Here is a 92,874-nt window from a genome sequence, read left to right as displayed (position 1 = left end):
GCAATCACCGTTTTTCCTTGCCCCCTTATGGGCGCACGAAATCACCATAACAATATGGATACCTAAAATTATTTTTATTTCCACCACAAGTATACATCGCTGGATTTTGATTAACTTTCATCTTAGAAAATTTTTTGGCCGAATCCTCCGAGTGTTGTTTAACTTCTTGACTAGCGATAAAATCAATATACCCTGGACCCATATTATAGCTTTGAATAATTGTATCCATGCTAACATCCTTGTCCGTTCCATATTTGTACATTTTAGCAAAGTGCTTTACCCCTTGTTCAATGCTCAAGCTTGTCTCTTGAATTTCATTTGGCTTTAATCCAAGTGATTCGGATGACTGCATAGGATCGTTTCCCTCACCTCTACTCTCTTGATACATAATTCCTAATAAAACTGCTGTTTTCTCTCCTAAATTATATTTTTCTAATTCTTTTTTCAAGGTAGACTCATATTGTAATACACGTTTTTCGGTAGCTAGCGCTTTATTTTGTTGAATATTGGTTTTATGATTAAAATATAGCATTCCAACTATTATTCCTAAGCCTAAAATACTAATAAGGAACACTTTTATAATTTGTTTTTTACTTGTATCCTTCATATATTCCTCCTCGTATAGAAAATTCAATTTTTCAAGGGTAATTTGTTATTTACAAACTATGTAATGAACATCTATCTCCAGTCCTTTTTAGACTCAAACATCAATACTTTAAGGTTTTAAGTTTAATATAAAAATTTAAAGATAAGGTAAAGATTAGATAAAGATAAGATAAAGGGTATTTTTTATGGGTACTTTAAAAGATATTGGTACAAAGGGATATGTGGGACAACTTGTTGATATGAATGGATATATTGATAATTGAAAGGTTATTATACAAGTTATTAATTATGGAGATATCATTCCTGGATATTTATCCTATCTTTTCAATATGCTTTATATAAAAAACTAAAACATATAATAAAAAACGGTGAACCCTCCACCTAGGAGAATCCACCATCACAAATAACTAATTATTTTACACCTAGTTTTTCTTTTGCTTTCTTAGGAAGCTCGTCTTCCTGCACTTCCTCCCAAGCTGTTACACCTTTTTTCTCTGAGTGATATACACGTAGGAATGCTTCTTTACAAAGATTCTTTTGTGCCATAAATTCTAACTCTTTTTCTTTACCTTCCTTATCAAAACCCGGTAATGTATATTCATACTCCTTTCCCATCACTTTACCATCCATAGATTTTGAAACTCCCTCTTTTCCATCCGTTGTAATTTGAACGTAATATTCATCTTTACCCATACGATTGATATCACATCCAACTAGTAGACTCGCAAATACAACTAAAAGACTAAAAAGTGCCATATATTTTTTCATATTGTTCACCTCATTGATTTTCTATGATACTGTAATCTTAATCTGTTCTCGTTTGAAGAAAAATTCAAAAACATTACGTCAACATTACATTTTCGAAAGATAACAAAATTACCTATATCAATGTTTATAAATGAGATATTTACTTAATCATAGAAAATCATTTAAAAGATTACTAACTGAACTGATATATTATCTAGTAAGAAAAATATAATTAGCCCATTAAAGAACCCTATAGAACAGGTTTATTAACCTGTAAAGTGACAACCACTTTTTCAAAACCACAGAAATTCAACATTTTGGTTATGCCGTACGTATTAGTAAAAGGCATTGACATCATTCATGTCCCGTACAAAAAAGCGAAGTCTTCAACTAAACTTCGCTTTTCAATGTATTATGAATTACAGGAATTATTGCTAAATGCCAAAAATTTATTTCTCCAAACATAGATTTTTTTTATTTCAGCTAACTTTGCACAAGAATTTGATAAAATATAATTAATTATTGATTAACCGCTTTAGCCACAAGGACTGCGTATGCTTCTGCACCTATATTGGTTAAATGCACACCATCAGGTGCAAAGTAGTCTTTCTTTCCAGCACTTGCTGCATACCAATCAACTAGAGTTACATTAGGATATTTAGGTACTGTTACTTTCAGTCTCTCGTTCACAATTGATTCCCACGGACGTGGCACTCTCGTATTAATAAATATTATTTTACGTTCGTTTCCAATTAATTTTATTAATGAAATAAGTTGCTCAGTAGTAAAGGCTCCATTTGTACCTAATCCGATAATGACATAGTTTCCTAAATTCCCTTCATTTTTTAACTGTTCAACTACCGGAATCGCTTTTGACAGCTGACGACCAATTTGCGCATCAATCCTAATATCAGGAAAAGTATTTTTTAAATATGGAGTAATATCAATCATAACGGAATCGCCTATCGCAGTAACTGTGAGTGGATTTTTAGGTTGTGCAGAATTTACTTCTTTTGATTCCCCTTGATTTAGTGGCGTTTCTTGATCTGCATTTTCCCAAACAGCAACTGGATGTGGCGCCGGTTTTGTTTGTACTGTTTCCACCTTATCTTGTTGAGAATTCTCCTTAGCCTTACTAGCATTTGATAACCCTAAAACTGCTATTGACGAAAAGAATAATGAACAAACTAAAGCTAACTTAACACCTAAAGTGACATTTTGAAGTCTTAAGTTCTTAAACTGAATGTTCCGAAGCGCACCTTGTCGGATTGGTTTTTCGATAAACTTCCATGAAATTTGCGCAATCAATATGATTAAAAGAAATTGAAAGATTGCTCTTATTATTGAAAAATCCCCTACATTTACTTTTGGAGTCGTTAATGTAAGAATTGGATAATGCCAGAGGTATATGCCATACGATCTTACCCCTACCCAACGTAAAGGCCTAAATCGCAAAAATTGAGCAATGCGACTAGCTGGATGAGCTAGATTTGCCACTAACAATGCTGTTGCAATTGATAAGAGAACCATTCCTCCCTTGTATAGAAATGGATCATATTGATTGGTCTTCCAAAACATAAGCAAAATTATAATAAGAGCTATGCCCCCCACTACATCAAGAATGAAACGCGCCTTCGGGATAATTTTATTAGCAAGCCTATTGCTTGGCCAAACTAAGGCAAGTACCGCTCCGATAAGTAAGGAAAAGGCCCTCGTATCTGTACCATAATATATTCTACTCGGATCAACTCCAGGTTCATATAAATTTGCCATTGCTAAAGCTGAAGCAAACGCTCCTAGACAAATCAATAAAATCATATGGGATTGTTTTTTTATGTAGAAAAGTCCTAAACTAATAATAAACGGCCAGACAACATAGAATTGTTCCTCGACTGCTAACGACCAAAAATGATTTAATGGAGAAATCTGGTTAAAGTTATCAAAGTAAGATAATTTATGATAAATATACCACCAGTTACTAACATAAAATAATGCCGCTAATGAATCTCCGCGCATTTTTTCAAGTAAAGAGCTATGAAAAATCGTAATCCATGCCAATGTTATAACGAGCATAACAAGCATTCCTGGAAGCAATCTTCTTGCTCTACTAAGCCAGAATTTTTTCAAATCAATTCTCTTATTTCTCTTCCACTCCATGGCTAGAATATCTGTAATTAAATAACCTGAAAGTACAAAAAATACTGTAACCCCTAAAAACCCTCCAGGTAACCAATTAAAATTAATATGATACAAAATAACACCTAGTATAGCTAGACCCCTTAGACTGTCCAACCCAACCATATAACGACTATTTTTTTTAAAAGGTTTAGTCATCCTATATTCACCTCTATTTCTTGGTAACTAGGTTAATAATAACGGCATAAAATGCTATTAATTTCCTAAAATCATATAAGCTAAATAAACCATTACAAACATCATTTTGTAAGGCTTTTTTTTATATTTACATGCACAGCAATAAATACTTTATCACGTTATCTGGCTCTGTTGTGAAAATTTTTATAGTAGGTGTTTTTACTCTTCCTAAACAAGAGGAATTTGCCCAATCAAAAATTTATATACCTTGTGTCTTAAAGTAAAATTTTGATACGTTTTTACAGAGATATCAAGGCCTGTGACATTTTGAATATAATCAATAATGCATATGTAAAAGATTTCGCATATAAAAACATTATAAGAAATAGATATGCATAATTACATATTTCTCTTACTGATAAAGCGCCTCCATTTTAAAAAAATCCTCATTAATATTTTTAATCTCTTTGTTAGCTTGATAGCTTAATGGTATAGCAAACAAACCATTATCGTATCGGAAACATTTACTTCAAATCAATTATGTTTTTGTTATGGATATTAAAAACAAGACGTTACTAATCTAATCCTACGAAAATGGGACTCCCCTTCTTGTTGTATACATCATAATTGGGATATTAACGCAAGTATCAATTGGAAGAATGAAGCGATAAGGCTTCTAACCACAAGGACTATGGTAAATGCCTACTAATAAGTTGGAATTCGATAGAGCCCCTTACTTATTAATTCCCCTCTTCTATACGAAGTAATAGTGTGTGTAGTTCAATAAAGGGGTAATCTTTATTAAGTAAAATTACTGGGATTAAAAAAGGAGACTTTCGTGTTTGTAAGAGCAACAAAAAGAACTTGTAGGAATCTCTACAAGTTCTTTTCAGTTTAAGGTGAATATACGGGATAAAAATACTATCTTGCAAATTCATCATAGATACTACAGGGGGAATGCTTTGACAAGCATATTATATAACAAATATTAATATCCATAGATTTTGATTTTGAAAATCATGTGAATTTAGAACAAAAGTAGCTTATTTTATGGTTTTACCGCTAAATTATTTATAAAACTCTCTATAAAATTCGCCTGGAATATACGGAAATAAGGAGATTGAACGTCGTAATATTTGTCGGTAATGATAAGAATTGAAGGAAAGAATTTAGAAGTTTTCGGTTGCCAAGATTCATTATGCCATTCTTGGCTATGGAAGTATAACTCATATCTATTTATCTTATCTTGCATTATCTTTTTACTGTACACTGTCTTTTGAAGTTCAATAAAGAATGGTGACCTACGCCATATAGTAAAAGCATCCGGCTCCATATATTCCTTCCCATACTTTGGTTCCACTTTGAATAACTTAGGATTTTCATAATGAACAAGTTGTTTGTATACGTCCACAATACCAAGAAAATGAGGAATTTTTTGACTTGTCTTTCTGATAGAACTAGGTTGCGGAAAATAAATGTATGGGTGTTGCAATACGTTAGCATCAACATGACCATCTCTTCTTAATCGTTTCATAACTGTATTACAACAAGTTATCGCATTCTTTAACCCTTGAAAATGTAAGTCAATAATATCGTCACGAGACATACATCTAAATCGTTTCAAATCATTCAAAATCCCTATATCTCTATTCTTCATCATCTAACACCCCAAATAACGGAATTTCTTCTTGCGATGAATTCTTGAGTATCTTCTCCTCTTTAGACATGCGATATGGTTTAACAATTTGTTTCGCCTTACTTAATTCCAAATAAGGAGCTTGCGCTTTCTTTAATCCATTTCGTTTAAAGATCATTTGTCCAGATTGCTCTAAGTACTCTGAACCAGGAGTCCCTATAATATTACTATTAATCGCACTATCACATTTAAAGCCCATTCTTACAGTCATATTAAGTTTTAACTTACCATCTAATACCTTGGCATCTGGCCTCTGCATACTGAGTAAAAGAAAAACCCCCAGTGATCGCCCGACTGCTGAAATCTTTTCAATCGTAGTCATGCACTCTTTTTCATCTTTAAGCATAGCCACTTCATCAATAGCAAGTAGGATATATGGCTTTTGATGATTTGGATTTAATTTGTTGTACGCATTAATATGATCAACTTCATATTCTTCCATAAGTTTTCTTCGTTCCCTGATTTCCTTCCATAACTTTAGAAGCATTATTTTCATTTCGATTTCCTCCATACAAACTTCTTTTACATGCTTGACTTTACGTAAAAAATGAAACTCAGAGTTTTTTAAATCACCAAGATACAAATGCAACGTATTAGGAGACATATATTGAATGAGTGTGGTTAGCACAACACGTACCATACTACTTTTCCCGCTTCCCGTTTCTCCTGCAATTAATAAGTGCGGTGAATTGGAACCAATCATGTCGTACGCAATTATTTTTCCGTATTGGTCCCTGCCGACCACAACAGGTAAATCGTAACCTTTTATTTGTGGCTGCCATTCTCTATAACAATAAGTATACGGATTTAGCCCAGCATTCGAATGAAATACATGTAGGACAAACTTTTTCATATCCCCTTCAATCGTAATATTCCTTCCTAATATTTGTTGAAAACAAAACCACTTCTTTTCAATCTTCTGTGGATCTAATCCGTTTGGTATGGTAAATACATATCTCACGCTTTCTGCTGAAGAAGATATATTATATATCTTTGGATAAATAGGAAATTTCCCCCCGCGTGTTTGATATTCCGTATATAGACCCGCTTTTCCAAATACCTCTATAAGTTGATTCCTTAACCTTTTTATATGAAGCCAATGCTTTATCATTCTCATATACTTCCCCCTAAAACATGATTAGGATGCGAAAAAATACATATCCAATCAAACAAATCCCACCTATCCGCATGCCGTAATAAATACCTTCACTTATAAATTTAGCTGCCGATATATGGTCATGTCGCACTAAATATCTTTCTAACATGACTGCCCCTATTAAAACCGTTCCCATTACTCCTAATGCAATGTAAGTATGTAGTACCTGATCCGACATATGAAGGAATGCGAAAGGATTAAATGAATTGTATTTACGATTTTTCTTTTCTTTCTCTTCGTATGGTTGATTCATACATTCACGAAAAGAAATTGTTTCCTTCCTATCACGCATTTAAATGTCCCCCTCTATAAACAAAATGAAAAAACTAGTTAAAATATAGGGTTTATATGCCTATTACCTTGATAGCATTATCTTGACCGTTAACTTGGTAGAAACTTTGCTAGTACAAAGGCTAGTTGATTTCGCATCTAATTTGGTAATAAGTTTGCTATATACCATAGTGGCTACCTTGATACATCATATTACGTGGGGCTTGTACATTATTAACACTTTTGTTTAAAAAAATCATGCTTTGGTAAAGATGTGATTAATAGGAGATTTACGGATAGGAGGGTTCACAATGTTTGGCTTGGGGAAACCATTATCAAAGTTTGGTAAATTTTTAAGAAAGAATAATATTACTCAAACTGAATTAAAGGAATGGAGTGGAGTAAATCAAAATACAATTAGTCGTATTTCTCGTTCAAATACATTTAAGCCTTCATTAGGGAACGGCCAAAAACTAATTAGGGCTTTAAAAAGAAAAGGTTACAGCGTAGACTTTGAGGATTTCTGGATGTAATAATCAGCTCTATAAATCGAACTGATTATTTTTTATGGTTAGGAGATTCCAAACTTCATTGTAATTTTCACTAATCAACTATCTAATCTAAGAGAAATAAAATAATGAAATTGGTTATACACAGGAACGATTCTCTATAGTAAGGATTACACAATATTAAAACCTAATATAATATATATCTTTAATATATATAAAGAAAAAAGATAAAACTTTTATACAGAGAAAAAATCTTGTTCAAACATTGCTGTAATAAGGGTTCATAATTTCTCTAGCCGTAAAAAATCATAAAAAGTAAATACTGGGAACGTACTTAATGAGCTGGATGATGATTTAAAACTACAAAATATCGTAAAGTAGATGTATATAAACTACATATAATCATCATTAAATTTATACAGGTAACTGAATAAATAATAAATGTTAATTTCGATGACTTATGAACAAAATTTCCACATTTATAAAAAAACTACCCACAATTTATTAACAAATGGGGCAAAGTTAGGAACATAATCTACTTTTTAAACAGAATTAACAGATGTTTTTCTGATTTTAAGTAGATTTAGAGGTAAAACATGATAAGAACAGTACTTAAGGCTTTATATTATACACATCAGGTCAAAATTATTAAGATATCAACAGAATACTAAAAAATATTTCCGCTTTTTTGTAGATTAAACGACGCAATCGGATTGATAATTCAGAATAAACAAATTAGAAATTGTGAATATCTCATTTTGTTTCACATGCACTGTATGTAATTGCATAAAAAATAGAGAGTTGTGATCATTAAAATTGAAAACTTACTCTCTGTTTTGTTTGAAGTAATACTCTTCACATGTTATCTCCAACACGAATAGCCCTCCACTTTTGCTTTTTTCAAAAATAGAGAGCTGTATCATTACATTGCTGGAAGCAGTTGATCAACCGTATGTGGTATTTCACTTGTTGAACGGTAATATGCTTCTAAGGACTGTAGAAACTGAATTAAATTAAAGTCTTCAGGGACTTCAATTACACGAATCTTTTCCTTCGGCAATCTATCAATTTTTTCAATGAACAGTTCACGAATATCGCTAGGGATTTGATTTCCTTTATACCCACTAGACTTTAATAGTTCGCGAATTTCAATTTCTAACGCTGTATATGCGTTAATATTTACGCCTTGTTCATAAGCGTATTTTCTAAATAATGATTCCTCTTGATACTGCATGTAATTACGATGGTAAGCATCTAAGGTTACAGGTACAGCATATTTCGCATGAAGCAGGTCATGCGCGTTACGGAATAGCTTTTGAACATTACGTAAAGAATATATAGCAAAATGAGTACCAAATTTAAAAATGGCCTCTTCTTGTTCATGTTTAGGTACATTGTGTGTAATTAAAGGATAAATACCAGTTTTAGCAGCTGTATCTAATACACGGTATTGAGAAGATTGCTTTAATAATTTACTTAGTGTATAAACAAGCTTTTTCGGATATCCTTCTTGTCGATCAATCATTTCACGTAAGCCACGGACTACTTGGCGAATTTGACGATGGCAAGAATGTTTTAAAACGTTAATGAATTGGTTCATATCCTTTGCAAATTCAGCAATATTCATTTCTACTAACAAGTTTTCTATGAATTTAGCTTTACGCTTATATGTATCTCGTGGTGTAAATGGGTCACGGTATTCTGCTCCTTCTTCTTTCGCGCATAAGAAATTAGGATGTACAGATAAATGCAATGTTGTGTATTGCTTTTTATTCTTCTTCCCTTTTTCTAACTTGCAAATTTTAAATAAAGGAGATTCGGTAGCAGATAGTTTTGTTTCTAGTTCCTCAAGTACAGCACGAATCTGGTGCGGGTATTTCTTATGTAAATAACGATACATTCCACCAAAGTGAGTTGAATTACCTTGCTCATCAACTTTAAATAAAGAACGTTTCAGAGTAGTTTCGCGTTTCTGCTGCATTGCTACATCCATGAATAGTTTCTTAGCTGCAATGGATAACTCAAAGAATTCTTTGGTAAATACTATCGGGCTAATAAATGTATATGCATTTGCTTTATTCGTTTCTTTATTCATGAAGTCAGTTAAGGTGATTTTATATTTACCACTGTACTCATTTTCAATTGTAATGATGTTATGGAAACTTAACTTCTTCAAAGCCACATAAAATTGCGAGTGGTGAATATGTGCAAATGCTTCTTTATAATTTTTATAATCTTCCCAAAGCATATGGATCGATACATGTGAAAGCTCACCATATGTATTACATTTTTTATGAAGAAATAGAAATACTTCTAGATCAGCATTTGTAATACCATATAGCTTATGTTTTCTGCCCTCATTTCTATCGAATCCACTTACTTTATCTACAATCTTTTTCATTTTCAGTGAAAAAGATGGCTTTGCTTGTTCAACAAATCCCTCTTCATCTGCAATTCGTTCTTCATAGGACATTGAATTCACAATGTCTTCTAGATAGGTATCTTTAAAACTGTAATACTTACCTTCCAAAGCTTCTACTAACTTTTGCCACGATTTAATTGTTACAATTACCGGTGTTGTTGTTTCACCATTCAAACTACGCTTGTTCTTTATAACGAAAGGTTTTGCCATCTTTTTCACCTCCTTTTATGTTAAGTTGCAGTTTTCCCCACAATTAGATATAGAATTTCATTTTTGATTATATCAAATCGAATGCTGGTGAAATCTATCCCTTTAAGAGGAAAAATAAAAAAATGAAACGTGCCCCAATCCCTTGGGGGACAAGGGATTTGACGTTTCATAAAAAAAAGTTTATTGCCACCATAGGGCTATGAAGTTTTTTGAATATGAAACGTAGTATGTTGTGGGGTGAATCTTACTAAACCATTGATTTTATAGGGTTTTACGCTAATTTCGTTTTAAAGTTGTAGCCATCATATAGCTATAACGTTTCATGTTTTGGATTGACTAAGAAATTTCTATAAATTTCGTATAAATACTGATATATAGGGAGTTATAACTGTTTTTAAATGAAAAGTTGTAGCCATCATACCGCTATAAACGTTTCATTTCGTTTCATGTTTCCTGCCATCATATAGCTATAACGTTTCATGTTTTTAAAACAAGTTATATTTTATTGAAAGCTGCTGTAACCCTTGGTATATATAGATTTGTTTGAAGTTTTAAAGTTAAAGTTGTAGCCATCATATAGCTATAATAATTTTATTGCGTTTTCTTTCATATTTAATGAAATGGCTTTATATCAACGTTTATTAGTAAATTACATAGAATAAAATTTTTTTTAGTCGAATGTTTTTCAGGATATTCTCGTTTCATTTTCTTAAAGTTGTAGCCATCATATAGCTATAACGTTTCATAAATTACGAAATTATAACCACAATATAGCTATTCATTATTATAAGTAAGAAGTAATAGCCGCGATAAGGCTATGCAGTTTCAAATAAGGGCCTATAGCCCCGATAAAGCTATAAAGTTTCAAATAAGAGCCTATAGCCCCGATAAAGCTATATAGTTTTAAGTAAGAAGTAATAGCCGCGATAAGGCTATGCAGTTTCAAATAAGGGCCTATAGCCCTGATAAAGCTATAAAGTTTCAAATAAGAGCCTATAGCCCCGATAAAGCTATAAAGTTTCAAATAAGAGCCTATAGCCCCGATAAAGCTATAAAGTTTCAAATAAGAGCTTATAGCCATGATAAGGTTATATAGTTTCAAGTAAGAAGTAATAGCCGCGATAAGGCTATGCAGTTTCAAATAAGGGCCTATAGCCCCGATAAAGCTATAAAGTTTCAAATAAGAGCCTATAGCCATGATAAGGCTATGCAGTTACAAGTAAGAAGTAATAGCCGTGATAAGGCTATGCAGTTTTAAATAAGGGCCTATAGCCCTGATAAAGCTATAAAGTTTCAAATAAGAGCCTATAGCCCCGATAAAGCTATAAAGTTTCAAATAAGAGCTTATAGCCATGATAAGGCTATATAGTTTCAAGTAAGAAGCAGCTGGGGTATTTAAGTTTTGACTTAGAGTAACAAGTTATCTAGGTGTTAAGCAAAAAATCAGTGTGTTTAACTAATTTACTTTTAAAAATTGAAATTGTATTGTAAATTAGTGATTTCACAAATAGAAGCAGTTTTATATAATTAAAGACAAGTAAAGAGGATTTAAATGATCCAAAATAAAAGGAGTAAAAATCAAAAAATGTGCGGATTATTCAGATAACATTTCACCTTAAAGGTTATGTGGTTTTTCATCTAAATGGGAAAAATAAACGCATTTTGATTCAGTCATTCGTTTAAAGTGAACTTCCATCAGTGGGAGTCTTATAGCTTGCGAATTGTGGGATGAAAAATGGACTAAGAATTTAATCTTAGTCCATTTCTTATTTTATATCCATTTTGTATGGAATGTACCTTCTTTATCTACTCGTTTATACGTATGCGCTCCAAAATAATCGCGCTGCGCTTGTAACAAGTTGGCAGGTAGTTTGGCAGTACGATAGCTGTCATAATAAGAAATTGCTGCTGAAAATGCAGGTATCGGAATGCCCTGTTGTACCGCCATTGAGATAATTTGGCGTAATCCACCTTGATATGACTCTACAATTTCTTTAAAGTATGGATCAAGTAAAAGGTTCGGTAGGTCAGTGTTTGTTTCATAAGCCTCTTTAATGTTCTGTAAAAAGGCAGCACGGATAATACATCCGCCTCTCCAAAGCATAGAAATGCCGCCAAAATCAAGGTTCCAATCATATTCATCAGAAGCTGCCTTCAATTGCGTGAATCCTTGTGCATAAGAACAAATTTTACTCATATATAAAGCTTGGCGCACTGCTTCAATTAATTCAGCTTTTTCAACTCCAATTGCTGTTTTATCTTTAGGACCAGATAAAACTTTGCTTGCGTTCACTCGCTCTTCTTTTAAAGCAGAAATGCAACGTGCAAATACAGATTCTGTGATAATAGGGAGAGAGATACCTAAATCAAGTGCGCTTTGGCTTGTCCATTTCCCTGTACCCTTTTGTCCTGCAGTATCAAGAATAACATCCACTAATGGCTTACCAGTTTCTTCATCTTTCTTCTTGAAGATATCGGCTGTAATCTCAATTAGATAGCTGTTCAGTTCACCTTTATTCCATTCAGCAAATATTTCATGGAACTCTTCTGCAGTCAAATCAAGTGTTTGTTTCAAGAAGAAATATGCTTCACAAATTAATTGCATATCTCCATACTCAATACCGTTGTGAACCATCTTTACATAGTGGCCTGCCCCATTAGGTCCGATATAAGAACAGCAAGGCTCGTTATTCACTTTTGCAGAGATGTTTTCAAGCATATCCTTTACTTTTTCGTATGCATCCTTCTGTCCGCCTGGCATAATAGAGGGTCCCTTCAATGCACCCTCTTCGCCGCCTGACACACCTGCACCGATGAAATTGATTCCTTCTTCGGCAAGACGTTTGTTTCGGCGGATTGTATCGACAAAGTATGTATTACCACCGTCAATTAAAATATCACCTTTATCGAGGTGAGGGACTAGAGAATCAATTGCCTTATCTGTAATTTCCCCTGCATTAACCATTAATAAAATCTTTCTAGGTGATTCAAGTGAGTTAACAAACTCTTCAACTATATGAGTACCAACTAAGTTTTTACCACGGTTTTCCTCAATGATTTCATCAACTTTTTCCTTTGAAATATCATATAGGGCAACAGAATACCCTTTGCTCTCAAAGTTAAGTGCGAGGCTTTTTCCCATAACGCCCACACCAACAACTCCAATTTGTAACTTTTCCATATTCCATCGTTCCTTTCCATGTATGTTACTCTGTATTATAGTATATATACCTAGGATAACACTTTAATCAAATAATCAATCTTTTTCATTTCAATAGGCTCTGTCAGTATTCGTGCAAAAGGTTATAGGGACACGGCACATCACTATCAAGATAAAAAATAAAGAGAAATTTTCATCCTTATTAATCAATCATGAAAATAACCGGTTAATTATGAAAAATCACATTAAACAGCTTCCGTATCCCTTTTACTGTTTAGAAAGATCTATACAAATAAACTTAATAATAAAGTAAACCCTAATCCAGCTACAGAAACGATAGTCTCAAGTAAAGTCCATGTTGCAAATGTTTCTTTCATGCTTAAACCAAAGTACTCTTTGAACATCCAGAAACCAGCATCGTTCACGTGTGAAGCAATTAAACTACCAGCCCCTGTTGCAAGGACAACTAAAGCAAGGTTAACATCAGATTGACCTAACATCGGAATCACTAAACCGACAGTTGTTAATGCAGCAACCGTAGCAGACCCCAATGAAATACGTAAGATGGCAGCGATAATCCATGCGAGCAAGATCGGTGATAATGAAGTTCCTTTGAATAATTCGGCTACATAGTTACCAACGCCGCCATCAATTAATACTTGTTTGAAAGCGCCGCCTCCACCAATAATTAAGAGCATCATCCCAATATTCGAGATCGCTGTTGTACAAGATTCCATCACATTTTTGATTGGAATATTTCTTGCTAATCCCATTGTATAGATCGCAACTAGTAAGGATATCAACATGGCAGTATCCGCATTCCCAATAAACTCGATCGTTGCTAGTAAACTATTATCTTTGAATCCCATTGTTTTTTGCAGCAAAGTAATAATTGTAGCGACTGCCATTAAAAGAACAGGCAGTAAAGCGGTAAAAACACTGATTCCAAAGCCAGGAGTTTCTTCAAGTTTAAATACTTTCTGCTCACCTAAAGATTTGATATTACCGGTTTTTGTGAACGCCTCAGGCACTAGTTTTTTTGCAAGTTTAGTAAATACAGGTCCAGCTAACACAACTGTTGGAACCGCTATCATAAAACCGTAAAGTAACACTTCACCGATGTTTGCATGCAATTCACCAGCGATAGCAGTTGGTCCTGGGTGTGGCGGTAAAAATCCGTGTGTTACAGATAAAGCAGCTGCCATCGAAATACCGAGATATAAGATAGAAACTTTTAATTCTCTTGAAATTGCAAATACAATCGGAATTAATAATACTAATCCTACTTCAAAAAATAATGCAATCCCGATAATAAATGAGGCAGTCACAACAGCCCATTGAATGTTCTTTTCACCAAATTTTTTCACAAGGGTCATGGCAATGCGTTGTGCGCCCCCAGAATCTGAAAGTAACTTACCTAACATCGCACCAAGTCCAAAAACGAGTGCTAAATGACCAAGTGTTCCCCCTAATCCCGCTTCAATGGTTTTAAAAATTTTTTCTGGTGGCATTCCAAGTGCTAAAGCAACACCGACCGATACGATGATTAATGAAATGAAGGTATTTAATTTAAAGCGCATAATCAATAAAAGTAATGCTAAAATCCCAATTGCTACAATGACTAATGGCATCGTAGTTCCCCCCTAATCTTAGCTGTATTTGTATTTATCCCGCTATTCGTGGGCAGTAAGGCCCCCCCACCTCGAGATTTAGATAGAAGCGAGGCATGGGGGATTACTGATGAAAGTTTTACTGTATTAAATTTCTTTGATAATTTGCAATTCGTGTATAATCATCTTCTAGCGCCCTTGATAGGTTAATAAATATCGGCAGTAATTGTCTGTATTCTTTTGTTGCTTCTTCTTTCGGTGTATGTTTGTAGGTACTCCCAACCATTTCGGAAACGATTTCAAAGGAATCAATTTTTCCTGTGGCATAGAGACCTAATATACATGCACCTAGACAAGAGCTTTCGTAGCTCTTTGGAACAACGACTTCAGATGCGAAAATATCGGACATCATCTGTCGCCAAACGTCAGACCTTGCGAAGCCGCCTGTTGCTTGAATACGGGTTACAGGACCATCCATGCATTCGGTTAACGCTAAGAATACAGTGTATAAATTATATATAACGCCTTCTAAAGCTGCACGAATCATATGTTCCTTCTTATGTGACATCGTTAAACCGAAGAAGGAGCCACGTACATCTGGATTCCATAATGGTGCACGTTCACCAGCGAGGTATGGATGGAATAGTAATCCGTCTGCACCAGGTCTCACACGTTCAGCTATTTTAGTTAATACATCGTATGGATCAATTCCTAGTCTTTTCGCAGTTTCTACTTCTGATGAAGCAAGTTCATCACGAATCCAGCGAAGGACCATTCCTCCATTGTTTACCGGTCCACCAATTACCCAATGCTTTTCCGTTAAGGCATAACAAAATATTCTTCCTTTTTTATCTGTTTGGGGTTTATCAATGATGGTCCGAATAGCACCACTTGTCCCAATTGTGACAGCAATCTCCCCTTTCCGAATTGCATTCACACCTAGATTAGAAAGCACCCCATCACTAGCACCAATGACAAACGGTGTTTGTGAATCGATACCAATCTTTTGGGCTAAATCTGGATTGCAGTTGCTAAATATTTGGGTGGTTGGTACGAGTTCAGATAATTGAGCTGGTGTTATACCAGCAATTTTTAAAGCTTCCTCATCCCAATCTAGTTTTTTTAAGTTCATCATACCCATGCACGAGGCGATGGAATGATCAACAACATATTGATTAAAGAATTGTTTGAAGATATATTCTTTGATTCCAATATATTTCTTCGTTCTAATAGCAATTTCCGGATAATCATTCACAATCCATGTAATTTTACTTAATGGCGACATTGGGTGAATAGGTGTTCCTGTTCGTCTATAAACTTCATGGCCATTCAGTTCATCTTTGATTTTATGTGCCCATGCTTCACTGCGATTATCTGCCCAAGTGATACAAGGCGTCAGCGGATGATCATTTTCATCCATAGCAATGACACTATGCATAGCACTGCTAAATGAAATAAACGATGGTTTTTTATCTGAATGCTGTTTCGTTATATTTAATATGGCTTGTAAAACAGCTTGGAAAATCTCTTCTGGATCTTGTTCCGCTGTGGATATATCCGGTGTGCGAAGTGGATAACCAATATTCTCGGTTTGGATGACTTCGCCTTTTTCAGTAAATAAAACTGCTTTCGTACTTGTTGTACCGATATCTATACCTAACATATAGCTACTCATGTCCTTGCTCTACTCCTTTAGATAACATTTGTTGTGACATCCAAAAATCTTCAACTTTCCCTTGAACATCATCAAAGTTTTGATGTAAGGCCTCAATCATGAGGGCTCGATCTTTTGATTCGATTGCTTTTATATAAAGCTCATGATTTTTAATAACTCGTTCAAAGTCTTCGTACTTTTCCTTGAAACGAGTACGCATTGATAAAAGGATTAAGCTTTCCATAACAGGCTTTAAATTATTCCAGATCATCAGGATGTAGGAATGCTCAATGGTTCGAATAATCGTTTCATGGAATAAGAGATCTTGATAAGAAAACTCATCAGAATCATGATATTTAATGGCGATTTTCATCATTTCCATTATTTTATTTAGTTCTCTTACTAAATCATTTGTGTCCATCTTTACAAGTCGCTCAAAGATAAACTTTTCTATAAGTAAACGAACATCATATATTTCTTCGATTTCTTTCTCGGTTAAACCAATGACAACTGCACCCATTCTTTCTAAGCGAATAATATTTTCAGAAGCTAGTACTTTTAATGCTTCACGAACGGGTGACCGACTTACAGAAAAATCGGCAGCTAATTTATTTTCTGATAGGATGGTACCGCTTTCAATTTCACCTGCAATAATGCGCATTCTCAGTTCGCTCGCAACACGATCACCTGTAGAAGCTTTTGAAAGCCATTTTTCAGGATAAAGAAATTCCATTGATTTCGCCATAAATTCACCTCGTGTTAATCAAGTATACTTGTATACAAGTATTATAACTCGGATTTTTAATTATGCAAGCGCTTTTATTGTTTACTTTGGTTCTTTTAGAGGAAAGCTCCATAATTATTAAGCTAACAAATCGAGTCGCTCCAAAAACTATTATTGTTGATGAAGAAGATTTAGGGAATGGAAAACTGAAGAATAAGATATCCAAGGATTTACATCAACATATTTACCACTCGGGTTTACAACTTTTTAAATCAAAAATATAGATGTTAAAAATGTAACAGTAACTGAATTTGAGCATAAAAAACTTTTAAAAATTGGAATTGTATTGTAAAGTATTGATTTTACAAATAGAAGCAGTTTTATATAATTAAAGACAAGTAAAGAGAATTTCAATGACTCACAGTAAAACGTGTAAAAAAACAACGATTATGTAGATTATTCAGACAACATTTCAACTTAAAGGTTATATAGCCATCATATAGCTATGGCGTTTCACATTTTTAAGATTCAAATTATATTTGTAATTAACATTGTTAGGAGGTATTTAAATATGGAGAAAGTGTTAGCATTGTTTAGTGATGCCCTCCTACTTGCTGCTCCAATTTATGAAGAAAACAAGCAGTTATGGGCCAAATGGAATAAATATTATAAAGAAGTACAAGAGAATCACGATAAATTAGTAACATCAGCTAATATGTCCCCTTCCTTTTCGACACTTGTTTCTTGGTTAGGTCAGAAACAAGAGCAAGGGACATCGTTGTTAAACATTTATGCCAATCTGAATAAATATAAAATTGAGATTCAAAATGTACTAGATAAGATTATTGAACAAGAATTCGAAGAAAAAGTTGAAGCAGTTGAACCAACTCAAATTTCAATTTTTGAAGCTAGTCAGGTAATAGAACATATAGAAGATATATCGGATGATTACTATCCTGTAACCAATGACGCAATGTACTATCAATTACGTGATGGAATAGCAAAAAATCATTTTGAGGAAGATGAAGCAGTAGCAAAACCGGTATTACCATTAGAAACGAAAAATTCAAGTGGAGTTGCACAACTATCCTCACATAAGGATGAGGATTTGAGACTTGTTAACACAAACGAAGCAGAGAGATGGTCCATATTGGTCGATGGAGTAATTAGTAATATGGATGACCTTACAGCAGATTGTTTGGATACCATTACAATCCAGTGGTTAAATCAAGCTAAATCACCAGATGAATTTATAGATTTTAGTTATGAAAATGTATTAGAAATGTGCAATATGCCAAAAGCATCTGCAAATGGTGTAGAGTATTATCGAGCAGAAGATAAGATAAAAATAGCACAACGTATAGCAGCTTTAGCTAGTATCTTTATTTATTTGAATGATGATAATGAAGTTGTAGTACTGAATGATCAAGCAGAAACGGGGCAGCAATTCGAAGTAAAACGTGAAGTCATTAAAAGGCTATTCGTACTCGATTCAGTAGTGTTATGGAGAGATAAGAATACTAATGAATATATGGGCATAGAATCCTGTAAGATTAAACCAGGTAGTTTCTTATCAGGCTATTTGTATGGCTCTAATAGTACAACTGCTTTATTATCGAAAAAAGCACTAGAGTATAATAGCTATAGACATAAGTTTCATAAACGTTTAATTCGTTATTTATCATGGCAGTGGAGAATTCGTCAGCAATACAGTACTTTAAAAAGACCATACTCCATTGGTGGAGAAAAAGGTTTACTATCTGTAATGGGTATCAAAACTACGAATGGACGTCCACATCGAATTCGAGAACAACTAGAAAATGTTTTAATTGACTTAGAAAAGGAAAATGTCATTTCACATTGGGCATATGCAGAAGAATTGGATGAAACAAAAATAGGAGAACGCAATTGGTTTAAGAATTACTTTGAAAAGTTGGGAATCATTATTTTACCTCCAAAAGAATTAATGAATAATATAGATAGTATGGTGAAGAAAAAGACAATAGATACGCAAGAGAAGCAAGAGGAGCGTTATATTGCAGATACAGTAAAACAACCTACTGTAGGATCAGAGGATATGATTCGAGAGAAAATTATGCATCAACATATGCATCAAAATAAAACAATGCGTGAGATAGCAGATGAAATAGGACTATCCCCTGCTACGTTATCAAGATTCTGTAATAAAAAAATGAAGCGTATTTCAAAAAGCGTTAATGAAAAACTGAACAAGTGGTATGAGAGACAAATGATTATAGAGTCTATGTAAAAAGAAGCAGATACCTTTACAGAGGTACCTGCTTCTTTTTAGTTTGTTCATATTCTGCTGTTGCTTTGAAATAAACTTTGATTGAAAATACCTCACAGACTCGTACTTTATGGTAAACAAGGAGAATTCATTTTGAAAAAAGATTGATCAAAATGAATTCTTATCTAACAAATTTAAGTTTCGATTTTATAAAAAGTTTGATCATTTTCTACCTTTATTCTTCAACAAACGTGCCCATTTCTTAAACAACATACATCGTATTATAATTTAGACATATAGACAAAACCCTAAATTACCAAGTGTCTTGTAGCTCTTTGGATATCTATTCGCGATATTGTGTTCATACACTACCGATTGATACGTTTCCGGATAAATTCTCAAGAATGTCATGTAACCTCTCAGCAAACTCTTTATGATGCACTGTGTTATAGCACTGTGTTATAGCCCACATGATGTCCTGGAAACTCTGTGAATTCTGTTCCGAGGTGTTCTGCTAAGTTGAATGCGCAATGGTAAGGAAAGGATTCTCGTGAAATACTTCCACCGGCTGGACGTACCTGTATCGATGCAGGTTTTAATGGGGGCTTTAATGCATCGATGTTTAAAGTATAGCTGAGAATTCCCGGGATTTCATACTCAGTGAAATAAATCGAGTTGCCGAGTAGTAGCTCTGTTAGCATATCCTTCGATGGTCCAGAATTGCTATCATCAATATTTGACAATAACTTCATGACCTCACTTTGATGATTCCCTTTAAGGTCTTCCATGAAATTTATAGCCTGCTTCAACTCATTTTCAGGTAAAAGTTGTAATAAAACCGGTTCGTGTGGGATTAGTAACTGTAGCTGCTCAGGATGGCGTATGCACAAATCAAGTCCGATGACAGCACCTGAACTACTTCCGAATACATAAGCCGGTTCATTGGTCAGATTGGCTAGCAGCCGGTGAGCGTCTTCGCTATGTGTGTGCACATGGTAATCCTCAGTTTTATTGACGAGATTGCTACGGGAATGACCACGACGATCGTAAGTAACAACGGTATACCATTTAGCAAGATGGTCGGCGATATTATGGAACTTGTCGGCATCACCACCCCCACCATGAATCAAAAGAAGAATTGGACCCGAGCCACGCACCTCATAATAGATGCTTGCTCCAAGTACTTGCAATGTTCCGTTTTTTACTAAACTCATTTGTACATTCTTCCTTTCTTTTGTCATCTCCCTTAACATTACATGATTGCTGAATGATATAAAATGCAGGAAATAACTAAGAAACAAATTCACCATAATAAAAAGCAAGGAGCATCATTTCACCTGTGCTTCCTTTTTATTCATTTAGAGTAGACAATTTTTTGATTGTTTCAATGGAGAGATGATATTCATCAGCTATTTGATTAATCGTTCTACCGTTTAATAGAAGCATTTCTTTCATCGATCATCTTTCTTGTTCTAGAATGTGTACCCCGTCTCTGATAAGAGCTTTTAGATTTAGGAATATATATTGATTCTTCTTGAACATACTTCTGAATTTCTAATATCAGTTTTTTAGGTAAAATAGCCGTTGCTTTTAAATAGCGCTTCTGCCAGCCCCATATCTGCCTGTATTAATCCATAAATGCACTCAATTGCTCGGTGGATATCATGTGTACATTTGCACATAATAAGGTTGTTAAATGTTAAAGTCAGGAGGGTTTGTATGCAACATAATAAAAAAGCTATAGAAAAGTCTAGTTCTATTATGAAACCAAATTTTGCAGAAACTGATGCGCAAAAAGTGAAACAACAAATTCAAAATGATGTAAGAGAAGGACAAGGAGCAATGACTTCCCGAGAAGCAGGTGCAATGCGGGATTAAGAAAACCACTCCTTACTGTTATTTTATTTTTCTAGTGAAATTTTAACCAGTAAGGAGCTATTCCTTAACCTGCTTTTGGTTCTTAAAAAGTCATTTTTCACTCCGAAATAACGTTTATTTCATGGTTTACTTGTATCTGGTACATTTTCTTTCTGAACAGCCATTACTTCATTACTTTTTGCGGATTCTGTTGTATTAGAAGTAGCAATTGATGCTGTAGTGCCTTCCTTTTCTAGCTTAGGAGCAGAATTCCTTGAGTAATTTTGCACAGACTGATTATTTGTTAACTCCCCTTCATTGTCAGTATCATCTTCATTATTATAAAAATCGTAAGTATCAGGATTTAACGTTTGTAACCAACCTTCTATTGCAGTAGGTGCTGTTTTAGGTGTACTCAATTCTTCAATTACAGTTTCTTCACTATCAACATCTGTATCAGTGACATAATCATCATACTTAATTTCCGTATCCAATGACTCTTCACGAATTTTTAACCAATAAGCAGCTGCGTCTGCATCAACTTGAATCTTAGATACTTTAAACTCAGTGTCAGGAACAAAGTTTGCATTTACTTGTGTTCCTCCTTGAAGCGCATTATCTTTAACAATTTTAGCAGCCCACTGGAATGCTTTTTGAATTAAGATATCATATTCAGAAAGAATGGATACCTCTGTTTTCAAATAAGAGTATGATGTTCTACGTGTACTTTGTGTTTTTTTTAGCTGTTACCATATAAATTTCTTGATCAACTTCATGTGTTTCATATATTGTTTTTGTCCCCAGTAGCTTATTGGGAAATTTAGCATCTTTATTAGTAATATCATCATAAACAAGTTTGTTCCTAACGGGATATCCATGAATCTTTGGTCATGTTCAATTGTTAATTGATTAATTGTTTGTGCAATAACAATTAAAGAAACTAAATATATTATTTTATTTAAAGCTGTATACAAGATTTATTTAGTACATCTATGTTTATAGTTTAGCTGATTTTAATCGCTTTATGGCTTTATATGTGAGTTATAGTGATTATATTGATATGAAATTGACAAGTTATACTGACAAATTTATAGAACTTAATTTCAAAGAAAACCAAATGAATCACAATTTTATGTGTTATTTCTGCAAATCTCAGAAATAACTATGGAATTAATAAAAGAAATAACGAAATATAACATGACATTGACATCCCCTTACCTTTCTGTAGACAATCAACAGAAAAATGGGTTATTAAAAAAGAAGCGGAATCATAAAAATCTGTTTAATAAACTAAGTGTTTTATATAAAACTATATAGTTAAAAAGTAATACTTAAGAGGTATTACTCTTTTTTTATAGGGATATATACACGTTTTATTTATAAGTCTTTCATATAAGTCTTTCAAATAGGTCGTGTAATAATTTGTGGTGATATTCTATTGACATGAAATTAATATAAAAGCATACAAAACCTTTAATTACAAGTGTTCATTTATACGTCTTACATATAGTTTTTACATACAAGACGTATAAATCTAATGACCATGATATTAGTACGCTATTTTAGGAGTAATATATATTAGAATTATAATTCTAGATAAAAATATACATAAATACTGCACTCATATTTATTATTTAATAGTTATTGTTAGTTATATGAAATCTGATATTAACATGTTTTGTTCACTTCTTATATGAACGGCTTTCATGTACGTCTTATATATTTGACATTGATATATAGGACGTTGTTTCAATTTTATATTTTGTAAATATTATATAAGTCTTATATATAACGACTTGATATACGTCTTACAATGATGTAATATATTTTTAGGAATAATTAACCAACGTTTTAAGGGGGGGACAACTTGAACGAGGTATTAAGCGAAAAATATAAACAAAACAAATTCACTGAGGAAGTTGTGGAAATGTTTGCAGACATTATTGAAGGAGACGAAATACTCTACAATGTATTTCATTACATAGGATCTCAAGTAAACAAACAATACCAAGAGACAAAGTATATGAGAGGAATCTCAATAAATGAAATAGTAGAAAGTGTTGTTATTGATAGGAGAGTAAAGAAACCTAAGGGTAAATCCTATTCATTAGAACTTGAAAGAACTAACATCTCAAGAAGATCGGCAGAAGGTAGTGTTGCTACTTTAGCTTCAATGTCATTAATAACAGAAAAAATTATGCATCCGTATAAGTTTTTAATTTCAACTATTAGGGGACAACAAGTATTAGTTGAATTAGGGAAACGTAAAAAAAGTAATGAGAATAAGGGAGAGATAAAATAATGGCAAAAAACTTTCTAAAAAACGAAGTAGCTGTGAAAATGACTATGGTTGGTTTTGGTCAAGCTGGAACTAGAATGGTAGATAAATTTGCTGAGTATAAGCATACAGACGGTACAGCAGTTTATAATTGCCTAGCATTGAATAGTAATGATGGAGATTTAGCTGAACTGAAAAATGTGCCAAAAAGTAACCAAGTTTCACTAAAATTAGGTGGTTTAGGTAAGAATCCTGAGCGTGCTGTAAAGGTTTTAGAATCTAATGAAGAAGCTAAAGATAAACTAAAAGAATTTATAACAGAACGTGTTAGACCAACTGATGAATTAGTACTATTTTTTGCAGGTTTAGGCGGTGGTACAGGTACATCTACAATTATTCAAGCAATTGAAGAATTCTCCGCTTTTCATAATAAACCTGTAATTGCTGAAGAACTTAAAAGTATGGCAATGAAAATTCCTAGAGAAGAATTAATAAAAAATCAACAAAAGTATGCAAGAATTGCTTTCAATAATGCTATTGAGCGTAAAGATTTCATTAAAATGGGTATTGTAGTTACACTTCCAGTTAGAGCGGATGGACCTGATGTACTAAGACAGGTGAATAAATTTTCACAAGAAATTTGGAAGTTAGCTAATGATCCAGCAAAAGGCGTTGCATTTGTTGTATTTGCAGATAACCAACACTTCTATGATGAGTTCAAGGGATTAAACGAAAATGAGAAAAAAGGTATTGGAAACTCACGAGACTATGCAAACCAACGAATTGGAGATATTATTCATGAGTTAAATACAGCTGCAAATGGTTCAGGAACATCAGTAATTCTAGATTCTCAGGACTTTAAACGAATTTTACTAGAAAGAACAGGCTGTTTAGTAATTAATAAGGTTTCACGTAATATGAATCAAATTGAAAACAGTAAAGAAATTGTAGATATGTTCTCAGAATCATTGAAAGGAAGCTCATTCCATCACCCTATTGACCTGATGAAGACAAATGAAAATGGAGATTTAGAGGCATCAAAGGTACATCATTTTGGGATGTTAGCAATTTTAGATGAACAGAAGAACATTGATGATTCATTTATGGATGATGCAAAAGTAGAAGTAACAAATAAACTACCAATCAATGGAACTGTTTTTAATGGTTATTTAGTGAGTAAAAATGACTTTATGGGTAGCGTGTATACTTTCTATAAGACAGATGCACTACCATCTCGATTATCTAAAGGATTAGTTGAAGAATATAATGAATTTAAAGAAAAACAAAGTCAAATTCAATATACAAAGTCTCAAATTACTACTATTGAAGCGCAAGATCCGGACGATGATTTCAATATTAATTTTGGTGATTACTTTGAATTAGAACCAGATAAAGATGAAGAACCACAAGCTCAAAATGATGAAGAATTAGCGGCATTTATGGATCCTGATAAGATGTTCGGAACTAAATAAAAAATAAGCTTGGAATCTTCCAGGCTTATTTTTCTGTTTTCATTACATTTTTCATGTATTCAATCATGTTCTCATCAATATAGTTTTCTATGAAAAGTTGTTTTCTCGCAAAATCTTCCTCTTTTTTAAACCAGCCAACTTTTTTAATACGAGTTTCTTCTGGTTGTGCACTCCACTCTCTTTCAGCTTGTTTTCTTAACTCTGTACGCGCTCTATGTTGAATTATCATATTATCTAGTCTTTCTTGTCTTTGGCGTTCTTTTAACTTTTCAGGGTCTTCTGGTTCAGGGAGCACTGCACGTATAGCATCTTCAAACTTTCCTTGATACTCTAATTCAATGTTTTGTAAATGCATTTGAATCTTTTGCTCGACTATTTTTTCAATAGTCGCTGCAGTTTCCTGCATGTTTAATTGGGTTGAGACTTCACTGCTTTGATTTTCTGGAGAAACTGGTCTTAGTTCAAATTGATGTGGTAAAAGCTCAATAATTGCATCTAGCGACCACTTTTCATCCCTCTTTAGCTTGATAAATAAAGCTATGTCTAAATCCAGTGTGTTATATAGCTTTTCATTTGTATTATTGGTTCTTAATGTTCCGTGTAACCCTTTTTCCTCTAGGATATTGAACCAATTGTATACAGTGTTATGATGTCGGCCTACTAGTTTTGAAAACTCTGTTATTCGCCAAGCTTTTTCAAAAGTATCTTCATGACTAGAGTTTGTATTATTTGACTCCATATGTTCAGTTGTATTTTTGTTATCTTGTTCAATCATCGTTATACCTCCTTGAAATATAATGGCCATAGCAAAATGGAATTAATATATAAAGTGAGATTGACATGTTAAGTGTCTTTCGACGATATAAACCGTAATACCTTCATCGATTGACATTCACATGAAATGTGTCATTGATATATAAAACACCACTCGTTAACATGAAGTTGATAAATAATGGTTTGGAATTAACTATTGTTAATGCCCTCTTAATAATCCGTTAGTTATTAATGATTATTGTTGCTATGAAATTAACAAATTAGTCTACAATATATTAATGATAAGAAAATATTAGTGATTTGTAAATAAATTATAAGGAAATAGCATTAAACTTAAAGACTTAAAAGCTAAAAAGTATGTATAAATCTAAAGCGAAAAGACCATACTAATAGTAAATAAAGGCCTATATTTACTATAATATATGATACTCGGTAGTAGAAAACCAAGAACTGTATAGTTAATTGGTTTCAGTAGGTCTTTAGAATGCACGTGAAGGCTATTATAGTTTATTGAAGTACTTTTATGCGGTTTAATATAAACTCACTTTTTATAGCGGGTATCGCCTTTTGCAAAGGATCTCTATATAATCAAAATTGTTTTTGGATACTATCAAAATACTTTCAAGAATGATATCTTCTCCGGTTTATCCAGTGAATTTTGCTATAAAAAAAGCCTTTTAATAGATGTAGAATCTAAAACTCTATTTGTATGTATATTCTCAACTTTAGAATCAATAATTATCAATGTCATGTCAATACGCATGAACGATAGTTGATGTGACACTACCATTAATTGATAACTATCCTTGTCAACATGTCAATCTCAGTTTACATATCAATTACAAATGAAGAGAAAACTGTTAATTTTGTTGTGTTACTAATAAGGAGCTATCAATTGTATGGATTTCTTATTAGTTTCTAGCCGTAATTATAGTTCTTTTAGGATTTTTTTTATTTTTCAATAGAAACCTGTTGTGGTAGATAAATTTTTAACTAATGAAGATTTCGAAGACTTAAAATCTGCATCTATGCGTATTACAACTACATAATTGTTAATGTCATATTGATGTTTAATGCAAATTATTGATATGACATTAACAATATAGATAGCATTTCTCTCTACGTATCGCTTTTAGACTCTATGTCAATGATAAACAAAGGCTGAAAAGCATTGAATTGCTGTCGTCATTTATTATTGCAATTATATTTTTAACTATTTTTTGATAGTGTGAAAACAACTTCAAGGATAGATCGTCACTAGATTTGCTTCGAGCAAACCGCCACAGAAGAAAATTTTCATCAATATAGATTTTGGAATCTCGAAAGCCACAAACATTTTTCCTTTTTGGTAACCTTTTGTTAATGTTATATCAATATCGATTAGAATATTATTGATAACAAAAGAATATAAACACTCAACATATCAATCTCAGGTTATATATTAATGATAAATTTATAACTAATGCAGATCTTGGGTCTTCGTGATTTGCATTTTTATGTATTTCAACTACTTAATCGTTAATGTTATATTAATGTTGAATACAAATTGTTGATATGAGATTGACAATGTAGACAATATTCCTTTCTATGTGTTGTATATATTAATGATAAATAAAGGGTAAAAACCATTGAATTGCTGTCATTATTTATTACTCAATTGAATTTTTAACTATGTTTTGATAGTGTCAAAACTTTTTCTGGGATAAATCGTCACTAGATTCACTTCTAGAAAACTACCACAGAAGAAAAAATCAGCCAATATAGACTTTGAAATCTTGAAAGTTATAAATATTACTTCTTTTTGACACCGGATTATTAATGTTATGTCAATCTTAATCAAAATGATATTGGTAACAAAGAAAAAATCACTTAACATGTCAATCTCAGTTGATATGTTAATAACAAATGAAGGATTAAAAATTAGTTATCTTTTCAACGTTATCAACATGAGATTGATAGTTATATGTTGTTTCTTTTTTTATATCTTACTAGCATTGAAACATTTTCGATGCTAGTTTATCAATTAACATTAGTCCATACAATTTATTGCAATGGACTAATGTTCAACTAATATAGATCTTGAAATTTAGATAGGTAAAAACATTTCTGATAAGTGTCTGCTTGTTAATGTTAATCGATGGATGTTAGTGATAAAGTTTATGCGCTTCGGTCGATATGTTAATCTCAGTTGATATGTCAATGTTACATGCGGGTGAGATGTATTAATTTTCTATTGGTATCAACATGAAATTGATAATTATATGACTGTTTTATAGTTTTAGTTCTAAATTGTTTTTAAGTAAGATTAAATATTTTTGATTAAAATACAATGTTATGACATTTGTTTGCAAGTAATGTGTTATGGTTAACAATAATACACTTAATAGCGCAATTAATTGATTAGTAGAAAGTATACTGTACTCTAAAAAACCAGCAAAGAAACATTAGTAATCCGTTAATAAGGTGAATTTTTATTTAATGATATTCGGGTAAATGTCATGTGAAGTTTAAAAATCATAAAATTAAACATATATATATTATGTATTTTTAATCATATCTTATTTTATTTTTTTCTAATTTTCAAATAGAACATACATTTCAATGGCTGAAAGGCTTCTCAGCTATTGAGCTTAATAAATCTGAATTCCTTATAATTAATCCAACATTTGATATGTAGTTCTCTCAAATGCGTTGTGATGAAATTTCACGTACCAAATTTTTATTATATTTTTATAAAATAAGTTAATAAAGGGATTAAAGTACCCTCATGGAAAGTAATATCAATAAGAAATTTATACTTAATTAAGTTAAGTGAAACAAAACAGCATCAAGCGGTGTTACAATGATGTTAGCAAGCTTTGGATTAGCATTAGCTGGATCTGTATTAATGTTCCGTCGTAAAAAGACAAACGCATAAAATAGTTCCTTAAAGCGGCAGGAGAAATCCTGTCGTTTTCAAATGGAGTGATAAAAGTAAATAAAAAACAATGGATAGGCTTATGTTTAACTGTTATTGGACTTACTATCTTTTCCTATTATTTTCTAGAATGGTATGGTGCTAGACAATCAGCAGAGTCGTTAACAACGAATGAGGCTAAACAATATGCAACCTCCACACCTTCTAAAGAAAATGAAACAACAAATACAGAACAAGCAGAAACTGATACGTCATTACAACCTGAAGAAGCTGTACAAATTCCCGCTTCAAAGGTAAACCATCAATTAGGAGATAAAGTAGCATATTTAATTATCCCTAAAATACAAAAGAAATACTCTGTATATTGGGGAGCTGATGATAAAGTACTAAAAAAGGGTATAGGTATGTTTGTTAGTGACTTAACTACTACACCATCAGGAAAGAGATATACAGTTTTAAGTGGGCATAGAGATACTGTTTTTACTGAGCTTGGTCAACTAAAGGAAAATGACCAACTTATCGTGGAATATGAAAATAAAACATATACATATAGAATTAACAAGCATTGGATAACTGATTCAGAAGATCGAACAGTTATTGTAGACAAAAATGAGCCGACATTAACGTTAACAACTTGTTATCCTTTTGACTATATAGGAGACGCTCCAGATAGGTACATAATTGAATCATCTCTACTTTCCATTCGGTGAGTATGAGAGTTCAATACATATTATTAAAATTAAGATGCTTCAATTCGGATGAAGGCACTAATCTTGGACCTGGTTTTTATACGAGTACTCCAAATGGTTGGAAATTTAACGCACTTGAATAGAAAGGAGAAATAAGGATGAATGAGAATCAAATGATGCCACTTCAAGCAGGTGAAAGCTTTCCTTTTATGGGGAGGCTGGTGGATGCAGAGCGTACAGAGACAGGAATTTTTGTTCAAATACCTGCTGATATGTTAAATAATACTGGTATTCTAAAAGGTATGAGCAGGGTTGAAGTATGGAGAGAGTTGGATGGGACAGTAAAATTTCGAATTGCTACGCTGTGTGAAATATGTAAACGCGGAGCGCGTTTGTACCCAGTGGATATGGGATTTGCGAAAAAGAATATTCGTCTAGAGTGTTATACATCACTTACTGGGAATTATCCGTCACAAGAATCACAAATTAACGAAAACAAAATACAAGTAGGCCAGGGGCAGCCATAAGCTGTTTTTTATTTTGCACAAAATACGGCTTTTACAACAAAACGAAGCGTGCTTATAGCAGGCTTTTTTATTTTGCTGGAAAGGAGGCGAGAGGATTGCCGGAGCATGAAAACCATGATGACTTTACAAAGGTAATCATTGGACTAACTAGAGTAGAAACAAAAATTGATGGTCTTGGTAACGTGAGAGAATTAGCAATTGATGTACAGCAGTCAGCGAAAAGCGAGCATTTACGTGTAGATTGTTTAGTTTTTTGGATGGGAACAACAGTAATTGGATCAATTATTGCTGGAGCAATCGCATTGCTTTTTAAATTCTTAGGAAAGTAGGGATAAATAATGAAAGAAAAACTAAAAAATTGAGGATTATGGATAGCTTTATTTGCACTGTTGGGAATGATAATAATGGATACTGTCCCTAATTTTAATTTAGGGCGATATCAAGAGTATGTAGACGTGATGTTGGTTATTTTACCTGCTGTAGGTGTAATTTCTAATCCTAATGCTGGTAAATGGTTTGCTGACAAACAATATGAAGGAGACGATAAATAATGGGTTACATTGTAGATATTTCTCATCATAACGGTAATATCGATTGGGGCCAAGCAGCTTCTCAATTGGATTTAGTTATTGCTCGTGTGCAGGATGGTTCAAGAGTTAGAGATAGAATGTATCAAAAATATGTACAGGCTATGAAGCAACGAAATGTACCATTTGGTAACTATGCATTCTGTCGTTTCGTTTCTGAAAATGATGCACGTGTAGAAGCTCGTGATTTCTGGAAACGTGGTGACAAGAGTGCAACAGTTTGGGTGGCTGATGTAGAAGTGAAAACAATGGATAATATGCGGGCAGGTACACAGGCTTTTATCAATGAATTACGTCGATTAGGTGCTAAAAAAGTCGGTTTATATGTTGGCCATCATATGTATGCTCCATTTGGAATGGCAAATGTAAAGAGTGACTTTGTATGGATTCCTCGTTATGGTGGTAACAAACCAGCGTACCCATGTGATATTTGGCAATATACAGAAACAGGGAATGTAGCTGGTATCGGAAAGTGTGATTTAAATAAGTTGGTTGGAAATAAATCGTTAGCGTGGTTTACTAATCAAACTGTTGAGCAAGCAACAACACAAGAAGGAGTTGGAATTATAGTGAATAAATATAATAAAGTAATCACTTATGAGTTTGGTGTAAATTTAATTCCTGATATGGTTCAAATGATGGATAGTCTTGGATATACTTCTAAAATAGTTTCTCGTGGAGATCATCGAGGGCTTGCGCATTTTGAGACAGATTATCGTCAAGGCAACGAGTTAGACAAAGCGACGGCGTGGTTAGATGCTAAAGGATTAAAATACTTCTATACAAGAGAATAGTTTGATGAACAAAAATAAGAGCTGTCATATGACGGCTTTTTTATTGCTATTATACTAAAATTTACTTATCGATAATGCTTTAAGTACAGGCTTTACAATTAAACCTATTAAACGAAAAGTTTTAAATATAGGGCGCACAACTTTCATGAAGATGCCCCCTAAATCAAATAATATATCAAGTATGTATTGTGATAAGTTAATCTATCACTTTGCATGTTCTTCCATTTTCTTTTCAAGTGCTTTAGCGTAAGCATCTTTAGTTTCCTGATTTAATTCATAAATTGCCTTATCCCACTGTTCACCGTCTACACCTGACATTTGGGGAGTGCTTTTTAGTATAGCTAATTCAATCTCCTTTCTATCTTCTTTATTAGCGTCGAGTATTATCTTTGTTCCTTGTCTTGCATCTGTTACACCTTCTAACACAAGTTCGTGAATGTCCTTGTACTTATCAGTTACTTTTATATTTTCCATACGGTCTAAAGCTTTATCCATAGCGTCTGCTGTTTTGAATACCTCTTTATATCCTTTATTATTCTTTTTAGCTTCTCCTAGTTTTAACAATATCATATCCTTTTGGGTTTGAAATTCTAAAAGTTGCTCACAAATATGAAGTGCACCCCAATTGTTAAACTGTGTCGAACAATTGGGGTGCACTTCATAACGAGGCTTTTTTGTTTTGTATGGAACGGAAAGTTAAAAAGATGATGGCTGATCTTCAATTTGTTATGAATCATGGTCAAATCAGTGTAGATTTTATGGATCAAGGATATAAAAGAATGCTTTTTAGTGCATTGGAAGCTACTGGAAAAAGGTTTAATGTGCATACCAATGAACATAATGAAACAACCTTGTTCTTAGAGTTATTTTAGTTAATGTACGCAATGAGGAGCTGTTAATAATGGAGCAGTTAACGATTTTTGACGTAATAGATGAAACTAAAAATAAGCTTTATGAGGTCTTAGAGAAAAATGGATTAGATTATAAGATTCATAAGTATTATTTATATTCGGATTATGAGGGGGCTGTGCAATATTACTATATAAGAACAACTGATAATACAATTATTGATTTGTGTCTCTCGGATTTTCCAGAAATTTTCGCTATCCATAAAGGGTTTAGTGATAAAGAAATTAAAAAAATTTACAAATGGAACTTATAAGTCTAAATAACAAAATAATGGAGGAATGAAGAATGAAGATTGCTGTATCGGAATGGAAAGCATTGAAAAAAGAAACAAAGATAAAGCTATTGCGTTATGCGATGTTAGAAAGCAAATATAAGTATGCAAAATAAAAGCTCTTCATTTGCAAAAGCAAACAAAGAGCAAAAGTCAAGAGTGACCGTCGAGGAAAGAAATTGGCAGGTTTCTTTCCTCTATGTTTTAACATATTAAAAGTTGTAGAGAAAAGGGGGCGTGTAGAATGGAAGAAGGTCGTATTTCCTTTCAGCAAGGGTTTAAAGAATTTCTTATAATGATGCTCTGTTTTTGATTCATTATGTTTCTCGTGTATGGTGAAAGCCTGTTACAATAGTAAAGAATAACTTGGTTACAAATTGATAATGAAATGGGGAAATATGCTGGATAAAAGCAACCGGAGTAACTAGAAAAGTGGATGAATTAGGGCGTATAGTAATTCCAAAGGAACTTAGAAATACGCTTGGGATTAAAGAAAAATCACCATTAGAGATTTTTGTAGAAGGGGAAGACATCATTTTACAGAAGTATCAGCCTGGTGCTGTTTGTGTATTAACAGAAGAAGTGTCAAATCGTAACATAGCATTAGCAAATGGTAAGATCACATTAAGCCCAGAAGGTGCAGAACTATTAATAAAAGAAATAGAACAGTATCTTGTAAAATAAGTGCTCCTTTCAAGGGGCTTTTTTAGTAAAGATACTTAAAATTTCACGTACCGTAATATTTAATAAAAAACAAGATACATAATCAATAGTCTACATTGAATCTTATGTTGAACTCATCTGCTAAATGGAGTCCCTTCTCTTTTGTCCAGAATCCTGTAGGCATTTTTTTTAATTCCCACTCTTTAAAACGATTTGGATATAATTCATTCAACATATGATAAGGACGACTACCCCAAAATTATAGCGCATTTAACATAGCAAATGGACTTGATTTCCAAAACTTTATACAAGGAGTTTGGAGTCGATGTTTTAACAACCATTTTTGTGAATATACATCTATTAACTCTTCACGAGACAAGTAAACGGATCTTTATTTAATACTTAAATTATCATTCCGATTTTTACCACAAATTCTTTTTAATTGTATAGCAGGTGAGAATTTTCTGTACTTATTTCGTTTTAGCTTCCATACTTTATGTATGTAGTGCATTCTTATCAATTTGCCCCATTACTTTAACTCGTAGGGGCATTAACTTTAGAACTCTGCTAATGAATAAGCAAGTTAATAATTATACTTGAAAATGGAGTGATACGATGAATAAGACGTATGATGTCATCATTACCGGTGCTAGATGTGCCGGCTCTACCTTGGCAATTTATCTTGCTAAGGCAGGTTTCCATGTGTTGTTAGTGGACCGAGCGAATTTTCCAAGGGACACATTATCAACCCATACCTTTTTCAATAATACTGTCGCTCTTCTTCGAGAAACCGGTGTCCTGGACAAGTTATTGGAAACAAAAGCACCGCCGGTACGGGATATTAAATTTCAATTTGAGGATACCGTGATAGAAGGTCTCATCCCTGAGGTTTACGGAGAGGAAAGTTGTTATTGTATTAGAAGAACTTATCTCGATTATATTCTACTTGAACAAGCCAAATCCCAAATGAATGTAACTGTTTTAGAAGGATTTCGTGTGACGGATGTCATCCGTGATGACGAAACAGTGATAGGCGTGAAAGGTTTAGACGGCGACAACGAGAAACAAGAATTTTTAGCTCGCCTGGTAGTCGGGGCAGACGGCCGATCCTCTATTATTCGCAAGCTGGTAGAAAGTGAACTCAAAATAAGTATTCCGGCAACAGTCGGCATCTATTTCGGGTATTTCTCTGGATTTCGCCACGATAATGTCCCTAAATTTGAAGTATACAAGATAAAAGATAACACAGCCATTCTCTTTCCGACGAATGATGATTTATATGTAATTGTCGGCATTTTCCCATTAGAAAATAAGGAATTGATAGAACGGTTGAAATTAAATCCGGAAAGCTGTCTACGCAATTTCTTTACAGATAACTTTCCGAATACAACAATTGGGGCGCGCTTGAAAAATGCAGAACTAGTAGAACCGGTCAAAGGCATTCTCGGATATGATAATTACTGGTATAAAGGAATGGGAAAAGGATGGGCGTTGGTTGGAGATGCAGTTTGTTTTAAAGATCCTGGCATGGCGCAGGGTATCCATGATGCTATATGTGGAGCACGTATATTATCCAATATTCTATCAAAATATAAGGGACAATCCGATCAATCAAATCAAATGTTTGAAGAATATCAAAAGGCAATAGAAGATGAGTTTATGGTTCGGTTTCACATGGGATGCCAAATTTCGAAGAATGAACGCATATCTGAACAACAGGATGCTGTCAACAAGCTAATCAGTTCCCATCCAGAGGCTATAGAGAAGTTTTTAGGGATTTACAATTATGCAAACGAGCCCGCTGCTTTAGAAAAAGAACTCGCAAGAATTATGCAATCAATCTAGCAATGATTTTAGAGATTAAGTGATTTAAGTACAAAAATAATTCACTATGAACCTCCCCCACTTACTCGCTTCCGCTTGAAGTGGGGATTTCTTAGCATCAACAAAGACAAGGTCCCATGAGAAGCGGATTTTCCATCTCCTCTCTGCACCTATGCAGGGACTCCTTTTCTTCATTTGACTAAGCAACTTCTGCACATGCAGAAGGGTGGGAACATACCGTCTACTACTTTTTGCTTACGCAATCCACAAATACTTTCTCTTCGTTTCTTCCGGGATATGACACATCTTTCCGTACAGTTCTTTTGCCAAAATGTTGCGGGCACCGTGAATGTCCCAGTGTTCTTCGTAGCCGCACACACAAACGTAGTTACGTGTCCGCACTTTCTTTCTTCTTTGGCAACAAGGGCATGTTTGAGAAGTGTATGCTTCGTCTACGAGAAACAATAGAGGTACCTTTAGCAATCTAACTTATTTCGATGCTGGAGCCAGAGTGACTTCGGGTGATGTTACCTTGTCATAAAAATCTACGAATTTGTCACGATCGGCGCTATCACGGTAAGCCATGGCGACACGTGGATGTTCATTAAGTACACCAGAGATCATGTAAGGTATGATATAGCCTCACTCCCACTCTTGTCGCATTTCTAACAAGAGTATATCTTACTAGTGAATTCTGTATATATTATTATATTGATTTTTCGCGTTAAAGACAAAATAATTCAAAGTAAACTTTTAGACAAAAGTTTACTTTCATTTCCCCTTAAACATTGACTTCCATCTGATTTCATTGATATTATAAAAAATGACAAAAAAGTATACATTCAAATCATTGAAAATAAAGGGATTGAAAAACAGATGAATAAAAAGCAACATTTAATCGATGTACAACCAATTCGAAGCAAAGAACAGCTCGAAGATATGAAATGGTCACTTAAACGTCATTGTTCAGATCGTGATTACATTTTGTTTTTAATTGGTATTAATACAGGGTTACGTGTAAGTGATTTACTTAAAATGGAAACAAGTGAAATTTTAAAACTGAAGCGAAAAAAACGGAAAGAATTTAAAGTGAAAGAAGGAAAGACAAAAAAGGAGCGTATCATAAATATTACATCAATTTTTGAGGAAGTATTGCCATACGCTGAAAGTCTAAAAAGTCCCTGGTTATTTCCTTCTCGAAAAGGTGATAAACCCATTAGTAAAATTCAAGCCTATCGACAGTTACAAAAAGCCGGAGATTTTGCCGGAGTAGAATCCTTAGGTACTCATACTATGCGTAAAACATTTGGATATTGGTTTTACAAGCAAACAAAAGATATTGCTATGTTACAAGAAATATTGAATCATAGTACACCACAAATTACATTAAGATACATTGGAATTAATAAAGAAGAAAAAGATAATATACTCGATACATTTCGCATTTAGGGGGCACCCTATCACAAAAAAGAAAATTTTAAGTGAGGAAAGTAAATTTCGAACATGAAAACAAGTAATTTTAACAACGCTAAGAGTGTTGTATGCAACACAATTAATTTAAAAAAGATTCCTTTTGTATGCAACGAAATTTAAAACATGGTTAAAATGACTCAAAAACTCTTAGTGTGTTTTTTAAAATACTGGAAAAATCCCATTTATCGGTGTTCAATGTATCTAGAAAAAACCGCTTTAGCTTGCTTGCTGAAGCGGTTTCGTATTTACATAATTCCAGTCATAGTTCGTCTCCGTTAATTATAGTATTAAACAAATCTATAGTATCTTGATTAAATAGAGGACTCAACTGATCCTTTTCATTGTCACTAGGAGTGCTACTGTTTAACCCTATTGCTAAGTTTGTATCCCATCTTCTTTCATTGGATAAATTGCCAATCCAAGCACCACCACTATTCCCATGCCGCATTGGATTACCCTTCATTCTAACTATATTATTAATAATTTCACCTTTGGTTCCATCGACTCCATACATAATTTTCCCATCAATATAGTTGCCTGGATATCCTATTGCATGGATTTCTGCTTGTGATATACCTATCTGCATTCCCATCCAATCCGAGTATGGAGTAGTTGTCCAACAAAATGCATAGTCAAAAGCAATATTTATGGGGTCTGAAACCCACTCTTCTGGGGTGAGGACTCTTTCAATTGCAAAATCTTGGCCTTCCGTTTCTCCATTTGTTTCCTTATAACCACGGCTGAACAAGAAATTTTTATAGTAATCACCAGTAACATTATCTCTTACACAATGCGCAGCAGTTAACAGTACTTGACTATGACCAACAAATTGAGCTGATCCAAACTTATCCTGAGCGTCGTCACCTTCACCTATAGTAAAAAAAACTTCCCACCACAAAAATATGGTCGTTCATTGACATCCACTTCATACGGTTCTGAAATAATAGAGGATGAGTTATCGGAATTACTTTGAGGTATAATCATATAATCATTTTTATTAGTAAGGTTATTGACCTTCTCATAAGAAATTTTAGGCGGTAAAACGGGTTCTGCTTTCGCTTTTCTTTCATCTGTCCAATAATCCAATACAAATTGTAATTCTTTAGTATTATATGGTTTCGTCATGTATTTCTCTCCTTTTTACTCATAAGTTTTTTCACAAAGAAACTGTGTAATATTTTTTTATTATTCCCAAAGTAAAAGAAAGGATTTTCACCAAACAATATTAGAGAGACACGTCAATTGTGGCATAAAGGAAATAATGATGGTGTTGAGATTGCTCAAGGTGACAATCATGTGCATTTAATTCGTAATTTTCAAACCATGGTTCTTAATGATTTTGAAGTATTAGTTATTGGTGGTCATATAGCTGAAGAAGATGTTTTTAACGCAGATGATTACATGGGACATAATTTCATAACTATAACTCAAGCTGAAATTGACAATTTCCATCCCAATGGAAAACATTTTCCTATATTTTTTTCAGAATCGTCTCAACATGTTCGAGTTGATTATACGGTGAAAAAGATAAATATTTAAAATGTTTTTATATTAAATGTTTATCAATTTTATTTTAACTTCAAAAATTTTAATATTAAATAATTTTATTATTATTATACCTATTTTATGGTGATAGTTATGTATAACATATTCATAAATAGTTAACATAACGTCTCATTATCGGTAGCAAGGAAAAGGAGGAACCCTTATGAGAGAACGGGTTCCTCCTTTTTTGTTCTAGGGATCTATGCATTTTTTATACATTCCTATTCTGGTGCGGTTTTATGGACCTCATTTGTTGTTGGAGTAGCCAAAAAACTGTATAAAATCTTGTATGCTCTTAGCGTGTTTTTTTCAAAAATGCTGGCAGTACCCCTTGTTAAGTATTAAAAAATAATAATTATAAATCTATTTTATCCTAACGTTAAGGTAGTACTGGTTCTTTTATTGTTCGTAAACATGATTATACAAATCAAATCCAATGTTTGTCCCAATTTTAGAATTATTTTCTACATCTACCCTGTAATATTTAGGAACAACTATAGATTTACCTGAATCGGCTTTGAATAGTTTATAGTACCATTCACCATTTTTTTTATGTTGCGTGTTAATTGGAATAGTTGCAACTGTTTGATTAGTTTCTGTATCTATCAGGTAATAAGTCATGTTAGGTGTTGAATGGAATCATTCAAAAAGCAGAAAATAATAATCTAAAGGAAAAGAAAATTGTTTTAACAGGGGATTATCGAAAAATAAAAACAAACAAAGATTTATTAAGAAAAAATGAAAATGAGTACGCACAAGATGAAACGGAAGAAGAATTACAATCTGTAAAGATAGAAATAAATAATGTAAAGAAAACAATCCCATTACAAGATGAACTAACAGATAAAATTGTAAATGAGATTGAAAGAATTGAAGCAAATAAAGTATATCAAACAAATGATGAAAAAGAAAAAAGTAAATCGGAAATTCAAAAAAGAAAGCTACAAATAGAACAGTATAAAAAGAGAAAATTAGAGCTAGAAAACAAAACCAAAGAGTTAGAAGCAAAAGAGAAAAATCTTGAGAAGAAATTAGAAGATCATCGTAAAAAGTTTAATTTAGCAGAATGAAATTAAACTATTTTAAAAGATAAAAAGAGATATAAACATTACGAATATAATTATCAGATAATTCTTTTGCCATTATATAAGGAGTTGTGATTCAAAATAAAGGTTTGAAGAAATACATTGAAACTGCATTGGATTTACATTGAAACTACATTGAAACCACGCTGAAACTACATTGAATTTCTCTTTCTCATGATATCACGTTTTTGTTAGGCTCTGCCTAACCTGTCACCTTCGGTGATAGCAAAAAACCCTTATGCTCTTGCAATTAAAATTACTAATTTGGAGGTTTTCCCCTATGAATGTGTTAATCCGTGATCTTGATGCTAGTTTAGTGAAACGAATTGACGAACTAGCAAAGGTAAAAAAATTTCTAGACAAGAATTTTTGCATAGATATATTAGTAATCTTGCAGTACTTCAAGATATGAAAGACCTTCAAGATAAACATATAGAATTACAAAAACAAAGCATGATCCTCATAAAACAAAATACACAAACATATTTTATGAAGGGGTATTTACATGCTGAAGCGTATTGTTTTTATGAGTATAACAGGAATTATATTTATGAGTTTGTTAACAGGTTGTAGCTACATTGGAAAGTTCTTCACAGAAACTTATTATGTGAAAATTGAAGGCCAAGGAACCAAAGAAAGAGATGCATTCCAATATACTTTAAAAGGGTTTAAAGAAAATGGAGAAGAGAAAACAATCCAATTTATTACAAATAGTGACAAGCAAATTAAAGAAGGAACATACTTAAAAATTACGGCCGATGAAGATAAAGGTGCTAATAAAAAAACACCTGATAAAATTTCATTAATTAATGGTTATGAAGAAGTTAAAAGTGAAGATGTACCAGAAAATATAAAAGAGAAATTAAAATAAAGTTTGTCCATATGACTAATTTAAATAAAAAACTAATATACCTAAATTTAACTTTTAAATATATGTAAATGAAGTTCCCTTATCTTTCTTTATCTATATAACAAGAAGGACGGTTGTGGGAAAATCGATTACAAACATTTCGGGTAAAAATCAATGTTTGTAATATGAGAGATGAAATTACGGGGATAAATTATCCACCTTATCAAATTTCATTTTTATTCTATAAATTTTATATACCAAAGGATAAAGTGAACTTTTGGATAAAAATTCTTTAACTAAATTTCTCAATATAGATATACTACTAAATTACGACTCTAATATTCAAAATTAACAAAAAAGAAATTATAATATAAATATGATGGTTACCCGTTTGTTAACTCCTTGTGCTAAAGATAAGATCGTGTTCCCTGATCTTATCTTTTTATTTTTGGATTTTAGACACAAAAAAGAAGTCCTTAATAGCTTATAACTCCCCTGTCATTAGGCCTGAAAGAAGTAAAACTTCAAACTCCGGTCTCTACGTAGCACATTAAAGTAGTAAAAATTGCTTGGAGGAAAACGTTGGACGAGAATTAAGCGTACCAGAAAATATAAAACAAAGAGAACTAAATGAGTTATTTAGTAAGATACATTGGAAGCAATGTAAGATACAAAGAGGACATAGGGAGCTTCTTCTGAAATAATATAGTTATGAAAATATAACCACTTGAAGATATCTCTTGTGTATCTAAAACATTGGCAAAACAAATAGATGATTTTAGGATGTAGAAAATGCTCACTAAAAAAGGAGAAGTGATTATGTCAGAAGCTTTTTATATGAAGATTGGTGATTACGAGAGACCTGCAGATATATTGCGGATGCTTGGACATCCTATGCGTTTGATGATAGTTCGAGAATTAATTTTGAAAGGACCATTAAATGTATCCGATTTACAAAAGTTACTACGTGTTCCACAATCTACAATGTCACAACAATTAGCAAAGTTAAAACAGTTTAAGATGGTTTCCTATGAGCGAAAAGGAAATGAGATGTATTATTTAGTGAATGACGAAAAAGTGATTGAGAGCATGAAGGAAATAGAACGTTTGCATCAATGAATGTAAGAAGACATGGAAAACCTCGTAACGGTATGAGAAGAATAGGGGGAGAACTCATTGGAAACGAAATTACAAGCATTTCAAAAGGATAGAGGTAAGAACATGCTATTTTTGCAGGAACAATTATTACAAGAAGCGTTTCAAAAGAGGAAGGATATCACGTTAATTCTGGTAAAAGGATTAAATGTAAAAGGAATAATAAGAGGATATGATACTTTTTCTATTTTAATAGAATTTGAGGGGAAGCAACAGCTTGTATATAAACACGCAGTCTCCACGATTCGATTCTAAAATAAGTAGCCCACGGATAGCACGTTCGAGCACTTTAAATAAACACATTTACAGGTACTTGAAACCCTTAGCAAAACAACCAGAGGTACCACCACATGCCCATCAACTTAAGGATTTAGACTATTTTTAAAGTTAAAAGCACGTTACTATTTTCTTATGTTAATGAGAAAGGGTGACGTGCTTTTTATGAATATGCAACAAAAACAATAGTTATCTTTATTTGCCGAAGAGCTATATCGATATATGTCTCCCGCTACACTTAATTAATTAGCTATAGAAGCCCAGTTACGACACTTCTTCTGTACCAATACAATTAAAAAAGGATTTATTATTCACGAAGTTGCGAATCAGCTAGGCATTCTAACATCCATACAACATTACTTCACACATATCCAAATCAACTGCAGTTAAAAATAAAATGGAACTCTTATAAAGGAGCAATGGGAAAACAATGGGAGTAAAACAATTACTGTCAGAGGCACAACAAAATGAGTTAATGGATTTCTCACGTTTAACAGAATGGAATTTGATAACATTTCATACCTTGAATAAGATTGTAAACATGTAAAACGGGATTTTACCAAGTCTACCAGAATTCAAAATCTTCTTCATGCTTTATATAAATAAAGGATGGCCCCCTTTATGCAAAAAAGAAGCCCGTATATACGGAGCTTTAATAAAAAATAAACAAAATAAGTAGTACTTGAGCACAACTTGCTCTTGATTGACAGGTTATATAAAATAATAAGAAAGTATATCCAAATCAACAAAATAATATTTTATCAATACAAATCATTTACTTGTAATTTAAACGGTTTTAAAGGCCAATATTTACTATCGTTTGAGGGCTTTGCGTATGCATAAATCATAATTTCATCATTTGGCATATCATATCCCATATTATTATGAATGTTGTACAGGTGATCAAGAAGCTCTTCTTTTGTACCATATGTAATTCGTGCTTGGTTTCCAGATAAGGTACTTTTCCCTGGTGTCACAGAGATTATTTCCTGCTCTCGATCAATTCTTTTTAAATAATCCCTATTTCCAGGATCTTCGATTGTAAAGATAATTTCATCATAGTATTTATTTTCAAATCTATTTGCTAAATTTTCAGCAAGAAATCTAACATTGCCGTTACTTCTTATTTCAACATTAACAGATGCACTACTTTGTTTACTTTTAATGCTTTTTTCTACTACATTATTAGAATAATTATTTAATGTACTTGTCTCAGCAGCAAACGTATTTCCCGCACCAGACAGCATAATTCCTGTTGCTACTGTCCCCACTAATAATTTCTTGAACATTTTAACATCCCCTTTTATTCAGAATATTAATTCAAATTAATAATAACCATAAACAATTATAATGTAAATATATGTAAAACTTTCTCTATTATTTATAGATTTTTCTGTAATTAATAGAAGTATGATCCAAAACACAATTAAGGAGATAATTTTATATAAATATTTTTTAATCTATTTATACAAAGAAAAATATTGTACTCAAAAAGAATTATACAGTTTATAAAGGTATACCTTTATAGACAGTTTTGAATTTTATTAAGGAATAAAAAGAGCCTATACTTCAGTGAAGTATAGGGAGAGGGACAGAAATCAATCAGTTATTAATTTTGAATAGATACTTAAATCGATGAATTTTCCATTTGATTTTTCACTTTTTCTTAGCGTTCCTTCTAACGTGAATTTTAATTTTTTTAAAACACTTATGGAATTTAGATTCTCAGGTTCAACTTTTGCTTCAATGCGGTTTAGCTTTAAATTAGTAAATGCATAGTCTAATAAAGCGGAGATTGCTTCAGGTGCATATCCTTTGCCCCAGAATGCTTTTGAAATATCATAACCAATCTCAGTTTTAGAGTTTTCGAAATCTAAGAAATTATAACCACATGAACCAATGATTTGATTAGATTTTGCTTCGATAATAGTAAATCGGAGCGCTTTATTACTTTGAGCCAGCTCGTTTAGAAATCTAATCATGTCTTTTGCTTGATCCTCAGTAGTGAAATTAATAATATTCATGAATTTCGTAACATCTGGATCAGACCATATTTTAAATAAACTTAATGAATCGGATTCTTTTGTTTTTCTTAAATGTAATCTTTGTGTGTATAATTCTGTAATCAATACTTTTACCTCCATTATATTAGTGATGGGTAGATTAAAAATATTGATATCTGCGCATAATTCAGCCCTTTCTACTCTCAGTTATTATTTATTATACATGAGAGAAATAGAGAGAGGGAATTATGTGATTTTTTATATCTACTTTGTTTCTTAATTGTTTTTTCTATTTAATAGCACAAGTGAGTTCATTAAAATGAAAGGGGAAAATCCTTAGCTTTACTTCAAGTATCAGTACGTGATTGATATTAGTAATAATAGAATAGTTAATTAAACTTTAGGGGAGGAACAATAATATGGCAAAAGTTCTAATGTTTAATTTTCCAGGAGAAGGACATATTAATCCGACAATTGCACTTGTCGAAGAACTAATAAAAAGAGGCGAGGAAGTTATTTACTATTGCGTAGAAAAGTATAGAAGTAAAATAGAGAATACAGGAGCTTTATTTCGACCATATGAAAATTTCATATCACAAATAGACATGGTAAAAAGAATGAGTAGGCAAATGGATTCTCAAGAACTATTATTACACATGGTAAAATCCATGGATAAAATAATAGAGGTAATTTTAGAAGAAGTAAAAGAAGAAGAATACGATTATGTTATATATGATAATAATTTTGCTGTTGGCTGGATCATAGCAGAAGTATTACAATTACCTAAAATTTCTTCATGTACAACATTTGCCATTACTAAAAAGATAGCCTCTGCTCTTATGAAAAATCATGGAGAAGAAAATAAAAAATCCCCTTTATATCAGGAAGTCATTTGTATTTTTAAAAAATGGGAAGATATGTATGGAATTACTCTTAATGAAAAACAGAATGTGATGACATGCCCAGGGGATATTACAATTGTATATACATCAAAATTGTATCAACCAAATGTCGAAGAATTTGATGATTCTTATATATTTGTCGGGCCCTCTATTGCACAGCGTAAAGATGTAGATTCTTTTTCCTTAGAACAGGAAAAGGGAAACAAGCTTATTTTTATTTCTATGGGAACAGTATTTAACCAGCAATCCGACTTTTATTACACATGTTTTGAAGCATTTCGAGATAGCTCGGTTACTGTCATATTAGCTATAGGGGAACAAAATGATATTAATCAATTAGATAATATTCCTTCTAATTTTAAGCTATATAATTACGTTCCTCAATTAGATATTCTACAACATACTGATTTATTTATTACACATGGGGGAATGAATAGTTCCAGTGAAAGCTTATATTTTAGTGTTCCTATGCTAGTTATTCCAGTTATGGGAGATCAACCTATAGTTGCTCAAAGAATAGAAGAATTAGAAGCCGGAGTCCAGCTAGATCGTAATTTTCTTACTCCGGAAATATTACGTAATACAGCAATTCATGTGTTATCAAATAATATTTATACAAAAAATAGCCATAGAATTGGAAAATCTTTAAAAAATGCTGGAGGATATAACAAGGCAGTCAATGAAATTGAAACCTTTAAATTTAAAATGTGTATTGAGTGAAGCAAAACTACTGTGACTTTAAAAATGAATTATAAAAATGAGTTATATGGAGGGAATTAAAATGAAGATTTTAGAACAAAACTATCAAGAAACTAACTATCTACAATCTTATGAGAAAAGTCTAAAATTATGGCCAACTAGTTTTTCATCTTACTTTGTAGAAACATCTCAAGGGAAGACTCATATTATTGAAAGTGGTAATAAATTAGCACAACCTCTCCTATTACTTCATGGAGCAAAAATGAGTTCGACAATGTGGTATTCAAATATTTTAAAATGGAGTAAACATTTTAGAATAATGTGTATTGATATTTTAGGAGATAAAAATAAAAGCCTTCCAAAAAAAGGATTTACAAATCGCTTAAGTTATGCACTATGGTTAAAAGAAGTATTACATACATTAGAAATTAATAGCACGAACATTGTAGGATTGTCATATGGTGCTTTGCATACTGTTAACTTCTTGACATTTTTTCCAGAGAAGGTAAATAAGGCTGTAATAATGAGTCCTGCAGCAACGTATATTCCTTTTCATCCTTTGTTTTTTTCCTATGCTTTAGGAATGATGAATAGTAGGGAAGGGGTCGAGAAATTTTTAGGGTGGATTTTTGAGAATCGATACACTGTTCATCCTTATATTCAAGAACAATTGATAGCAGGAATGATGTGGAATAATTCAGTGAAAAATGAAACTCTAATAGAACAGGGATTTCCATATATTTTTACGAACCAAGAGTTAGCCGAAATTCAAACGCCTATGCTGCTAATGTTAGGGGAGAATGAAGTAATGTATAACCCAATAGAAGCTTTCAAATGTGCCGAAAATTCATCACCCAATCTAACTGTAGAATTGGTGAAAGATGTAGGGCATTTGATGTCCATGGAGAATCCTCAATATATAAATGATCGTATTTTAGAATTTTTTAATAAATAGGGCATCTCTAAACTCAAAGTATGTCTCGCAAAGGAAACTGTTATGACAATGCCGTTATTGAAAATTTTTTTGGTATCATGAAATCAGAATTTCTGTATCGAAAAGAATTTGAAAGTATAACACATTTCAAACAAGAATTAGCTAAGTACATAGACTACTATAATCATAAAAGAATTAAGGCAGCCTGTCTAACTTTCGGGGGGCACTTCAGTATGCCAGCTATATCCAAAATGAGAAAGTTTGAAGTGATATATGAGATGTTAGAAACAGGATATACAGTTACTCTATTATGTGCCATTGCTTGTGTAAACCGAAGTGGCTATTACAAATGGATAAAGCGACACGCAGTGCCTTCTAAAAGAAAATTAGCGGACACTATTGGAGTGTCATACAAAACTAAGAGGGATTTATGAATATAGAAGAATACAAGTGTGGCTGAAAGCCACATATAATTTTCATTTGAATCATAAGCGTATCCAAAGATTAATGAGTGAATTAGGTATCAAAGCTATAATTAGGAAAAAACGACCTTATTACGGAAAAAAAGAGGCGTATTTGATTCCAGATAACCATCTAAATAGAGACTTTCAAGCTTCAAGACCAAATGAGAAATGGGTAACAGATATTACCTACTTAATTTTCAATGGACAGCGCTTGTACTTATCTGCCATTAAGGATTTATATAATAATGAGATTGTTGCTTATGAAATCAGTCGTAGAAATGACTTAAAGCTTGTTTTAGATACCCTTAAAAAGGCAAAGAAAAAACGACATGTGAAGGGAATCCTCTTGCATAGTGATCCAGGATCCCAGTACACATCTCGTCAATATAACCAATTACTTAAAAAAATATCAGATGGAGGCAAGTATGTCTCAAAGGGGCAACTGTTGGGATAATGCTTGCATGGAAAACTTCTTCAGTCACTTTAAGGCAGAGTGTTTTTATTTAACCTCATTCCGTAAAGCGAATGAGGTTAAACTTGCCGTACGCAAATATATACATTTTTATAATCATCAAAGATTTCAAAAGAAATTAAATAACCTGTGTCCATATAAATATAGAACTCAGGTTGCTTAGTTGCGCTTTTTAAATACTGTCTACTTGCCAGAGGGCACTCCAATTAAGCTATCTCTTTTTTTCCTTTAATCTACGTTTCCTTGTTTATGTTAGTTTGAAATAAAGTTTGATTAAAACTCATTTCGAAGTCTTTAATTGCAAATGACAGAGTATAGCAACTTTTTTATAAATGTTGTAACCTTTATAGATTCAATAGGATATAGTACAATCTTTTTTTTTTTTCATGAATAAATTATATAGAATTATATATTCTAATCTAGAAAGGGTGATTACAATAGGAAACTATTATGATAGAAAATACAAATATTATAAAAGCTCATCTTGTGGTGAAGGCTATGATAAGTACTATGAAGGTTCATCTTGCCATAGCCATAATAAAGAATCTATCGAATTCCAATATGATGAAAGATTAATTACTACTCCCATACTCGTTCCTCCTGCTCCAGCGGCACCACTTGCAATTTTAACAGTAAATTTTGATAAAATAAATACAGGCGACCGTGTATGGCTGAGTGGTATCGTCAGTCTAAATAACAATAACAATGTATTTTCAACAGTTACATTAACCATTACAAGAACATCTCCATTATCAGGAACACCTCAGGTCATTTATACACAAGTATTTGAAATTGATAATGAAGGTGATGATGATCAAATCCAAACTCCTTTTTCACATGTAGATGTTCCAACAACGCTACTTTTTGATGTTAGATACCAAGTTCGAGTAACTGTAGGAAATCCTAATTTATTTGTACAAGGAGTAAATACTCTAACAGCCCTTAGATTTAGTCGATAATAATGAAATATAGTAAAGCTATGTCGAAGAATATTCAACATAGCTTCTTTTTTATAATCAAACATTTTTTTATATGGATACAATTGTTGCACTTACCCTAGTTGTGGCGAAAGCGTCCGTTTTTATCATTCCTCTTGCATCATTAGCATGTGTAGAGATGGCGATAAAAGGCTCATGTATTTTATATTTTATTTTTGGACTAGAATATAAGAAATTAATAAGGTACAGCAAGCAAATTTATTAGAAATGGAAAATAAACTAAGCGTATTGAATTACTCTTATAGGAGGTGGAGTAGCGCTATGGCAGGAATGGAGATAGTGTAAACCGCAAATGAGGTATATGGTTGGTTAGGAGTAAGTGGCAGTACCCTTAGAAAATACTCGGATGTTCTTGAAAAAGAAGGGTATGAGGTAAAAAAGAATAGTTGAGTGAGATGAGAATATACAGAGTTTGATGTGGATTCCTGAAGATTTCGATTGCTCATTTTGCACAAAACGCTTTTAGATAATATCTATATCATAATAAATTATGAAAATTTAAATATAGGTAAATAGAGAGGAATGGTGCACTTATTACTCATTAATTAGCGCTAAAACCGAAATATAATTTACTATTTTTTCAATGAATTTATATTTGTAAAAAATATAATCTTTAAATCAATCTTAAACTAGAAAAGTTTAACTTTTGAATTGGCATTGTAACTCTAATAGGCTGAAAATATAGAACTAAGATAATTGAAATTGATTTAATAAATAACATATATCCAATTCCATATGCAGCTTATGGTGACCTTTTAGCTGGTATTATCGTTTCCTTTTTCGTTTTAAAGTCAGCAAAAGGGCTAAGAAGATAGTAAAGAAGTGGAAGAGGTCTAAATTTGTAGTTGTAAATAAAGAGGTTGGATAAGAAATCCCTGTTTTTTGTGATGCTTTTAATAGTCAGAGTAGGCGGATCGATTTATATTAACTAAATCCTAACTTCTACGATTAATTTCCTTATTTTGTTAAATGTCCAAAGGGTGAAGTGACTCAAGTTTAAACTAAATGTATGATTATGTTAAATTTTATAAGGGATATTATAAAGAGCTGTGTTTAAATTAACGCACAGCTTAAGATCCATCTGTTCAGATCGTAGTTAAAATCCACTTACTCATTTTTCAACCCGGAATCTGCTACTTTAAAAATTTTAATGGGAAAGCCAATAAAATATCTGAAAAAACAAAAAATAAAACCTATTATACAAGTTTATACATCAATAAAAAAACGAATATATTGCCATCGAACAGTTTTAAAAATCTAAAGTGATTTCAAAAGGAGATTAGATAATATGAGCGAACAATGTCCAATCCATGTACCTTGTCAGGCAGTAGGACAAACTCAAACACCATTTAGTGATGCACCTGCAACACCAATTACTACTCCAGGAACACCGATTGTAAAAATCCCAGTTGTATTAGCTGAAAGAACAATTCAAATTGTTGTAGAATCCGATGTTCCATTAGATCCTCCAGCAGTTGAAATTAAACGTGTGTTAAAGAACCATAAGTTAGCCAAAGCAATTAGTGAAGTATCTTGGTTACAATTTCGATACATGTTAGAATACAAAGCAAAATGGTATGGCAAACAAGTCATTGTCGTATCGAAATCATTTGCTTCCAGCCAATTATGTTCCTGTTGTGGATATCAAAACAAAGACGTTAAAAATCTAAACCTACGTAAATGGGACTGTCCTTCTTGTCGTGCACACCATGATAGGGATATTAACGCAAGTATCAATCTAAAGAATGAAGCGATAAGGCTTCTAACCGCAAGGACTGCGGGGTTAGCCTAATCAATTAGAGTTCGTTAGAACACTTTACTTAGGAATCCCCCCTCTTCTAAACGAAGTGAAAGTGGGTGTAGTTCAATCTCAGAATATAGACAAATTAATCAAGTAGAAAAGCCTGTTTTATAATTGTATTCCCAAAAAAAAGAACTAAAAACTCCTTTTATTAATATTGCGTTATGTTAACTCTCTAAAAAAAATAATCATAGAAGTTTTTTTGAATTTAATATAGGTTAGTAAACAAGCATGTTTCCTATTAAAACATAGAATAATATAACTCTTGTTTGATAGGAGGTATAAAAATGAATTGGAATAATGATTGCTGTAAGCATAGACATCATAACCAGTGTTGTGAGCATAAGCATCGTAAACATCGTTGTGAGCATAAACATCATAACCAGTGTTGTGAGCATAAGCATCATAATCATCGCTGTGAGCAAAAACATCGTAAACATCGTTGTGAACATAAACACCATAACCATTTTTGTAAATGTTTTATTTGCTGTCATCGTAACCATTGGTAAAAAGGTTCATGATTTTTAGTTTTAAAAAAGTGCAATATCTATTGCACTTTTTTAAATAAATATACAGGTAATGTATACCTTTTCTTATTTCCTTCAAGTTGAATATCATGTAATGCTTTTGTAAAGATTTGTTGTGTAACCCTAAAAATATAATCCTTTAAATTGGTAGCATATATTTTTCATTATATTTAGATACAAAACTATTAAGTGGTTTTATAAATTTTTTGAGTTACTCTATCTACTTATTCGCTCTTTTGAAGAACAGCAGATAATATTGGGGTTTACAAACCATGTATGAGTTGTAACAATACGACTATCTTCGGTATTTGTTCTAGTTTCTGCAACTGCTAATAATCCCTTTTTATTAAACCGTTCATTAACTCTGAAACTTTTCCCCTAGTTCTATTTAACTTTCTATCAAGGTAAATAGGTGTTGTACTATCAGAGTTAAATTCATCTTTTTTACTTATTCTTTCAAATAAAATAATTAGTTTAAATTCTACATAAGGTATTGAATTCATTTGAAAATGCTTTTTCAGTAGATAACAAGTTATGTTAGAAAGAACAGTAATTGCAAAGTTAGACTTTGTAATGAGCTAATTTCATATTCAAGATAAGAGAATATGAATTACTAAGTACTCATTTTTATAGAAACTTTGACTGCATCTTTCTCTATAAAATTGAAAGCAAAGGGTGATTTGTATACTTGAAATTTTTTTGGATTTTCAAAGTTAGCTTCACGTGTAAAAACATTGCCGAGTATTTTTTCTTCGATGATGCTAAATTGATGCTCCTCTTTAATGTCTTTTGATTCTATAAGACCTTGAAAGGGAACATCACCTTGAATCCTATAGTTTGGAATTACCTTGTTATAAGCTAAAGCTGTATAGGTAATAGTCTTACGGATAAATCCCGAAATAGTGACTACTTCTGAACACACCTTTTCAATCGTAGTAAATATTTGTCTATCAACTTTGATGGTTCCTTTTTTTGCAGGAGGAACTAACTGGATTTTATGCTCTATAAATTGCCTAAAGTATAATGTTTTTGATTTGGGGGATTTTGGTGTTTTTTTCATTTTTGGAGTTTTAGAAAAGCATAAAGATATTCTAGTTACTTCAGGAAGGCCTGATAAATTAATATGTGGGAAATAAGGCGTACTTGTTATAATGAAATTTTTCTTGTAATGTAAATTCATTTACGTTTCCGCACCTTTCCAATGGAATATAGTTTAAAATATGTCCTCTTCATCATATATGCTTCTTTTTGGTAAGGAATTTTCCAAAATGAGCATATGTCATATATCGATAAGATTTTTGAGGAATAGGAGTGGCACCATATCACTATCAAGCTAAGCTTATACAAAATCAATTTTAAGCGGGATTATTTCTTTTTTCTAAAGGGAAAATGTAGATGAATGAAAGATTTGCATACGAAAGAAACCCTAACGGGTTTCACTTTTTTGAATTAAGTGACTTGATTTTCAGACATGGTACAATTATAAACGACACTTAATATATCAAAGATTTTTTTTTCTCATATCGATGAGATTTCCGCCCATTTTGCTGCAGGAGATTGAACAGACGAAGTAACATCTTTGATAGCTCTTGGGTGTTTTTTGTAAAGTTTGGAATAAAAGAAGAAAATAGTCTTTAATCATATATATGGCTTTATACTCACTAAGCTCTTGTTTTTTCTTCGTGAGAAGCAATTGGTGCATTTGAAACATAATAGAGGAACAGAATAGAATGGCAATCAATTGACCATATAAATGGCACTTCAATCGTTCTGGTTTTATCTTTTTACAATGATGAATTTGAAAGAATGATTTTCACGTTTTAAATAAACTTTCGATTTGCAAACGCCAAGAATACCAGTCATGTACCCGTCCCATCGGGATAATATCTGTAGGGGGAGTGTCATATATACATCGATACCACTAAGTCGTTTACTACGAGGAGAATACTTCATTCCGCTCTTTTTTCTCTTATAGCTCATTCTTTAGAAACACCTTGTGCCATGATTTGAGTTAAAGTTTCTGCATCGGTACATAGCGTACTTACTTTATGCACAAACTGTTTTTGTAGTTTTTCATAGTGAGGCTATTGTGAGATTAAGAATTTCGAAGCACTAACTTTTTTAATTCATTTAATGAAACTACAATTGGATTTAAAACTGCATTCATCGTTTTGTTGTAATCCAATGTTTTATTACTGTACCATATATCTTCCGATTCAACTGAAAGGCATGCATCAGCCTGGTGAGTAATAACAAATTCTATAGTTTTATTTGTGATAGCTGATTCAATCGGGTAATGTTGTCTGTAACCTAATGTGTTATCTACTACCAAAGCTCAATTGTAGTAAATTGCAGTTGCAATGTCTTGAAGTTCGTGAGGAAGAAAAACTTTAACTGATCGTGGCGCCCTTATTGTAGCAAAAATAACCTTTATTCCTTTCTTCAGACACTCCAGTATAGCCTTTCTATTTCTTTCAGACACTTTCTTTTATGAATTTAAAAAAGTACCATCTAAGTCTAAAACGATTGCTTTAACCTCGGATTCTAATTCCACATGTATGTCCCCTTATTTACCGTATAAACTCCTCCTTTTTATGTTCTATATCAAGTTATAAATCCCTGTATATTTCATACATGTGAGGTTAACATAACGTCTCATTAACAGTAGTGGAAAAAAGCTCACTTCTTATCTTTTTTCAAATAAGAAGCTAACTTTGTCGTTTTGGGGGTAACTTGAAATCTTAGGTTGATAGCGATGTGGCAATCTCCTACTTGAAAATAGTGATTTTTAGTTAAATTGTAATAACCTTAATTTTGTGCAATAAAGCAATTAGTAAATGGAACTAACTGCTTTGTTACACATAACAAGCCCACGCTTACAGCAATGATTTGTAACCTACAGTTACATACATAGTATAAATCACATTAGAAATAGTATGCAAAATGAAAACGGGTTTAAAAAGTATTTTATTTTTTGTACTTCTATATACAAATTATGTTTATCATTAAATGACCTTTTTATTTGTTATATAGAAAGAATGCAACTAATAAAAATATTAGATATTTAGCAAATTTGGATTAGCGATATGATAATGCTTGTTTCCCTAATGCTTCCCAGGATTGAATGAAGATATCTTGGCTCACTTTATGTCCTTTTTTCACAGTTAATGGGTCATTGATATAAATGTATTTGTCCTCCAAACCTACAATAACAACAGCGTGTAGATCCAAAGGAGCTGTAATTTTTTTGTCATCATGTTTCCAAGACTCCCATCTATCTGGAAGGCGATAATCTCCTGTAGTCCATACTACCACAGGTTTACCGAGCTTAATTTGAGCTAACACAGTATTAAAAGTTTTTCCTGTTAAGTTTACTGTACGATTTGGAAGATAACGTTCCATTAATTCTTGTAACGGTTGAACGTGGACAGCGTATCCCTTATTTTTCCCAGTTATATCTCCAACAAAGCCTTCTTTAGGATCTCCCCATTGAATGATGTCTCCACTTTTATTTGTAGACAGTGGGGTAGAATCTTTTTTTATCTCGTTAGCTAAATCCATTTTATTAACCTTAATGCCTGCATGCTGTAATACCATCGCTAAGCTTGTAACTTCGCATCCATATTTTAATTCTGGCTTTTGTGATATAAGCGGCACATCTAAAATGATTTTTTTAGTGGCTGAAGTGGGAGATGGTTGTAAGGGTTTACTTTTGGGAAATGAATGTGTTGTATTTTGAGTCAATTTGTTATCTTTTTGTTTAACTTGTAATTCATTCTTTTTAAGAGAGGGTGTTTTTTCTGAACATCCCGCTAAAATTAAAGATATGGCATACAAAATTAGAAATCTTTTCATATCAATCACCTTTTTAAGATTACTTAATACCATAATATTCTACTATTCGATATTTTTAGAGGTGTAGAACGTTTAATAACCTTCATTTCGAGCAACTAAGTAAATTAACTATGTGTAGTAAAAAGACAGCCCACGCGTACTGAGTAATAATTTGGAACTTGAAGTTACAGTTATAGTATAAGCGAGTTGAGGAGAGCTATGCAGGAATAAAAAGTATTAAAAGCTTTATTCCAAAAGTGACTAGTGAAACATGTATATATCTGTCTTAAATGTTTAGAATGTTTCGTAGATCAAAATGAACTTTTTTTAACATTTTATCTTTTGTGAAGAGGGAAATGAATATTGAATCCTTTAACAAAATAGAAAGGGAGTATATTTCTTTCTTTTTATACAAATTATTAAGGGGGAAATACTTATGAAATCAGTAGCTTTTACTAAGAGATTATAAATTGTTGAGGTGATTCAATACATGCCAAAGTTAGATGTAGAGGGGTGTAACCTTTACTACATAGTAAAGGGAGAAGGGACGCCTATCATTTTTATCCACCCACCTACACTTACCTGTGAAAATTTTGAATATCAACTAGAAGAATTATCTAGAAATTTCAAAGTAATCGCTTTTGATGTTAGAGGACATGGCAACAGTCAGAGTTCAAGTCAGCCAATTACGTATTCACTAATTGCTAAAGATATGAAGAGTTTACTGGATTATCTGGAAATAAAAAAGTCTTTTGTATGTGGGTATTCAACAGGAAGCTCAGTTGCCTTGGAATTTCTATTAACATATCCCGAAAATAGTTTAGGTGGGATTCTAATAGGTGGAATGTCAGAAGTGCGTCAAGGCTATTTAAAAAATAAGATTTCTCTTGGTGTCCAATTGGCAAAGGCAAGAGCAATTTCATTTTTGGTATTTGCCATTTCTTGGGGGAATTCCAATACAAATAAATTATTCAAAAAAATGTTTCGAGAAGCTCGGAAAGGTAATGCCAAAAATATCGAACAATATTATCGCTACAGTTTGCAATATAATTGTACCAATCAACTTAAAGACATTCATCTACCTATGTTGTTGGTTTATGGTGAAAATGACAAAACTTTTTATAGTCATGCAAACTTACTACATGAAGAATTGCCATGTAATGAATTAAGATTTATTACTGGTGTAAAACATCAAATACCAACAAAAGCGGCTACAGAGTTAAATCAAATGATTGAGCAGTTTGTTTGTACTCAGTCTAAGGTGCCTAAAGAAGTTCTTAAATCATAAAGTATTATCTCAAATCCTAAAGGTGATTTGAAATTTATATTTTCAAAAAGGATAACGGTATGAGTTAAAGGAAGATACATAACAATTAACAAGTGGAGATGTTGAAAAATTAATTCGGATCACCATATCAAAAAAAGAAAATTTTACGTATTAAAACAGATTAGCCGATTTCCTGTAAAACAAGAAACCGGCTATCTGCTTTTTTATAGGGTTGTTGTCTGTTAGTAGTAACAGTTACTAGTTTGGATTACTTTGTTTCTTTTGTGTGTTAGGCTTAATTTCATCAGCAAACTCCATATTAGACAAGTTTACTTTGGATGGAATAAATGTTCTTGTTTTATTTTGAAAACCTTGAAACGTATGTTTTATAGGTCTCATCATACTTGAATTACGTGTTGCTAATAATCCAAAAACTGTTCCCAATCCTAGTAAAGAACCCCAAATCCATCCTTTATTGCTCTTCTTTTTATTTCCGAATAACTCAAACATTTGTTGAGTTATTTTTTTAGAATTAAATAATGACATCAAAAAGTTAAGGATATTCATTTTTGTCCCCCCTGAAAAAAGTCGCAATAAGAAACACTCGTTTCAATCTCACATAATTTATGATGCGATATTTTATAGAGATTTATGATGCCAACTTATACTAATACTTATTGACTTTCAACCAGAACTCCCTAATATTACCTAAGTGTTTTTTACTGAAATACGAAAAATAGTTTTATAAAAAATTAAAAAGGAACTGAAAAATTATGTATTATTAGATTGGAAATTTATCAATTCTTTTTCAATAGTCGGTTATGTAATGTCGAAAGAGTGAGTAACGCAAGAATCGAGCCTACTAAGGCAAGTGACATATCCCATTGTGCATCCCATATATCGCCTTGCGTACCTAAAAAGTCTTTTGTTGCTTTTCCTCCCTTTGCTATTTTAAAAGCTAACCATTCGATGATTTCGTATAATGCAGCAATAGCAAGCGAAACACTTATACAAATCGTAACTAACCAAGGACCTTCGGTGAGTTGAGTTTTCCGTAACAATATTTCTCTTATCACAATTGTAAACAAGCCTTTTATCAAATGTCCAAATCGATCATAATGATTTCGTTTTAAATCAAAGACATCTTGTATCCAATTAAAAAGAGGAACCTTTGAGTATGTGTAATGACCGCCGATGAACATTATGATGGCTAGTATTGCAATAATGATATAAGAGAGAGTAGTAAAGCGAAACTTATTGTATATTGCAATTATAATGATTAGACCGAGAACGGCAGGAATAGCTTCCGCTGCCCATGACGAGTATCTTGCAGGCTTAATAACAGACCATATAAAAACTGCAGTAACAATTAATAATAAAAATAGATGAACCATTTTACTTTTGTCCCTTATCACTTTTTTCACTCCTATTGAAAGGCTTTCTGCTTAAAGTATTTGAAAAAATACATTTTCGTATACAAAGTACTTGGCACTGTTTGCCTTAGTTTACACTTAAGAACAGCTCTTTTAATGGAGAAAATGTTTTTGTCAAGTAGATATTCACAATGTAAATAGACATATTCACAGCCTTCGGCAACTGCTCTAAAAGGTGTAGCTCTATATCAATGTCAAGTTAATAATGCCAAGAGGATATAGGGTAGTGTGCTTTCTATAAATTTTTGTTGCTAAACTAAAAATGTACATTACCAGTAGGAAGAGCATTATCACGTTAACATGTTCGATTTGCAACTATATATTATTTATCTATTTATATCGAGCAGAATAATAAGAAAGGACATGCACATTACATATTTTTCTTTCGTGAGGGCATTATATTTATATAAACATTTCAAAAACAAGGGAGAGCATCTGCATGAATTACAAAATGTTTAAGGCTATCAATCGTCTAGCTGGGCGTAATTCAACCATAGATACATTTATGATATTTATTTCACAAAAGACTCGATTCCTGTACATTTTTTTGTTAGCCTTAATGTGGTTTAGAAACAAATCTTACAAAAAAATTATTTTATTTGCAGGGGTATCAGTAGGATTTTCATTATGTATAAACCGTTTTATCCAGTTCTTTTATTTTAAACCTCGTCCGTTTGTTATACACCGTGTGCGTTTACTTATCCCATCAAAGAATAATTCTTCATTTCCTAGTAAACATACAGTCTTAGCATTTGCCTTAGCAACCTCCGTCTTACTTCGTGAACGTTTATTTGGCTCAATCATGTGGCTTTTAGCAATTTTGACAGGGTTCTCACGTATCTGGTTAGGGCATCATTATCCATTTGATATCATAGGAAGTGCCTTCATAGGAATCTTAACCAGTATAGTTATTGGCAGTACTTCATATTTATTTAATTCTTTTGTTACCTGGATTATAAATGTATATAGAAAAATATTTTTTGTAGATTTGAAACATTCCTGACGATATCTTTGATAAATCGCAGTACATAATCTTTCACATTTTTTTACTAAAGTAACTTTTTCTTGAGATATGTTTTGGAATAAACTACAGACATTTAGTTAATCCCTTAATTATTAAATTTGATATAAAGGAAAAAATGTCGGGAAGGATATAGCATATTCTTTTTTTAGGCGGATGATAATAACATAAATATTTATTTGAAAGGAGCAATAATCACTTGAAGAAAAGAAAATATCTACTTGCTATCATGTCTACTATTTTATCTGTAGGTTTCTTGTGCGGTTGCAATGGCGTTGATGAGAATGAGCCAGATCCAACTGAAGAACCTTCTGAAGAAATTCAAGAAAAGAATAATCAATAACAGGTTAATGTAAAGATTATTATTGGCTTACAGCGGATTCTTAAATATAGGAGAACGATATAGAGTAACCCAATAGAATAAAACAAGAAAAAAAACCTCTTATACCTTATTTTATTAGATATGGTACAAGAGGTTTTTTTGTTTATGGATACATTTCAGAAATTTATAAGTTGCTTCTTATTTCCTAACAAAAGTCATTGTAACCATGCTACTCACCTTTTAGGAATACTCATGCTAAGCATCTTGATTTTAAAACTAGCTCCCTGTTTACTTATTATTGAGTAATAAGAATACTTAAGTAGTTTGTAGTAAATATTATAACTGTTACAAATCAAAAGGAGGTCATTATAATGAACAAACAAAGAGCACAAGAGATTGCCGCTTCACCAGTCATGGCCAATGTAACGTATAATGGAGTTCCAATTTATATTCAAAATGTGGCTGAAAATAATGAAACAGCTAGAATATATCCTCTTAATGAACCTAATAATGAACAAGAAATTCCTTTATCCAACTTAATAGAACATTAATTAGTTACATGTTACTTCAATAAATAATTACTCAAACATACAAGCACCACTTACAATGGTGCTTGTATGTTTGAGTAATCTTATTTTCTATTTTCTGCTAGCTAATCAGATTACTAAGGATAAAAAATATTTTTGATTGGGGTCAAATTCCTCTTTAATAAAGCAAAAAAATACCGGAATTATGGTGGGATTTACCAAATAAATGACTTGTTTAAATTAGTGATAACAATGTACCTCCAACGGAACCAGTAAAAATGTAAAAACAGGCATTGCTGATTTAAAGGCTAGAGTTTCCGTATTAGAACGTGAAGAACCTCAATATAAAGGGTTTTAAATAGACTGGAGGAAATTATTATGTCTCACCTACCCGAATGGATGCTTGTCATTCTCCGCTCTTTATTCATATTAATTATTTTATTTACTATCACAAAATGTTTAGGAAAAAGGCAAATCTCTCAACTTTCCTTTTTTGAGTACGTAGCTGGAATGACAATCGGTGGTATCGCCTCTCAAGTATCTACAGGGCTAGACCAAAAGTTTTTCTATGGTGTCTTTGCAATACTTATTTTCGCTTCGATACCTTTTTTTGTAGGAATTCTTTCCTTAAAAAACAAAGCCACAAGAGATTTCTTTGAAGGCAAGTCCACAGTTTTAATAAAGGATGGCAAAATACTTGAGGATAATTTAAAGAAAGAAAAGTATACCAGTGATGAATTACTTGAACTTCTCAGAGGAAACGGAGCTTTTAGTATATCCGAAGTAGAATTTGCCGTCTTAGAACCAAGCGGAGAATTAAATGTATTATTAAAGAAAGAGTCGCAACCACTTACAGCAAAAGATATTGGCTTGAAAATACCAAATAAAAAGGAACCACAAACTGTTATTATGGATGGAAATGTACTAGATGAACCTCTTTCAGCTAGTGGTCATAACCGCGCTTGGTTACATTCTGAACTAGAAAAACTCGGTGTTGTCATTGAAAATGTCTTTCTCGGTCAAGTTGATTCATACGGACAACTTACTATCGACATTTATAATGATAAACTCCAAATGCCTTCTCCTCAAAACAAACCTTTATTATTAGCATCTTTAAAAAAATGCCATGCTGATCTTGAGCTATTTTCTTTAGAAACGAAATCAAAAACGGCAAGTGAAATGTATAGTAAAAATGCACAGCAAATTGAAGCTATTTTAAACAAGGTAACCTACCTTCTAAAGGAATAAAAAAGGACGTTCTCACAAGCGTCCTTTTCTCAGAGTGTCGGAAAACCCTTTAGGATTTTCCAACACTCTGACATCTTTGTAGATTTTAGCAAATGAAAACAATAAATAATGATAGAAATTAGAAAAATAGCCTTTCACCTGCCGCTTTTTAGACTGGTGATTTTTGAATGATAGTCTTACATAAATTATGGGAGGGAATTAAAAATTTATTATTTATATAAATAGATGTTAAATGGTAAAAAAAGAACCTAAATTCTTGACAGATAGAAAATAAGTTCTTTCTTTGTTAGTGGAGTTTTATTTAGTAGTGTGTTGGAGCACTATATAATATATGTATTTATAAGTAAGGGGTGTTTAATTTCCAAAATATATATCTTTAAAAAATAGAAAAAAGGTCAGTTGAAAACTGACCTTTTTTCTATTTTTTAAAGATAGCTAACGAACAGGTAATTTGGGATTTGGAGTATAGTAAGATGTTAATCATCTCATTGTTAATGTATGCAGGTAATACAAAATGGCTTGTACAATTGTTAAAATTAGTGAATTTTTTTGGAAAATTAGTGAATTGGATGTTTGATAGAGGAAGTAAGTCTAATCAATTAATTTATTTCTTTCATATTATATAATGCAAATAAATTTTTTAGGGAAAAGGGGGTATGTTAAATGTCTTTTGAACGTAGATGTGAATGTGATGTATGTAATAGAAATCGAAGAAGAAGACGTGAGGAAGTAAGAGAACAGAGAAATCTTGAAGGGCGAAGAAGATTAAATGGTTTACGAGAAGGTGACAGAATTACAGTTTTTTCAGGCGGAACTGCGATTGATGGAACAGGCGTCTTTATTCGTGTAGAGGATGGATTTCTTGTTTGGGTAGATGCTGCTGGAACTCTTAATGTGACAAGCCTAGATGTTATTAGTGTCCGACGTGTAAGTTAATAGCATTTTAAATAATGTAAATGTGTTGAATGCAATAGAAATTGAAGAAATAGGGACCATGAGGAGGTGGGCGAAGTGGGTAATAGAAGACTAGATGGTTTACGAGAAGGCGACAGAATTACAGTTTTTTCAGGCGGAGGTCCGATTGATGGAACAGGCGTCTTTATTCGTGTAGAGGATGGATTTCTTATTTGGGTAGATGCTGCTGGGACTCTTAATGTGACAAGCCTAGATGTTATTAGTGTCCGACGTGTAAGTTAATAGCATTTTAAATAATGTAAATGTCTTGAATGTAATAGAAACCGAAGAAATAGGGACCATGAGGAGGTGAGCGAAGTGGGTAATAGAAGATTAGATGGTTTACGAGAAGGCGACAGAATTACAGTTTTTTCAGGCGGAACTGCGATTGATGGAACAGGCGTCTTTATTCGTGTAGAGGATGGATTTCTTGTTTGGGTAGATGCTGCTGGGACTCTTAATGTGACAAGCTTAGATGTTATTAGTGTTCGACGCGTAGGTTAATAACACTTTAAATAAATATAAATAAAAGATAAGAGGGGAGGGCTCTTATCTTATTTTGTTTTTAGGAATTATTATGTTATGTAGATTATATTAGGTATTTAAATACTTAAAAAGGGATTTATATGAAATAGATCCCTTTTTAAGATGATAAGAGAGGTAGGATATATTATATTTGTAAATTTTTAATTAGGTTGGTACATTTTTAATAATTTATTTGTTTTATGTAAAAGGTGCCAAGAAATACTTTGTAGTTTTATTTCTTGGCGTGGGTATTTATTTGGGTCATTTGGATGTCGACCTTACCATAGTATATGTCCGATATATGGAATGGTTTGTTATTTACGTTCAGTTCAGTAAATTTAGGAAAGAAAAAACACCTATTTTTGTAATAGGTGTTTTTTCTGCAAATTGGCTTATAAAATTAAAGGAAAGGTATTTCTATTCATTCATTTTTAATAATCATCTCTATGATTATGCTCATCACGTTCTTTACAATGCTTACGCTTGCAACAGAAACGATTACAATCAGGTGAATTTATAGAGATGACATTAATTTTATTAATTGCAATACGTGCCAATCCTGGGAAACAATCGAAGTCAGATAAAATGATTACGTTGTTTCCTTGAAAACCTTGGAATGTTGCACTTGTAGGTGGTTGGCAATCATATTGAAGAACAATACAAGTACCAGGAGTTAATGTTCTTAAGAATTGTAATAACTCTGGATTATTATTTACCTGTCTATTGTTTTCGTCTTTTTGATGATGATCTCTCCGATCATCACATCTATTGAAATCACAACCTCCACCAAAACCAAAACCCATAAAATTACCCCCTTTCGTTCGTTAGTACATCTTATGCTCGTCTAGAAAGGATGGTGTGAGCATATGAGTCTAGTTAGGTGTGGATTTTTTATGTAAATATAAAACGTGTTTAATAGGGATTTTTTTATGAATTATTTTTAAAACACTGTATTATAATAATTTGTTAATAAAAAGTTTTTACCAACCTGTCTATTTCAATTACTACTTTTAAACATACTCTATTTTGACAACTAATAATAAGTTAATTGAATTGTATTGTTAGGTGTCAAAATTAGAAGTAAAGGTAAGTGATAGAGAATGGATAATAATGAAATTCTAACTCTGTTGCAAGCATTTCAATTGGTTGGGGCGAGAGTTGTATTATTTTTACCATCATTTCACGTAGAAGGCCTTATTACACTGATTGGAGAAAATTTTGTTATCCTTTGTCGTAGTAATGGGGAAGGCTTTGAAGTAGAAAGTAATGCAAATGGTGGGGGTCTTGAAAATCCAAACCAAAATAGTGTTGCAATTAGTAGCATTTTAGCGGTAAGTGATGATCGAGGAGCATAATAAATTGAAGATTTTTTTACTATATAATACATATTTATTATAGGAGGGGGATAGATGTATCAGTTTTGTTTTAATTCTGATAATGGTAAACGAGAATTTAGATTATTTGATATAAATCCAATTCCTCTTATCACTCCATTTAAATCAAAAGGGTGTTTTGATACTTTATATAGGGGCATCTAACATTTGTGGATGCTCTTTTCATTTGCATTCAAAGAGTTGTTAAAAATACTATATTGAAAGGGCTATTCTACAGACTCCTTTTAGAGGAGCATGCATTAAATAAAGTTGGCTTGTACATATTTTGTTTGGAAGTGTATTATAATTTTGAATTGAACAGTCCGTGTCAGTTTTATTGATCCTCATTACAGAACTTTGCTGAAACAATCTTCACTTAATCCCCTAATGTTTCTAATCAATTAAGCTATCCCTGGAGTTAAAAGAGGGATAGCTTCGTTTTTAAGATTTAGTCCTACGCTAACATATCTATCGTTATGTGTACTACAAGAAGGGTAATCACACTCACGAAGATTAAGATTTTTAACGTCTTTATTTTGGTAAATGTAATTCGAACATAGCTGACTAAAAATAAACATTTTTGATATAACTACATCTTTGCTTCCCATACCATTTTCTTTTTTTATTGAGTAAGCTCGTCAGTGAAAAAATGATACGTTAATCTTTTCCTTGCTTTTTATAAGTATGATTCCATATAGCAAGAAAACGATTAAATACAAAACAACTTCAAACAATGGTTCTCTCAATTAAGGCTTCTTATTCTTACTTCTAGTAAAAATGAAAAAACGTAGACTTATGCCTACCGGCATTTATCTTCAACTTAAAATTGGTGTTTCACGCCTTCGCATTTTTGAGGAAGCGGCCTTCTGTCGGAAAAGATAACAGTGACCTTTGCATCGAAACGGTTTGTATTGCGTATTAAAATTCCTCTATTAACATATTTAAAGCTTTTGACTTTATCCTTTCATATTCCATAGCTCCAGCTAGTTCTTCAGCAAGTAATGGCGATTTTCTGACGTATTTTTCACGAATCACATCATACAATTCGTAAGGAAATAACATATCGATAAACATAATTTTCTTCTGCTCAGCTGTTAAAGGAGAAACTGACTCATATGCGTTAATCATAATTTGAAATTGATCTGCATTCCAAACACCAGTTGTATCTAGGAGAGGAATAATCATTTTACGCAAGTCTCGAATAGGAAGATCGTAAGAAACTGTATCTAAATCAATTACCCAAATTTGATTACTTGGATCTAATAAGGAATTTCCTGTTCCATAATCTTGATGACATAAATTAGGAAATTCTTGTAATTCATCAGTCCATTTTGTATATTCAGATTCCAATAGTCTTTGGTGTGTGTGTTTTGCTTCTGAAATGAAAGCATCGATTTCAGTCAAGTACAATTGTGAAAATGGGTCATCCGGCATAGTTGCGGATAAAGTTTTCCAAATCTCCATCTGTTGAAATCTTTTAATGTAATGATTGGGCCAACGTCCCAGTTTTGTAAAGATGGGTATGCCTGGTGGCGGTTTGTAGCCAATAGAAGCTACATGAAAATCCGCTAACCCTTTCATAATCATTTCAAGGTCTTCTTGCATTGTAAGCTCAAATGGTCTTCCCTCAATCCATTCATAAACAACAAATAAAAATGGACCGTGTTTTGTATATAACTGATTCACTTTGCTTGGAATTATGCTCGGTACACGCATGCCTTTCTTTGCAAGATAATCTTGAGCGTGAATAGAAAATAAAGCCTTTTTTTCAGGGCGATGAATTCTTTTTAAGCAAAATGGTCCATCTGCAGTATGAATTTTCCATACTAAGGCTAGTTGTCCACCTTGTATTAATTCAATTGTAGTCGCTTGAATGTCCCAATGTTGAATCATTGTCTCTGCCAATGCTACTAATTTTTGCTCCTCTTCGGGCGATAATGTATACACCGCTTCTTCATTATGATTCTCCACATATACCACCATCCTTTTATACTCTCTTATTACTGTATGGTACATGACCATTTTTGCTCTAGCCATTTGCCTTTAAGAAGAAAAAGTACTATTTATCTTCAATTATAAAAGATGAAATAATGCTTGATAACTCACAAATATAAGGGTTCCTTCGTAACATATGAAGAAAGTTGTATTTTATGAAACAGGGAGGCGATTTAATGAAAATTGCGATAATATCCACTGAAAAGCTACCTGTACCAGCTGTACGTGGGGGAGCTATTCAAATTTATATAGATTCTGTTGCTTCCATTATTGCTTCTAATGGAAAAAATGTGACAGTTATTTCTATAACAGATCCTAATTTAAAATCAGAAGAAAAAAACAAAGGTGTAAGGTATATACGTTTTCCAGAAGAGGAGTATCTGCCTGATGTTATTAAACATTTGAAACAGGAAAAATATGATGTGGTTCATTTATGTAATCGTCCCAATTGGATTACAATTTTACGTGAGGCGGCACCACAGACTAAATTCGTGTTAAGTGTGCATAATGAAATGTTTGCATACGAAAAGATAAGTGATAAAGAGGGCGAAGCATGTATTGCCGCTGTTTCCAAAATTGTAACAGTTAGTGATTATATAGGAAAAACAATTACCTCACGCTTTCAAACTGCAAAAGCAAAGACAAGAACAGTATATTCTGGTGTAGATGTAAATGAATATTATCCTTCGTGGACCGCGAATGGTACAAAAGTTAAAAATCATGTGCAAAAACAGTTGAATTTACAAAATAAAAAAATAGTCTTGTTTGTTGGACGCTTGAGCAAAGTAAAAGGTCCTCATATTTTGCTACAAGCTCTTCCTAAAATAATTGAGAAGAACCCAGACATCGTAATGGTTTTTATTGGTTCAAAATGGTTTGGAGATAACAATGTAAATAATTATGTAAAACATTTATATACCTTAGGTGCAATGTTTCCAGAACATGTAGTCTTTATTAAATTTGTTAAGCCAAAGGATATTTCAACACTTTATGCTATGTCAGATATTTTTGTTTGCTCTTCACAGTGGCAAGAGCCTCTTGCTAGGGTGCATTACGAAGCAATGGCAGCGGGTTTACCAATTATCACAAGTAATCGAGGCGGTAACCCTGAAGTTATTGAAGAAGGGAAAAATGGATATATTGTCAATGACTTTGAGAATCCTGATGCATATGCAGAAAAGATAATTAATCTATTAAATAACGAAAATAAAAGAAAACAGATAGGGAAATATGGACGTGCGAAGGTCGAAAAAGAATTTAATTGGAACCGAGTCGCTATGGATTTAATGAAAGTGTATGGGGAAGTTTTATAAAATTTAAGAGGAGGGTGATGAAAGTTGGAAGAAACAACTGGATTAGAGAGTGAACATTTAAAAAAGGTCCTTAGTTTTTATCCATTTGAAGTAAGTAATATCATTTTACAATCAAGCAGAAGTGGGAGAACAATGTGGGAAGTTGAAACAGAAGAAGGATTAAAAATATTAAAGCAAGCACATATGCATCCAAAAAGGATGCTATTTATTGCTGGAGCACATTTACATCTCCTTCAAAATGGATTACCAATTACAAACATTCATAAAACAAAAAGAGGGGGCTTTTGTATTGGATCTGATGGGTATGCATATGTACTATATGATAAGCATCAAGGGAAAGAAGTCATATATTACAATAAAGAACAGTTAGAAAAGGTACTCATATATGCAGGGAAATTTCATCAAGCATCAGAAGGCTATATTCCGATGCAAGAAAGTAAAATTCGGAGTCGATTAGGAAAATGGCATAAATTATACAGATGGAAATTACAAGAATTAGAAGGAAATAAAAGAATTGCACTCTCCTTTCCAGATGATGTATTTTCAACGATGTTTTTAGAGTACGTCGATAAGATGTTAGCACGTGGTAAGAGAGCATTACAAGAAATAGATGATCCATATTATGACCAATGGACAAAAGAAGTTATTGCATCTAATAGTTTTTGTCAGCAAGATTTTACTTTAGCAAGGTTTGCAGAAATAGATGATGCTGTGTTTATGAAAGAGCTACATTCTATTACAAATGATTTACCCGTGAGGGATCTACGTATCATTTTAAATAAAGTGATGAAAAAAATGTCAGTTTGGGATACTAATTTAGCAATTCATATGTTGAGTGCATATGATTCGGAAAATTCCTTATCAGAAAAACAATTTCGTGTTCTTTGGACTGATTTATCGTTCCCTCACTTATTCTGTGCAATTGCACATAAATACTATTTAGGACAAAAGCGCTCTTGGTCTGATGAAAAGTATATTTGGGCATTGCAAAATATCATTGCACTTGAAGACTCTAAAGAAGAATTTTTACAAAATTTTTCTGATATTTATCAAGAAATCAAGAGCAGTAGCGGGGGGAAATAAAATGAGTTCAGAACAAGAAGAGATAGTAATCCCTATTTTAGATTTAGAGAAATTTGTGTTTTCTCCACCAGGGCCAATGGGGTGGGAATTGTCAGAGTATGAACAGCAAAAAAATATTGTACTAAATGAATCGTCGGTGCTAGAGAATTTAGAGATCATTAAGGAAATAGAATTAGAGGAGTTACCCAAAATCGGATTGCTAGATTTAGAAGAGAAGTCTCCACAAAAAACTACAATAATTGATGAAGTAAAAGATGAAGAGATTCAGAAGACGAGAAAGACGACGAAGAAGAAGAGGAAGAAAAAGAAAAATAAAATAGAACTAGATGAAAAATCCCCACAAAAAACTACAATAATTGATGAAGTAAAAGATGAAGAGACTCAAAATTCAATAGAAATAGAAGAACAAAAACCGGAACAAAATGAGGTCGTTCCAACTCAAATAGAAAAGCCGAAAGTAAAAGTCAAAATTATTACTCCCGATCATCCATTAAAAAGCCCATGGATAGCAAACTTAGTAAAGAGCGCTAAGGAAAATGAATAATGAAATTTCCGCAAATAGATTAATCTTTTCATATTCTTTCAACATAGTATATATAAATCTATATTGAAGGAGTTAGGTAAATGGCTGATGTGAAGAGAGCAAAAATAAAACTAGATGTTGAGAATGGCTTTAGTGTGAATTCAGATGGTGATTTACAGGAAGTTCTAAAATCTCTAGCTGAAATAATTCAATCTGGTACACATAATGGTGTAGAGGTTGAAATTCAATATGCTGATGAAACAGAAGTTATCTTTACAGACGAGGAAGACGAGGAAGACGAGGTAGAAAACGAGGTAGAAGAGGAAGAAGACGAGGAAGAGGAAGAAGACGAGGAAGAGGAAGAAGACGAGGAAGAGGAAGAAGACGAGGACGAAGAAGACGAGGACGAAGACGAAGAAGACGATGATGAAGATGAGAACGAAGAAGACGAAGAAGACGAAGACGAAGACGAAGAAGACGAGGACGAAGAAGACGAGGACGAAGAAGACGAAGAAGACGATGATGATGAAGACGAAGAAGAAGACGAGGACGAGGACGAAGACGAAGAAGACGAAGAAGACGAAGAAGACGAAGAAGACGATGATGATGAAGACGAAGACGAAGACGAAGACGAAGACGATGATGATGAAGACGAAGACGAAGACGAAGACGATGATGATGAAGACGAAGACGAAGACGATGATGATGAAGACGAAGAAGACGATGATGATGAAGACGAAGAAGACGAGGACGAAGAAGACGAGGACGAAGACGAAGAAGACGAGGACGAAGACGAAGAAGACGAGGACGAAGACGAAGACGAAGAAGACGATGATGATGAAGACGAAGAAGAAGACGATGATGATGAAGACGAAGAAGACGAGGACGAAGACGAAGACGAAGAAGACGATGATGATGAAGACGAAGAAGACGAGGACGAAGACGATGATGAAGACGAAGAAGACGATGATGACGATGGTGAAGAAGAAGACGCGTAAAATAATCAGCACTAAAATACGCTTGGTTCTCCAAGCGTTTTTTGTTCTTTAACATATACATAATAGGCAACCTTTATATATCTTTTATATCAAACACACGTATTTATTTTTTCGATAGAAGGCTCTCTCCTCAAAAATATAAAGATGTGAAGTATCAAATTTAGGAAGGGGTTGAATATCGGCAAGCATTAGTCTATCTTATTTTGTACAATACAGGAACCATACATAAAGATGAGGTGCAATCCATATTAATCAATAACATTTGGAGTTTTCGCATTTATAAGAATCGGAAAAACAAAGTCTGAATTGCGAGAATCATTGTTTATAGCCTTTTTGCATTTAATCGTCTCCTTGCTATGCGGAATCATACTTATAAAGAAATGTAGAAAATATTAACGTACCATTCTTGCTCTGCCGAGTTTCCTCAATAAAAAGCAAAATGATACGGGAAGAAAATTGTAGTTGTATCAATAATGTTTATTTCTAGTTAGTTATGTTCAAATTGTTTTGATCAAAATAAAAACGTTAAAAATCCAAATCTTCTTGAGTAGACTCTCGCTTCTTTTAGCACACATATTACGATTGAGAAGTTAATGTAGGACGGAATCTTAGCAACAAAGCGCTCCACCTCTTACCCCTAGGAACTACAGGAATAGCTTAATTAGTTAGAAACCGTTAAGTTTCTGTATTTAGGAATCCCTCAATTCAAATAGCCCATCAGAACGTTAAATACTGGGCAGTTTAAACAATTAGAATTTTGAGAGGGCGTATTAGATTTCTAGCAGGTTGATTAGTAGATTCTGCTACTTGTTTATATACCTGATCTAGTTTTTTTGCTGTATGCTTAAATGTAAAGTTTTCCTCCACAATTTTTCTTCCGTTTTCAGCAATCCATTGTGCAAATTCTCGTTGAGATAACAAAGCCTGGACAAGTCTGGCAAACTCCATTGGATTATTATATTGTTCTACTAGGCAGCCGTTATATTCATCTGTTATAACTTCTGCATTTCCCCCACGGTTTGTTGTAATAATTGGGATTCCAGCAGCCATTGCTTCATAATGAACACGTGCCAATGGTTCGTTCCATTGTGAGCTACATATAAATATATCCCCCATTAGAAATATATTATGAATTTGATCTGCAGGAATAAATTTGGTGAAAATTACGTGTTCTTTAATTGGCCTAGCCATTCTATATAGCTTTTTAACATATTTATTTACTCGGTTATCACTAAACCATTTACCACCAACAATTACAAGTACCGTATCTTTATGCGTTTGAATAATCTTTTTCATAGCTTGAATGAGCAAGTCTGGACCTTTATTTTTGCATAATCGGCCAACGAATAGAATCACTTTTTTATCTTGGATACCGTATTTTGTACGAAATGCATTTCTTATCTTTTGTCCTGTTGGTGTCCAGATGGAGGGAGATTGTTTTAAATTAACACCAGAGTAGACAATAGAAATCTTTTCTTCAGCTTGTGGAAACCTCTCAATCACAGTTTGTTTAATATAGTTACTAACAGTCACAATGGCGGTAACCATTTCAATAATAAGATTGCCTTCACAAATAGACAGTTTATGTTCAGCAAACATATCGTTATGAAGGCCTAATACAAATTTACTGTGTGGAGAAGCTTGTTTATATAGAGGTATATTTTTAGGACGATTAAAGACATGTATAATATCAAAGGTATTGGTTTGGAGTGTTCTTATAACATGCTGTTCATAATCTTTTTGAGGCACATACACGTAATTGACATTGTCTTGTGTTTTTTGATTTGGAAGACTTGGATCTGAAATAGAGAAAATAGTAAGTTCATAATCTTGACTTATATAGGGGGACACCCCATCAATCATCATTTGAATTGCTCCACCTTTAATTGCGGGAGATGGTAATTTTTCTGTACATATATATGCAATTTTCATAAACTAATCCCCTTTGTATAGTTGTTTTATATAATGATATTCTGCTTCCAGTCCGTCGGATAGAGAAACTGTTGGAGAATATTGCAGTAATGTACTGGCCTTAGATATATCTGCCCATGTCTGCTTCGGTTCTCCAGGAACTGATTTTAGAAAGTTTTTGGTTGCTGATTTCCCTGATATTTTTTCTAACATACAAATGATGTCTAAAATGGATGCTTGTTCTTTTCCACCGATATTGATAACTTCACCTATTATATTATTTTTTGTCTCTAAAGCGGCCACTGTTCCTCGTATACAGTCATCAATATAGGTAAAATCACGTGTTTGTGTTCCATCACCAAATATTGTGAGAGGTTTATCTACTAGCAGTTGTTTAATTAATCTATGAAATGCCATATCAGGACGCTGCCTTGGCCCATACACTGTGAAATATCTTAAAATAACAATTGGTATGTGAAAATTTTTGTGATAAACATGACATAAGTGCTCACCACTTAATTTGGTAACACCGTATGGAGATAGAGGGGTAGGTAATAAATCCTCAGAAACTGCGCCAGATTTTTCACCATAAACAGAAGATGTGGATATATGAATAAATTTATCTAATTTTATGTGTTTACAGGCTTCAAGTAACTGCTGTGTAACCATTATATTATTTGTAACATAAGGCTGAAAATCTTTTCCCCAACTTGATCTCACACCAGGAATAGCAGCTAGATGATAAACAACATCTATATCTTGTAATAGTATTGATAAATCTGTATTTAGAATGTCTTCTTGTATGAATTGAAAACGTGAATTCAATTCGAGAGATTGTATATTACCTGTCTTTAAAGTAGCTGGGGTAGGACCGATGAAATGATCAATTCCAACTACATGATATGCACTATTTTTAAGTAACGCTTGACACAGATGTGAGCCAATGAAACCAGCGGCTCCTGTTACAAGTATTTTCATGACCGACCCACTCCAATATATTGTAATCCGTATTTTTCTATTTCATCTTTTTCAATGCAATTGCGTCCATCCACGATTGTGCATCCCTTCATAACTTGTTTGACTTGTTTCCAATTAAGTGTTTTAAATTCATTCCAGTCCGTGGCGATAATAATACAATCAGAATTTGTAATTGAAGATTCTAGGTTATCATGCTGGGTAACTTGTCTTTTTAAATGTGGAGGAAGAAAAGCTTTGGGGTCATAGGCATGTAAATCATAGCCATGAGGGATTAACTTTTCAAGAAGTATTACGGCAAGGGAACTACGAATATCATCAGTATTTGGCTTAAAGGCAATTCCTAAAACTGTTATTTTTTTTGAAGAGGGTTCTTTTATAGCTTTTTTAATTTTTTCAACATAGAGATCTATCTGTGTGGAGTTAATGGATTGTACAGCTTGTAAAATAGGAACTGCTACGTGCCTATCAGTTGCTGTATAAATGAGTGAATGTAAGTCTTTTGGGAAGCATGATCCGCCATATCCCATCCCCGCCTGAAGAAAATGAGGATTAATTCGAAAGTCATAGCCAATTCCTTTTGCCACTTCAACAATATCAATGTTATATGCATCACAAATTCGAGAAATTTCATTTATAAAAGATATTTTGGTAGCCAAAAATACATTAGATGTATATTTAATCATCTCTGCTTCATTTAAACCTGTACAAAGGAAAGGAGCATTAATCCCTTTATATATATCCTGCATAATCTTTAACGATGTTTTGTCACCTTTTTGGATACCTATAATAGTTCTATCTGGATTGAACATATCGTGAACAGCAGAGCCTTCGCGAAGAAATTCAGGATTGGAGACAATATTGAATAAGGCCGATGAAACCCCACGTTTAATAAGTGTCTCATATAATTGTTGATTTGTACCTGGTGGAACTGTACTCTTCGTAATAATAGTTTTATACGATGTTATAGCTGGAACCAGTAGATCAATGACGGAGTAGATATATTTTAAATCCGTCTTTCCACTTGTTGTAGAAGGGGTTCCTACAGCGATAAAAATAACAGGTGATTGTCGAATAGCATTATCGATATCACAACTGAATTGTAATCGGTTTCTATTTTTGTGAATAAGCTCCTTTAAATCTGGTTCATAAATGGGGCACTCCCCCTTTTGGAGAGCTTGAATTTTTTCTTGATCCTTATCTACGCATATAACATCATGACCTAAATCTGCTAATACTGCTGCTGATGTGATTCCCACATAACCAGAGCCTATAATACATATATCCATATGATAATCACCTCTCTGAACTTAGTACTATAGTACTAGTTGTTACAGTATATTGAGGGACAAGTTGGATTGGTGACAAATGAAAGGCCTATTCATATAAGCAATGAAAGCAATCAGAAGGTAAAAGCCTCTTTTGGAATCGTCATGCGCAGGTAAGGCGGTTACTGAATATTAATATTCTAAACACTCAAGGGAGCGAGAGATTAGTGATAAAAAAAGCAATCATTCCAGCCGCTGGTTACGGCACAAGGAGCCTTCCAATTACAAAGGTAATTCCAAAAGAAATGTTTCCAATAGGTAATAAACCTGCGATTCATTATATTGTGGAAGAGGCTGTAAAGTCAGGTATTGAGCAAATATTAATTGTAATTTCTAGCAGAAAGGATTTAATAGTTGATTACTTTGATTATTCATTAGAATTGGAGGCTTTTTTAGAAAAAGAAAAAAAAGCCCACCTGTTAAAAGATCTTGCTATTCCAAATGTTCAAATCCATTATATAAGGCAGCCATACGCGAGGGGACTTGGTGAGGCAATAAGATTAGGTGAAACATTTATTGGTAATGAACCTTTTGCTGTACTCTTGCCAGATGATATTGTAGTTTCGGATAAAGAAACTGCTTTAAATCAGTTGATTAGTATTTATAAAGAGACAAAAAATAGTGTAATAGGCATTCATACGGTACCAGACGAGTGCATAGAGAAGTATGGTATTATCGAAGGAAATGTTGTAAAAGATAATTATATGAACATTACAAATATTGTAGAAAAGCCAAAAGTAAATCCTCCATCTAATCTTGCAGTAATTGGTAGATATGTTTTCACGCCTGATATTTTTTCTTTATTAAAAAACATTCAACCTGGCGTTGGGGGGGAATATCAATTAACAGATGCGATTCATTCTTTAATTATGACTAAAAAAGTATATGGAAAAATGATTGAAGGGAAAAGATTTGATATCGGACAAGAAGATGAATATATGCAGCTTCTTAATCTTATATATGGACAAAGCAAAACAGGTAAAAATTAATTTCTGGAAAAGCATTCAAAAAACATACAATTGAAGTCAACAATCAATTCCGGAAGATTTGATGAAACATATGTATAAATTAAAGGTAATTAAATATATTTAGATCCTACCTTTGAATCAGAAGAGAATACAATTGATTTTCATTTAAACAAGAAAAGAAATCAGATGGCTGCAAAGTGCTTTTTCAAAAAGCCTTGCGGTCTTTTTATGTTTAAAAGCCCCGTGTTATCTCAGTAGAACAAAATTCAACCTAACCGATGTAATTTGCAAAAAGAATAAAGATATCCGTAGGCATCTCAATCAGACAAGTACAATATCTAAATAACATTAAGAAACAGAGCATTGTTTTATAAAGAAACGGTGTCTTATCAAGATTATTGCTGACCAAATAGATATGCATATCCATAATCGATAGAAAACGTTATTATACATATTTCCTTACGACAAAAAATGGATTGCGAACTCTCAGTCATCCAAGAGTCTGCTTCGTTAATACGTTAGAATTAAAGCTCTCAACTTTAGTCAAGGGAGTGTCTACCTGGATTGTTTCTTATTTTTAAAAATATTCAGGTACTTTTCTGGAAAATTTCGTGATGCAGAGTCTTAATCTTCACAAAAAAGCATCTCCACACAATGGATACCTTCAACTATCCCCCCACCTTGATTAAACTACTTCACTGCTCCACCAAATAAAACTATTATGTATTTTTTCACATTCTATTGCAATAAGCATATATTATATAGGAGATATTCCTTTCTTTCGAAACTCAAAAGGCCCTTTTTGGGGCTTTTTTATTTTATGAAACTTCAATCAAGTATATAACTTGATTTTTAGTTAAATATTCTCAAAAGAATTATATGATTAATTGACGTTTACTTGTCTATTTAAACTAAATATAACAAATTTGGTTTCATGACGTGGAAATTTCATTTAAAAATGATAATAAGTATATGGATTCAACAATTTATCTTTTGCTTGATTTATATATTAATTGTTTTACATATTTTATATGTTTATATGTTTTAAGAGCATGGAATGTCTTGGTATATAAGGGATTATGACTCTTAATTATAACAAAAGTGGTTCTAAAGATAACAAACTTGGTTTTAACTATAACAAAAATGGTTTTAAAGGTAACAAATTTGGTTGCTTAACTCTAACAAAGATGGTTCTAAAGATAACAAACTTGGTTTTAACTATAACAAAAATGGTTTTAAAAATAACAAATTTGGTTGCTTAACTCTAACAAAGATGGTTCTAAAGATAATAAAAATGGTTTTAAAGGTAACAAATTTGGTTGCTTAACTCTAACAAAGATAGTTTTAAAGGTAACAAATTTGGTTGTTTAACTCTAACAAAGATGGTTTTAAAGATAACAAATTTGGTTGCTTAACTCTAGCAAAAATATTTCTAAAGATAATAGTCTTAACTATAACAAAAATGGTTCTGAAAATAACAAATTTGATTTTAAGCATAACAAAACTGTTCTAAAGATAACAAATCTGGTTATACAATTTATAAATGTAAATATTTCCAAAAAATATTACTATTCAAATGACTTTCGGAATACTTTTATATAGAACAAAGGGCTTTTAACTGTAATAGTGAGAGTGTAATTTTCTGAATAAACAAAAATAAAATGTGGCAAAGTGAATATATTTGTTATAGTTAGTAGAACAGTAGAGGTAAGAAAGAAGGGACGTATGTAGGTATGTCTGATAGTAAAGATTTGCAGATTAAAGAAAATAATATTGTTTCAAAATCAAATACTTTAATTGAAGCAAATTCACGTTTAAATTTAGTAGAACAAAAAATATTACTTTGTTTGGCTAGTAATATTGAACCTAATGATTGGGATTTTAAAACCTACACATTCTCGATTAAACATTTTCATGATCTACTTGATTTAAATGGATCTACTAAATATTCGGAGTTAAGTAAAATTACTAAAGAATTATTATCAAAAGTAATTGAAATTCGTATTGGAGAAGAGCTGATACAGGTATCTTGGCTGTCTTCAGCAATTTACAACAGAAATAAAGGAACAATTGATATGCGTTTCGATCCATTATTAAAGCCATTTCTATTAGAATTAAGCAACAAGTTTACAAGCTATAGATTAGCTAATGTTATTAAATTGAAAAGTACATACGCTATACGTATTTATGAACTACTAAAACAATATGAAGATTTAAAGGAACGTACAATTAGTCTTGAAAATTTAAGGTATTACTTAGATGCGATGGGTATATACCCTAACTATGCAAATTTTAAGCAACGTGTGTTAAAACCTTCTCAAAAAGAATTGAATCAAAAAACAGATATTTCTTTTGAATTTGAAGAAATTAAATTAGGCAGGAAAGTACAAAAAATCAAATTTATTATCTATAGCCAAAAAAAGAAAGATAACAATTTAATTCATTTTGAAAAGAATTTAGATAAATTTCAACAGCCCAATACATTTGAACAAAAAATTAAAAGATTTGAAGAACGCTGTAAAGAAAAAGTATTTCCTAAAGTGTTAAAAAAATGGGAAGCTCATAAAGAAATTGTATTAGAAATAATTGAGGATATAAGATTTCGTTCAGATATTAGTTCTCCAATAGGTTATGTAGAATTCACTCTAAATTCCCGATTAAAACAATTGTCTGATAAAGAAATAACAAACAAAAGTAGTCAAAATGAGAAGGTTTCTCATAACGATACAGTATTAGAGATTGATAACATTATGAATTTAGTTATCAGTAAGTATTCAACAGCTACAGGTGCTGTAGCTACATTTTTAGTTAAAGACACAGCAATTGAGAAATTAGTAAGAGTAGTTACATTAGAAGAAGCTGAAGCCATTTGGATAGAACATGAAACGTTTGTTATGGATAAAATTTATGAATACATTAAAAAGAATATAAGAAGGAAAAGATACTAGATTTAAAATAAAGTTGGATCATGTTGTTTACCTGAATTTGTATAAATATGTAGGAACTGTCCACTTAATAAGATCATACTCATGCTAAATTTCCTTCCCGTTGTATGACTGCATCCACCTACACCTGAATAAACAGTTATAAATACATTAGGAAGTTAAATTTTTATATGAATATGCACTTTTTAAGAATAAAGAGCAGTATGGAACAGTGCATTCGTTAACAATGATTTTTGAATATGAGTTAAAAGAAGGGGAAATACCCTGTCTTTCAGATAACCCAGATGAAAATTAAACCTATGTTAAATGGATACTTTTAAACGAATTGCACAACATCGTTCTATATTCTAATCTTTGTAACGAAATTCAAACATACATAAATAACAAACGGAATGTTGAACTTATGGAGGAGTAACGATTAGCTGAATATTAATAAAGTTTTTAGCAAAAAATCAAAGATCCTGATTATCAATTAAAAAGAGCGTTTATGTTATAGTTTCCAATCTTAGAAAAGATAGGATTGGAACTGTTAAAAATTCTAAAAAACATTATTTTTCACCTAGGAAAGAATTGTAAATAGTGAATATAATTTGGATTTTCTTGAAAGAGAAATGGATATTTCGATGCGTGAAAGCAACAGGAAGGAATGAGAAAAATGCATTCATTATTTAAAAACTAACATCAAAAATACCTACACAGGGAGGTGCAGGTATCCAATAAGGGTGTTTCGATATGTAATTCATATTTTATCAAGGTCCATTGGAAATGACAAGTTAAAAGACAGAAAATTCTGTGTAATAAGTTGAGAAACAAAAAACGGACTTTCAACTCCACTCGATATAATATACCTAAAAATATCAATTTGTTACAATATTACTTATGTCTTAAATAACTCTAATAGCCTACTATCATTCAAGTTGATAGTAGGCTATTGCATTTTAGATGATAAAATTAAACGATTTTATTATTGTTAAACAATAGCTACTTCTTTAGGAATTATATAAACGGAGTTTTATTCTGATGAAAATGAATTGTTGATATTGATGTTGAATTATGCGTGTAGCATTTCTTATATTCGCTCTGCCTTATGGTAGGGCTTATTTATTTAGGAGAAAAAGTTGTGATTGTATTTACATAATTGAAATAGAATTTACATTTTTAGCGAAATAAAATTAAAACCTGATTTGGCCCAGTACGCTTCATTACTCTATATCCATTAGCTGCTGCTGTTGAAATTCCTTCGTTATTTGGGCGACACTAACTATTTACTTGACAAGTGCCATCATCTCTTACTAGAATCTTTCCAATTAGTCCTACTGGCACCCATTCGGGTCGTTTTTTCTTGGGATGTACTCACGTTTCGGATCCCATTCCAGGTTTATAACAGGTTGAATTTCCGAGCGCTCAAGCATGATTTTATTCCTATTTTATCTTTTTTTGCTGGAATTGTCACTTCGTAATAGGTACGACATCCTCATTCATCCAGTACATAACGACCATGCCAGCTTAATCCCGCACTATTCCCAAGTAAACTAGAAGTTGCGCTGCTGATTTCTAAGATGAACTCATCTGCAAACATAGCTACTCTAACTTTATCTTCTTCTAAGGTGACAAAGTAATCGATAACTATGCTATTTCCATCGAATGTTTCGAATATCTCGGCAACATCAGCTTATAAGTGGCGCCGTCAATATACATTTCACCATTACTTGCCAGCCACTTGGCTCCTAAACCTCTAAATATATTCGTTGTGCCATTTGCAATAAACCATGAATTAGATTCTTCTGCATCGCCAAAGCGCGTCCCATAATATGGGCATTTTGAAATCCCGCAGTAGTAGTATTTTCTCCTTCCGCATGAGAAAAATCACCATCAGCAATCGTAAGAGAACCTTCCGCATGCGAGGCCTCACCATTCGGTTGAGTATGTACCCCTTCTGGGTGAGAGGTAGAGCCATTTGCTACAGTTTGACTTCCTTCAGCGTGTGAGCAATCTCTATTTGCAGTCGTACCACATCCTTCAGCGAATGAACAATTCCCATTCTCTACAGGGCTTCCTTCAAAGGAGCATTCTCCAATACTGCCAGCTACATCACAAACTAGTGGTGGGGCAGGTGGTCCGGTCGATCCGGTATTGCCAGTAGGCCTATTGACGTCAGTCGGTCCTGATGGAAAAGTAAAAGGGGAGATCGGTGGGAGAGTGGTCAAATTAACCTTGGATCTAATGCAGCCCCATGTAAGCTTTCATGCGAATTAAATGGACTTTCATTTTACATAATCTACCTCTAATATTTCAATCCTTTACTAATCAATGTGAATTATGAATGGAATATGAAAATACAAGGTTAATAAAGCTTCTAGTATTTTTGTAGTAAGTAGTTCGAACAGTGAATTTTAAGAGGGGGTGATTCCTGATAAAAAAGAGGACATTAAATGCTCTCAAGAAAATAATTATGTACTAAATAAAATAGAAATGTTGCAATGTATGAAATAGAAATTGTTTGAAATAACATTCCTAAATCAAATAGCACTTCTGATGGGGCTGGGATTAGTAGAAGGAACTGGTGTGAAATGGCCAAAATTAAAAAACATTATTATTTGCTAAAATCGAAAACATTAAAACAAAAAACAAATTTTAAATAGCTTCAATAACTGCTTATTAGATTGTTGTATGAAAGATTATTGCCTCTCTGAAGATAAAATTAAAGTTTTTTATTATCTCTATACAGAAATCTTATTATTTAGATGGATACAGACATCCAAAACTCACGTTAATAAAATTTTAACAGCGCTAAAAATATTTTTTGAGGGTGAGAGAAATTCTCATGACTAATAAATGTAGGATAAAAAGCATAGAATCGATTATATGGAAGGGAAGTGACATCATTACATTAATATGAATGGATATAAAGCAGTGAAAAAAGAACCTAAATTCTTGACAGATAGAAAATAAGTTCTTTCTTTGTTAAAGAAGTTGTATCTAGCAGTGTATTGGAGCATCATATAATATATGTATTTATTAGTAAGAGGTGTTTAAATTCCGAAATATGTATCTTAGTAAAAATAAAAAAGGACAGTTAAAAACTGTCCTTTTTTCTATCTTTTAAAGATAGTTACCGAACAGGTAATTTAGGGTTTTGGGGTGTAAGATGATCATCATCTCATTGTTAATGTATGTAAGTAATGCAAAATGGCTTGTACAAATGTTGAAATTAGTAATTTTTATTTTAAATAAATTAGCTAATTGGGAAATTGATAAAGAAAGAACATCTAATCGATTAATTTCTTTCATAATTTATAGTGCAAATAAGTTTTTTAGGAAAAAGGGGTTATGTTAAATGTCTTTTGAACGCAGATGTGAATGTGATGAATGTAATAGAAATTGAAGAAAAAGAGGCTGTGAGGAAGTAAGTGAATTAGGAAATTTTAAAGGACGAAGAAGATTAAATGATTTACGGGAAGGCGATAAAATTAGAGTTTTTTCAGGTGGAGATCAGATTGATGGAATACGAGTCTTTATTCGCATAGAGAATAGATTTCTTATTTGGGTGCCTACTGCGAACCTTAATATGATAAGATTAGATTAGATGTTATTAGTATTAGACGAGTAGTTTAATAGAATTTTTAATAAATATTAGGAAAAGATAAGAGGGAGAAGATTCTTATCTTATTTTGTTTTTAGGGATTATTATATTATGTATGTTAAATGAATTGTTTAAATACTTAAAAAGAAGGGATTTATATAAGATAAATCCCTGCAATAAAATAATAGAAAGGTAGAATACATTATATGTGCAGATTTTCAATTAGGTTTGTACATTTTTAATAAATTTATTTGTTTTATGTAAAAGGTGCCAAGAAATACTTTGTAGTTTTATTTCTTGGCGTGGGTATTTATTTGGGTCATTTGGATGCCGACCTTACCATAGTATATGTCCGATATATGGAATGGTTTGTTATTTATGTTCAGTTAAGTAAAATTTAAAAAAGAAAAACACCTATTTTTTAATAGGTGTTTTTCTTGCAAATTGGCTTATAAATTAAGGGAAAGATTTTTCCTTTAATTAAAATTAATTAATCTTCTCCATTATCATGTTTATGTTCGTCACATTCTTTACAATGTCTGCGACGTTTACAACAGAAACGATCACAATCAGGTGAATTTATAGAGATTACGTTAATTTTGTTAATTGCAATACGTGCTAATCCTGGAAAACAATCGAAGTCAGATAAAATAATTACGTTGTTTCCTTGAAAACCTTGGAATGTTGCACTTGTAGGTGGTTGACAATCATATTGAAGAACAATACAAGTACCAGGAGTTAATGTTCTTAAGAATTGTAATAACTCTGGATTATTATTCACCTGTCTATTGTTTTCGTCTTTTCGGTGATGATCTCTATGATGATCTCTTCGATCATCACATCTATTGAAATCATAACCTCCCCCAAAACCAAAACCCATCAAAATTACCCCCTTTCGTTCGTTAGTACATCTTATGCTCGTCTAGAAAGGATGGTGTGAGTATAGGAGTCTAGTTAAGTGTGGATTTTTTATGTAAATATGAAATGGTGTAATAAAATTATTTTTGGTTCTGGTGTAAAAAATCTATAAAACTTGGACATACGGATATTATTACTCTAAAAAGGTGTATGCTTGGTATGAAATAAATTGAAGCTAATGATTGTAATATCTTATCTTGGCTAATAGAAGAAGTGTAGCATAAATTCGAGTAGAGATTTCATTTTACACAACAAAGCAGCCAGCTTAAATGGCTAACTACTTGTTGTACAAAAGAAAATTAGGCCCTACAAGTTAGGTTGTATAACTTTAAAGTTACAGTTATAGTATAAACCGTATTGGAAATGTTATTCGGAAGGAAATATAATAATGATAATTTCATTTTGTAGAGATTATTTACGCATAAAAAAAGCGCTTATATAGCGCGCTTAAAGTGAACTTTCAGATCATGCCTGCCCATAGGTGATCTAGATGCATGTGTAGCATACAGTAGCATATGTAAATTTGAATTGAATTGTGTGCGAATTAATTAACGATACAGGGGTAGAGAAAAGTGTTTATGAACAGTGGGAAAGAGTATAAATTTAACATACATCCTAAATAATTAAGTTGGTTCGTATCAATGATGTAATGATCAAGCCTACTAATATTTCTTAACTAGAATTTATATCAACTCATACATCACCAATCAAATTTAATTTTATATCTTGTTCGTATAAAAAAGTGTCCATAACAGAATCTTATTCCTTGTTATGTTAAAACTACACAATTAACGTATTAAAAACCTTTTTAGGCATAACAAGAATTGATGATCATACAATGATATAGAAAGGTCTATCCGACATATAGATTACCTCTGGCACTCTGAAAAGACACCTAATTAAGGTGTCTTTTTACTTTTTATCTTTCGTATATATTAAAGTATAGGATGAGCTTAAACGCTCCTATTCCATTTATTCAGTTAAAAATCTAATCGTATTAAGAGCATCTATTACCCTGGATGTTCTCTTTTTATTGAACAAAATCGTTTTTTTAAGTGAATAAAAAAGAGCACACATATAAGTGTGCATCTAGACTAAAAGGGTTGAACGTATGGAGTGGAGTGCCCCATACAATAATATATGCCTGTCTGATTTAAAGGTGACAAGTTGTTTATAAAAACGCTATTTGGTATGAAAATGTAAGAGCACTCCGGAGAGTGCCCTTCTGTAACGACTATTCACTCTAAAAAGAGAGGATAGAATATATCATATGTAGTTATGTTTGTTTAATTGTGTGTCTTTTGTAAAAAAACATTTTATACATCAAAAAAAGCGCTTATATAGCGCTTTTTGAAAAGTAGGTTTCAGATCACACTCCCACATGTGACCTAAATATATGTGCACAAGTAGTATATGTGAATTTGAATTGAATTGTGCAAATAAATTAACAAGACAGGAGTGGATTGAAATAAGCCTTGTTTAAATATATGGGAACTAATTAAAAAACAAGCTAGTTCGTATCAATGATTAAGCCTACTAATAATTTTTTCATCAGAATTTATATCAACGTATACATCACCAATAAAAATTTAATATCTTTTCATATAAAAAAGTGTCCATAACAGGTTTTTAATCTTTGTTTTAGGTAGTTTTCTTTTGTTGTCCTGTCATTTTTATGACCTACTGCAGCTACTATTATATGAGGTGATAGTCCCTTGTAGTCGTATAAGTACTGTACATAAAAATGTCTAAAGAAGAGGGGAGTAATTCGTATGTTCTCCGTAAAGGATAACTTTGTATCCTTAATGATTTTAGAAATATATTGTGATAAGTAATTTTCTCTATAAGTAGTATGATTCTTTGTTTGAAATATAGTCTTTCTATTTGTATTTCCAATGTTCACAGGTAATCGTCTCCGGATTTGAAACGCAACAATACGATTAAAAATTTCCTTATTAATAGAAACAATTCGTTTATTATCACTCTTTGTATGGGCCACCTCGACCACACGTACCCCTGTAGTAGTAAGGACCGACAATAATCCAATATGACTCACCAAGAAATATAAAGATTTCAGAAGAGGGGGGTTTTTGATATTTAGATGTAAGACAATCACTTATTGAATTGCCTATGGATATGCAAATGGAGTGGGTTGGGAGCCTCTTACTATACTTAATTGAAGGGAAATTAGTGAAACGTTTTAATAATAGCGTCTATTTAGATAGCAGCAGTGTGACAAAACCAGTTAAGATCTTCAGTAAAGAATATCAAGTACTTGATAAAATAGTCGAAGAAACAAACAGCACTATTGAGGAATTTATTGTGACCGTTATTCGTGATAAAATCATTAACTATCAAAATACACAATAAACGTATTTAAAAGCTATTTTTAAGCATAACGGGAATCGATAATCATACAATGATACAGAAAGGCTTTTCACATGGTATCTATCTCTTATACCTGAAAAGACACCTAATTAAGGTGTCTTTTTATTTTTCACCTTTCAAGGAGAACAAGCATATATTAGAGTATAGGACGAGCTTGACCGCTTTTCCTCCATTCTAAGTTTTGGTTAGAACTCCTTATACATTAAGAGCATCTATTGTCCTGGATGCTCTCTTTTTATTGAATAAAATGTGCGTTTAATGTTCTGTAAACGGGGACATAGAGTTAGTAATAACAATTGAAATTGATAAAATTTTTTAAAATAGCATTATTTCACATCACTCATTTTTTCGTGAATTTTCTAAAATTTTTAATGATAATACTTAAGATATGACGAATATAGTTGAGGTTCGATTGGAGTTCTAACAAAACATCCGAATTTGATTAATTAGTACAGCTATCAGTCAAATAACAAATGCTTGTACTAGTTTAGTAATGATAAATAAGATTGGGGAAAATGTATTAAATTAAGATTCTACATAGAAATAACACGTATACATTCACATCGAAATAGGTTGTCTCATAATATGTTAAGACTGTTCTATTAAGATATTATAAGGGCGTGAGCATATGAAAGACGTAAATGTGAAAATTGATCTTCTAAAATCCGAACAAAAAGAGATCATACGTGATATTCGTAATTTAGAAACTCGAATAATAATTAACGAGAAAGACATTTCTACAATTAATAAGCAATTAGAAAAAATAAGCATAAATACCTCTTGGATTTTACGGATAATTATCAGTACGATAATTATGGCCGTTTTAGGTTTGATACTAAGAGGGATAATTTAAAATTCCCAAAAGTACTTTTTGAAGAGAGACAAGTGTCTCTCTATTTATTGTGAGGAGACGCATATTGGAAAAAGATAAAACAATAATTTGAATCATATTTCTCAAAAGTAAATAAGTAACCCAAACTATAGAAACTACATAGTCCTTATAAATACCACTATTCATGAGTTTATTTAGCAATTTTTTTACCTGTCGTTCCATCTTTAAGTCCCATACTCATAAAAATAAAAATCCTTCCATGAAAAAATCTATATTTACCATTATCCTTCCTAATTCAAGAGTAATTATCTTTCATACTTCGTAGACATAACAGTCTATATTATATGAAAAGTCATTATCCCAACTAATAAGCAATACTATTAAGAAGAAAATATAATGGAGGTGAAGTCATGGGGGGGTTAACGCTACAGGTGCAGATATTGCACTTTTAGCAAGATTACTGAGAGCAGAAGCTGAATGGTCTCAGGGTATGTTGCTAGTCGGAAATGTAGGAATTAACCGAGTAAGAGCCATTGTTCCGATTTTAAAAATCTTCGTACCATTAGACAAATGATTTTCCAAGAACATGCATTTGAAGCTGTTACACCCATGGTTATTTCTATCAAAGAGCAAGAGAAAGTGAAAAACGCTTAGCTTGTCGAGTAATCAATGGAGAGAGGTATTGGCCTGGAAAATTTAGTTTATGGTATTTTAGGCCACCAGGTGATTGTCCTCAACAATGGTATAATCAACCTTTTGTCGGACGTTATAAAAACATTGTTTTTTCAACCAACAGCCGCAACCTGTGAACAGGTTTATAACACATTTTAAAAAATGATAAAAACAATCTGTACAAAAGTATATAGTAGCAAATATGTTGGTTTACGCTAACTGTAATTCATCATCCACTTACCATTGGATATCGCCTTGCGCACGCTTGAGTAAGGTGAATTCTTTCGGGAAATACGGTTAGAAATAATTTAAAGAAATCTAGATAAAACAAAAAAACACAGATAAATTTCTATCCATGAATATATATTATAACGGCTCTAGATTATGCCATAGTTATGTAAGAGAATCGATGCCTAGGGCTAAAAGATTAAATGAAATGATTATGATGGTTAATCAAATGAAAAAATTTACTGTGGAAGGATTAGCACATGAATTGGTTGTTTCAAAACGAAGCATTTTCAATTAGGTTTGCACATTTAGAAAGTTAAATATATATAGGTAACTTTATGGATTGGTGGTATAGGATCTTCTAATCCTTAATTATATAGTATAAAAAACTTGGTAATTAACTTGTACACTTTTAATAAGTTTATTTGTTTTATGTAAAAGGTGCCAAGAAATACTTTGTAGTTTTATTTCTTGGCGTGGGTATTTATTTGGGTCATTTGGATGCCGACCTTACCATAGTATATGTCCGATATATGGAATGGTTTGTTATTTACGTTCAGTTCAGTAAATTTAGGAAAGAAAAAACACCTATTTTTGTAATAGGTGTTTTTTCTGCAAATTGGCTTATAAAATTAAAGGAAAGGTATTTCTATTCATTCATTTTTAATAATCATCTCTATGATCATGCTCATCATGTTCTTTACAATGCTTACGCTTGCAACAGAAACGATTACAATCAGGTGAATTTATAGAGATGACATTAATTTTATTAATTGCAATACGTGCCAATCCTGGGAAACAATCGAAGTCAGATAAAATGATTACGTTGTTTCCTTGAAAACCTTGGAATGTTGCACTTGTAGGTGGTTGGCAATCATATTGAAGAACAATACAAGTACCAGGAGTTAATGTTCTTAAGAATTGTAATAACTCTGGATTATTATTCACCTGTCTATTGTTTTCGTCTTTTCGGTGATGATCTCTCCGATCATCACATCTATTAAAATCACAACCTCCACCAAAACCAAAACCCATAAAATTACCCCCTTTCGTTCGTTAGTACATCTTATGCTCGTCTAGAAAAGATGGTGTGAGTATAGGAGTCTAGTTAAGTGTGGATTTTTTATGTAAATATGAAAGTTGTTTAATAATAACATCATTTTTTTCTTAATCTACTTAATATGTTCCAGTTTGATTTGTGGTGTTCGATGAATAAGTATTTTTTTTACCATGGTCACATCTTTTGTTTGTTTATAGAATTAACATCCGAAGGTTTTACGGAGCATATGGGTACCGATGGATTTGTTTCTTTTTCGAGAAGGGCACAACTAGATACTTTGTAGTGCTGGCGATCCCAAATATCGTAAAGAAATTTATATGAAAAGACAATGTCTTTTTTATTATTATAAAACATATATAATGATGAATGGTCGCGTGTCAAAACATATTTTTATGAGTTTCATAAGTGAGGGGGGATAGTGATGGATAGTCCATTGGTTGGTAAGGGAATATGGAACAAAGTTGACAAAGGGGAAATATTAAATGATCAAGATGATTCACGCGAAATAAGAAAAAATAAGAAAAGTGAAGAAGCAAAACCAAAGAAAGAAACGAAAGCAATACGAGCAGAGAAAAAAAGTAAAAAACCAGAGTCAAAAAAAGAAACGAAAGTAATACAAGCAGAGAAAGAAAGTAAAAAACCAGAGTCAAAAAAAGAAACGAAAGTAATACAAGCAGAGAAAGAAAGTAAAGAACCAGAGTTAGAAAAAGAAGCGAAAGCGAATGGATTAGAGGGAGTAGAGGTGAAAATTGAATCAGAAAAAGAAAATAAAACAAATGAATTAGAGAAAAAAAATGAAGAAACAGATTCAAAGAAAAAAAGTATAGATTCAGGATCGAAAATAGAGACTTCAGTACGTTCAATAGAAGTGAAAACTCCATTTTCTATTATTTCGGATGTTACTAGTTTCATAAAATCTCCTAATATTAGTGTGAAAAATCAAGAAGCATTTGTATTTCGTAATGAAAAAGATGCAACAGGTCGTGAACTGGATTCTAAGTTATTAACTACAATGCAACATTATCATGGAGAAATTAATTGTAATTTAGTTTCTTCAACCCTTCATGAGAAGAGAGTACTTTTAGAACTTTCTAATCAAAAAGTAAAAGGAGATATGGAAGAGAGTTGGCTAGGTACATCTTCGTGGATTCCTATCCACGGCATAATATTAGAGAAGGAAGTTGAAGCGGATGTAAATAATTATATAAAGGTGAAACTACCAATAGAAATAGGGAGATATAAAGGTGAAATTAGTTTAATAGAAAAGGTGGTTTTTAAAGAAAAAGTTATAGGAATAAAAGAGGTATCACAGGAAATTATTTTGACAAAAAAAGAATTCTTATTGCCAAAAATAATAAAAAAAGGACATAATCCATCTATAATTGAAAAAGGAGGCTTACGTGTAGAAGGCTATATATTTCAATGTATAGAACTTATATCAGAACAAAGTAAATCTCATGATAAACACTACCAGTTAATGCAAAATATCGTATTGGAGTTGACTATCCAATTATTGCAAGAACAGGAAGTTCGTGTGCAGATTACATAAATGATCATATTTCCATCAATCAGCTGAATTTTTTTCAAGAGTATGTAATAGAAAAAAACAAAAAAAGTGCAAGCAAGTTTGCAAATAAGCTAACTAACATGTATTAGAAGTAGAGGTGAAATAATTATATATTAGAGTGTTAGTACACAACATACAAAAGAATTGAGATCAGTATCAGAGTGAAGTCATATCTTTTAAAACGAACGATATGCTATACTTTTCAAAAGAATCTGCTTTATAGAAGGTATTCACATTCGTTGTTTTATTATATTGATTATTAACTATATATATATTTTGAGGTTATACATAATTGCATTATTTAAGTAGTATGTACTCTCATAATAGTGCCTTTTCCTAATTCTCGAATCCGCCGCCACAACATCTACATCTGATAATAATTAATAAGCTGAAGATAATGATCAGTAAAGAAAAGTCGCTAATAAAACCACCGCAAGAACCACCGTAACTCATAATTTTTCCCCCTTTAATTAGAAGACCTAACAATGGGATAGGTTGTTGTTTTAATGGTTTTATAGTACTGTATGTTTTTATGGAATGAATGGGCAAGTCTGTTTAGAAATAAAGAAAAAACACTCATATAAGAGTGTCTTTTCAGATAGTTTTTTAGCAGAAACAAGCAGCTCCAACTATGATTAATAAAATAAATAATACAACTAATAAAGCAAAGCCACCAGCAAATCCGCCACCATAACTCATAATTTTTCCTCCTTTTGGTAAGAGAATAAAACAGGGGTTCACTCATGTGTCTTAACGGGTTCATTTTACCTTATGGTTTTATAGAGTAATTGAGCAGGTCCCTTTAAAAAAGAATAGACATCTTAAGGTGTCATCCGCAATTTGAATTACTGTATTTGCTAATTAGAAGGAGGAGGAATTCGAGATGCTGCAAAACATGTGCTGTTACTTCAACTATATCCCCCAGCATGTTAAGATATCAACTGTTTCTACAATACACTTATAGTAATAAATATTAGTGAAGACATGGAGTAGAACCAGGGTCGTGATTAAATGCTTATGCAAACAATAAGGGAAGTCCAGGAAGTTAAGAGGATGATTGCAACTAATAATGAAAAGAAATGTTATAAATTTTGGAAGTAATAATCAGTGTCCTGGGCGTTTATGTCGCTAAAGTTACTTAATTTTGAGAGTGTACAGGCTCGAAGCTTAAGTGAAGTTTGGAATAAAAAGCGTAGGACGGATTATGGATATCTATTTATAAAAAAGAGAGGGATCTTTATAAATTTTTCCATGAATTTATTAAATTCTTTATTTGTATTGTTTTGGAGGTATACATTTATTTTAAAAATATTAATATAAATGGAGTAGAGTCAATTATTAAGAGGTAAATGTAAAAAAGCCCCATAATTTAGTGCAGGGACTTTTTTACACTTTATAAATATTTTAGAAGTCTAGACCATCGATACTTTCAATTCTAAAGATTCGAGTTTCAGCATTATTACGAAAGAAAGCTAAATCTCCTTGTACATTAATAAAGTTGGTAGTTGCAACGGAGCGGCCATTTACAATAACATTATCTACTGGGTAATTAGTAGGAAAACTATTTAATAATGTTCTAATACCGTTTTCCAAAAGGATTCACCTCCTAAATGAGTATAATATATTATATTCAATTATACTTATACCGCAATAGACAATATTACCTATTTTTATTTACCAATAAATAGCTTCTATAGATTTAGAATTAATTGAAATTATCTGTTCTTTATTTTTACAAATTAAAATGTAGTTATCTGTATTTATTGAGATGAAATTAGTAACTGCTATTTCTTTTCCATTAAGAATAATTTTATTTATTGGATAATTAATTGGTAATTTTAATAATATATCAAGGAAGTTACTTTGATTTTTTTCATTTACAGGAAAAAAATCTGTTCTATTGGTAATACAGTGACAATCGTTTTTAAAATTACATTGAGTGTTACATTGGGTATCATTTGGAGTTCTTTCAGTTCTCCAAAATAGAATAGATGGTTCGAAAAATTTTGGTCTCATAATACACCTCTTTGAATTTAAATATTAAAAATAGGCATTAGAATTTAATATACATATATTCTTTATTTCAAGAAATCGCCAATAAATATATAAAAATGGTTAGCATTGATTTTAAATATAGTTATTTATATATTTGGAATTATAATATTTCATTGCATTTTTGGAAGGAAAACTTTTTAATTTTGTTTGTTGGGGAGGAAATCTATTCAAAAATTAGAGGGAAGATTTATTCAGTGGGGGTTTTGGTAAAGTTGATTTTTTATTTTCAGCTATGTTTCTAATGGTTTCGAACATGTAATTCTAAATTGTTTTTTGTTTGTAGTGATTGTTGATTCTTTTTTATAGTGTTTTGAATGTATATTTTTATTTTGAAGATATTAGGGAGTTTTATTTAAATTCAATGTTTTAGGTGATTTTAAAATAAACTAATATTTTAAAATTTACATTGGAACTTAAAATTGAAATCAAACATACAATGCCATGAGTATTTACAACATAGTTTTAGCCAGGGCAATAAGAAAAACCACAGCAATTGCTGTGGTTTTTCTTATTGATGAAATGGAAAGTGAATTTCTATTCAAAAGTTTACTTTCGAATTAGAAGAAGGAAGTTTTTGTCTTATCTAATTTTTTTCTCATACTTAAAAATAAAGTGGAAAACATTTTATATAATAATTGATCAATACTTGGTTGTTTTTTGGTAAATCGATCTGATTAGTATTTAATTTTTGGGGTGATATTGTATGTACAAGTGTAACTTGCTCGTTATTTTTATCATGCAAGAAGGGCTCTTTCGTATTTTGTATCCAATACATAAATTGCTTCTTTTTAATTCATCAAAAGTTGTTACTTAAGAAGTAAATTTGCAGCAACAGGCCTATCAATTACATAAATTTGTTTCTAGCTATGAAAATTCTCTAGTGCATTCATTAATTTGGTCTGTCCATAAATTCTTAGCAAGACCCCAACTTATAGAGAGTATAGAAGGCTGGTTAATTTGATCATGGATAGCCTTGTTAATAGCATGAAAAAATCCGTCATCTGTATTTGGTGTAAAATACATAGCAATTCGTACTCCAGGAGCGACAGTCGCTGCTACCTCAATGTCTAACTGTACTTCACTATCTGCTCTCATCTTTGTTTGATTATGCGCTCCATCCACAAGTACATCATCTAGTTCTGGTTGAGAAACTCCTAGCCAATTAAAGTATTGCACCATTTTACTGGTTTTATATCCGCTATCAAATTCAATGATCGTAATGCATTGATTTTTACAATTTTAGGATGGAAAATTATAAAGTTTCGCTAATTCCGGTGGTGTAAATGTTGTTCTTGCAGCTGCACTTATAACTCCATCTTCTTCCAACATACAAATATGTGGAGACACTTGGTGGTAATGGGAATTCTTAAGTTGATGGACATGAGGTGATTTGTATTCTTAACCTGATAGGCATGTTATTAAATGATTTTTGAACCAGAATCAAAAAGACCACCCTAAGGTGATCTTTTTATGTAGGGCGGGAAGACATCGGTCCTCCCTTCGGGTTGCCCCGATGGAAAGGGCGTTTTGTTTCCAAAACTGTTTTTCCTAATTATATAGTATGCAAGAGTTTCAGTTTAGTTCCTAATTATTCAATAAAAAACTAAAAGTTTAATATATAACTTTTGTGTTTTATTTCTGATCAAAGGCAAATATTTCAGTTTCAGCTTCTATTGATGCTACTCCTATAAACAACGCAGAGAAGTGATGTTTATTTAACTTAAGGAAGAAGGGACTCAAATTGAGTAATCCCTTCTTTTTTATTTAAATTCCACATGAAATTTAGTGTCAATGATTCCAAAAGCAACTTTACATGGGAAAGGATTTTTTTCTGCTGAAGCAGCACGCATACAAGAAAGTACCCAATATTCCAATTCTAAAGGCAAGTGCAATACTTGAATACTACCATCGGTGTTTTTTACTGTTACGATCGGTGTATTTGCCCTGGTTGTAGCGAAACCATCCGTTTTTATCATTGCTACTGCATCATTAGTATGAAAACCGGCGCTTAAAACTTCGTATATCTTTTCATCTTCCTCATTGATAATCATAGGTATACTTAAATAGGGATAGTTATTTACATTATTATGAATAACAGTTCTTGCTGTATTCTTTCTTATCTGATTCCCTTGCATTTTATACACTCCTTTATAACGATTCAAACGTGATTACTTAAATCTATTCTATTTTACCTCTGTTATGTTAGAAAATTGTAGTGTCATCTTATTATAAAAAGCATCAGTACATATGACAGCACTAATTAGCAGATCAATATCAATCACAGTCATATAACTAGAGAGGAAATAACCATCTTTATAATATGTAATTAATATTTATTTTTCTTTCCATTCATTTCTTATAAGCATGGTTAGTTCAGTCATATTTCGTCCTATATACATAATTTCATCTCTATAATATGTAGTTTGAATGAAGATTAAAATAACTGGCGGAAATTTAAAAAATATAATTAAGAATAGCTTTTAAATGGGGTGGTTATATTATTAATTGTGGAGGTGAGAAAGATGAACAAAAAACAACAAGGTTACAATAAGGCAACTTCTGACGCTAGCATCCAAAGTACAAATGCTAGCTATGGTACAGAATTCGCAACTGAAACAAATGTACAAGCAGTAAAACAAGCGAATGCAAAAGCAGAAGCACAGAAAGCCCAAGCTTCAGGTGCACAAAGTGCAAATGCTAGCTATGGTACAGAATTTGCAACTGAAACAGATGTGCATGCAGTGAAACAAGCGAATGCACAAGCAGAGGCACAGAAAGCCCAAGCTTCAGGTGCACAAAGTGCAAATGCTAGCTATGGTACAGAATTTGCAACTGAAACAGATGTACATGCAGTGAAACAAGCGAATGCACAAGCAGAGGCACAGAAAGCCCAAGCTTCAGGTGCACAAAGTGCAAATGCTAGCTATGGTACAGAATTTGCAACTGAAACAGATGTA

General features: G+C 32.3%; 82 protein-coding genes and 23 pseudogenes. 58 read left to right on the top strand and 47 right to left on the bottom strand.

All coding sequences use genetic code 11. The features are described 5' to 3' along the window. Positions 1-25: 25 nt before the first annotated feature. The 3 genes from ACTFSL_RS23970 to ACTFSL_RS23960 all read right to left on the bottom strand — a co-directional run bounded on the left by ACTFSL_RS23970 (position 26) and on the right by ACTFSL_RS23960 (position 3,687). Positions 26-607 (bottom strand): lysozyme family protein, encoded by a 582-nt coding sequence (locus ACTFSL_RS23970; protein ID WP_431819207.1) that lies wholly within the window; start codon positions 605-607, stop codon positions 26-28. Between the two features lie 410 nt (positions 608-1,017). After that, entirely contained in the window at positions 1,018-1,374 is a 357-nt protein-coding gene (locus ACTFSL_RS23965) for a YxeA family protein (protein WP_088339109.1), read from the bottom strand. 498 nt (positions 1,375-1,872) lie between these two features. Then, positions 1,873-3,687, bottom strand: a complete 1,815-nt coding sequence (locus ACTFSL_RS23960) for an acyltransferase family protein (protein ID WP_088339110.1) — start codon at positions 3,685-3,687, stop codon at positions 1,873-1,875. Positions 3,688-4,153: 466 nt separating this feature from the next. Here ACTFSL_RS23960 and ACTFSL_RS23955 point away from each other — a divergent pair. Then, positions 4,154-4,375, top strand: a pseudogene (locus ACTFSL_RS23955) (zinc ribbon domain-containing protein); the annotation flags it as partial. 339 nt (positions 4,376-4,714) lie between these two features. Here ACTFSL_RS23955 and ACTFSL_RS23950 read toward each other — a convergent pair. The 3 genes from ACTFSL_RS23950 to ACTFSL_RS23940 are packed head-to-tail and all read right to left on the bottom strand — an operon-like array spanning position 4,715 to position 6,810. Continuing rightward, positions 4,715-5,290 carry a replication-relaxation family protein gene (locus ACTFSL_RS23950; protein ID WP_088339114.1) on the bottom strand — a complete coding sequence of 192 codons (576 nt, stop codon included), beginning with the start codon at positions 5,288-5,290 and terminating at the stop codon, positions 4,715-4,717. A 22-nt stretch (positions 5,291-5,312) separates the two neighbouring features. Continuing rightward, positions 5,313-6,479, bottom strand: a complete 1,167-nt coding sequence (locus ACTFSL_RS23945) for an FtsK/SpoIIIE domain-containing protein (RefSeq protein ID WP_088339111.1) — start codon at positions 6,477-6,479, stop codon at positions 5,313-5,315. A 10-nt stretch (positions 6,480-6,489) separates the two neighbouring features. Continuing rightward, a complete protein-coding gene (locus ACTFSL_RS23940) occupies positions 6,490-6,810 on the bottom strand; it encodes a hypothetical protein (protein ID WP_088339112.1) in 321 nt (106 codons plus the stop codon). A gap of 289 nt (positions 6,811-7,099) precedes the next feature. On the opposite strand from ACTFSL_RS23940, the gene ACTFSL_RS23935 reads away from it, so the two are divergent. Then, on the top strand, positions 7,100-7,321 hold the full coding sequence (locus tag ACTFSL_RS23935; RefSeq protein ID WP_061668076.1) for a helix-turn-helix domain-containing protein: 222 nt from the start codon (positions 7,100-7,102) through the stop codon (positions 7,319-7,321). Between the two features lie 898 nt (positions 7,322-8,219). On the opposite strand, the gene ACTFSL_RS23930 is transcribed toward ACTFSL_RS23935, so the two are convergent. From ACTFSL_RS23930 to gntR, 5 genes are all read right to left on the bottom strand, one after another. Next, positions 8,220-9,929, bottom strand: coding sequence for a hypothetical protein (locus ACTFSL_RS23930; protein WP_088339113.1), 1,710 nt, complete (start codon positions 9,927-9,929; stop codon positions 8,220-8,222). A 1,771-nt stretch (positions 9,930-11,700) separates the two neighbouring features. After that, positions 11,701-13,110, bottom strand: a complete 1,410-nt coding sequence (gndA, locus tag ACTFSL_RS23925; protein WP_063538845.1) for an NADP-dependent phosphogluconate dehydrogenase — start codon at positions 13,108-13,110, stop codon at positions 11,701-11,703. Positions 13,111-13,373: 263 nt separating this feature from the next. Beyond that, positions 13,374-14,720 carry a gluconate permease GntP gene (gene gntP, locus ACTFSL_RS23920; protein ID WP_001131719.1) on the bottom strand — a complete coding sequence of 449 codons (1,347 nt, stop codon included), beginning with the start codon at positions 14,718-14,720 and terminating at the stop codon, positions 13,374-13,376. Positions 14,721-14,838: 118 nt separating this feature from the next. Then, positions 14,839-16,374 carry a gluconokinase gene (gene gntK / locus ACTFSL_RS23915; protein WP_063538841.1) on the bottom strand — a complete coding sequence of 512 codons (1,536 nt, stop codon included), beginning with the start codon at positions 16,372-16,374 and terminating at the stop codon, positions 14,839-14,841. Further along, positions 16,367-17,098: a gluconate operon transcriptional repressor GntR gene (gntR, locus tag ACTFSL_RS23910; RefSeq protein WP_061667515.1), complete on the bottom strand. Its 732-nt coding sequence runs from the start codon at positions 17,096-17,098 to the stop codon at positions 16,367-16,369. Before gntR ends, gntK begins: the two co-directional genes overlap by 8 nt. 550 nt (positions 17,099-17,648) lie before the next feature. On the opposite strand from gntR, the gene ACTFSL_RS23905 reads away from it, so the two are divergent. Continuing rightward, the gene (locus tag ACTFSL_RS23905; RefSeq protein ID WP_063538837.1) at positions 17,649-19,346 is read left to right on the top strand and encodes a helix-turn-helix domain-containing protein; all 1,698 of its coding nucleotides are present in this window, start codon (positions 17,649-17,651) and stop codon (positions 19,344-19,346) included. A gap of 340 nt (positions 19,347-19,686) precedes the next feature. Here the strand turns inward: ACTFSL_RS23905 and ACTFSL_RS23900 are convergent. Together ACTFSL_RS23900 and ACTFSL_RS23895 are read right to left on the bottom strand one after the other, a co-directional pair. Next, positions 19,687-20,539: pseudogene (locus ACTFSL_RS23900) on the bottom strand (alpha/beta fold hydrolase). A gap of 136 nt (positions 20,540-20,675) precedes the next feature. Further along, positions 20,676-20,943 (bottom strand): annotated as a pseudogene (locus ACTFSL_RS23895) (CD3324 family protein). A 101-nt stretch (positions 20,944-21,044) separates the two neighbouring features. Between ACTFSL_RS23895 and ACTFSL_RS23890 the strand changes: the two are divergent. Beyond that, a complete protein-coding gene (locus ACTFSL_RS23890; protein WP_164876550.1) occupies positions 21,045-21,203 on the top strand; it encodes a hypothetical protein in 159 nt (52 codons plus the stop codon). Positions 21,204-21,328: 125 nt separating this feature from the next. On the opposite strand, the pseudogene ACTFSL_RS23885 reads toward ACTFSL_RS23890, so the two are convergent. Continuing rightward, positions 21,329-22,129 (bottom strand): annotated as a pseudogene (locus tag ACTFSL_RS23885) (hypothetical protein); the annotation flags it as partial. Between ACTFSL_RS23885 and ACTFSL_RS23880 the strand changes: the two are divergent. The 3 genes and pseudogenes from ACTFSL_RS23880 to ACTFSL_RS23870 form a co-directional block, all read left to right on the top strand. Then, a pseudogene (locus tag ACTFSL_RS23880) lies at positions 22,116-22,499 on the top strand (hypothetical protein); the annotation flags it as partial. The pseudogenes ACTFSL_RS23885 and ACTFSL_RS23880 overlap by 14 nt on opposite strands. Positions 22,500-23,049: 550 nt before the next feature. Further along, a complete protein-coding gene (locus ACTFSL_RS23875) occupies positions 23,050-23,484 on the top strand; it encodes a hypothetical protein (RefSeq protein ID WP_001006721.1) in 435 nt (144 codons plus the stop codon). Then, the gene (locus tag ACTFSL_RS23870) at positions 23,484-24,932 is read left to right on the top strand and encodes a cell division protein FtsZ (RefSeq protein ID WP_063538830.1); all 1,449 of its coding nucleotides are present in this window, start codon (positions 23,484-23,486) and stop codon (positions 24,930-24,932) included. Before ACTFSL_RS23875 ends, ACTFSL_RS23870 begins: the two co-directional genes overlap by 1 nt. 25 nt (positions 24,933-24,957) lie before the next feature. On the opposite strand, the gene ACTFSL_RS23865 is transcribed toward ACTFSL_RS23870, so the two are convergent. After that, positions 24,958-25,707: a hypothetical protein gene (locus tag ACTFSL_RS23865; protein ID WP_063538828.1), complete on the bottom strand. Its 750-nt coding sequence runs from the start codon at positions 25,705-25,707 to the stop codon at positions 24,958-24,960. Positions 25,708-28,527: 2,820 nt separating this feature from the next. Here ACTFSL_RS23865 and ACTFSL_RS23860 point away from each other — a divergent pair. The 6 genes and pseudogenes from ACTFSL_RS23860 to ACTFSL_RS23835 form a co-directional block, all read left to right on the top strand. Further along, positions 28,528-28,623: pseudogene (locus ACTFSL_RS23860) on the top strand (LPXTG cell wall anchor domain-containing protein); the annotation flags it as partial. Between the two features lie 47 nt (positions 28,624-28,670). Continuing rightward, positions 28,671-29,333 (top strand): class D sortase, encoded by a 663-nt coding sequence (locus tag ACTFSL_RS23855; protein WP_063538826.1) that lies wholly within the window; start codon positions 28,671-28,673, stop codon positions 29,331-29,333. Positions 29,334-29,470: 137 nt separating this feature from the next. Further along, complete coding sequence (locus ACTFSL_RS23850) at positions 29,471-29,839, top strand: hypothetical protein (RefSeq protein WP_063538824.1); 369 nt, start codon at positions 29,471-29,473, stop codon at positions 29,837-29,839. A gap of 95 nt (positions 29,840-29,934) precedes the next feature. Next, positions 29,935-30,168: a hypothetical protein gene (locus ACTFSL_RS23845; RefSeq protein WP_063538822.1), complete on the top strand. Its 234-nt coding sequence runs from the start codon at positions 29,935-29,937 to the stop codon at positions 30,166-30,168. Between the two features lie 75 nt (positions 30,169-30,243). Beyond that, a complete protein-coding gene (locus ACTFSL_RS23840; protein ID WP_440042507.1) occupies positions 30,244-30,390 on the top strand; it encodes a hypothetical protein in 147 nt (48 codons plus the stop codon). Continuing rightward, positions 30,390-31,220, top strand: a complete 831-nt coding sequence (locus tag ACTFSL_RS23835; protein WP_063538820.1) for a GH25 family lysozyme — start codon at positions 30,390-30,392, stop codon at positions 31,218-31,220. Before ACTFSL_RS23840 ends, ACTFSL_RS23835 begins: the two co-directional genes overlap by 1 nt. Positions 31,221-31,424: 204 nt before the next feature. On the opposite strand, the gene ACTFSL_RS23830 is transcribed toward ACTFSL_RS23835, so the two are convergent. Then, positions 31,425-31,784 carry a hypothetical protein gene (locus ACTFSL_RS23830; RefSeq protein WP_440042505.1) on the bottom strand — a complete coding sequence of 120 codons (360 nt, stop codon included), beginning with the start codon at positions 31,782-31,784 and terminating at the stop codon, positions 31,425-31,427. Between the two features lie 119 nt (positions 31,785-31,903). Between ACTFSL_RS23830 and ACTFSL_RS23825 the strand changes: the two genes are divergently transcribed. From ACTFSL_RS23825 to ACTFSL_RS23810, 4 genes are all read left to right on the top strand, one after another. Next, on the top strand, positions 31,904-32,092 hold the full coding sequence (locus tag ACTFSL_RS23825) for a hypothetical protein (protein ID WP_063539005.1): 189 nt from the start codon (positions 31,904-31,906) through the stop codon (positions 32,090-32,092). 29 nt (positions 32,093-32,121) lie between these two features. Continuing rightward, entirely contained in the window at positions 32,122-32,382 is a 261-nt protein-coding gene (locus ACTFSL_RS23820; protein WP_088338369.1) for a hypothetical protein, read from the top strand. A gap of 423 nt (positions 32,383-32,805) precedes the next feature. Continuing rightward, entirely contained in the window at positions 32,806-33,084 is a 279-nt protein-coding gene (locus ACTFSL_RS23815) for an AbrB/MazE/SpoVT family DNA-binding domain-containing protein (protein WP_088338368.1), read from the top strand. Between the two features lie 594 nt (positions 33,085-33,678). After that, on the top strand, positions 33,679-34,908 hold the full coding sequence (locus ACTFSL_RS23810; RefSeq protein WP_088338367.1) for an NAD(P)/FAD-dependent oxidoreductase: 1,230 nt from the start codon (positions 33,679-33,681) through the stop codon (positions 34,906-34,908). A 234-nt stretch (positions 34,909-35,142) separates the two neighbouring features. Here ACTFSL_RS23810 and ACTFSL_RS23805 read toward each other — a convergent pair whose 3' ends face one another. Together ACTFSL_RS23805 and ACTFSL_RS23800 are read right to left on the bottom strand one after the other, a co-directional pair. Beyond that, entirely contained in the window at positions 35,143-35,352 is a 210-nt protein-coding gene (locus ACTFSL_RS23805; protein ID WP_080001279.1) for a zinc ribbon domain-containing protein, read from the bottom strand. A gap of 24 nt (positions 35,353-35,376) precedes the next feature. Then, a pseudogene (locus tag ACTFSL_RS23800) lies at positions 35,377-35,559 on the bottom strand (nucleoid-structuring protein H-NS); the annotation flags it as partial. Between the two features lie 204 nt (positions 35,560-35,763). On the opposite strand from ACTFSL_RS23800, the gene ACTFSL_RS23795 reads away from it, so the two are divergent. Further along, positions 35,764-36,336, top strand: coding sequence for a tyrosine-type recombinase/integrase (locus ACTFSL_RS23795; protein ID WP_088338366.1), 573 nt, complete (start codon positions 35,764-35,766; stop codon positions 36,334-36,336). A gap of 283 nt (positions 36,337-36,619) precedes the next feature. Here the strand turns inward: ACTFSL_RS23795 and ACTFSL_RS23790 are convergent, their stop codons facing one another. Beyond that, positions 36,620-37,258: a trypsin-like serine peptidase gene (locus ACTFSL_RS23790; RefSeq protein ID WP_256942734.1), complete on the bottom strand. Its 639-nt coding sequence runs from the start codon at positions 37,256-37,258 to the stop codon at positions 36,620-36,622. Beyond that, on the bottom strand, positions 37,231-37,485 hold the full coding sequence (locus ACTFSL_RS23785) for a hypothetical protein (protein WP_256942733.1): 255 nt from the start codon (positions 37,483-37,485) through the stop codon (positions 37,231-37,233). The genes ACTFSL_RS23790 and ACTFSL_RS23785 overlap by 28 nt, the downstream gene beginning before the upstream one ends. A 117-nt stretch (positions 37,486-37,602) precedes the next feature. Here ACTFSL_RS23785 and ACTFSL_RS23780 point away from each other — a divergent pair, with 117 nt between their 5' ends. From ACTFSL_RS23780 to hfq, 5 genes are all read left to right on the top strand, one after another. After that, positions 37,603-37,899: a hypothetical protein gene (locus ACTFSL_RS23780; protein WP_063538808.1), complete on the top strand. Its 297-nt coding sequence runs from the start codon at positions 37,603-37,605 to the stop codon at positions 37,897-37,899. Between the two features lie 632 nt (positions 37,900-38,531). Further along, entirely contained in the window at positions 38,532-38,975 is a 444-nt protein-coding gene (locus tag ACTFSL_RS23775) for a hypothetical protein (protein WP_243821183.1), read from the top strand. A 520-nt stretch (positions 38,976-39,495) separates the two neighbouring features. Next, a complete protein-coding gene (locus tag ACTFSL_RS23770) occupies positions 39,496-39,861 on the top strand; it encodes a YxeA family protein (protein ID WP_063538806.1) in 366 nt (121 codons plus the stop codon). A 798-nt stretch (positions 39,862-40,659) separates the two neighbouring features. Beyond that, positions 40,660-40,959 (top strand): ArsR/SmtB family transcription factor, encoded by a 300-nt coding sequence (locus ACTFSL_RS23765; protein WP_063538804.1) that lies wholly within the window; start codon positions 40,660-40,662, stop codon positions 40,957-40,959. 57 nt (positions 40,960-41,016) lie between these two features. Further along, positions 41,017-41,250 (top strand): RNA chaperone Hfq, encoded by a 234-nt coding sequence (hfq, locus tag ACTFSL_RS23760; protein WP_063538802.1) that lies wholly within the window; start codon positions 41,017-41,019, stop codon positions 41,248-41,250. 1,223 nt (positions 41,251-42,473) lie between these two features. Here the strand turns inward: hfq and ACTFSL_RS23755 are convergent. Further along, positions 42,474-42,560 (bottom strand): annotated as a pseudogene (locus ACTFSL_RS23755) (LCI family antimicrobial peptide); the annotation flags it as partial. A gap of 309 nt (positions 42,561-42,869) precedes the next feature. Next, complete coding sequence (locus tag ACTFSL_RS23750; protein ID WP_000627286.1) at positions 42,870-43,400, bottom strand: GNAT family N-acetyltransferase; 531 nt, start codon at positions 43,398-43,400, stop codon at positions 42,870-42,872. Between the two features lie 293 nt (positions 43,401-43,693). Between ACTFSL_RS23750 and ACTFSL_RS23745 the strand changes: the two genes are divergently transcribed. The 10 genes and pseudogenes from ACTFSL_RS23745 to ACTFSL_RS23700 form a co-directional block, all read left to right on the top strand. Continuing rightward, complete coding sequence (locus ACTFSL_RS23745; RefSeq protein ID WP_088338343.1) at positions 43,694-44,896, top strand: macrolide family glycosyltransferase; 1,203 nt, start codon at positions 43,694-43,696, stop codon at positions 44,894-44,896. Between the two features lie 61 nt (positions 44,897-44,957). Continuing rightward, on the top strand, positions 44,958-45,830 hold the full coding sequence (locus ACTFSL_RS23740; RefSeq protein WP_088338342.1) for an alpha/beta fold hydrolase: 873 nt from the start codon (positions 44,958-44,960) through the stop codon (positions 45,828-45,830). A gap of 14 nt (positions 45,831-45,844) precedes the next feature. Continuing rightward, positions 45,845-46,012: pseudogene (locus tag ACTFSL_RS23735) on the top strand (IS3 family transposase); the annotation flags it as partial. Between the two features lie 30 nt (positions 46,013-46,042). Beyond that, positions 46,043-46,243, top strand: coding sequence for a hypothetical protein (locus tag ACTFSL_RS23730; RefSeq protein ID WP_153579813.1), 201 nt, complete (start codon positions 46,043-46,045; stop codon positions 46,241-46,243). 16 nt (positions 46,244-46,259) lie between these two features. Continuing rightward, positions 46,260-46,727: a DDE-type integrase/transposase/recombinase gene (locus tag ACTFSL_RS23725; RefSeq protein ID WP_230396914.1), complete on the top strand. Its 468-nt coding sequence runs from the start codon at positions 46,260-46,262 to the stop codon at positions 46,725-46,727. After that, positions 46,687-46,908, top strand: coding sequence for an IS3 family transposase (locus ACTFSL_RS23720; RefSeq protein WP_080470926.1), 222 nt, complete (start codon positions 46,687-46,689; stop codon positions 46,906-46,908). Before ACTFSL_RS23725 ends, ACTFSL_RS23720 begins: the two co-directional genes overlap by 41 nt. Before the next feature lie 265 nt (positions 46,909-47,173). Beyond that, a complete protein-coding gene (locus ACTFSL_RS23715; protein WP_232305881.1) occupies positions 47,174-47,704 on the top strand; it encodes a hypothetical protein in 531 nt (176 codons plus the stop codon). A gap of 300 nt (positions 47,705-48,004) precedes the next feature. Continuing rightward, a pseudogene (locus ACTFSL_RS23710) lies at positions 48,005-48,130 on the top strand (DUF3967 domain-containing protein); the annotation flags it as partial. A 308-nt stretch (positions 48,131-48,438) separates the two neighbouring features. Beyond that, positions 48,439-48,540 (top strand): annotated as a pseudogene (locus ACTFSL_RS23705) (cation-efflux pump); the annotation flags it as partial. Between the two features lie 692 nt (positions 48,541-49,232). Next, positions 49,233-49,535 (top strand): annotated as a pseudogene (locus ACTFSL_RS23700) (RNA-guided endonuclease TnpB family protein); the annotation flags it as partial. A 227-nt stretch (positions 49,536-49,762) separates the two neighbouring features. Here the strand turns inward: ACTFSL_RS23700 and ACTFSL_RS23695 are convergent. The 5 genes and pseudogenes from ACTFSL_RS23695 to ACTFSL_RS23675 all read right to left on the bottom strand — a co-directional run bounded on the left by ACTFSL_RS23695 (position 49,763) and on the right by ACTFSL_RS23675 (position 53,926). After that, entirely contained in the window at positions 49,763-50,047 is a 285-nt protein-coding gene (locus tag ACTFSL_RS23695) for a hypothetical protein (protein WP_063538794.1), read from the bottom strand. Between the two features lie 637 nt (positions 50,048-50,684). After that, a complete protein-coding gene (locus tag ACTFSL_RS23690) occupies positions 50,685-51,251 on the bottom strand; it encodes a hypothetical protein (RefSeq protein ID WP_001048815.1) in 567 nt (188 codons plus the stop codon). A gap of 269 nt (positions 51,252-51,520) precedes the next feature. Then, a pseudogene (locus tag ACTFSL_RS23685) lies at positions 51,521-52,042 on the bottom strand (transposase); the annotation flags it as partial. A 364-nt stretch (positions 52,043-52,406) separates the two neighbouring features. After that, positions 52,407-52,553: an HAD hydrolase family protein gene (locus ACTFSL_RS23680; protein ID WP_230396906.1), complete on the bottom strand. Its 147-nt coding sequence runs from the start codon at positions 52,551-52,553 to the stop codon at positions 52,407-52,409. Positions 52,554-53,149: 596 nt separating this feature from the next. Beyond that, the gene (locus ACTFSL_RS23675; RefSeq protein ID WP_063538792.1) at positions 53,150-53,926 is read right to left on the bottom strand and encodes a C39 family peptidase; all 777 of its coding nucleotides are present in this window, start codon (positions 53,924-53,926) and stop codon (positions 53,150-53,152) included. A 469-nt stretch (positions 53,927-54,395) separates the two neighbouring features. Between ACTFSL_RS23675 and ACTFSL_RS23670 the strand changes: the two genes are divergently transcribed. Further along, positions 54,396-55,193: an alpha/beta fold hydrolase gene (locus ACTFSL_RS23670; RefSeq protein WP_088338341.1), complete on the top strand. Its 798-nt coding sequence runs from the start codon at positions 54,396-54,398 to the stop codon at positions 55,191-55,193. Positions 55,194-55,430: 237 nt separating this feature from the next. On the opposite strand, the gene ACTFSL_RS23665 is transcribed toward ACTFSL_RS23670, so the two are convergent. Continuing rightward, complete coding sequence (locus tag ACTFSL_RS23665; protein WP_063538788.1) at positions 55,431-55,739, bottom strand: hypothetical protein; 309 nt, start codon at positions 55,737-55,739, stop codon at positions 55,431-55,433. A 230-nt stretch (positions 55,740-55,969) separates the two neighbouring features. Next, positions 55,970-56,587, bottom strand: a complete 618-nt coding sequence (locus tag ACTFSL_RS23660; RefSeq protein WP_063538786.1) for a DUF2238 domain-containing protein — start codon at positions 56,585-56,587, stop codon at positions 55,970-55,972. Positions 56,588-57,044: 457 nt separating this feature from the next. On the opposite strand from ACTFSL_RS23660, the gene ACTFSL_RS23655 reads away from it, so the two are divergent. The 8 genes from ACTFSL_RS23655 to ACTFSL_RS23620 all read left to right on the top strand — a co-directional run bounded on the left by ACTFSL_RS23655 (position 57,045) and on the right by ACTFSL_RS23620 (position 61,181). After that, positions 57,045-57,608, top strand: coding sequence for an undecaprenyl-diphosphatase (locus tag ACTFSL_RS23655; protein WP_063538784.1), 564 nt, complete (start codon positions 57,045-57,047; stop codon positions 57,606-57,608). A 217-nt stretch (positions 57,609-57,825) separates the two neighbouring features. Next, positions 57,826-57,969, top strand: coding sequence for a hypothetical protein (locus ACTFSL_RS23650; protein ID WP_000746491.1), 144 nt, complete (start codon positions 57,826-57,828; stop codon positions 57,967-57,969). Between the two features lie 350 nt (positions 57,970-58,319). Beyond that, positions 58,320-58,499: a small acid-soluble spore protein H gene (locus ACTFSL_RS23645; RefSeq protein ID WP_001041681.1), complete on the top strand. Its 180-nt coding sequence runs from the start codon at positions 58,320-58,322 to the stop codon at positions 58,497-58,499. 354 nt (positions 58,500-58,853) lie between these two features. Beyond that, positions 58,854-59,723 (top strand): DUF421 domain-containing protein, encoded by an 870-nt coding sequence (locus ACTFSL_RS23640; protein WP_088339097.1) that lies wholly within the window; start codon positions 58,854-58,856, stop codon positions 59,721-59,723. A gap of 473 nt (positions 59,724-60,196) precedes the next feature. After that, complete coding sequence (locus tag ACTFSL_RS23635) at positions 60,197-60,349, top strand: hypothetical protein (RefSeq protein WP_000905557.1); 153 nt, start codon at positions 60,197-60,199, stop codon at positions 60,347-60,349. A 37-nt stretch (positions 60,350-60,386) separates the two neighbouring features. Further along, the gene (locus ACTFSL_RS23630) at positions 60,387-60,659 is read left to right on the top strand and encodes a hypothetical protein (RefSeq protein ID WP_000007381.1); all 273 of its coding nucleotides are present in this window, start codon (positions 60,387-60,389) and stop codon (positions 60,657-60,659) included. 66 nt (positions 60,660-60,725) lie between these two features. After that, the gene (locus ACTFSL_RS23625) at positions 60,726-60,920 is read left to right on the top strand and encodes a hypothetical protein (protein WP_371128385.1); all 195 of its coding nucleotides are present in this window, start codon (positions 60,726-60,728) and stop codon (positions 60,918-60,920) included. Positions 60,921-60,986: 66 nt separating this feature from the next. Continuing rightward, on the top strand, positions 60,987-61,181 hold the full coding sequence (locus tag ACTFSL_RS23620) for a hypothetical protein (RefSeq protein WP_371128384.1): 195 nt from the start codon (positions 60,987-60,989) through the stop codon (positions 61,179-61,181). Positions 61,182-61,633: 452 nt separating this feature from the next. Here the strand turns inward: ACTFSL_RS23620 and ACTFSL_RS23615 are convergent, their stop codons facing one another. Further along, positions 61,634-62,005: a hypothetical protein gene (locus ACTFSL_RS23615; RefSeq protein ID WP_440042493.1), complete on the bottom strand. Its 372-nt coding sequence runs from the start codon at positions 62,003-62,005 to the stop codon at positions 61,634-61,636. A gap of 297 nt (positions 62,006-62,302) precedes the next feature. Here ACTFSL_RS23615 and ACTFSL_RS23610 point away from each other — a divergent pair, with 297 nt between their 5' ends. After that, positions 62,303-62,557, top strand: coding sequence for a hypothetical protein (locus ACTFSL_RS23610; protein ID WP_088339046.1), 255 nt, complete (start codon positions 62,303-62,305; stop codon positions 62,555-62,557). A 419-nt stretch (positions 62,558-62,976) separates the two neighbouring features. Here ACTFSL_RS23610 and ACTFSL_RS23605 read toward each other — a convergent pair. Next, positions 62,977-63,211, bottom strand: a pseudogene (locus tag ACTFSL_RS23605) (IS200/IS605 family element RNA-guided endonuclease TnpB); the annotation flags it as partial. Between the two features lie 282 nt (positions 63,212-63,493). Further along, the gene (locus tag ACTFSL_RS23600; protein ID WP_088339045.1) at positions 63,494-64,597 is read right to left on the bottom strand and encodes a CotS family spore coat protein; all 1,104 of its coding nucleotides are present in this window, start codon (positions 64,595-64,597) and stop codon (positions 63,494-63,496) included. A 149-nt stretch (positions 64,598-64,746) separates the two neighbouring features. On the opposite strand from ACTFSL_RS23600, the gene ACTFSL_RS23595 reads away from it, so the two are divergent. The 4 genes from ACTFSL_RS23595 (at position 64,747) to ACTFSL_RS23580 (ending at position 68,487) form a co-directional block, all read left to right on the top strand. After that, positions 64,747-65,883 carry a glycosyltransferase family 4 protein gene (locus ACTFSL_RS23595; protein WP_000684274.1) on the top strand — a complete coding sequence of 379 codons (1,137 nt, stop codon included), beginning with the start codon at positions 64,747-64,749 and terminating at the stop codon, positions 65,881-65,883. Positions 65,884-65,907: 24 nt separating this feature from the next. Next, on the top strand, positions 65,908-66,966 hold the full coding sequence (gene cotS / locus ACTFSL_RS23590; protein ID WP_088339044.1) for a spore coat putative kinase CotS: 1,059 nt from the start codon (positions 65,908-65,910) through the stop codon (positions 66,964-66,966). Between the two features lies 1 nt (position 66,967). Then, positions 66,968-67,510, top strand: a complete 543-nt coding sequence (locus tag ACTFSL_RS23585) for a hypothetical protein (RefSeq protein ID WP_088339043.1) — start codon at positions 66,968-66,970, stop codon at positions 67,508-67,510. 80 nt (positions 67,511-67,590) lie between these two features. Continuing rightward, on the top strand, positions 67,591-68,487 hold the full coding sequence (locus ACTFSL_RS23580) for a hypothetical protein (RefSeq protein ID WP_440042489.1): 897 nt from the start codon (positions 67,591-67,593) through the stop codon (positions 68,485-68,487). A 741-nt stretch (positions 68,488-69,228) separates the two neighbouring features. Here the strand turns inward: ACTFSL_RS23580 and ACTFSL_RS23575 are convergent. From ACTFSL_RS23575 to ACTFSL_RS23565, 3 genes are read right to left on the bottom strand one after another with little or no spacing between them, the layout of a single operon-like run. Continuing rightward, positions 69,229-70,419: a glycosyltransferase family 4 protein gene (locus ACTFSL_RS23575; RefSeq protein WP_063538772.1), complete on the bottom strand. Its 1,191-nt coding sequence runs from the start codon at positions 70,417-70,419 to the stop codon at positions 69,229-69,231. A gap of 3 nt (positions 70,420-70,422) precedes the next feature. Further along, positions 70,423-71,376 carry an NAD-dependent epimerase/dehydratase family protein gene (locus ACTFSL_RS23570; RefSeq protein ID WP_088339031.1) on the bottom strand — a complete coding sequence of 318 codons (954 nt, stop codon included), beginning with the start codon at positions 71,374-71,376 and terminating at the stop codon, positions 70,423-70,425. Continuing rightward, positions 71,373-72,662 carry a UDP-glucose dehydrogenase family protein gene (locus tag ACTFSL_RS23565; RefSeq protein WP_088339032.1) on the bottom strand — a complete coding sequence of 430 codons (1,290 nt, stop codon included), beginning with the start codon at positions 72,660-72,662 and terminating at the stop codon, positions 71,373-71,375. Before ACTFSL_RS23565 ends, ACTFSL_RS23570 begins: the two co-directional genes overlap by 4 nt. A gap of 206 nt (positions 72,663-72,868) precedes the next feature. Between ACTFSL_RS23565 and galU the strand changes: the two genes are divergently transcribed. Then, positions 72,869-73,690 carry a UTP--glucose-1-phosphate uridylyltransferase GalU gene (gene galU, locus ACTFSL_RS23560; RefSeq protein WP_063538766.1) on the top strand — a complete coding sequence of 274 codons (822 nt, stop codon included), beginning with the start codon at positions 72,869-72,871 and terminating at the stop codon, positions 73,688-73,690. Positions 73,691-75,402: 1,712 nt separating this feature from the next. Next, positions 75,403-76,617 (top strand): replication initiation protein, encoded by a 1,215-nt coding sequence (locus ACTFSL_RS23555; RefSeq protein WP_063538762.1) that lies wholly within the window; start codon positions 75,403-75,405, stop codon positions 76,615-76,617. 1,471 nt (positions 76,618-78,088) lie between these two features. Here the strand turns inward: ACTFSL_RS23555 and ACTFSL_RS23550 are convergent. Together ACTFSL_RS23550 and ACTFSL_RS23545 are read right to left on the bottom strand one after the other, a co-directional pair. Further along, positions 78,089-78,238 (bottom strand): peptidase G2 autoproteolytic cleavage domain-containing protein, encoded by a 150-nt coding sequence (locus ACTFSL_RS23550; RefSeq protein WP_230396913.1) that lies wholly within the window; start codon positions 78,236-78,238, stop codon positions 78,089-78,091. A gap of 103 nt (positions 78,239-78,341) precedes the next feature. Further along, positions 78,342-78,821: a hypothetical protein gene (locus ACTFSL_RS23545; RefSeq protein WP_179205506.1), complete on the bottom strand. Its 480-nt coding sequence runs from the start codon at positions 78,819-78,821 to the stop codon at positions 78,342-78,344. Between the two features lie 941 nt (positions 78,822-79,762). Here ACTFSL_RS23545 and ACTFSL_RS23540 point away from each other — a divergent pair. Together ACTFSL_RS23540 and ACTFSL_RS23535 are read left to right on the top strand one after the other, a co-directional pair. Further along, positions 79,763-79,951 carry a hypothetical protein gene (locus ACTFSL_RS23540; RefSeq protein WP_063538758.1) on the top strand — a complete coding sequence of 63 codons (189 nt, stop codon included), beginning with the start codon at positions 79,763-79,765 and terminating at the stop codon, positions 79,949-79,951. After that, positions 79,952-80,229, top strand: a pseudogene (locus ACTFSL_RS23535) (hypothetical protein). Between the two features lie 458 nt (positions 80,230-80,687). On the opposite strand, the gene ACTFSL_RS23530 reads toward ACTFSL_RS23535, so the two are convergent. Both ACTFSL_RS23530 and ACTFSL_RS23525 read right to left on the bottom strand, forming a co-directional pair. Next, entirely contained in the window at positions 80,688-81,077 is a 390-nt protein-coding gene (locus ACTFSL_RS23530; RefSeq protein WP_000505646.1) for a hypothetical protein, read from the bottom strand. A 1,638-nt stretch (positions 81,078-82,715) separates the two neighbouring features. Then, a pseudogene (locus ACTFSL_RS23525) lies at positions 82,716-83,156 on the bottom strand (tyrosine-type recombinase/integrase); the annotation flags it as partial. On the opposite strand from ACTFSL_RS23525, the pseudogene ACTFSL_RS23520 reads away from it, so the two are divergent. The 3 genes and pseudogenes from ACTFSL_RS23520 to ACTFSL_RS23510 all read left to right on the top strand — a co-directional run. Beyond that, positions 83,153-83,485 (top strand): annotated as a pseudogene (locus tag ACTFSL_RS23520) (DNA-binding protein); the annotation flags it as partial. The pseudogenes ACTFSL_RS23525 and ACTFSL_RS23520 sit on opposite strands and share 4 nt — an antisense overlap. A 646-nt stretch (positions 83,486-84,131) precedes the next feature. Further along, positions 84,132-84,356, top strand: a complete 225-nt coding sequence (locus tag ACTFSL_RS23515) for a hypothetical protein (protein ID WP_000655911.1) — start codon at positions 84,132-84,134, stop codon at positions 84,354-84,356. 418 nt (positions 84,357-84,774) lie between these two features. Continuing rightward, a pseudogene (locus ACTFSL_RS23510) lies at positions 84,775-85,166 on the top strand (cell wall hydrolase). A gap of 732 nt (positions 85,167-85,898) precedes the next feature. On the opposite strand, the gene ACTFSL_RS23505 reads toward ACTFSL_RS23510, so the two are convergent. Together ACTFSL_RS23505 and ACTFSL_RS23500 are read right to left on the bottom strand one after the other, a co-directional pair. Next, entirely contained in the window at positions 85,899-86,270 is a 372-nt protein-coding gene (locus ACTFSL_RS23505) for a hypothetical protein (protein WP_000505643.1), read from the bottom strand. A 137-nt stretch (positions 86,271-86,407) separates the two neighbouring features. After that, positions 86,408-86,539, bottom strand: a pseudogene (locus ACTFSL_RS23500) (tyrosine-type recombinase/integrase); the annotation flags it as partial. Positions 86,540-86,716: 177 nt separating this feature from the next. Here ACTFSL_RS23500 and ACTFSL_RS23495 point away from each other — a divergent pair. After that, positions 86,717-87,844 (top strand): BC_2427 family protein, encoded by a 1,128-nt coding sequence (locus ACTFSL_RS23495; protein WP_088338841.1) that lies wholly within the window; start codon positions 86,717-86,719, stop codon positions 87,842-87,844. Between the two features lie 624 nt (positions 87,845-88,468). On the opposite strand, the gene ACTFSL_RS23490 is transcribed toward ACTFSL_RS23495, so the two are convergent. Beyond that, on the bottom strand, positions 88,469-88,561 hold the full coding sequence (locus ACTFSL_RS23490) for a YjcZ family sporulation protein (RefSeq protein ID WP_000120178.1): 93 nt from the start codon (positions 88,559-88,561) through the stop codon (positions 88,469-88,471). Positions 88,562-88,819: 258 nt separating this feature from the next. Here ACTFSL_RS23490 and ACTFSL_RS23485 point away from each other — a divergent pair. Continuing rightward, a pseudogene (locus ACTFSL_RS23485) lies at positions 88,820-88,963 on the top strand (DUF3967 domain-containing protein); the annotation flags it as partial. Between the two features lie 303 nt (positions 88,964-89,266). Here the strand turns inward: ACTFSL_RS23485 and ACTFSL_RS23480 are convergent. The 5 genes and pseudogenes from ACTFSL_RS23480 to ACTFSL_RS23460 all read right to left on the bottom strand — a co-directional run. Continuing rightward, positions 89,267-89,455 carry a hypothetical protein gene (locus ACTFSL_RS23480; protein ID WP_000427351.1) on the bottom strand — a complete coding sequence of 63 codons (189 nt, stop codon included), beginning with the start codon at positions 89,453-89,455 and terminating at the stop codon, positions 89,267-89,269. A gap of 81 nt (positions 89,456-89,536) precedes the next feature. Next, a complete protein-coding gene (locus ACTFSL_RS23475) occupies positions 89,537-89,878 on the bottom strand; it encodes a hypothetical protein (RefSeq protein WP_088338843.1) in 342 nt (113 codons plus the stop codon). Between the two features lie 903 nt (positions 89,879-90,781). Further along, complete coding sequence (locus ACTFSL_RS23470; RefSeq protein WP_088338849.1) at positions 90,782-91,096, bottom strand: hypothetical protein; 315 nt, start codon at positions 91,094-91,096, stop codon at positions 90,782-90,784. Between the two features lie 581 nt (positions 91,097-91,677). Beyond that, a complete protein-coding gene (locus ACTFSL_RS23465; protein WP_063538741.1) occupies positions 91,678-92,052 on the bottom strand; it encodes a hypothetical protein in 375 nt (124 codons plus the stop codon). Between the two features lie 48 nt (positions 92,053-92,100). Then, positions 92,101-92,250 (bottom strand): annotated as a pseudogene (locus ACTFSL_RS23460) (YolD-like family protein); the annotation flags it as partial. A 174-nt stretch (positions 92,251-92,424) separates the two neighbouring features. Here ACTFSL_RS23460 and ACTFSL_RS23455 point away from each other — a divergent pair. Both ACTFSL_RS23455 and ACTFSL_RS23450 read left to right on the top strand, forming a co-directional pair. Further along, a pseudogene (locus ACTFSL_RS23455) lies at positions 92,425-92,712 on the top strand (gamma-type small acid-soluble spore protein); the annotation flags it as partial. 9 nt (positions 92,713-92,721) lie between these two features. Next, a pseudogene (locus ACTFSL_RS23450) lies at positions 92,722-92,874 on the top strand (gamma-type small acid-soluble spore protein); the annotation flags it as partial.

This window comes from Bacillus cereus group sp. MYBK108-1, assembly GCF_051917185.1.
Lineage (GTDB): Bacteria > Bacillota > Bacilli > Bacillales > Bacillaceae_G > Bacillus_A > Bacillus_A cereus.
This window is presented reverse-complemented; position numbering and strand designations above follow the sequence as displayed.

Bases quoted from the DNA above. Each gene is read 5' to 3' on its own strand.
- ACTFSL_RS23970 (WP_431819207.1), bottom strand. From the start codon at position 607: ATGAAGGATACAAGTAAAAAACAAATTATAAAAGTGTTCCTTATTAGT.
- ACTFSL_RS23965 (WP_088339109.1), bottom strand. From the start codon at position 1,374: ATGAAAAAATATATGGCACTTTTTAGTCTTTTAGTTGTATTTGCGAGT.
- ACTFSL_RS23960 (WP_088339110.1), bottom strand. From the start codon at position 3,687: ATGACTAAACCTTTTAAAAAAAATAGTCGTTATATGGTTGGGTTGGAC.
- ACTFSL_RS23945 (WP_088339111.1), bottom strand. From the start codon at position 6,479: ATGAGAATGATAAAGCATTGGCTTCATATAAAAAGGTTAAGGAATCAA.
- ACTFSL_RS23940 (WP_088339112.1), bottom strand. From the start codon at position 6,810: ATGCGTGATAGGAAGGAAACAATTTCTTTTCGTGAATGTATGAATCAA.
- ACTFSL_RS23935 (WP_061668076.1), top strand. From the start codon at position 7,100: ATGTTTGGCTTGGGGAAACCATTATCAAAGTTTGGTAAATTTTTAAGA.
- ACTFSL_RS23930 (WP_088339113.1), bottom strand. From the start codon at position 9,929: ATGGCAAAACCTTTCGTTATAAAGAACAAGCGTAGTTTGAATGGTGAA.
- gndA (WP_063538845.1), bottom strand. From the start codon at position 13,110: ATGGAAAAGTTACAAATTGGAGTTGTTGGTGTGGGCGTTATGGGAAAA.
- gntP (WP_001131719.1), bottom strand. From the start codon at position 14,720: ATGCCATTAGTCATTGTAGCAATTGGGATTTTAGCATTACTTTTATTG.
- gntK (WP_063538841.1), bottom strand. From the start codon at position 16,374: ATGAGTAGCTATATGTTAGGTATAGATATCGGTACAACAAGTACGAAA.
- gntR (WP_061667515.1), bottom strand. From the start codon at position 17,098: ATGGCGAAATCAATGGAATTTCTTTATCCTGAAAAATGGCTTTCAAAA.
- ACTFSL_RS23905 (WP_063538837.1), top strand. From the start codon at position 17,649: ATGGAGAAAGTGTTAGCATTGTTTAGTGATGCCCTCCTACTTGCTGCT.
- ACTFSL_RS23890 (WP_164876550.1), top strand. From the start codon at position 21,045: ATGCAACATAATAAAAAAGCTATAGAAAAGTCTAGTTCTATTATGAAA.
- ACTFSL_RS23870 (WP_063538830.1), top strand. From the start codon at position 23,484: ATGGCAAAAAACTTTCTAAAAAACGAAGTAGCTGTGAAAATGACTATG.
- ACTFSL_RS23865 (WP_063538828.1), bottom strand. From the start codon at position 25,707: ATGATTGAACAAGATAACAAAAATACAACTGAACATATGGAGTCAAAT.
- ACTFSL_RS23850 (WP_063538824.1), top strand. From the start codon at position 29,471: ATGAATGAGAATCAAATGATGCCACTTCAAGCAGGTGAAAGCTTTCCT.
- ACTFSL_RS23840 (WP_440042507.1), top strand. From the start codon at position 30,244: ATGGATACTGTCCCTAATTTTAATTTAGGGCGATATCAAGAGTATGTA.
- ACTFSL_RS23835 (WP_063538820.1), top strand. From the start codon at position 30,390: ATGGGTTACATTGTAGATATTTCTCATCATAACGGTAATATCGATTGG.
- ACTFSL_RS23825 (WP_063539005.1), top strand. From the start codon at position 31,904: ATGGAACGGAAAGTTAAAAAGATGATGGCTGATCTTCAATTTGTTATG.
- ACTFSL_RS23820 (WP_088338369.1), top strand. From the start codon at position 32,122: ATGGAGCAGTTAACGATTTTTGACGTAATAGATGAAACTAAAAATAAG.
- ACTFSL_RS23810 (WP_088338367.1), top strand. From the start codon at position 33,679: ATGAATAAGACGTATGATGTCATCATTACCGGTGCTAGATGTGCCGGC.
- ACTFSL_RS23795 (WP_088338366.1), top strand. From the start codon at position 35,764: ATGAATAAAAAGCAACATTTAATCGATGTACAACCAATTCGAAGCAAA.
- ACTFSL_RS23785 (WP_256942733.1), bottom strand. From the start codon at position 37,485: ATGACGAAACCATATAATACTAAAGAATTACAATTTGTATTGGATTAT.
- ACTFSL_RS23770 (WP_063538806.1), top strand. From the start codon at position 39,496: ATGCTGAAGCGTATTGTTTTTATGAGTATAACAGGAATTATATTTATG.
- ACTFSL_RS23765 (WP_063538804.1), top strand. From the start codon at position 40,660: ATGTCAGAAGCTTTTTATATGAAGATTGGTGATTACGAGAGACCTGCA.
- ACTFSL_RS23745 (WP_088338343.1), top strand. From the start codon at position 43,694: ATGGCAAAAGTTCTAATGTTTAATTTTCCAGGAGAAGGACATATTAAT.
- ACTFSL_RS23740 (WP_088338342.1), top strand. From the start codon at position 44,958: ATGAAGATTTTAGAACAAAACTATCAAGAAACTAACTATCTACAATCT.
- ACTFSL_RS23730 (WP_153579813.1), top strand. From the start codon at position 46,043: ATGCCAGCTATATCCAAAATGAGAAAGTTTGAAGTGATATATGAGATG.
- ACTFSL_RS23720 (WP_080470926.1), top strand. From the start codon at position 46,687: ATGGAGGCAAGTATGTCTCAAAGGGGCAACTGTTGGGATAATGCTTGC.
- ACTFSL_RS23695 (WP_063538794.1), bottom strand. From the start codon at position 50,047: ATGGTTACGATGACAGCAAATAAAACATTTACAAAAATGGTTATGGTG.
- ACTFSL_RS23690 (WP_001048815.1), bottom strand. From the start codon at position 51,251: ATGAATTTACATTACAAGAAAAATTTCATTATAACAAGTACGCCTTAT.
- ACTFSL_RS23675 (WP_063538792.1), bottom strand. From the start codon at position 53,926: ATGAAAAGATTTCTAATTTTGTATGCCATATCTTTAATTTTAGCGGGA.
- ACTFSL_RS23670 (WP_088338341.1), top strand. From the start codon at position 54,396: ATGCCAAAGTTAGATGTAGAGGGGTGTAACCTTTACTACATAGTAAAG.
- ACTFSL_RS23665 (WP_063538788.1), bottom strand. From the start codon at position 55,739: ATGAATATCCTTAACTTTTTGATGTCATTATTTAATTCTAAAAAAATA.
- ACTFSL_RS23655 (WP_063538784.1), top strand. From the start codon at position 57,045: ATGAATTACAAAATGTTTAAGGCTATCAATCGTCTAGCTGGGCGTAAT.
- ACTFSL_RS23645 (WP_001041681.1), top strand. From the start codon at position 58,320: ATGAACAAACAAAGAGCACAAGAGATTGCCGCTTCACCAGTCATGGCC.
- ACTFSL_RS23640 (WP_088339097.1), top strand. From the start codon at position 58,854: ATGTCTCACCTACCCGAATGGATGCTTGTCATTCTCCGCTCTTTATTC.
- ACTFSL_RS23635 (WP_000905557.1), top strand. From the start codon at position 60,197: ATGTTAATCATCTCATTGTTAATGTATGCAGGTAATACAAAATGGCTT.
- ACTFSL_RS23630 (WP_000007381.1), top strand. From the start codon at position 60,387: ATGTCTTTTGAACGTAGATGTGAATGTGATGTATGTAATAGAAATCGA.
- ACTFSL_RS23615 (WP_440042493.1), bottom strand. From the start codon at position 62,005: ATGGGTTTTGGTTTTGGTGGAGGTTGTGATTTCAATAGATGTGATGAT.
- ACTFSL_RS23610 (WP_088339046.1), top strand. From the start codon at position 62,303: ATGGATAATAATGAAATTCTAACTCTGTTGCAAGCATTTCAATTGGTT.
- ACTFSL_RS23600 (WP_088339045.1), bottom strand. From the start codon at position 64,597: ATGGTCATGTACCATACAGTAATAAGAGAGTATAAAAGGATGGTGGTA.
- ACTFSL_RS23595 (WP_000684274.1), top strand. From the start codon at position 64,747: ATGAAAATTGCGATAATATCCACTGAAAAGCTACCTGTACCAGCTGTA.
- ACTFSL_RS23585 (WP_088339043.1), top strand. From the start codon at position 66,968: ATGAGTTCAGAACAAGAAGAGATAGTAATCCCTATTTTAGATTTAGAG.
- ACTFSL_RS23580 (WP_440042489.1), top strand. From the start codon at position 67,591: ATGGCTGATGTGAAGAGAGCAAAAATAAAACTAGATGTTGAGAATGGC.
- ACTFSL_RS23575 (WP_063538772.1), bottom strand. From the start codon at position 70,419: ATGAAAATTGCATATATATGTACAGAAAAATTACCATCTCCCGCAATT.
- ACTFSL_RS23570 (WP_088339031.1), bottom strand. From the start codon at position 71,376: ATGAAAATACTTGTAACAGGAGCCGCTGGTTTCATTGGCTCACATCTG.
- ACTFSL_RS23565 (WP_088339032.1), bottom strand. From the start codon at position 72,662: ATGGATATATGTATTATAGGCTCTGGTTATGTGGGAATCACATCAGCA.
- ACTFSL_RS23555 (WP_063538762.1), top strand. From the start codon at position 75,403: ATGTCTGATAGTAAAGATTTGCAGATTAAAGAAAATAATATTGTTTCA.
- ACTFSL_RS23540 (WP_063538758.1), top strand. From the start codon at position 79,763: ATGATCATCATCTCATTGTTAATGTATGTAAGTAATGCAAAATGGCTT.
- ACTFSL_RS23530 (WP_000505646.1), bottom strand. From the start codon at position 81,077: ATGGGTTTTGGTTTTGGGGGAGGTTATGATTTCAATAGATGTGATGAT.
- ACTFSL_RS23515 (WP_000655911.1), top strand. From the start codon at position 84,132: ATGAAAGACGTAAATGTGAAAATTGATCTTCTAAAATCCGAACAAAAA.
- ACTFSL_RS23505 (WP_000505643.1), bottom strand. From the start codon at position 86,270: ATGGGTTTTGGTTTTGGTGGAGGTTGTGATTTTAATAGATGTGATGAT.
- ACTFSL_RS23495 (WP_088338841.1), top strand. From the start codon at position 86,717: ATGGATAGTCCATTGGTTGGTAAGGGAATATGGAACAAAGTTGACAAA.
- ACTFSL_RS23490 (WP_000120178.1), bottom strand. From the start codon at position 88,561: ATGAGTTATGGTGGCGGATTTGCTGGTGGCTTTGCTTTATTAGTTGTA.
- ACTFSL_RS23475 (WP_088338843.1), bottom strand. From the start codon at position 89,878: ATGAGACCAAAATTTTTCGAACCATCTATTCTATTTTGGAGAACTGAA.
- ACTFSL_RS23470 (WP_088338849.1), bottom strand. From the start codon at position 91,096: ATGGTGCAATACTTTAATTGGCTAGGAGTTTCTCAACCAGAACTAGAT.
- ACTFSL_RS23465 (WP_063538741.1), bottom strand. From the start codon at position 92,052: ATGCAAGGGAATCAGATAAGAAAGAATACAGCAAGAACTGTTATTCAT.